Origin of the sequence: Priestia sp. YIM B13489, from assembly GCF_042787645.1 — a bacterium.
Lineage (GTDB): Bacteria > Bacillota > Bacilli > Bacillales > Bacillaceae_H > Priestia > Priestia megaterium.
In genome coordinates this window covers 3,385,148-3,500,490 of the sequence record NZ_JBHZOQ010000053.1, presented here as the reverse complement: position 1 = coordinate 3,500,490, position 115,343 = coordinate 3,385,148, and the positions used below count along the sequence as shown (strand labels likewise).

116 protein-coding genes and 3 riboswitches (2 of these 119 running past the window's edge) are annotated in these 115,343 nt (G+C 38.2%); of the genes, 39 read left to right on the top strand and 77 right to left on the bottom strand.

Features of this window, described 5'->3' with window-relative positions; all coding sequences use genetic code 11:
- Both coxB and cyoE read right to left on the bottom strand, forming a co-directional pair.
- Positions 1-444, bottom strand: the 5' end (the start) of a protein-coding gene (coxB, locus tag ACFX4W_RS23775) for a cytochrome c oxidase subunit II (protein WP_016763448.1). It extends 612 nt beyond the left edge of the window; only the first 444 of its 1,056 coding nucleotides appear in the window; its start codon is at positions 442-444; the stop codon falls past the left edge of the window.
- A gap of 137 nt (positions 445-581) precedes the next feature.
- Positions 582-1,520 (bottom strand): heme o synthase, encoded by a 939-nt coding sequence (gene cyoE / locus ACFX4W_RS23770; protein ID WP_043979525.1) that lies wholly within the window; start codon positions 1,518-1,520, stop codon positions 582-584.
- A 508-nt stretch (positions 1,521-2,028) separates the two neighbouring features.
- On the opposite strand from cyoE, the gene ACFX4W_RS23765 reads away from it, so the two are divergent.
- Positions 2,029-2,931 (top strand): COX15/CtaA family protein, encoded by a 903-nt coding sequence (locus ACFX4W_RS23765; RefSeq protein ID WP_034653460.1) that lies wholly within the window; start codon positions 2,029-2,031, stop codon positions 2,929-2,931.
- Between the two features lie 39 nt (positions 2,932-2,970).
- Here the strand turns inward: ACFX4W_RS23765 and pyc are convergent, their stop codons facing one another.
- From pyc to ACFX4W_RS23750, 3 genes are all read right to left on the bottom strand, one after another.
- Complete coding sequence (pyc, locus tag ACFX4W_RS23760) at positions 2,971-6,420, bottom strand: pyruvate carboxylase (protein ID WP_280559298.1); 3,450 nt, start codon at positions 6,418-6,420, stop codon at positions 2,971-2,973.
- Positions 6,421-6,553: 133 nt separating this feature from the next.
- Positions 6,554-7,744, bottom strand: a complete 1,191-nt coding sequence (locus ACFX4W_RS23755; protein ID WP_280559297.1) for an FtsW/RodA/SpoVE family cell cycle protein — start codon at positions 7,742-7,744, stop codon at positions 6,554-6,556.
- Between the two features lie 143 nt (positions 7,745-7,887).
- A complete protein-coding gene (locus ACFX4W_RS23750) occupies positions 7,888-8,154 on the bottom strand; it encodes an Fpa/YlaN family protein (RefSeq protein WP_370506486.1) in 267 nt (88 codons plus the stop codon).
- A gap of 281 nt (positions 8,155-8,435) precedes the next feature.
- Here ACFX4W_RS23750 and ACFX4W_RS23745 point away from each other — a divergent pair, with 281 nt between their 5' ends.
- Positions 8,436-8,936 (top strand): hypothetical protein, encoded by a 501-nt coding sequence (locus ACFX4W_RS23745; protein WP_013082306.1) that lies wholly within the window; start codon positions 8,436-8,438, stop codon positions 8,934-8,936.
- Positions 8,937-8,973: 37 nt separating this feature from the next.
- Here ACFX4W_RS23745 and ACFX4W_RS23740 read toward each other — a convergent pair whose 3' ends face one another.
- Entirely contained in the window at positions 8,974-10,302 is a 1,329-nt protein-coding gene (locus tag ACFX4W_RS23740) for a PhoH family protein (protein WP_013056072.1), read from the bottom strand.
- A gap of 216 nt (positions 10,303-10,518) precedes the next feature.
- On the opposite strand from ACFX4W_RS23740, the gene ACFX4W_RS23735 reads away from it, so the two are divergent.
- Positions 10,519-11,118: a YhcN/YlaJ family sporulation lipoprotein gene (locus tag ACFX4W_RS23735; protein WP_013056071.1), complete on the top strand. Its 600-nt coding sequence runs from the start codon at positions 10,519-10,521 to the stop codon at positions 11,116-11,118.
- A 26-nt stretch (positions 11,119-11,144) separates the two neighbouring features.
- On the opposite strand, the gene ACFX4W_RS23730 is transcribed toward ACFX4W_RS23735, so the two are convergent.
- Positions 11,145-11,600 carry a pyridoxamine 5'-phosphate oxidase family protein gene (locus tag ACFX4W_RS23730; protein WP_013082304.1) on the bottom strand — a complete coding sequence of 152 codons (456 nt, stop codon included), beginning with the start codon at positions 11,598-11,600 and terminating at the stop codon, positions 11,145-11,147.
- A 185-nt stretch (positions 11,601-11,785) separates the two neighbouring features.
- On the opposite strand from ACFX4W_RS23730, the gene ACFX4W_RS23725 reads away from it, so the two are divergent.
- Positions 11,786-11,986: a YlaI family protein gene (locus ACFX4W_RS23725; protein ID WP_013056069.1), complete on the top strand. Its 201-nt coding sequence runs from the start codon at positions 11,786-11,788 to the stop codon at positions 11,984-11,986.
- Position 11,987: 1 nt separating this feature from the next.
- Positions 11,988-12,422, top strand: coding sequence for a hypothetical protein (locus tag ACFX4W_RS23720; RefSeq protein WP_043979532.1), 435 nt, complete (start codon positions 11,988-11,990; stop codon positions 12,420-12,422).
- 26 nt (positions 12,423-12,448) lie between these two features.
- Here the strand turns inward: ACFX4W_RS23720 and ACFX4W_RS23715 are convergent, their stop codons facing one another.
- Both ACFX4W_RS23715 and typA read right to left on the bottom strand, forming a co-directional pair.
- Positions 12,449-12,766 carry a YlaH-like family protein gene (locus tag ACFX4W_RS23715; RefSeq protein WP_043979535.1) on the bottom strand — a complete coding sequence of 106 codons (318 nt, stop codon included), beginning with the start codon at positions 12,764-12,766 and terminating at the stop codon, positions 12,449-12,451.
- A 160-nt stretch (positions 12,767-12,926) separates the two neighbouring features.
- Positions 12,927-14,765: a translational GTPase TypA gene (gene typA, locus ACFX4W_RS23710; RefSeq protein ID WP_028407947.1), complete on the bottom strand. Its 1,839-nt coding sequence runs from the start codon at positions 14,763-14,765 to the stop codon at positions 12,927-12,929.
- Positions 14,766-14,878: 113 nt separating this feature from the next.
- Here typA and ACFX4W_RS23705 point away from each other — a divergent pair, with 113 nt between their 5' ends.
- Positions 14,879-15,064 (top strand): YlaF family protein, encoded by a 186-nt coding sequence (locus ACFX4W_RS23705; RefSeq protein WP_016763441.1) that lies wholly within the window; start codon positions 14,879-14,881, stop codon positions 15,062-15,064.
- Between the two features lie 108 nt (positions 15,065-15,172).
- On the opposite strand, the gene ACFX4W_RS23700 is transcribed toward ACFX4W_RS23705, so the two are convergent.
- Both ACFX4W_RS23700 and ACFX4W_RS23695 read right to left on the bottom strand, forming a co-directional pair.
- Positions 15,173-15,979 (bottom strand): inositol monophosphatase family protein, encoded by an 807-nt coding sequence (locus ACFX4W_RS23700; RefSeq protein ID WP_016763440.1) that lies wholly within the window; start codon positions 15,977-15,979, stop codon positions 15,173-15,175.
- A gap of 195 nt (positions 15,980-16,174) precedes the next feature.
- Complete coding sequence (locus ACFX4W_RS23695; protein WP_013056063.1) at positions 16,175-16,360, bottom strand: hypothetical protein; 186 nt, start codon at positions 16,358-16,360, stop codon at positions 16,175-16,177.
- 267 nt (positions 16,361-16,627) lie between these two features.
- Between ACFX4W_RS23695 and ACFX4W_RS23690 the strand changes: the two genes are divergently transcribed.
- The gene (locus tag ACFX4W_RS23690) at positions 16,628-17,263 is read left to right on the top strand and encodes a YktB family protein (RefSeq protein WP_013056062.1); all 636 of its coding nucleotides are present in this window, start codon (positions 16,628-16,630) and stop codon (positions 17,261-17,263) included.
- A 49-nt stretch (positions 17,264-17,312) separates the two neighbouring features.
- Here the strand turns inward: ACFX4W_RS23690 and ACFX4W_RS23685 are convergent, their stop codons facing one another.
- A complete protein-coding gene (locus ACFX4W_RS23685) occupies positions 17,313-17,582 on the bottom strand; it encodes a UPF0223 family protein (protein WP_013056061.1) in 270 nt (89 codons plus the stop codon).
- Between the two features lie 531 nt (positions 17,583-18,113).
- On the opposite strand from ACFX4W_RS23685, the gene ACFX4W_RS23680 reads away from it, so the two are divergent.
- A complete protein-coding gene (locus tag ACFX4W_RS23680) occupies positions 18,114-19,589 on the top strand; it encodes an aminotransferase class I/II-fold pyridoxal phosphate-dependent enzyme (RefSeq protein WP_043979540.1) in 1,476 nt (491 codons plus the stop codon).
- Positions 19,590-19,624: 35 nt separating this feature from the next.
- On the opposite strand, the gene ACFX4W_RS23675 is transcribed toward ACFX4W_RS23680, so the two are convergent.
- Positions 19,625-19,750, bottom strand: coding sequence for a GapA-binding peptide SR1P (locus tag ACFX4W_RS23675; RefSeq protein ID WP_013056059.1), 126 nt, complete (start codon positions 19,748-19,750; stop codon positions 19,625-19,627).
- 391 nt (positions 19,751-20,141) lie between these two features.
- Here ACFX4W_RS23675 and ACFX4W_RS23670 point away from each other — a divergent pair, with 391 nt between their 5' ends.
- The gene (locus tag ACFX4W_RS23670) at positions 20,142-21,662 is read left to right on the top strand and encodes a glycine betaine uptake BCCT transporter (protein ID WP_057241788.1); all 1,521 of its coding nucleotides are present in this window, start codon (positions 20,142-20,144) and stop codon (positions 21,660-21,662) included.
- A 49-nt stretch (positions 21,663-21,711) separates the two neighbouring features.
- Here the strand turns inward: ACFX4W_RS23670 and ACFX4W_RS23665 are convergent, their stop codons facing one another.
- From ACFX4W_RS23665 to ACFX4W_RS23640, 6 genes are all read right to left on the bottom strand, one after another.
- On the bottom strand, positions 21,712-21,954 hold the full coding sequence (locus ACFX4W_RS23665; RefSeq protein ID WP_043979546.1) for a hypothetical protein: 243 nt from the start codon (positions 21,952-21,954) through the stop codon (positions 21,712-21,714).
- 249 nt (positions 21,955-22,203) lie between these two features.
- Positions 22,204-23,616, bottom strand: coding sequence for a dihydrolipoyl dehydrogenase (gene lpdA / locus ACFX4W_RS23660; RefSeq protein WP_013082295.1), 1,413 nt, complete (start codon positions 23,614-23,616; stop codon positions 22,204-22,206).
- A 3-nt stretch (positions 23,617-23,619) separates the two neighbouring features.
- On the bottom strand, positions 23,620-24,921 hold the full coding sequence (locus ACFX4W_RS23655) for a dihydrolipoamide acetyltransferase family protein (protein ID WP_013082294.1): 1,302 nt from the start codon (positions 24,919-24,921) through the stop codon (positions 23,620-23,622).
- A gap of 102 nt (positions 24,922-25,023) precedes the next feature.
- Positions 25,024-26,001: an alpha-ketoacid dehydrogenase subunit beta gene (locus tag ACFX4W_RS23650; protein ID WP_013056055.1), complete on the bottom strand. Its 978-nt coding sequence runs from the start codon at positions 25,999-26,001 to the stop codon at positions 25,024-25,026.
- A 3-nt stretch (positions 26,002-26,004) separates the two neighbouring features.
- Entirely contained in the window at positions 26,005-27,120 is a 1,116-nt protein-coding gene (pdhA, locus tag ACFX4W_RS23645; RefSeq protein WP_013082293.1) for a pyruvate dehydrogenase (acetyl-transferring) E1 component subunit alpha, read from the bottom strand.
- 581 nt (positions 27,121-27,701) lie between these two features.
- Entirely contained in the window at positions 27,702-28,367 is a 666-nt protein-coding gene (locus ACFX4W_RS23640; RefSeq protein WP_162213858.1) for a YkyA family protein, read from the bottom strand.
- 169 nt (positions 28,368-28,536) lie between these two features.
- Between ACFX4W_RS23640 and ACFX4W_RS23635 the strand changes: the two genes are divergently transcribed.
- Together ACFX4W_RS23635 and def are read left to right on the top strand one after the other, a co-directional pair.
- Positions 28,537-28,647: a YjcZ family sporulation protein gene (locus ACFX4W_RS23635; RefSeq protein WP_016763434.1), complete on the top strand. Its 111-nt coding sequence runs from the start codon at positions 28,537-28,539 to the stop codon at positions 28,645-28,647.
- A 174-nt stretch (positions 28,648-28,821) separates the two neighbouring features.
- Positions 28,822-29,376: a peptide deformylase gene (gene def, locus ACFX4W_RS23630; protein WP_013056051.1), complete on the top strand. Its 555-nt coding sequence runs from the start codon at positions 28,822-28,824 to the stop codon at positions 29,374-29,376.
- Between the two features lie 28 nt (positions 29,377-29,404).
- Here def and ACFX4W_RS23625 read toward each other — a convergent pair whose 3' ends face one another.
- Complete coding sequence (locus ACFX4W_RS23625; protein ID WP_162213857.1) at positions 29,405-30,187, bottom strand: Cof-type HAD-IIB family hydrolase; 783 nt, start codon at positions 30,185-30,187, stop codon at positions 29,405-29,407.
- A gap of 548 nt (positions 30,188-30,735) precedes the next feature.
- Between ACFX4W_RS23625 and ACFX4W_RS23620 the strand changes: the two genes are divergently transcribed.
- Both ACFX4W_RS23620 and rnjA read left to right on the top strand, forming a co-directional pair.
- Positions 30,736-30,945 (top strand): DNA-dependent RNA polymerase subunit epsilon, encoded by a 210-nt coding sequence (locus tag ACFX4W_RS23620; RefSeq protein ID WP_013056049.1) that lies wholly within the window; start codon positions 30,736-30,738, stop codon positions 30,943-30,945.
- A gap of 5 nt (positions 30,946-30,950) precedes the next feature.
- On the top strand, positions 30,951-32,618 hold the full coding sequence (gene rnjA, locus ACFX4W_RS23615; RefSeq protein WP_013056048.1) for a ribonuclease J1: 1,668 nt from the start codon (positions 30,951-30,953) through the stop codon (positions 32,616-32,618).
- A gap of 43 nt (positions 32,619-32,661) precedes the next feature.
- On the opposite strand, the gene ACFX4W_RS23610 is transcribed toward rnjA, so the two are convergent.
- The 6 genes from ACFX4W_RS23610 to ACFX4W_RS23585 all read right to left on the bottom strand — a co-directional run bounded on the left by ACFX4W_RS23610 (position 32,662) and on the right by ACFX4W_RS23585 (position 39,523).
- A complete protein-coding gene (locus ACFX4W_RS23610) occupies positions 32,662-33,324 on the bottom strand; it encodes a potassium channel family protein (RefSeq protein WP_013056047.1) in 663 nt (220 codons plus the stop codon).
- A gap of 153 nt (positions 33,325-33,477) precedes the next feature.
- Positions 33,478-35,283, bottom strand: coding sequence for an ABC transporter ATP-binding protein (locus ACFX4W_RS23605; protein ID WP_043979555.1), 1,806 nt, complete (start codon positions 35,281-35,283; stop codon positions 33,478-33,480).
- A gap of 15 nt (positions 35,284-35,298) precedes the next feature.
- Positions 35,299-37,035 carry an ABC transporter ATP-binding protein gene (locus tag ACFX4W_RS23600; RefSeq protein ID WP_280559295.1) on the bottom strand — a complete coding sequence of 579 codons (1,737 nt, stop codon included), beginning with the start codon at positions 37,033-37,035 and terminating at the stop codon, positions 35,299-35,301.
- 306 nt (positions 37,036-37,341) lie between these two features.
- Positions 37,342-38,238 carry a phosphogluconate dehydrogenase (NAD(+)-dependent, decarboxylating) gene (gnd, locus tag ACFX4W_RS23595; RefSeq protein ID WP_043979562.1) on the bottom strand — a complete coding sequence of 299 codons (897 nt, stop codon included), beginning with the start codon at positions 38,236-38,238 and terminating at the stop codon, positions 37,342-37,344.
- A gap of 187 nt (positions 38,239-38,425) precedes the next feature.
- A complete protein-coding gene (locus ACFX4W_RS23590; protein WP_013056043.1) occupies positions 38,426-38,872 on the bottom strand; it encodes a redoxin domain-containing protein in 447 nt (148 codons plus the stop codon).
- Positions 38,873-38,974: 102 nt separating this feature from the next.
- Entirely contained in the window at positions 38,975-39,523 is a 549-nt protein-coding gene (locus tag ACFX4W_RS23585) for a peroxiredoxin (RefSeq protein WP_014461006.1), read from the bottom strand.
- A gap of 356 nt (positions 39,524-39,879) precedes the next feature.
- Between ACFX4W_RS23585 and ACFX4W_RS23580 the strand changes: the two genes are divergently transcribed.
- The gene (locus ACFX4W_RS23580) at positions 39,880-40,743 is read left to right on the top strand and encodes a mechanosensitive ion channel family protein (RefSeq protein WP_280559294.1); all 864 of its coding nucleotides are present in this window, start codon (positions 39,880-39,882) and stop codon (positions 40,741-40,743) included.
- 35 nt (positions 40,744-40,778) lie between these two features.
- Here ACFX4W_RS23580 and ACFX4W_RS23575 read toward each other — a convergent pair whose 3' ends face one another.
- From ACFX4W_RS23575 to ACFX4W_RS23550, 6 genes are all read right to left on the bottom strand, one after another.
- Positions 40,779-41,024 (bottom strand): YkuS family protein, encoded by a 246-nt coding sequence (locus ACFX4W_RS23575; RefSeq protein WP_013056040.1) that lies wholly within the window; start codon positions 41,022-41,024, stop codon positions 40,779-40,781.
- Between the two features lie 56 nt (positions 41,025-41,080).
- Positions 41,081-42,208 carry an N-acetyldiaminopimelate deacetylase gene (locus ACFX4W_RS23570; protein WP_280559293.1) on the bottom strand — a complete coding sequence of 376 codons (1,128 nt, stop codon included), beginning with the start codon at positions 42,206-42,208 and terminating at the stop codon, positions 41,081-41,083.
- Between the two features lie 144 nt (positions 42,209-42,352).
- Positions 42,353-43,072, bottom strand: coding sequence for a 2,3,4,5-tetrahydropyridine-2,6-dicarboxylate N-acetyltransferase (gene dapD / locus ACFX4W_RS23565; protein WP_013082280.1), 720 nt, complete (start codon positions 43,070-43,072; stop codon positions 42,353-42,355).
- Positions 43,073-43,201: 129 nt separating this feature from the next.
- Positions 43,202-44,080, bottom strand: coding sequence for a transcriptional regulator CcpC (locus ACFX4W_RS23560; RefSeq protein WP_013056037.1), 879 nt, complete (start codon positions 44,078-44,080; stop codon positions 43,202-43,204).
- 99 nt (positions 44,081-44,179) lie between these two features.
- Positions 44,180-44,635 (bottom strand): cyclic-di-AMP-binding protein CbpB, encoded by a 456-nt coding sequence (gene cbpB / locus ACFX4W_RS23555; protein WP_013056036.1) that lies wholly within the window; start codon positions 44,633-44,635, stop codon positions 44,180-44,182.
- Positions 44,636-45,016: 381 nt separating this feature from the next.
- Positions 45,017-45,253, bottom strand: a complete 237-nt coding sequence (locus ACFX4W_RS23550; protein ID WP_013056035.1) for a YkuJ family protein — start codon at positions 45,251-45,253, stop codon at positions 45,017-45,019.
- 280 nt (positions 45,254-45,533) lie between these two features.
- On the opposite strand from ACFX4W_RS23550, the gene ACFX4W_RS23545 reads away from it, so the two are divergent.
- On the top strand, positions 45,534-45,770 hold the full coding sequence (locus tag ACFX4W_RS23545; protein WP_013082278.1) for a glutaredoxin domain-containing protein: 237 nt from the start codon (positions 45,534-45,536) through the stop codon (positions 45,768-45,770).
- Between the two features lie 41 nt (positions 45,771-45,811).
- Here ACFX4W_RS23545 and ACFX4W_RS23540 read toward each other — a convergent pair whose 3' ends face one another.
- From ACFX4W_RS23540 to fadH, 3 genes are all read right to left on the bottom strand, one after another.
- Positions 45,812-46,282, bottom strand: coding sequence for a DUF3993 domain-containing protein (locus ACFX4W_RS23540; protein ID WP_043979571.1), 471 nt, complete (start codon positions 46,280-46,282; stop codon positions 45,812-45,814).
- 156 nt (positions 46,283-46,438) lie between these two features.
- Positions 46,439-47,650 carry an EAL domain-containing protein gene (locus ACFX4W_RS23535; protein ID WP_013056032.1) on the bottom strand — a complete coding sequence of 404 codons (1,212 nt, stop codon included), beginning with the start codon at positions 47,648-47,650 and terminating at the stop codon, positions 46,439-46,441.
- 105 nt (positions 47,651-47,755) lie between these two features.
- On the bottom strand, positions 47,756-48,520 hold the full coding sequence (gene fadH, locus ACFX4W_RS23530) for a 2,4-dienoyl-CoA reductase (protein WP_043979573.1): 765 nt from the start codon (positions 48,518-48,520) through the stop codon (positions 47,756-47,758).
- Positions 48,521-48,691: 171 nt separating this feature from the next.
- Here fadH and ACFX4W_RS23525 point away from each other — a divergent pair, with 171 nt between their 5' ends.
- Together ACFX4W_RS23525 and ACFX4W_RS23520 are read left to right on the top strand one after the other, a co-directional pair.
- Positions 48,692-49,558, top strand: a complete 867-nt coding sequence (locus ACFX4W_RS23525; protein WP_043979575.1) for a metallophosphoesterase — start codon at positions 48,692-48,694, stop codon at positions 49,556-49,558.
- A 145-nt stretch (positions 49,559-49,703) separates the two neighbouring features.
- Positions 49,704-49,997, top strand: a complete 294-nt coding sequence (locus tag ACFX4W_RS23520) for a hypothetical protein (protein ID WP_043979576.1) — start codon at positions 49,704-49,706, stop codon at positions 49,995-49,997.
- 39 nt (positions 49,998-50,036) lie between these two features.
- Here ACFX4W_RS23520 and ACFX4W_RS23515 read toward each other — a convergent pair whose 3' ends face one another.
- Positions 50,037-52,160: an RNA degradosome polyphosphate kinase gene (locus ACFX4W_RS23515; protein WP_165575396.1), complete on the bottom strand. Its 2,124-nt coding sequence runs from the start codon at positions 52,158-52,160 to the stop codon at positions 50,037-50,039.
- Between the two features lie 73 nt (positions 52,161-52,233).
- Complete coding sequence (locus ACFX4W_RS23510; RefSeq protein ID WP_280559292.1) at positions 52,234-53,760, bottom strand: Ppx/GppA phosphatase family protein; 1,527 nt, start codon at positions 53,758-53,760, stop codon at positions 52,234-52,236.
- Positions 53,761-53,869: 109 nt separating this feature from the next.
- On the opposite strand from ACFX4W_RS23510, the gene ACFX4W_RS23505 reads away from it, so the two are divergent.
- Entirely contained in the window at positions 53,870-54,382 is a 513-nt protein-coding gene (locus ACFX4W_RS23505) for a L,D-transpeptidase family protein (RefSeq protein WP_016763420.1), read from the top strand.
- A gap of 255 nt (positions 54,383-54,637) precedes the next feature.
- Positions 54,638-55,105 carry a YkyB family protein gene (locus ACFX4W_RS23500; RefSeq protein ID WP_013056025.1) on the top strand — a complete coding sequence of 156 codons (468 nt, stop codon included), beginning with the start codon at positions 54,638-54,640 and terminating at the stop codon, positions 55,103-55,105.
- A gap of 49 nt (positions 55,106-55,154) precedes the next feature.
- Here the strand turns inward: ACFX4W_RS23500 and ACFX4W_RS23495 are convergent, their stop codons facing one another.
- A complete protein-coding gene (locus ACFX4W_RS23495) occupies positions 55,155-56,060 on the bottom strand; it encodes a chemotaxis protein (protein WP_162213852.1) in 906 nt (301 codons plus the stop codon).
- Between the two features lie 296 nt (positions 56,061-56,356).
- Here ACFX4W_RS23495 and ACFX4W_RS23490 point away from each other — a divergent pair, with 296 nt between their 5' ends.
- From ACFX4W_RS23490 to ACFX4W_RS23470, 5 genes are all read left to right on the top strand, one after another.
- On the top strand, positions 56,357-56,956 hold the full coding sequence (locus ACFX4W_RS23490) for a TetR/AcrR family transcriptional regulator (protein WP_043979581.1): 600 nt from the start codon (positions 56,357-56,359) through the stop codon (positions 56,954-56,956).
- Between the two features lie 113 nt (positions 56,957-57,069).
- On the top strand, positions 57,070-57,264 hold the full coding sequence (locus ACFX4W_RS23485) for a hypothetical protein (protein ID WP_013056022.1): 195 nt from the start codon (positions 57,070-57,072) through the stop codon (positions 57,262-57,264).
- 203 nt (positions 57,265-57,467) lie between these two features.
- Complete coding sequence (locus ACFX4W_RS23480) at positions 57,468-57,689, top strand: IDEAL domain-containing protein (protein ID WP_013082268.1); 222 nt, start codon at positions 57,468-57,470, stop codon at positions 57,687-57,689.
- Positions 57,690-57,785: 96 nt separating this feature from the next.
- The gene (locus tag ACFX4W_RS23475; protein ID WP_043979583.1) at positions 57,786-58,949 is read left to right on the top strand and encodes an aminotransferase A; all 1,164 of its coding nucleotides are present in this window, start codon (positions 57,786-57,788) and stop codon (positions 58,947-58,949) included.
- A 152-nt stretch (positions 58,950-59,101) separates the two neighbouring features.
- The gene (locus ACFX4W_RS23470) at positions 59,102-59,713 is read left to right on the top strand and encodes a nitroreductase family protein (RefSeq protein WP_280559289.1); all 612 of its coding nucleotides are present in this window, start codon (positions 59,102-59,104) and stop codon (positions 59,711-59,713) included.
- Between the two features lie 36 nt (positions 59,714-59,749).
- Here the strand turns inward: ACFX4W_RS23470 and ACFX4W_RS23465 are convergent, their stop codons facing one another.
- The gene (locus tag ACFX4W_RS23465; RefSeq protein ID WP_043979586.1) at positions 59,750-60,535 is read right to left on the bottom strand and encodes an SDR family oxidoreductase; all 786 of its coding nucleotides are present in this window, start codon (positions 60,533-60,535) and stop codon (positions 59,750-59,752) included.
- A 144-nt stretch (positions 60,536-60,679) separates the two neighbouring features.
- Here ACFX4W_RS23465 and ACFX4W_RS23460 point away from each other — a divergent pair, with 144 nt between their 5' ends.
- Complete coding sequence (locus tag ACFX4W_RS23460) at positions 60,680-61,375, top strand: GNAT family N-acetyltransferase (RefSeq protein WP_043979589.1); 696 nt, start codon at positions 60,680-60,682, stop codon at positions 61,373-61,375.
- Between the two features lie 169 nt (positions 61,376-61,544).
- On the opposite strand, the gene ACFX4W_RS23455 is transcribed toward ACFX4W_RS23460, so the two are convergent.
- The gene (locus ACFX4W_RS23455; protein WP_013056016.1) at positions 61,545-62,321 is read right to left on the bottom strand and encodes a hypothetical protein; all 777 of its coding nucleotides are present in this window, start codon (positions 62,319-62,321) and stop codon (positions 61,545-61,547) included.
- Positions 62,322-62,562: 241 nt separating this feature from the next.
- On the opposite strand from ACFX4W_RS23455, the gene ACFX4W_RS23450 reads away from it, so the two are divergent.
- The 3 genes from ACFX4W_RS23450 (at position 62,563) to ACFX4W_RS23440 (ending at position 64,974) form a co-directional block, all read left to right on the top strand.
- A complete protein-coding gene (locus ACFX4W_RS23450; RefSeq protein ID WP_043979592.1) occupies positions 62,563-63,438 on the top strand; it encodes a LysR family transcriptional regulator in 876 nt (291 codons plus the stop codon).
- A 484-nt stretch (positions 63,439-63,922) separates the two neighbouring features.
- Positions 63,923-64,291, top strand: coding sequence for a CidA/LrgA family holin-like protein (locus ACFX4W_RS23445; RefSeq protein ID WP_013082263.1), 369 nt, complete (start codon positions 63,923-63,925; stop codon positions 64,289-64,291).
- Complete coding sequence (locus tag ACFX4W_RS23440; protein ID WP_013056013.1) at positions 64,288-64,974, top strand: LrgB family protein; 687 nt, start codon at positions 64,288-64,290, stop codon at positions 64,972-64,974. Before ACFX4W_RS23445 ends, ACFX4W_RS23440 begins: the two co-directional genes overlap by 4 nt.
- Before the next feature lie 41 nt (positions 64,975-65,015).
- Here ACFX4W_RS23440 and ptsP read toward each other — a convergent pair whose 3' ends face one another.
- The 9 genes from ptsP to ACFX4W_RS23395 form a co-directional block, all read right to left on the bottom strand.
- Positions 65,016-66,737, bottom strand: a complete 1,722-nt coding sequence (gene ptsP, locus ACFX4W_RS23435; protein WP_013082261.1) for a phosphoenolpyruvate--protein phosphotransferase — start codon at positions 66,735-66,737, stop codon at positions 65,016-65,018.
- Entirely contained in the window at positions 66,737-67,003 is a 267-nt protein-coding gene (locus tag ACFX4W_RS23430; RefSeq protein WP_013056011.1) for a phosphocarrier protein HPr, read from the bottom strand. Before ACFX4W_RS23430 ends, ptsP begins: the two co-directional genes overlap by 1 nt.
- Before the next feature lie 18 nt (positions 67,004-67,021).
- Complete coding sequence (ptsG, locus tag ACFX4W_RS23425; RefSeq protein WP_013056010.1) at positions 67,022-69,076, bottom strand: glucose-specific PTS transporter subunit IIBC; 2,055 nt, start codon at positions 69,074-69,076, stop codon at positions 67,022-67,024.
- A gap of 271 nt (positions 69,077-69,347) precedes the next feature.
- Entirely contained in the window at positions 69,348-70,196 is an 849-nt protein-coding gene (gene glcT / locus ACFX4W_RS23420) for a glucose PTS transporter transcription antiterminator GlcT (RefSeq protein ID WP_013056009.1), read from the bottom strand.
- A gap of 131 nt (positions 70,197-70,327) precedes the next feature.
- A complete protein-coding gene (locus ACFX4W_RS23415) occupies positions 70,328-71,200 on the bottom strand; it encodes a hypothetical protein (RefSeq protein ID WP_097824004.1) in 873 nt (290 codons plus the stop codon).
- 441 nt (positions 71,201-71,641) lie between these two features.
- Positions 71,642-72,112, bottom strand: coding sequence for a 6,7-dimethyl-8-ribityllumazine synthase (ribH, locus tag ACFX4W_RS23410; RefSeq protein WP_013056007.1), 471 nt, complete (start codon positions 72,110-72,112; stop codon positions 71,642-71,644).
- 91 nt (positions 72,113-72,203) lie between these two features.
- The gene (locus ACFX4W_RS23405) at positions 72,204-73,397 is read right to left on the bottom strand and encodes a bifunctional 3,4-dihydroxy-2-butanone-4-phosphate synthase/GTP cyclohydrolase II (protein ID WP_043980584.1); all 1,194 of its coding nucleotides are present in this window, start codon (positions 73,395-73,397) and stop codon (positions 72,204-72,206) included.
- A 16-nt stretch (positions 73,398-73,413) separates the two neighbouring features.
- Positions 73,414-74,073 carry a riboflavin synthase gene (gene ribE, locus ACFX4W_RS23400; protein ID WP_013056005.1) on the bottom strand — a complete coding sequence of 220 codons (660 nt, stop codon included), beginning with the start codon at positions 74,071-74,073 and terminating at the stop codon, positions 73,414-73,416.
- A gap of 279 nt (positions 74,074-74,352) precedes the next feature.
- Positions 74,353-74,503, bottom strand: a riboswitch (FMN riboswitch).
- 107 nt (positions 74,504-74,610) lie between these two features.
- The gene (locus tag ACFX4W_RS23395) at positions 74,611-75,645 is read right to left on the bottom strand and encodes a YkvI family membrane protein (protein WP_237074669.1); all 1,035 of its coding nucleotides are present in this window, start codon (positions 75,643-75,645) and stop codon (positions 74,611-74,613) included.
- Between the two features lie 339 nt (positions 75,646-75,984).
- A riboswitch (SAM riboswitch) is annotated at positions 75,985-76,091 on the top strand.
- A 107-nt stretch (positions 76,092-76,198) separates the two neighbouring features.
- On the opposite strand from ACFX4W_RS23395, the gene ACFX4W_RS23390 reads away from it, so the two are divergent.
- The 3 genes from ACFX4W_RS23390 (at position 76,199) to ACFX4W_RS23380 (ending at position 82,660) form a co-directional block, all read left to right on the top strand.
- Positions 76,199-78,037, top strand: a complete 1,839-nt coding sequence (locus tag ACFX4W_RS23390; RefSeq protein WP_043979601.1) for a bifunctional homocysteine S-methyltransferase/methylenetetrahydrofolate reductase — start codon at positions 76,199-76,201, stop codon at positions 78,035-78,037.
- A complete protein-coding gene (metH, locus tag ACFX4W_RS23385) occupies positions 78,038-81,481 on the top strand; it encodes a methionine synthase (RefSeq protein ID WP_043979603.1) in 3,444 nt (1,147 codons plus the stop codon).
- 381 nt (positions 81,482-81,862) lie between these two features.
- Positions 81,863-82,660, top strand: a complete 798-nt coding sequence (locus ACFX4W_RS23380; RefSeq protein ID WP_013082254.1) for a Cof-type HAD-IIB family hydrolase — start codon at positions 81,863-81,865, stop codon at positions 82,658-82,660.
- Positions 82,661-82,717: 57 nt separating this feature from the next.
- On the opposite strand, the gene ACFX4W_RS23375 is transcribed toward ACFX4W_RS23380, so the two are convergent.
- From ACFX4W_RS23375 to ACFX4W_RS23355, 5 genes are all read right to left on the bottom strand, one after another.
- Entirely contained in the window at positions 82,718-82,924 is a 207-nt protein-coding gene (locus ACFX4W_RS23375) for a hypothetical protein (RefSeq protein ID WP_013055999.1), read from the bottom strand.
- Between the two features lie 48 nt (positions 82,925-82,972).
- The gene (locus ACFX4W_RS23370) at positions 82,973-83,236 is read right to left on the bottom strand and encodes a hypothetical protein (RefSeq protein ID WP_013055998.1); all 264 of its coding nucleotides are present in this window, start codon (positions 83,234-83,236) and stop codon (positions 82,973-82,975) included.
- Positions 83,237-83,440: 204 nt separating this feature from the next.
- Positions 83,441-83,815 carry a cbb3-type cytochrome c oxidase subunit I gene (locus tag ACFX4W_RS23365; RefSeq protein WP_043979607.1) on the bottom strand — a complete coding sequence of 125 codons (375 nt, stop codon included), beginning with the start codon at positions 83,813-83,815 and terminating at the stop codon, positions 83,441-83,443.
- A 173-nt stretch (positions 83,816-83,988) separates the two neighbouring features.
- The gene (locus ACFX4W_RS23360; RefSeq protein ID WP_013055996.1) at positions 83,989-85,287 is read right to left on the bottom strand and encodes an NCS2 family permease; all 1,299 of its coding nucleotides are present in this window, start codon (positions 85,285-85,287) and stop codon (positions 83,989-83,991) included.
- 230 nt (positions 85,288-85,517) lie between these two features.
- Positions 85,518-85,814, bottom strand: a complete 297-nt coding sequence (locus ACFX4W_RS23355) for a hypothetical protein (protein WP_043979610.1) — start codon at positions 85,812-85,814, stop codon at positions 85,518-85,520.
- Positions 85,815-86,489: 675 nt separating this feature from the next.
- On the opposite strand from ACFX4W_RS23355, the gene ACFX4W_RS23350 reads away from it, so the two are divergent.
- Positions 86,490-86,849, top strand: coding sequence for a YueI family protein (locus ACFX4W_RS23350; protein ID WP_013082250.1), 360 nt, complete (start codon positions 86,490-86,492; stop codon positions 86,847-86,849).
- Positions 86,850-86,874: 25 nt separating this feature from the next.
- Here the strand turns inward: ACFX4W_RS23350 and ACFX4W_RS23345 are convergent, their stop codons facing one another.
- The 4 genes from ACFX4W_RS23345 to ACFX4W_RS23330 all read right to left on the bottom strand — a co-directional run bounded on the left by ACFX4W_RS23345 (position 86,875) and on the right by ACFX4W_RS23330 (position 89,423).
- On the bottom strand, positions 86,875-87,579 hold the full coding sequence (locus ACFX4W_RS23345) for a cell wall hydrolase (RefSeq protein ID WP_043979612.1): 705 nt from the start codon (positions 87,577-87,579) through the stop codon (positions 86,875-86,877).
- A 312-nt stretch (positions 87,580-87,891) separates the two neighbouring features.
- Positions 87,892-88,218, bottom strand: a complete 327-nt coding sequence (locus ACFX4W_RS23340) for a hypothetical protein (protein ID WP_013082248.1) — start codon at positions 88,216-88,218, stop codon at positions 87,892-87,894.
- A 147-nt stretch (positions 88,219-88,365) separates the two neighbouring features.
- Positions 88,366-88,560, bottom strand: coding sequence for a hypothetical protein (locus ACFX4W_RS23335; protein ID WP_013055990.1), 195 nt, complete (start codon positions 88,558-88,560; stop codon positions 88,366-88,368).
- Positions 88,561-88,577: 17 nt separating this feature from the next.
- The gene (locus ACFX4W_RS23330; protein WP_043979615.1) at positions 88,578-89,423 is read right to left on the bottom strand and encodes a patatin-like phospholipase family protein; all 846 of its coding nucleotides are present in this window, start codon (positions 89,421-89,423) and stop codon (positions 88,578-88,580) included.
- A 307-nt stretch (positions 89,424-89,730) separates the two neighbouring features.
- On the opposite strand from ACFX4W_RS23330, the gene ACFX4W_RS23325 reads away from it, so the two are divergent.
- The gene (locus ACFX4W_RS23325; RefSeq protein WP_013082245.1) at positions 89,731-89,916 is read left to right on the top strand and encodes a YkvS family protein; all 186 of its coding nucleotides are present in this window, start codon (positions 89,731-89,733) and stop codon (positions 89,914-89,916) included.
- A 316-nt stretch (positions 89,917-90,232) separates the two neighbouring features.
- Positions 90,233-90,460: a hypothetical protein gene (locus tag ACFX4W_RS23320; protein ID WP_043979618.1), complete on the top strand. Its 228-nt coding sequence runs from the start codon at positions 90,233-90,235 to the stop codon at positions 90,458-90,460.
- Between the two features lie 33 nt (positions 90,461-90,493).
- Here the strand turns inward: ACFX4W_RS23320 and ACFX4W_RS23315 are convergent, their stop codons facing one another.
- The 9 genes from ACFX4W_RS23315 to ACFX4W_RS23275 form a co-directional block, all read right to left on the bottom strand.
- Complete coding sequence (locus ACFX4W_RS23315; protein WP_013055986.1) at positions 90,494-91,195, bottom strand: NAD(P)H-binding protein; 702 nt, start codon at positions 91,193-91,195, stop codon at positions 90,494-90,496.
- Between the two features lie 68 nt (positions 91,196-91,263).
- On the bottom strand, positions 91,264-91,761 hold the full coding sequence (gene queF, locus ACFX4W_RS23310; RefSeq protein ID WP_013082243.1) for a preQ(1) synthase: 498 nt from the start codon (positions 91,759-91,761) through the stop codon (positions 91,264-91,266).
- Positions 91,762-91,859: 98 nt separating this feature from the next.
- The gene (queE, locus tag ACFX4W_RS23305) at positions 91,860-92,591 is read right to left on the bottom strand and encodes a 7-carboxy-7-deazaguanine synthase QueE (protein WP_080781617.1); all 732 of its coding nucleotides are present in this window, start codon (positions 92,589-92,591) and stop codon (positions 91,860-91,862) included.
- Positions 92,584-93,024: a 6-carboxytetrahydropterin synthase QueD gene (queD, locus tag ACFX4W_RS23300; protein ID WP_013055983.1), complete on the bottom strand. Its 441-nt coding sequence runs from the start codon at positions 93,022-93,024 to the stop codon at positions 92,584-92,586. Before queD ends, queE begins: the two co-directional genes overlap by 8 nt.
- Entirely contained in the window at positions 93,024-93,689 is a 666-nt protein-coding gene (gene queC / locus ACFX4W_RS23295) for a 7-cyano-7-deazaguanine synthase QueC (RefSeq protein WP_043979622.1), read from the bottom strand. Before queC ends, queD begins: the two co-directional genes overlap by 1 nt.
- A 230-nt stretch (positions 93,690-93,919) precedes the next feature.
- Positions 93,920-93,963, bottom strand: a riboswitch (PreQ1 riboswitch).
- A 70-nt stretch (positions 93,964-94,033) separates the two neighbouring features.
- Entirely contained in the window at positions 94,034-95,155 is a 1,122-nt protein-coding gene (locus tag ACFX4W_RS23290; protein WP_116515445.1) for a GerAB/ArcD/ProY family transporter, read from the bottom strand.
- 26 nt (positions 95,156-95,181) lie between these two features.
- On the bottom strand, positions 95,182-95,418 hold the full coding sequence (locus tag ACFX4W_RS23285) for a hypothetical protein (RefSeq protein ID WP_043979628.1): 237 nt from the start codon (positions 95,416-95,418) through the stop codon (positions 95,182-95,184).
- An 11-nt stretch (positions 95,419-95,429) separates the two neighbouring features.
- Positions 95,430-96,629, bottom strand: a complete 1,200-nt coding sequence (locus tag ACFX4W_RS23280) for a Ger(x)C family spore germination protein (protein ID WP_043979630.1) — start codon at positions 96,627-96,629, stop codon at positions 95,430-95,432.
- A gap of 24 nt (positions 96,630-96,653) precedes the next feature.
- Positions 96,654-98,252 carry a spore germination protein gene (locus tag ACFX4W_RS23275; protein ID WP_043979632.1) on the bottom strand — a complete coding sequence of 533 codons (1,599 nt, stop codon included), beginning with the start codon at positions 98,250-98,252 and terminating at the stop codon, positions 96,654-96,656.
- A 207-nt stretch (positions 98,253-98,459) separates the two neighbouring features.
- On the opposite strand from ACFX4W_RS23275, the gene ACFX4W_RS23270 reads away from it, so the two are divergent.
- Positions 98,460-99,179, top strand: coding sequence for a 3-ketoacyl-ACP reductase (locus ACFX4W_RS23270; protein WP_043979634.1), 720 nt, complete (start codon positions 98,460-98,462; stop codon positions 99,177-99,179).
- A 65-nt stretch (positions 99,180-99,244) separates the two neighbouring features.
- On the opposite strand, the gene ACFX4W_RS23265 is transcribed toward ACFX4W_RS23270, so the two are convergent.
- The 3 genes from ACFX4W_RS23265 to nhaC all read right to left on the bottom strand — a co-directional run bounded on the left by ACFX4W_RS23265 (position 99,245) and on the right by nhaC (position 102,014).
- Positions 99,245-99,370, bottom strand: a complete 126-nt coding sequence (locus tag ACFX4W_RS23265; RefSeq protein ID WP_013082238.1) for a DUF6254 family protein — start codon at positions 99,368-99,370, stop codon at positions 99,245-99,247.
- An 87-nt stretch (positions 99,371-99,457) separates the two neighbouring features.
- A complete protein-coding gene (locus ACFX4W_RS23260) occupies positions 99,458-100,339 on the bottom strand; it encodes an alpha/beta hydrolase family protein (protein ID WP_043979636.1) in 882 nt (293 codons plus the stop codon).
- Between the two features lie 292 nt (positions 100,340-100,631).
- Positions 100,632-102,014, bottom strand: a complete 1,383-nt coding sequence (gene nhaC / locus ACFX4W_RS23255) for a Na+/H+ antiporter NhaC (protein ID WP_043979639.1) — start codon at positions 102,012-102,014, stop codon at positions 100,632-100,634.
- A gap of 419 nt (positions 102,015-102,433) precedes the next feature.
- Between nhaC and ACFX4W_RS23250 the strand changes: the two genes are divergently transcribed.
- Positions 102,434-104,548, top strand: coding sequence for an ATP-dependent Clp protease ATP-binding subunit (locus tag ACFX4W_RS23250; RefSeq protein ID WP_280559268.1), 2,115 nt, complete (start codon positions 102,434-102,436; stop codon positions 104,546-104,548).
- A 51-nt stretch (positions 104,549-104,599) separates the two neighbouring features.
- Here the strand turns inward: ACFX4W_RS23250 and ACFX4W_RS23245 are convergent, their stop codons facing one another.
- The gene (locus tag ACFX4W_RS23245) at positions 104,600-104,866 is read right to left on the bottom strand and encodes a hypothetical protein (protein ID WP_043979643.1); all 267 of its coding nucleotides are present in this window, start codon (positions 104,864-104,866) and stop codon (positions 104,600-104,602) included.
- 340 nt (positions 104,867-105,206) lie between these two features.
- Here ACFX4W_RS23245 and ACFX4W_RS23240 point away from each other — a divergent pair, with 340 nt between their 5' ends.
- On the top strand, positions 105,207-106,790 hold the full coding sequence (locus tag ACFX4W_RS23240) for a PAS domain S-box protein (RefSeq protein ID WP_377560152.1): 1,584 nt from the start codon (positions 105,207-105,209) through the stop codon (positions 106,788-106,790).
- A 348-nt stretch (positions 106,791-107,138) separates the two neighbouring features.
- On the opposite strand, the gene ACFX4W_RS23235 is transcribed toward ACFX4W_RS23240, so the two are convergent.
- Together ACFX4W_RS23235 and ACFX4W_RS23230 are read right to left on the bottom strand one after the other, a co-directional pair.
- Complete coding sequence (locus ACFX4W_RS23235; RefSeq protein WP_043979646.1) at positions 107,139-108,833, bottom strand: M3 family oligoendopeptidase; 1,695 nt, start codon at positions 108,831-108,833, stop codon at positions 107,139-107,141.
- Positions 108,834-109,004: 171 nt separating this feature from the next.
- Positions 109,005-109,475: a MarR family winged helix-turn-helix transcriptional regulator gene (locus ACFX4W_RS23230; protein ID WP_025749435.1), complete on the bottom strand. Its 471-nt coding sequence runs from the start codon at positions 109,473-109,475 to the stop codon at positions 109,005-109,007.
- Between the two features lie 199 nt (positions 109,476-109,674).
- Between ACFX4W_RS23230 and ACFX4W_RS23225 the strand changes: the two genes are divergently transcribed.
- Entirely contained in the window at positions 109,675-110,442 is a 768-nt protein-coding gene (locus ACFX4W_RS23225; protein ID WP_043979649.1) for a DUF4931 domain-containing protein, read from the top strand.
- A gap of 156 nt (positions 110,443-110,598) precedes the next feature.
- Positions 110,599-111,330 (top strand): ZIP family metal transporter, encoded by a 732-nt coding sequence (locus ACFX4W_RS23220; protein WP_016763389.1) that lies wholly within the window; start codon positions 110,599-110,601, stop codon positions 111,328-111,330.
- Positions 111,331-111,394: 64 nt separating this feature from the next.
- Here ACFX4W_RS23220 and ACFX4W_RS23215 read toward each other — a convergent pair whose 3' ends face one another.
- The 4 genes from ACFX4W_RS23215 to ACFX4W_RS23200 all read right to left on the bottom strand — a co-directional run.
- On the bottom strand, positions 111,395-111,634 hold the full coding sequence (locus ACFX4W_RS23215) for an aspartyl-phosphate phosphatase Spo0E family protein (protein ID WP_016763388.1): 240 nt from the start codon (positions 111,632-111,634) through the stop codon (positions 111,395-111,397).
- A gap of 431 nt (positions 111,635-112,065) precedes the next feature.
- On the bottom strand, positions 112,066-113,406 hold the full coding sequence (locus ACFX4W_RS23210) for a CoA-disulfide reductase (protein WP_043979653.1): 1,341 nt from the start codon (positions 113,404-113,406) through the stop codon (positions 112,066-112,068).
- A gap of 86 nt (positions 113,407-113,492) precedes the next feature.
- A complete protein-coding gene (locus tag ACFX4W_RS23205) occupies positions 113,493-114,527 on the bottom strand; it encodes an ABC transporter permease (RefSeq protein WP_043979656.1) in 1,035 nt (344 codons plus the stop codon).
- Positions 114,524-115,343, bottom strand: partial view of a sugar ABC transporter ATP-binding protein gene (locus ACFX4W_RS23200; RefSeq protein WP_043979658.1) — the 3' portion only. Its footprint extends 686 nt past the window's final position; the window shows 820 of its 1,506 coding nt (coding positions 687-1,506); its start codon lies beyond the right edge, outside the window; it ends in the stop codon at positions 114,524-114,526. The genes ACFX4W_RS23205 and ACFX4W_RS23200 overlap by 4 nt, the downstream gene beginning before the upstream one ends.

Below are 115,343 nucleotides of genomic sequence, written 5' to 3'. Positions count from 1 at the left end.
TTTTTGATTAGGATACTCAAATTCCCACCAGTACAAGTTAGCGCGCACATTTACTACGACAGCATCTTTGTCCTTCATTCCTTTTACATCCGCTAGCTTAAATGTTGAGATAACCGTTGGAACAGTCAAAATAATCAGCAGCAAGATAGGAATCACTGTCCATATAATTTCTAACTTTCTGCTTCCCTCTACTTGCTTTGGAATCACATTTTCTTCGCCTTTACGACGACGAAAGCGCAGAATAACAAATATAAAGATAATGGTGACAACAATAATAACTAAAACCATGATGGCTGTACTAAGCAGCATAAGCGAATATTGTTCTTCAGCTACCTCACCTGCAGGCTTAAGTGTCGACAAAAACGGTTTTCCACAGGCCGATAACACGAATGCAAGCAACGTAAATAACGACAAAACACGAAAGTTCAATCGCCATTTTTTCATACCATTCCCCAACCTCTCTTTCATTGACGTGATTTCATCTATGCCCTCTTGAGCATAAAACTTATTCCTTCTATAATGAATTCTACATGTAGAAGAAATCCCCCTTGTGCAGTGTCGCATTCAGTGAAAGATTTTATCTAGGCAAAAAGCGTTGCGACAATCATTGAGACAAATAAAATAGTTAAATAGTTTAGTGAGTAGACAAACATCATGCTAGCCCACTTTGTGTCTTCTTGTTTATTGTATTGAGCAAATCCTAAAAATAGCCATCCTATGTTTAAAACAGTGGCCAAAATTAGAAATGGAGTGCCTAATTGGTATAAATAAAGAGGTAATGGCAACAAACAAGCAATCCAAATGAGAATCTGTCGTTTTGTCAGCTCAAACCCGTGTACAACAGGCAACATAGGGATTCCCGCTGCCCGGTATTCTTCACATCTTCGCATAGCAAGAGCTAGAAAATGAGGGGGCTGCCAAATAAACATGATTAAAAATAATACCCAAGCCACTACATGTAAATTGGGATCGATAGCGGCCCATCCAATTAAAGGCGGGACAGCTCCTGATATACTTCCGATTACTGTATTAATTGTGTATAGTCTTTTGGACCACATGGTGTAAAGAACTACATATGTAAGTATTCCTGCTAATCCAATGAGAGCGGCTACTGAAGAAACAACTAGTAGCATAAGCAAGCCGGTTAACGTAAAACCGATTCCAATCCCAAGGACCGTCAAAGGTGTAAAACTCCCTGTCACTGTAGGTCGTCCCTTTGTTCGTTCCATTAGAGGGTCAATGTCACGATCTATGTAATTGTTCAAACTGCATGAACCGGCGATGATAAGTGAAGAACCTATTAAAGTAAAAAATGCTTTATCCAGGTTTTCTAAGAAGTGTTGTTCGTTGAAGAAAAGAGCTAGCCAAAAACCAGTAAAGGTGGTGATGAAATTCGAGTTGACTATTCCAATTTTAATCGTAGCTAAAAAATCTGACCAAACGGAACTATTTTCGCTTACATGAGCTGTGTTAGGCGATGCAGAAAGCGTTGAATCTTCCACCATTTTTGAATCTTCCATGGCGCTTCCTCCTTTACTCATCCACAGACTTTTATCTATCTAGTAAATAAAGAGTCTACAAATGAAGGCGTTTTCAACATATTTTTACAAAAATCTCCTCTTTGTTCAAAAAGAAGTCATATTCCTCTCACCAAAGCTACTTAAAAGCTTCACATGTAAACGGTAAAATAGTAGAGAAATATCTATTTCTCATGTTTATTAAACCATATTTTGCCGTTACTTTGTGAAGAATTCATGAAAAAAATATGGATTTTTTTTGTCATGAGCTAAATGCATGTCCCTGTCACTTGTTAAAAGATATTTGTGCAAGTAAAATAGTTTTCTGTACGGTACCTTTTACATATCTGCAGAGTCAAACTCATGAATAAACCTTACACTTTCTACCATTATAACAAATTCAATCAAGTTTATGGAGAATAAATGAAATTTATGTTTAATATACAAAAAGATTAGGATAAATTGTTTAGCTCGTTATATTACTTACTTTGCTTTTAGGATGGTGATTATTGTGCGACTTGGATTAAAATTTTTATCCGTTGTGACGAGCATGGCCATGTTACTTATTCTGCTTGGCGGTGCCCTTGTCACGAAAACTGGTTCAGCAGACGGGTGCGGAGATTCTTGGCCTCTGTGTAATGGACAGCTCATTCCTGACCCTTTAACATTTGAAACCGTTGTTGAATTAAGCCACCGCTTAGTTTCTGGCGTGTCAGGCTTTCTTGTGCTCGCTTTATGCGTATGGGCATGGATTTCACTAGGGCATATAAAAGAAGTTAGACCTTTAGCGTTTATCTCTTTTTTCTTCCTAGTACTGCAAGCATTAATTGGGGCCGCTGCCGTTATGTGGGGACAATCAGATGCAGTGCTTGCTCTTCATTTTGGTATTTCTCTTATTTCGTTTGCTTCTGTGCTGCTGTTAACACTTATTATCTTTGAAGTGGATCAAAAGCTCGACGCAACTAATATGCAGCTAGGCTCTAAAATGAAAAAACATATTTACGGGGTTATCTTGTACACATATGCCGTTGTGTACACGGGCGCGCTTGTTCGCCATAAAGAAGCTAGCTTAGCTTGTCCAGACGTTCCATTTTGTTCAAACGGAAACGGTTGGCTGCCTGTTGATTTGAATCAGTGGATTCAAATGGGACATCGATTCGCTGCTGTTTTAACGTTTGTATGGATTTTAGCCGCCTTTATCCATGCAGTTAAATATTATCGCCATCAAAAAAATATTTTTTACGGATGGTTAGCTGCTCTCATTCTAGTTACTTTTCAGGCGGTTTCCGGTATGCTTGTTGTTGTCACACGTTTGCAGCTAGAGCTCGCGCTTGCTCATTCTTTAATTATCTCTTTCCTATTCGGTGTATTAAGCTACTTAACCTTACTTGCAACGCGCCATACACATAATTGATCAAAAAAGGTACGAGCTCAGAGCTCGCACCTTTTTTGATCAGCTTTCTAATTCAATTAATAAATCTCCCGGCTGAATGCCATCTCCACTCGACACGTGTACTTGTTTAATCACGCCGTCAAATGGTGCTTGCACGGTTGTTTCCATTTTCATTGCTTCTGTGATCATTAAGTGATCACCTTTTGAGACTTTATCGCCTTTTTCTACTACTACTCGAATAACGGTTCCAGGCATTGAAGCGCCGATGTGGGCCGGATTTGCTTGATCGGCTTTTTGTTTTGCCGTAACGGTTGTTTTAACACTTTCGTCTTTAATCACGACTTCACGAGGCTGACCGTTCAATTCAAAGTATACTGCTCGCGTACCGTCTGCCTGCGGTTCTCCAATGGATACAAGGCGAACAATTAAGGTTTTTCCTTTTTCAATCTCAATTTCAACCTCTTCTCCTAAACGCATGCCGTATAGGAAAGTCGGGGTATCAAGAACAGAAATGTCCCCGTATTGTTCGACTGCTTTGTGATAATCCATAAATACTTTTGGATACAGCGCATAAGCAATGGCATCAAAACTCGTTACTTGACGATTTAAGTCTTTAAACAGCTTTTCTTTCACTGCATCAAAGTCCACATCTTCTAACAGTTCTCCAGGACGAACTGTAATAGGTTTTCTGCCTTTTAGAATGATGCGCTGAAGCTCTTTAGGGAATCCCCCGTGAGGCTGTCCTAAATACCCTTCAAACAATTCAATAACTGAATCCGGGAAGTCAAGCGTTTCACCGCGCTCAAACAGCGTTTCTTCTGTCAAGTTGTTTTGAACCATAAACAATGCCATATCTCCAACTACTTTTGATGATGGCGTAACTTTTACAATATCACCAAATAACAAATTCACGCGTGAATACATATCTTTTACTTCATCCCAGCGGTTTCCTAAACCAACTGCTTTTGCTTGTTGCTGTAAGTTGCTATATTGACCGCCTGGCATTTCATGCACATATACTTCTGTATGAGGAGCGTTCATGCCGCTTTCGAAGTCTTGGTAATATTTTCGCACGTCTTCCCAATAGTAAGAAAGCTCTTCTAGATTTTTAATATCTAGATTTGGTCTGCGGTCCGCACCTTCTAATGCGTAATAAAGAGAGTTAGCACTTGGCTGAGACGTTAAGCCTGCCATTGAGCTTACGGCTACGTCTACAATGTCTACACCTGCTTCAATTGCTTTTGCATACGTGTATACACCGTTTCCGCTTGTATCATGCGTATGAAGGTGGATTGGAATATTAACCGTTTCTTTTAGAGCCGATACTAAATCATAAGCTGCCTGTGGTTTTAAAAGGCCCGCCATATCTTTAATGCCCAGGATATGTGCTCCAGATTGCTCAAGCTCTTTTGCTAAGTTCTTGTAGTAATCCAAATCATACTTACGGCGCGTCGGATCTAAAATATCACCTGTATAACACATTGCTGCTTCTGCAATCTTTCCTGTTTGACGAACGGAGTCAATTGCAAGAGTCATTCCTTGCACCCAGTTTAAGCTGTCAAAGATACGGAAAACATCAATACCTGCATAAGCTGATTTTTCAACAAATTCTTTAATTACATTATCAGGATAGTTTTTATATCCAACCGCATTTGACGCGCGAAGAAGCATTTGGAAAAGAACGTTTGGCGCTTGTTGACGTAAAGTAAGCAAGCGATCCCACGGATCTTCTTTTAAGAATCGATAAGCGACATCAAACGTTGCTCCCCCCCACATTTCCATAGAAAATAAATCTGGAAGCAAGCGTGCAGTTGGGTTAGCTACTTGTTTTAAGTCATTTGTACGAATACGCGTTGCTAAAAGAGACTGATGGCCATCACGGAAGGTTGTATCCGTTAATAGCACTTCCTTGCGTTCTTTCACCCAATTTACTAGCCCTTCAGCGCCTTTTTCATCTAAAATCTGCTTTGTTCCGTTTTGAATTGGTTTGCTTATATCCACACTAGGAACGCGCGGTTTTGTAAAGATTGGCTTTTTCTTTTCCGATACACCTGGGAATCCGTTTACCGTAACATTCCCAATGTATGTAAGCATTTTAGTTCCGCGGTCTTTTCGCTTCGGGAAAACAAAAAGTTCAGGCGTTGTATCAATAAATGATGTATCATAAGCACCTGTTAAGAACTTATCATGCTTCACTACATTTTCAAGGAACGGAATATTGGTTTTAATTCCACGAATACGAAATTCTTTTAAGTTCCGTACCATTTTTGATGCGGCTTGATCGAATGTTAATGCCCATGTTGTTACTTTTACTAACAGTGAATCATAATAAGGCGTAATTACAGCACCTTGGAAACTGTTTCCCGTATCTAAACGTACGCCAAAACCGCCACCAGAACGATAAGCCATAATCTTACCCGTATCCGGCATAAAATTGTTTAACGGATCTTCTGTCGTTACACGAGATTGAATCGCATATCCATGTACGTGAATTTGATCTTGTGCAGGAATGGATACTTCCTTGCTGTGAAGCGCGTAGCCGTCTGCAATTAAAATTTGCGATTGAACGATATCAATACCTGTAATCATTTCAGTAATTGTGTGCTCTACTTGAACACGTGGATTTACTTCAATAAAATAAAAATCGTTTCCTGATACTAAAAATTCTACTGTACCAGCATTTATGTACTGCACTTTTTCCATCAGCTGCACAGCTGCTTCACAAATGCGGAGACGTAAGTCTTCATCTATAGAAACACTTGGTGCTACTTCTACTACTTTTTGGTGACGGCGCTGCACAGAACAGTCGCGTTCATAAAGATGCACAACATTTCCTTGTTCATCACCTAAAATTTGCACTTCAATATGTTTTGGATTTTCAACTAGTTTCTCGACATACACTTCATCATTACCAAAAGCAGCTTTTGCTTCTGATTTAGCACGGTCATAAGATTCGTTCAGGCTGTCTGCATCGCGAACGATACGCATGCCTCGACCGCCTCCGCCCAAAGCAGCTTTGATCATTAGAGGATATCCATGCTGATTAGCAAATTCTTTTGCTTCGTCAATTGAATCAATAGGACCATCCGTACCAGGAATAACGGGAATATCTGCTTGAATAGCCTGATGACGTGCTTTTACTTTATCCCCAAACATATCAAGATGCTTGGATTTTGGACCAATAAAAATAATGCCTTCTTCTTCGCAACGTTTCGCAAATTGGATATTTTCTGACAAAAAACCATAGCCAGGGTGAATAGCATCTACATCATGAGACTTAGCAATGTCGATGATGCCTTCTATATCTAAATAAGCATCAATCGGTTTTTTCTCCGCTCCTACTAAGTAGGCTTCATCCGCTTTGTAACGGTGATAAGAACCTGCGTCTTCCTTAGAATAAATTGCAACAGTCCGAATATTCAGTTCAGTACATGCTCGAAATACACGAATCGCAATTTCTCCTCGGTTTGCTACTAATACTTTTTTGATTTTTTTAGTTACAAAACTCATGTTGCTAATCTCCTCTCAATTTCGTATAAACTTCAATATATAGCAAAATTGGATAAAAGAAAAGCAAAAATCAATGGAAACTGATAAAATTCCAATAAATTTTTGCTTTTTTTACACAATTTTTTTACGAAAATCAATCGCTTGTTGTCGATGTATTGTTCGGATGTAGCACAATACTTTCCGTATTTTTCTGTTTTTTATTTTGATAATTTACGAAAAAAGAAATATTTACAATAATTCCCATAGATACCATCAGCGTTAGCAGGGAAGACCCTCCATAACTGATAAACGGAAGCGTGACGCCGGTAATCGGAATGAGTCCCGTAAGTCCTCCAAGGTTAATGCCTGTTTGAATACCTATCATACTGGCTACTCCAATACAAATCATGCTAGCAAACGGATCATGAGATTTTTTAGCCAGCATTAAAATCCTGAAAATTAAGAAGCCTAAAAGGCCCAGCACGAGCATAACTCCAAAGAACCCTAATTCTTCTGCAATAATAGCCATAATGAAATCGGTATGGGGCTCCGGAAGATAACCATACTTTTGTACACTCTCTCCTAAACCAAGGCCTTTTAAGCCTCCTGTACCTATTGCTAAATATGAATTAACCAGCTGATAACCGGTTCCTTGAGCATTGGTAAACGGATCTGATGCACCGGTAAAACGGCCAATTCGATTGGCAGTAAACTGACCTGTAAAAAAACCAATCGTAATAATTACCGTAAGCAAAATGATACCTAGTGCTAGCATGCGGAAAAAGGTTTTTTTAGAGATTCCCGAACATAGCATAATGGTAACAGCAATAGCAAAAATAATTGATCCCGTTCCAAGGTCAGGCTGAATAGCTACAAAGCCTAATATTAGAAATACAAGACCCATAGGTCCAAAAAAAGCTTTTTTGATGTTATCAATATACTCTTGCCTTTTAGACAAAACATACGATAAGTATAAAATGACAACGAGCTTGGCATACTCAGCCGGCTGCATGTTTGCCCCGCCAAGCTGCAGCCAACTTTGCGCATTGTTACTCGTATGTCCCATTACAAACACAAGCAAAAGCAGTACAAAAATGCCTAGAATCGCATAAGGCAGTATTTTAGGATACAGCTTGTAAGGTGTTAGCATTGTTAAAATGAACAATACAAGCGTAAAAGCAAGCCACATTTTTTGTCTGTTGTAAAAGAAATCGCTTGACGTATGATATCTTGTAATACTTACAATCATACTTGAACTGTAAACCATAACTAGTCCAACCGCACAAAGAAGCAGCACTGGAATTACAATTGAATAGTCAAAATGCCTAAATATTTTTTTTACCATAACCCTCTTCCTTTAAAAATGACGTGTTTCTGTTTCGTTTCATTTTTTATGTACAAATTTGAGTAAATTAGGAAATTTCAACCACCTGTAATAAAAAACTCAAACTACGTTTGTATATAGTTTGAGTTTCGATCGCGTGATTTTTATTTTTTTGTAAACGCTTCATGCAGTGCAGAAAGTTCACGCTCGAGGCGGTCTAGCAATGTTTTTCCAACACGTTCATCAATTAAACCAAGACGAACTGCAAAATCAATTTCTCTTGATAAACCAAACATTTGTGTATCTAAAACCTCTTCATAAAGAGGACATTGTGGCATTGTTAAGTTATCCATTTGAACTTGAATTAATTGCAAAATCTTATCTGCATCAGCTTTTAACAACGCATACGCTTTTTCACGATGATCTATCATTGTCTCAGGCGTCAAACTCAATCCCTCCGTTCGCGAGCGATTACCTAATCTATCTCTCAATTTTAAAGGCTATGCTCCAAAAAAGCAAGGATAAACATGTCCGTGAGGCTGGCCGTCTTTTTTATACTGTTACTTTCTCAAAACCGTTACCATAGATGTAGGAAATTTCGCACTTTCGTTGACCTTTACATTATATCATACGAGAATCACTCTCAACTAAATTTTTTCATCAAAGTGACAAATAAGTAGAAAGCGCTTATACTTTTAGCAAGGGGGCATTTATGATGAATTCAATTATTATGTTAAAAGGAAAAGTAAAATATACGCTGACACTCGACCCAAGCGTGTGGATTTTCGATGACCGCAAGCTCGATATGGAGGTTTTCTTTGAACATCCACCGGAGCAAAAAGACGAAACAGAAGCGTACACAAAGGCTGTTTCGAAGCATTGGGACCGTGAAATTCAAGAGGGAGCCGTCTTTCCTCCTACGTTAAAAACCGAAAAGAAATTCAAAAAACAGGAGCTAGTAAATGGAACATTCGGCATTTTATTTGCACCTTTTCTAGCTAACGCTTCACCTACTGAAGAAGCTACCAACGTTTCATTTAAAACAAAAGACGCACTGATTTCTTTTTCATTAGAAGAAGCACAAAAACTAATCTTTGGTTTCAGCCAAGATGGAAAGCCTCTTAGAGAAGATGGGCCTATCTATGTCTATTTACCTGACGGATCCAACCGAAATAACCCTATTAAATATGTGGAAGAAATCATCGTTACATAACAAAAGAAGCGGGGTTCCAAAAGGAACCCCGCTTCTTTTAAAGAATATCAGCTGCTAATTGTGCTAGCCCGGAGCGCTCTCCTTTGATTAACCGGACGTGGCCCGATACTTTTTGCTCTTTAAACTTTTCAACTACGTACGTTAATCCGTTGTTATACTCATCTAAATAAGGATGATCAATTTGAGCCGGATCTCCCATAAGGACAATTTTACTCTTTTCCCCTACCCTTGTTAAAATTGTTTTAATTTCATGCTTCGTTAAATTTTGCGCTTCATCAATAATAATGAACTGCTCCGGAATGCTTCGGCCTCTTATATACGTCAAGGCTTCCACTTCTATTGAACTGAGCCCCGCTAGAATCGCATCCAGTTCTCCAGGTTTTTTAGTGTTGAATAAGTACTCTAGGTTATCATAAATTGGTTGCATCCATGGACGAAGCTTCTCCTGCTTTTCTCCTGGCAAGAATCCAATATCTTTCCCTAAAGGAACAATTGGACGAGCTACAAGTAGCTTTTTAAAACATCCTAGATCTTCCGTCTGCATAAGTCCTGAAGCTAAAGCAAGCAGCGTTTTACCCGTACCTGCCTTTCCAATTAACGTGACCAGTTGAACGTCGTCTCTAAGAAGAAGTTCTAAAGCCATAATTTGCTGAACATTTCGAGGTTTGATTCCCCAGATATGATCATATTCAAATAAAAGCTTTTTTACTTTCGTTGTTGTTTGATCGACAATGCCGATGGCTGATCCGGATCCCCCAAATGCATCTTTCATCACTAAGAATTGATTTGCAAAAAAGGAGTGGTTCGCAATTTGAGACGTTAGCAGCTCTCCTTTTTCGTAAAATTGACTCAGCAGTTCTTTTGCAATATAGACTTCCGAAAAGCCAGTATAAATACTATTGAATTCCACTACTCGATCACTTAAAAAATCTTCTGCTCTTAAGCCGATTGCGTCAGCCTTCACACGTACCAACACATCTTTACTCACTAGTATCACTTCACGTCCATCTTCTTTTGTTTCCTCTTCAAGAGATAGATTTTTAGCAACAGCTAAAATTCGATTATCATTTGTTTTTTCCACAAAGATTTCTTGAAGCTGTTGAAAAGAGCGATGATTGAGTTCAATTCGCAAATGGCCCCCATTTTCTAAAGGGATTTTCTCATATAACTTTCCATGTTGTCTCAAGTTATCAATGAGTTTGGATACCTGCCTTGCATTTCGTCCGACTTCATCCATATTTCTTTTTTTCGAATCAACTTCTTCTAGCACAACGGCCGGAATCACTACTTCGTTATCATCAAATGAAAAAATTGAATGCGGATCTTGTAATAAAACATTCGTATCTAATACATAAATTTTTCCCAATAATTCAGCCTCCTACTCCGATTGTTTTTCCTGTAAGGAGTGAAACAAGGCACCCATCCATTTATATACTATGTAACGCACATGTGTGAAGTGACCTTAAATGGACGGACCATTTTCTTTAAATATATGAACACGTGTATAAAGATAGAAGAACTATTAGAAACTAAATACAAATTACTACAAAAAATGAGTCATTCATAAGGAGGAGTCTCCCACATGAACAAATTTTTTCTATCCATTAGCTTATGTTTTATTACACTAACCGGCTGCAACAATAACCAAGCAGACGTTGAAGAAGGGCAAAAAACAGATCGAATTGTACAGGTCAAAAATTCATCTCCTGAACGCTCTCACAAGCGTACTGCTAATGAAATATCAGCTCATTTAGTTGAACTGGCTTCAAGCGTTCCGAATGTAAATGATGCTACTGCCATTGTGCTCGGTAAGTATGCAATCGTAGGCATTGACGTCGGCAAAGATATTGATCGTTCAGAAGTAAGTTCAATCAAATATACAGTTGCCGAAGGTCTGAAAGCTGATCCGTACGGTGCTAATTCTGTTGTTATTGCAGATCCTGATACGGTCGCTCGGCTAAAACAAATTGGAAATGAAATTCGCAAAGGTCGGCCGGTTACAGGATTTTTAGATGAATTAGCAGCCATTGTAAACCGAGTGATGCCCGAATTTGCAGAAGAAATTCGCCGAAATCCTAGCTCAACAGATACAAACAATCAAAAATTAAATAATAAACAAGAGCAAAATTTAAAGAATGAGCAGGAAAAACAATCTAATAATCACCTTCAAAAAAATGAATAAGAAAGTCGCTTAGCGGCAGGCTGCTGCTAAGCTTTTTTTATCGCTTCAATTACTTGCTTATCGAGTTTAGCAGCTGCTACTGGATCATAGGTCTTTTCATATGAAGGGTTTACTGAAATCTTAGAACCATAGAACATGACATCTCTTACTTCATTAATATCTAGTTCAATTAGCGTCAGCTTTAAAGCTACTCCTTCTAATTTTTCTTGCACTACCTCAGCTATTCCGCTGATTGAGTAACATGATTCATTAGCAAGAATATTTACCACTGCTTTATTCGTATGTTTAATGTTTTCTACAATCCTCGATTTGACATCTACGGCAAATCGAATTTTTTGTTTAGTCGGAGCTACTAACCACGAAATGGCACTAACATTTGGACCGTTTGTTTCAAAATCAATAGTTGAAATGGTTGCAAATCTCTCTGTCTGTAGCTCATCGTATAATGCATCTACTAGTTGAGTCTCGACTTCGTTGGCCATTTTCATCCCTCCTACTGTTTATGTACTTACTAGTTACTATCTTCGAGCTAACAAGCAAAATTACCTGCTTCTTTAGGAATGTTTTCCTATCGTTCCTTTTCTACTGAGAGATAGCACCGCAAAAAAACTTTATAAAACAAGAATTTTCGGCTAGAATGATGTATAGAGAAGTTGAGGTGATAGAAATGAGAGTACAATGTGTCATGTGCGATAAAATTGAAACAATTGAGGATGAAACGCTCGTGGCAAAACGACTGCGCAACCGTCCTATCCATACATATATGTGCAATGAATGTTCTGAACGGATTGAAAAACGAACAAAAGAACGCATAGCTACTGGAAACTTTAAACTATATGAGTCGAAAAAGACAGAGGAGGATTGGTAAGGTGCTCCGATTAGGAATAAGTATTGGCATGTTAAGCGGGATTATCCTTGGGTTATGTTTAAAATGGATAGAATGGCTAACCGGCAAACAAGTTTATACCCTTTTATTAAATGTTGATTTTATTCCTATCATTGGCCCTATTCAATGGCCTGAATGGGTAGAGTTTGTTTTTCATTTATTCATTGCCGCTGCAATTGGGATCGTTTTTGTTTACATAGTAGGTAAATTAAATAATATGTCTATTCGAAAAATCGTATTGTGTTCCTTTTTATTAACACTTCCAACCATTTCTTTGTATTTTCCATTGACGCTGCTTGCGCTCAAGCCTACGCCTGCGGTGGATGATGCAGTAGCGATTTTTTATTGGACAGCTGGCCATTTAATTTTCGCAGCCGCTCTTGTCTTCGGCTATATCATACTAAAAAGACGCTTGTAGCTACAAGCGTCTTTTCATGTAGTCTTTTATGAACCCAACGTGGAGTTTTGCTTCTTAGCCTGATACAGCCGTATTTTATAAATAATTAATACAAGCGCTGCAACCACAAGCCCTTCAGCTACAGGTAAAAAAATGCCTAAAAACGTTAAGATCGTACATCCAAAAGCTAAAAATAGATAAATAACCATAGATTTTAAAAGCGGTAGCTTCTTTGCAAACCCGAGTTTGTACACGAGAACAGATAGCCCTAAAATGGTAAAGTATAACAGCCACATTCCTATTTTTGCATGTTCATCTACTTGATACAGAGCTGCAAAAAATGAAAGGTGTTCTTTTACATCCATATTTCTTCCCCCTATTCCTTACTTTACATTATTCGATATAAGCCACCTTTTTCCTTTCCAAATCCCTCTTTTATAAAACGCTTTCAAAAAATAGAAAATTCTGATATAATAGATAAAAAACAAGCCGCTAGCAGATAGAGCTAACGACTTACTTTTTTTATTATTTCGTGTCAGCGTATTTTTTCTTTTTCGCTGCTTTTTCACGTTCATTTTTATCAAGAACTTTTTTACGTAGACGAATAGATTCTGGTGTGATTTCACAATATTCATCTTCGTTTAAATATTCAAGTGATTGCTCTAGAGACATAATACGAGGTTTTTTCATACCTGTTGTTTGATCTTTATTCGCAGAACGCATATTCGTCATTTGCTTCATTTTACAGATGTTAACAACGATATCATTTTCACGAGTGTGTTCTCCTACGATCATACCTTCGTATACTTCTGTACCTGGCTCAACGAAAATTGTACCGCGGTCTTCTACGCCTTGGATTCCATAAGTAGATGATTTACCGCTTTCCATAGAAACAAGCACACCTTGACGGCGACCTCCAACTTGACCTTGCTGCATTGGTTGGTAGCTATCAAATGAATGGTTAATGATACCGAATCCACGAGTTAACGATAAGAACTCAGTTGTATAACCGATTAAACCACGTGCAGGAACCATAAAGATCAGACGAACTTGACCGCTGCCGTTGTTAATCATATCAACCATTTCACCTTTACGAGCACCCATTGATTCCATAATAGAACCCGTATGTTCTTCAGGTACGTCGATTTGCACACGTTCAACTGGCTCACAGCGAACGCCATCAATTTCACGAACGATTACTTCAGGTTTTGATACCTGAATCTCATATCCTTCACGACGCATATTTTCAATTAAAATAGATAAATGAAGTTCTCCACGTCCTGAAACAACCCATACATCCGGTGAATCAGTATTTTCCACGCGTAAACTTACATCCGTCTCAAGTTCAGACATTAAGCGCTCTTCAATTTTACGAGATGTAACAAATTTACCTTCACGACCAGCAAACGGTGAATTGTTTACTAAGAACGTCATTTGTAAAGTAGGTTCATCAATACGTAAAATTGGCAGTGCATCTTGGTGGTCAAACGGACATACGGTTTCACCTACGTTGATGTCTTCCATTCCTGATACAGCGATCAGGTCTCCTGCTTTTGCTTCTTCGATTTCAACACGCTTTAAGCCTAGGAAACCGAATAATTTTGTTACACGGAATTGTTTTACCGTACCGTCAAGCTTCATTAATGCAACTTGCTGGCCTACTTTCATTGTTCCGCGGAATACGCGACCTACACCGATACGACCAAGATAGTCATTGTAGTCAAGCATTGCCACTTGGAATTGAAGTGGTTCGTCGCTGTTGTCTACCGGTGCTGGAATGTGCTCGATGATTGAGTCAAATAGAGATGACATGTTCTCATCTTGCTTTTCAGGATTCGTGCTAGCCGTTCCGTTGATTGCTGAAGCATAAACAACAGGGAACTCAATTTGTTCCTCGCTTGCACCTAGTTCAATAAATAAGTCAATTACTTCATCCACTACTTCAGTTGGACGAGCAAAGTCACGGTCAATTTTGTTAACAACAACAATCGGCGTTAAGTTTTGCTCTAATGCTTTTTTCAATACAAAGCGAGTTTGAGGCATACATCCTTCATATGCGTCTACTACAAGTAGAACACCGTCTACCATTTTCATAATACGCTCAACTTCTCCACCGAAGTCAGCATGTCCCGGCGTATCCATAATGTTGATACGCGTATCTTTATAATTAATAGCTGTGTTTTTCGCTAAAATTGTAATTCCACGCTCACGCTCAAGGTCATTTGAATCCATCGCACGTTCTTCAACATGCTCATTAGTACGGAATGTTCCGGACTGATGTAATAATTTATCTACTAACGTTGTTTTCCCATGGTCTACATGGGCAATAATGGCAATATTACGTAAATCTTTACGAATGTTCACGCATTTCACTCCTATGCTTGTAATAACTAAGCTATTATATCACACTAACTCTAGAATTGCAGAATGATTTTGTTGTACACTATAAATATCCGTTATAAATGGGAGGAATCAACATGAGAAACATTAAGTGGGTATTTGTTTTATATGCATTTATCGCAACTGCGGCAATTATGTCAATCGGCATATTTATCGGAGAAGGAAGCGCTCTCGGGGTCATTTTAGCTATCGCAGCTTTAATTGTTGTAATGGGCCTTGGCTTTACGACTAAGAAAAAAATGCGAGAAAAAGGGCAGCTGTAATTTTTTTGCGATGATTGAAAGCGTCATGGCCATTTGCAACATCAAAATGGTTCATGACGTTTTTTCATCACAAAATTCTTTGACTACACGTAAGTCTTCACTTCTATTTTATTTATTCCACTTTCCTTCAAGGTACGTACGAAAGATTTCGTCATGTAATGTTGGTTTGCTTACAAATACACTGCTTTTTTCAAGAATTTCTAACGGCTTTCCTTCTAAATCCGTCATAACTCCTCCAACTTCTTCAATCAATACTTTACCGGCAGCAAAGTCCCATGGAGCCAAACGTAGAGTAATGTATCCATCCAAGCGTCCAGCCGCTACGTAAGCAAGCTCAATAGCTGCGGATCCATATGAACGGGTCCCTCTTACTTTACGCACAAGCGGACTTAATACGGAAGGATCAATACGGCGGTTCTCAGTTACCCATGTTGCATTTAGGCTAATAATAGCTTGTTCAACTGGTACAGGTTCAAGTTTCGGCAATTGGATGTCATTCATAAACGCGCCCTGTCCTTTTAAAGCATGATACAGCTCATTATGAATAACATCATAAATATAACCTGCTTGTCCTACACCATTTTCAAATATACCGATAGAAATAGCAAAATTCCGCTGCTGATGAACAAAGTTCATCGTCCCGTCGATTGGATCGATAATCCAAATCGTTCCTTCTTCTGATTCAAGCTCTTCTCCATATCCTTCTTCTCCGAGAATATGATGTTCCGGAAAGGTTTCATTGATTTTTGAGATAAAAAACTGTTCGATTTCTTTATCCATATTTGTTACTAAATCATTTGGATTCGATTTCGTTTGAATGAGAAGTTCTTTACTAAACGACTGTTGAATTTTTTGTCCAGCTTCTTTTAGCCACTCTTTAACGTATGTATCGATTTCTTTCCAGCGTTGCGTCATCTCAATTCCCCCTCAAAAATACGTCTCTTATTTAAGCTTAAAAAAACCTCTGCAAGATGTCAATTAACAGAGCACGTGGGAGAAGAACTGCCGCTTCTTCTCCCACGTGCTCTGTTACCACTTATGAATCTGCTCATTCAGTTTAATCCTTTTTTACAGTTTACCCTTATTTGTTCTATTTTATTCCCGTATCTGCTACTGAAGAGATATCATTTCTTCACGAAGTTTCTCGAGCTTTCGCTTACATTTTTGTTTTTGTTCCTCATTATTCTCCATCATGGCTTCATATAACGTCGCTAACTCGTAATCTAACTCCAAACGAATTACACCTAATCTTTTTTGTCCATCATTCTTCTTATACATATTCACCACTTGTTTCATGTTTCAAACACCCCTCTCAAATTATTGAACCCGCTTATAGAAAACTAAATTTTCAGATATTTTGATTGATATAGTCTATGTCGAAACCTAATCTCATGTAACTAAATTGTGTGATTACCTATAAAAAAATGATAGACACGTTTTGACAAGCATATGCGAATTAATTGGTGTTTATGCTTTTCATGTGGTAGAATCTTCGCGTAAATCATACTTACTTGCATAGATGCACAGCAGCTATACATATTCACTAAAAAACGGAGGTTTCACATGGCATTCTCAGGATTTTCACAAGATGACTTTAACGTATTCCGTATCGAGGGACTTGATGCACGTATGGAAGCCATCAAGACAACGATACGCCCAAAATTCGAACAATTGAGCAATCATTTTGCTCCTACTCTTTCTTCACTGTGTGGAGATGAAATGTTCGTACACATTGCCAAACATGCACGAAGAACAGTTAACCCGCCAGCAGATACGTGGGTAGCCTTTGCTAACAGTAAACGCGGGTATAAAAAGCTCCCTCATTTTCAAATTGGCCTTTGGGAAACACATGTCTTTGTGTGGTTCGCCGTCATTTACGAATCACCTATTAAAGAACAATTTGGAAAGCTGCTAAAACAAAACATTGAGGAGATTCGTCAAAATATCCCAGCCTCGTTTGTTTGGTCAAAAGATCATACAAAACCTGATAGTGACAAAATGGGCGACTTATCTTCTGAAGACTTAGAGAGTTTGTTTGAACGTCTAGAGACGGTTAAAAAAGCTGAGATCCTATGCGGTATTACAATTCCAAAAGAAGAAGCGATTGCAATGAACGGCGAAGAATGGATAGCTCGTATTGAACAAACATTTCATACGGTAACTCCATTATATGAACTAACTAAAAAAGCATATGCATAATTTTAACGAATTGATATAAAAAAAATGGAGCCAAGCTTGGCTCCATTTTTTACATTTTTATGATGTCTCCAGAAGAAGCAGCCTTTGCTTTTTGAATCGTTCGATAAGAAGAGTATTTGCTTTGATCTTCAAAATCGTTACAGATTGTTTTTTCTTCTGCTTTACTTGGCACAATTTCTTTAAATCGGCGATAGACTGCCATTAGGTGATCACGCTCAATACCTTTTTCATAAGCTCGTTCAATGCTTTCAAAAAACTTCACTACATCAATAATTTCTTCTGTACTCCAATCAAGGGAGATAGGGTATTGATATTCCACTTCTCATCACTCCATTTATTTCTTCAATCTATGTATATCTATATTCTTAACTCTATCACAATCTATAATGTACACAAAATTTATTCTCTTTTCACACAAAAGAATTTCTCCTTTTTTTTCTTTTTATTTTCTCTTTAAAATATCTTTGCAAATGGGTTAATAAGTGCTATAATTCTTTTGTTTTATGGGGATTTTCAAAACATAAAGAACTATAAAATCATTAGTAATAAGCAGTTTACAATTACTTGTATTTTTTTAACTAAAAATTGTATTTATATTATCAAACAGTAGTAAACATACACGTTTCATTCATTTATATAATGGTTAAAATCAAGAAAACTGCCGAATAGCATTTCTGTTGAATTTCTTTTATAGAAAAAAGATGTGATATTTTAATATGTAGAATTCAACAGCCACTAGTTTTTGGTATATAAAATTGAATGCTGTAATTTGATAAAAAAACAATCAAAGTCCCTCTAAGCTTTGCTTAGAGGGACTGACAATTTATGATAAAAGAGGTGTATAGCAAAGTTGTCTTCTCAATTTTCAACTCCATTATTTACTGGATTGGTTAATCACGCTAAGAAAAACCCAACACAATTCCATATCCCTGGACATAAAAAAGGAAATGGAATGGATCCTGAATTCCGCTCATTTATTGGCGATGATGCTTTATCCATTGATTTAATTAATATCGGTCCTCTTGATGACCTTCACCAGCCAAAAGGCATTATCAAACAAGCGCAAGATTTAGCTGCAGAAGCATTCGGTGCTGACCATACTTTTTTCTCTGTTCAAGGAACGAGCGGAGCAATTATGGCAATGGTCATGGCGACATGTGGGCCTGGAGATAAAATTATCGTTCCTAGAAACGTGCATAAATCTGTTATGAGTGCGATTGTTTTTTCAGGAGCTACGCCTATTTTTATTCACCCTGAAATTGACGAAAATCTTGGCATTTCTCACGGTATTACATCGGACTCTGTAGAAAAAGCCTTAAAGCAGCACCCTGAAGCAAAAGCAGTGCTTGTTATCAATCCAACTTATTTTGGAATTTCCGGAGACCTTCGTAAAATCGTAGAAATTGCCCACTCGTATCAAGTTCCTGTACTTGTTGATGAAGCTCACGGCGTTCATATTCACTTCCATGATGATTTGCCTTTGTCTGCTATGCAGGCCGGCGCAGATATGGCAGCAACAAGCGTGCATAAATTAGGCGGCTCTATGACGCAAAGTTCAATTCTAAACATACGCGAAGGCTTAATTTCTCCAAAACGTGTACAGTCTATTTTAAGCATGCTGACAACAACATCAACATCTTATCTGCTGCTGGCTTCTTTAGATGTTGCACGAAAACGATTAGCTACAGAAGGAAAAGAGCTGGCTGAACGTGCAATTTCTCTTGCTGAAAAAGCACGAAGAGAAATTAATACCATTGAGCATATCCGATGTATAGGCAGAGAAATTTTAGGGACAAAAGCTACGTATGATTTAGACCCTACTAAATTAATTATTTCTGTTTCAGATTTAGGAATTACGGGCTATGACGTAGAAAAATGGATGCGTGAAGCTCATAATATCGAAGTTGAAATGTCTGACCTTTATAATATTCTATGTATTATCACGCCTGGAGATACAGAGGAAGACCTTTCACGTCTGATCATGGCTCTGCGTGAGTTATCTGCAAAATTCCATAATCTTTCTGAGACAACGGCAAAACCGGCTATTTTATTGCCTGATATTCCTGTATTGGCTTTAACACCTCGCGATGCTTTTTACGCTGAAACCGAAGTGGTACCTTTTCATGAATCGGCAGGCCGTATTATTGCGGAATTTGTGATGGTCTACCCTCCTGGTATTCCTATTTTTATTCCTGGGGAAATCATCACTGAGGAAAATTTAACCTACATTGAAACAAACTTAGAGGCAGGTTTACCTGTGCAGGGTCCGGAAGATTTTGAATTAAAAACATTTCGTGTCATTAAAGAACATAAAGCAATTCAATAAAAAAGGTGCGGAAATCCGCACCTTTTTTTATTGAATTAATCTAAATCTTCATCTGCCTTTTGACATTCTCCGCTTTTACATGTTGAGTATAATCGCGTCACTTTCTCATCTTCGAAATGATCAATTGTGCAGTTACATGTTTGACATACGATTGTTCCCATTTTGTAAACTCCCCTTTAACCGTCTTTTTTGTAAGCGTTTTACAACTCTTGATATTATATTATTATGTCACATTAAATATGTCAACAACTAATTAGTATGTCACATTAAAAATATTTTTCACATAAATGTTATATTTGTTTTCAAAAAGCTGAACGCTTAGCATCATCTCTATTTATATGAAAAACAATGTCTAATTTCACATCTATTTCAGCACTTTAAAATAATTAAGAAAAATAAGAATTTGTTCTCTTTCCGCTTTTTCTTACTAATAGGGTAGACATTTCATACAAACTTCACTAAAATGTATAACCATGTGGTTTCATGTATAGCTGAAAAGGCTATATGAAACACTATGTTATGTAAAATAGAATAGGAAAGGAGTGTTAATCGATGAAAAAACTGACTCCCGTTTTTATCATTTCGGTTATTATTGCTGCAGTATTTATCGTATGGGGTGTTATTCCGGAATCTACGCTAGGAAGCGCAGCGCTCACACCTGTTACATCGGCAATACATAGTTTTATCATCGAGAAATTTGGCTGGTATTATTTATTAGCGGCTACATTATTCTTGGTTTTTACGCTGTACTTAATTTTTTCAAAGTACGGAAACATTAAATTAGGTAAACCTGACGAAAAGCCTCAGTATGGTTATGTCTCGTGGTTTGCCATGTTATTTAGTGCTGGTATGGGGATTGGACTTGTATTCTGGGGTGTTTCAGAACCAATCAATCATTTTCATACTCCACCTTCTGGTGAAGGCGGTACAGCAGAATCAGCTCGTGCAGCTCTACGTTATTCGTTTTTCCACTGGGGTTTACATCCTTGGGCTATTTATTCCGTTCTTGCACTGGCCCTTGCATATTTTCAATTTAGAAAAGGTTATCCATTCATCATCAGCAATATTTTACGTCCACTATTAGGAAAACGTGTTGATGGACCTCTTGGAACGATCATAAACGTCATCGCCGTATTTGCAACTATTTTTGGGGTGGCAACGTCTCTAGGACTGGGCGCTATTCAAATTACCGGTGGAGCCTCTTACTTGTCGCCAAGTATTGACAATAATTTCACGACTCAATTAATTGTTATTATTATCGTGACGTTCTTGTTCATGCTGTCAGCACAGACGGGGCTGAACAAAGGTATTAAGTATTTGAGTAACATTAATATTGTTTTAGCTATTCTGCTAATGCTATTCTTGTTATTTGCAGGTCCAACCAACTTTATTATGGACTTATTCGTTACAACCATTGGCAGCTACATTCAAAACTTGCCGTCAATGAGTTTTCGATTGAGCCCGTTTGATAACAGCACCTGGGTTCAAGATTGGACAATTTTCTACTGGGCATGGTGGATCGCTTGGGCACCGTTCGTTGGTACGTTCATTGCTCGTATTTCACGAGGCAGAACCATTCGAGAATTTTTAATTGGTGTACTAGCTGTTCCGACCGTATTTGGTGGATTATGGTTTGCTGTATTCGGAGGTTCTGGGGTCTACTTAGACTTTTTTAAGGATCTTCCTGTTATGGATGTTATCAACAATAAAGGAACAGAAGTTGCTTTATTCTATGTACTTGAACAGTTTCCATTTGGTACGTTCATGTCCATTGTCGCTATTTGCTTAATTGCTACGTTCTTTATTACATCAGCTGACTCAGCTACATTTGTTTTAGGAATGCAGACAACAAATGGTGATCTAAATCCTTCAGGCTCTATTAAACTTACGTGGGGATTAATTCAATCGTTAACAGCAATCATTCTGCTTTGGACAGGTGGTTTGGACGCGCTCCAAACAGCTGCGATTATAGCAGCACTTCCATTCTCAATTGTGCTGGTGCTAACCGTCTTCTCATTAATGAAAGCATTTAAAGAAGAAGGCGCATTGAAAAGAGAAAAGAAATCTGTGTAAGACAAAAAAAGCGTTAGCTTATATAAGCTAACGCTTTTTTTATGCAATCTTACGCTGTGCAAAATAAAATTAGTTGATAACATGTCAAGCAGACAGCTGAAGTCGTACCCGTCATCATAAGCGCCAGTCTTTTAGATTTGACGTTCATTTCTGCTATGCCGTAAGCTAAATAAGCAAATACTAAAAATAAAATAATTTTAGATGTCAACTGATCACGTTTTGATAGCAATTCAACCAGTGAATAACCCACCCAAATAACAATGTGTAAGCTCCAAACGAAATACGTCTTCATAGCTCCTTCGCCGCCTTTTCATTCGTTATCCAAAAGAGCAATTCTTTTATCTACCTATAAGGAAAGCACGTCCCACTTCATATGTATGCATCTAGAGCTCATTTAAGACTGCCTCAGCGCTTTTTACACGTTTCCTCTAAAGGAGATACTCATCATCCACAAAAACTGTCTGACAAGCATCTGATACTTTATGAAAACCGTTTTCTTCAAAAAAAAAGCTGATGCATACGCATCAGCTTTTTAAAAACATTATTTTACAATGTGAATTGGGCTTCCAATAGCTACTTCAGCAGCTTCCATTGTGATTTCACCTAATGTTGGGTGAGCGTGAATTGTTAATGCGATATCTTCAGCTGTTACGCCAGCTTCGATAGCAAGACCAAGCTCAGCGATCATATCAGATGCGCTAGGTCCAGCGATTTGAGCACCAACAACTACTCCGTCTTCTTTACGAGTGATAAGCTTTAAGAAGCCTTCTGCAGCGTTAAGTGCAAGCGCACGTCCGTTAGCAGCAAATGGGAATTTAGAAGCTTTAACAGCTAATCCTTCTTCTTTCGCTTGTGCTTCAGTATAACCTACAGATGCAAGCTCAGGCTCAGAGAATACAACTGCTGGAATTCCTAAGTAGTCAATTTCAGCAGGTTCGCCAGCGATTACTTCAGCTGCGATTTTACCTTCGTAAGAAGCTTTGTGTGCAAGTGGTGGTCCAGTTACGATATCACCAATTGCAAAGATATTGCTTACAGATGTACGAGTTTGGTTATCGATTTCGATAAGGCCACGGTCAGTCATTTTAACGCCAACTTGCTCAAGACCAAGCTCATCAGTATTAGGACGACGACCTACAGTAACTAATACGTAGTCAGCATCGATTACTTTTGACTCTCCGCCTACTTCAAACGTAACTTGTACGCCGTCAGCAGTTTCTTCAACACCTTTAGCCATTGCTTTTGTATAGATTTCAACGTTTCCTTTTTTCTTAAGGTTACGTTTAACAAGTGAACTCATTTGTTTTTCAAAACCAGCTAAGATTTCATCAGCAGCTTCTACAAATGTAACTTCTGTACCGAAGTTAGCAAAAGCAGTACCAAGCTCAGTACCGATGTAACCTCCACCGATTACAACTAATTTTTTAGGAACTTCTTTAAGCGCTAATGCACCTGTAGAGTTGATTACGCGCTCAGAGAATTTGAATCCAGGGATCTCGATTGGGCGAGAACCAGTTGCAAGGATAGCATTTTTGAATTTGTACGTTTGTGCAGAATTTTCATCCATTACACGTACAGTTTCGCTGTCAACGAAGTAAGCTTCACCTTTTACGATGTCAACTTTGTTACCTTTAAGAAGGCCTTCAACACCGCCAGTAAGTTTGTTTACAACGCCGTTTTTGAATTCTTGAACTTTAGAGAAATCAACTGTTACGTTCTCAGCGATAATCCCCATGTCTTCAGAATGTTTAGCGTGTTCAAAACGGTGACCTGCAGCGATTAATGCTTTTGAAGGAATACAACCAACGTTTAAGCATACGCCTCCAAGGTTACCTTTTTCTACGATTGTAACTTTTTGACCTAATTGAGCTGCACGAATTGCTGCAACGTAGCCACCAGGGCCAGCACCAATGACAAGAGTATCAGTTTCGATTGGGAAATCTCCTACTACCATTTATTACGCCTCCATTAATAATAATTCTGGATCATTTAATAAACGCTTGATTTGGTTAAGAGCGTTTTGAGCTGTTGCGCCATCGATAATACGGTGGTCAAAGCTTAGTGATAATGCTAATACTGGAGCAATTACAATTTCACCGTCGCGTACAACTGGTTTTTCAGCGATACGTCCGATACCTAGAATTGCAACTTCTGGGTGGTTGATAACAGGAGTAAACCATTGTCCACCAGCAGAACCGATATTTGTGATTGTACAAGAAGCGCCTTTCATTTCAGCAGGAGCTAATTTACCATCACGTGCTTTTCCAGCAAGGTCGTTAATTTGATCAGAAATTTCGAACACAGATTTACGATCAGCATTTTTCACAACTGGTACTAAAAGACCTTTTTCAGTGTCAGCAGCGATACCGATGTTGTAGTAATGTTTTTGAATTACTTCATCAGTAGAGTCATCGATTGAAGTGTTAAGAGCTGGGAACTTCTTAAGTGCTGAAGTTAACGCTTTTACCACGTAAGGTAAGAATGTTAATTTAATACCTTGATCTGCTGCAACTGTTTTGAATTTTTTACGATGAGCAACAAGAGCTGTTACATCGATTTCATCCATTAAGGTTACGTGTGGAGCAGTGTGTTTAGAGTTAACCATAGCTTTTGCGATTGCACGACGGATACCGCTCATTTTCTCGCGAGTTTCTGGTAGGTCGCCTTCAGGAATAGCTTGTGCTGCTGCTGCTTTTGGTTCAGCTGAAGCAGTTTCCTCTTTAGCTGGAGCTTCAGCAGTTGCTGTAGCTGTAGAACCACCAGATAGGAAGCCATCGATGTCATCTTTAACAATACGTCCGTTTTTACCTGAACCAGGAACAGCTTTAATGTCTACACCTTTTTCACGAGCATATTTGCGCACTGAAGGCATAGCAATTACTTTACGGTTAGGATCAACATCAGCTTGTGCTGCAGGAGCTGTTGCTTCTTCAGTCACTTCTTCAGTTGAAGCTTCTTCTTTAGCTTCTTCTGCTGGTGCATCATCATGATCGTCACCTTTGAATTTTAAGTCTTCGTATCCAGGAGCATCAAAAGTAACGATAACTTGTCCTACAGTAGCTACTGTACCTTCGTCAACTTTTACTTCTAATACTTTACCTTTTACAGGAGATGGGATTTCAACAACAGCTTTGTCATTTTGTACTTCTGCTAGTACATCATCCTCATCAATTTCATCTCCAGCTTTTACGAACCATTTTACAATTTCACCTTCGTGGATACCTTCACCGATATCCGGCAGTTTAAATTCAAATGCCACGTGTCTTCACCCTCCTAGTTAGTTGCGTTCAATTTGTTAGTGTTTATTTTATCTAAGACAGAAATCAGCACAAAGCTGATTTCTATCACAGTAAAATGCTAATTAAAATTCAAGTACTTTCTTAGCTGTTTCAACGATATCTTTGTGGTCTGGTAACCATACGCCCTCAGCTTGAGAGAATGGGAACACAGTATCCGGTGCTGTTACACGTAATACTGGTGCTTCTAAGCTTAAGATTGCACGATCGTTAATTTCAGCTACAACGTTAGCTGCGATACCAGCTTGTTTTTGAGCTTCTTGAACTACTACTACGCGACCAGTTTTTTCAACTGATGCAAGAATTGTATCGATATCTAAAGGTTGAACTGTACGTAAGTCCACTACTTCAGCAGAGATACCTTCTTTTTCTAGTTCTTCAGCTGCTTTTAATGATGAGTGTACCATTGCACCGTAAGCGATAAGCGTTACGTCTGTACCTTCACGTTTCACATCAGCTGTACCTAAATCAATTGTGTATGATTCTTCAGGCACTTCTTGACGGAATGAACGGTAAAGCTTCATGTGCTCTAAGTATACAACCGGATCGTTATCACGAATTGATGAAATTAAAAGACCTTTTGCATCGTATGGAGTTGAAGGAATTACAACTTTTAAACCAGGTTGAGATGCTACGATACCTTCTAAGCTATCAGCGTGAAGTTCTGGTGTATGAACGCCTCCACCGAATGGTGAACGGAATGTGATTGGTGCATTCCAGCGACCGCCAGAACGGTAGCGCATACGTGCAGCTTGACCTGATACAGAATCAAGTACTTCGTATACGAAACCAAAGAATTGAATTTCAGGAACCGGACGGAAACCTTGAGTCGATAGACCCACAGCAAGACCACCGATACCAGATTCAGCTAATGGCGTATCGAATACGCGATCTTCGCCGAATTCTTGTTGAAGACCTTCAGTCGCACGGAATACTCCACCGTTTACGCCAACGTCTTCACCAAAAACTAATACGTTTTCGTCGTTTTTCATTTCTGTGCGTAACGCATCAGTAATCGCTTGAATCATTGTCATTTGCGCCATGGCTTACTTCGACTCCTTCTCTTTGTAGATTTCATATTGCTCTTGTAAGTTTGAAGGCATAGTTTCGTACATGATTTCCATTAAATCTGTAACTTTTTGTTTTGGATAATCGTCAGCCTTCTTAATAGCTTGCTTGATATCTTCTTTAGCTTGCTCGATTACTTTGTTTTCTTCTTCTTCATTCCAGATGCCTTTAGCTTCTAAGAATTTACGGAAGCGAACAAGTGGATCTTTCTTTTCCCACTCAGTGTCAAGCTCAGCTGTACGATAACGAGTTGGATCGTCACCAGCCATTGTATGTGGACCATAACGGTAAGTTAATGTTTCAATTAAAGTTGGACCTTCACCGTTTACTGCACGCTCACGAGCTTCGCTTACTGCAACGTATACTGCTAGTGCATCCATACCGTCTACTTGAACGCCTGGGATACCAACAGCCGCTGCTTTTTGAGCGATTGTACGTGCTGCAGATTGCTTTTCAACTGGTGTTGAAATTGCAAAGCGGTTGTTTTGTACAACAAAGATTGCCGGAGCTTTGAATGCACCTGCGAAGTTCATACCTTCGTAGAAGTCACCTTGTGAAGCTCCGCCGTCACCTGTATAAGTGATCGCTACTGCTTTTTTACCGCGCTTTTTAAGACCTAGTGCCACACCAGCAGTTTGCACGATTTGTGCACCGATGATGATTTGTGGAGAAAGTATATCTACACCTTCTGGCGCTTGGTTACCGTGGAAATGACCACGAGAGAATAAGAACGCTTGATATAGTGGAAGACCATGCCAAATTAACTGAGGCACATCACGGTACCCAGGTAAAATGAAGTCTTCTTTTTCTAATGCGAAATGTGAAGCGATTTGAGAAGCTTCTTGCCCAGCAGTTGGTGCATAGAAACCTAAACGACCTTGACGGTTCAATGAAATTGAACGTTGATCAAGAATACGAGTGTATACCATGCGAGTCATTAACTCTTTTAATTTTTCGTCAGATAAATCTGGCAACGCTGATTTATTTACTACTTCGCCCTCTTCATTAAGAATTTGGAACGTTTGGTACTGCTCAGCGATTTTATCAAGTTGCTTTGATACATCAATAATAGCCTTTTTAGTTTTAGCAGCCATCTAAGTCACCTCTTCCTTTCATTTAAGCCGTATAAATTCATTTTACTAATCAAACAAACATACACGCTTTTAGAATGTCCCAAATGGACAAGTAAAAGTCATATTTTGTCGAGTAGCTTTTTGAATTCGCTAATCCTTAACATTTCTATGTATTCCCCAGCGAATTCTGTGCAAACATTTACGTAAAAGGAAAGTTTAAGCGAAACGAGCGTTTCGTTAAACTGTATTAATTATTTTGCAAAAATGATTAATACAACACTTACTACGCTACCTAGTTTACAATACACTAAAACAGTTCGTCAATGCATTTACATCAAGAAATTACGCTTTTTTAGTTTGTGAAATAAAACACATAAAAAAGACATGCTGTACTATTACACAGATGCAAACTGTATTATATGTTTTATAATAACCTTTTCTTTTTTTACGTCTGCACATCTCCTATCTTGCCACAAATAAACGATTTTTTAAAACAATAACCTTTTGTAATTTTTACTTGAATCATGTCGAAACTCTTTCTTTATTTCAGAAAACCTTCCTTTTCAGCCAAAAAAAAAGACCTGTAAACTTCACAGGCCTTCTTATTTACCCTCGCTATTTTTCACCTTTAACTTCGTTTTGTTATAAAAATCCTCTTTGGCTTTGTTATAGTCAGCTGTTAATATGTTAAACGCTTCTTTTTTCTTTTCAACTTCTTTATAAGTAGCATTGATTGAAGCGATTTGTGTTTCAAGATTCTCTAATTTCACATTGTCTTTTTCAAAGAGCGTATATAGCTGACGATCTAATTCAATGGAATGAAGATAGGCATCATGTAAGGACTGGTACGCCTTATAACGCTTCTTCATTAACGAAGATAGTTCAAGCGCCTCTTCTTTTGCTTTGCCATCCTCTAGTTTTTGGATCTTCGGCTCTGTCGCTTCAAATTGTTTTTGCGAAGCGCTGATGCTTTTTTCTTCTTTTTGTAATTTACTTTCACGCTCATCTAATAACTGCTGCGCTTTTTGTGCTTTATTTTTTATTTTCTTTTTATCTTTAATCCCTAGCTCAATAATTTGGTCGTATATCGCATTTTCTTGCTGTTCTAAATCAGCTAACGGTTTTTGCTGATCAGCAAATTGCTTTTCTTGTGCTACCACTTTTTCTAATCCATTATATACCTCAAGCTCAGGCGATGAGCCCTCTGCACATCCTGCTAGTGACATAGCAGCAATGCCGATAACTATATATCTTCCGACGCACTTCATATCTGGTAAATCCTCCCTTATTCATGGGTCATTATACAATTTTTGTAGGAAATTAGCAATTTATCTACACCCTTTTTCCACCTTTTAATATATTATACTAACCCAATCGTGAAAAAAAGGGAGTTTATTACTTTTTACCTTGGGATTGATAACTACGGGAGGTTACATTATGTTGGGTTATGGTGGATATGGCTGTGGCGGTTCTAATAAAGGTTTTGTGTTATTAATCGTACTGTTCATTTTATTAGTTATTATCGGCTGCAGCTGTGGCGGCTGGTAATTATACAATAAAAGCGGCCAACGGTCGCTTTTATTTTTTCTTATGCATGTTTTTCCATATGTTTGATACATATAATTAGTAGAAACATTTATGTGATCAAGGTCGAGGTAATGACTTTTTTATACGGATTTGGTACACTTTATACCTATAAAATAGCCTAGGGAGATGTGAAAGTTGATTACAATGAACGATATTATTCAAGACGGACACCCAACGCTGCGAGAAGTAGCAAAAGAAGTACCGTTACCTGCTTCTGAAGAAGACAAAAAGATTTTACATAGCTTATTAGAATATGTAAAAAACAGCCAAGATCCTGAAATTGCTGCTAAATATGGACTGCGATCTGGTATCGGGCTTGCCGCTCCTCAAATTAATGTATCAAAACGAATGATTGGGGTACACGTTACGGATGAAAAAGGCAAGCTATACAGCTATGCATTATTTAACCCTAAGATCATTAGCCACTCAGTTGAAAAGACCTACCTTACAGGCGGTGAAGGCTGCTTGTCTGTCGATCAAGATATCCCAGGATTTGTTCCTCGATATGCACGTATCACAGTAAAAGGCACAACGCTTGAAGGCGAAGAAGTGAAAATTCGTTTGAAAGGTCTTCCTGCTGTTGTCTTTCAGCACGAAATTGATCATTTAGACGGAATTATGTTTTATGATTACATTAATAAAGAAAATCCATTTCAAGAACCTGAAAATGCTTTTCCATATGAACGCTGAAAAACGCGAGCTAGAGCTCGCGTTTTTCTTACTTTAATAATCCTACTAGCTCTAATCCGTGGAGAATACCATCTTCTCCTACATCTTTTGTAACAAGATTAGCAACTTCTTTCACGACTTCTTCCGCATTTCCCATCGCTACGCCATTTCCGACAAATTCCAGCATTTCGATATCGTTTAAGCCGTCTCCGAATGCATATACATCTTTTTTGTCAAAGCCAAGCTTTTCAATCATGGTCTCAATTCCTCGCGCTTTTGATCCACCTTTTGGCAAAACATCAGTTGAAAATTCATGCCAGCGAATAAAGTCAAATTTCTTAAATTTTTCTTCATAAGGAGCTTCTTCTCCCGCTGTACAGAATAAGAGGGATTGATAAATTTCACGCCCTTCGAAATAAGTAGGATCGTGGTGAGGGTGGGTAAATCCAATTTTCAGCGTGCTGATGCTGGATTCGATATAGTCATGAAACTCAATGTTTGATTTCATATCTTCATGATCCATGTATACGACAGGGTGATCATGCTCAACAGCAAAAGCTGTTAAATCTTGAAGCTCTTCTTTATTTAACGGGTTTTTGTAAAGAACTTCTCCATTTAAAACAATATACTGACCATTAAAGCTAATATATGTTTGAATATCCAACTCTTCACGCAGATCTTTAAACATGAAAGGAGCCCTTCCAGTTGCAATTGCCACTTCATGCCCCTGCTCTTTTAACAGCTGGACAGCTTTTTTTGTAGAAGCAGGCAGTTTTTTATCATGATCCAATAACGTTCCATCAATATCAAAAAAAATAATCTTTTGTTCCACGTTTATCACCTTATTTTTTATAATTTTTTATCTCTTTGTTAAGCCTTTCCAATTATATCAAACAAGCGCTAGTTTCTCTATAAATGGGCGGTCCTATTTACATTTTTTCCATATTTAACCACGAGAAACCTCTCCCTTTTCATCATATAATAGAAGTACAGAGAGAGACAGGCAGGTATTGCAAAAAACAAAGGAGCTGAAAAATCATGTTAAAAGATTTTCGAAAAAGGCTGCTAAAACGCTGGAATGAATTATTGCGTAAAAAAACGATGGCATAATCGATTTTTTTAGGGCTTTCTGTTGTAAAATTTGCAGAGTGTGTGTCTGCATCGTACAATGGAATAGCCCTTATTTTTTATACGCCCGGAAAATATAGTCTTGTATCCGTTTCCTATTAATATTATTCTATAATTAATTGACTTGTTATATTTAGATGACTAAAATGTAGTGAAAGCAAGTTTCTTTAGAAAATACATGAAATACATACACATTTTATAATATAATAAAATAAGTTATTTGAATTTCGGAATTAAGGAGAGATTTTTGTTATGATTTTTAAAGTTTATTTTCAAGAAAAAATGAGTGAAGTAGCTGTACGTGAAAATACAAAAACAGTGTATGTGAACGCAGATTCTGAGCGTGACGTTCGTAAAAAGTTAAAAGCGCGTTCAATTAATATTGAGTTTGTTCAAGCAGTGACTGGAGACTATCTAGAATATGAACAACAGCATGAAGATTTTAAAGTATTGGAGATATGATGAAAATGAAATTTGTAAAAAATAATCAAACGGCAGTTTTCGCCCTGGGTGGACTAGGCGAAATCGGTAAAAATACGTATGCCGTACAGTTTCAAGATGAAATTATTCTTATTGATGCAGGAATTAAATTCCCTGAAGATGAGCTTTTAGGAATTGACTACGTTATTCCTGACTACAGTTATTTAGTAAAAAATGCAGATAAAATCCGTGGCCTTTTCGTTACACATGGTCATGAAGATCACATCGGCGGAATTCCTTACTTATTAAGAGAATTAAACATTCCTATTTATGCAGGGAAATTAGCCCTTGGACTTCTTCGCAACAAATTAGACGAGCATGGGTTGCTTCGTACAGCTCAGCTTCATGAAATTACTGAAGATGACGTAATTAAATTCCGTAAAACATCGGTAACGTTCTTCCGCACAACTCACAGTATTCCTGATTCTTACGGAATTGTGGTAAAAACACCAAACGGACAAATCGTACATACAGGAGATTTCAAGTTTGATTTTACACCAGTGGGCGAACCGGCTAACTTAACAAAAATGGCTGAAATCGGCAAAGAAGGCGTTCTATGCTTGCTTTCAGACAGTACAAACAGTGAAATTCCTAACTTTACGATGTCTGAGCGCCGCGTAGGTGACAGCATTCATGACATTTTCCGTAAAGTAGACGGCCGTATTATTTTTGCAACGTTTGCTTCAAATATTCACCGCTTACAGCAAGTAGTGGAAGCAGCCGTATTGCATAACCGTAAAGTTGCTGTATTCGGACGCAGTATGGAAGCAGCTATTGAGATTGGCCAACAGCTTGGATATATTTCATGTCCAAAAGATACGTTCATTGAGCCTTCTCAAATTAACCGAATTCCAGCTAACCGCGTGACTATTTTATGTACAGGCAGCCAAGGTGAACCGATGGCAGCGCTATCTAGAATTGCAAACGGTACTCACCGCCAAATTCAAATTATCCCTGGAGATACGGTTGTATTCTCATCTTCACCTATTCCAGGAAATACAGTAAGTGTTAGCAAAACAATTGATATGCTATTCCGTGCAGGAGCAGAGGTTATTCACGGTGCTCTAAACGATATCCATACTTCTGGACACGGCGGACAGGAAGAGCAAAAATTAATGCTTCGTTTGATGAAACCAAAATACTTTATGCCAATTCACGGTGAGTATCGCATGCAGAAGATGCACATCAAACTTGCAACAGACTGTGGAGTTCCTGAAGAAAACTGCTTCATTATGGATAATGGAGAAGTGCTAGCTTTAAGCGACAGCGAAGCTTCAGTAGCTGGCAAAATCCCTTCAGGCTCTGTATATATTGACGGAAGCGGAATTGGTGACATTGGAAATATCGTACTTCGTGACCGCCGCATTTTATCTGAAGAAGGTCTTGTTATTGTTGTTGTAAGCATCAATATGAAAGACTTCAAGATCGCTGCTGGTCCAGACATTATCTCTCGTGGTTTTGTTTATATGCGCGAATCTGGCGACTTAATTAATGATGCACAGTCCCTCATTACAAAACACTTGAACAAAGTGATGGAACGTCGTACGTCACAATGGTCTGAGATTAAAAATGAAATCACAGACACATTGGCTCCATTCCTTTACGAAAAAACAAAGCGCCGTCCAATGATTTTACCAATCATTATGGAGGTTTAATAAAAGAAAAAGAGCAGATGCAATTGCATCTGCTCTTTTTTTATTAAGCACTGGCAAATTTATTTTCGAAGCGGTTGATATCTGCATCTGCTCCAATAACAATCAACACGTCCCCTTCTTGAATCGTTTCGGACGCCTGAGGAGAAACGATGATATCTCGATCACGCTTAATGGCTACAATGTTAATGCCATATTTTGCACGAATGTCTAACTCAATCAGCGTATTGCCAGCCATTCTTTTGCTCGCTACTAATTCGACAATGCTGTGTTCTTCAGATAGCTCTAAATAATCTAGCACGCTGTTTGAAATCATGTTATTGGCAATTCTTCGGCCCATATCTCGTTCGGGATGCACGATAAAATTAGCGCCAATTTTTGATAATACTTTGGCATGATAATCATTTTGCGCTTTTACCGTTATTTTTTCAACGCCCAGCTCTTTTAAAATAAGGGTCGTCAAAATACTTGCCTGAATATTGTCACCAATAGCTACGATAACATGATCAAAATTACGAATTCCTAAACTTTTTAGAACCCCTTCATCCATTGAATCGCCTACTACTGCATGCGAAGCAACGTTAGCATACTCATTTACCTTTTCTTCATCAATATCAATCGCCAGAACTTCCATTCCTTGATCGCTTAATGTTTTACAAATACTTCCTCCGAATCTACCTAATCCGATGACTGCAAATTCTTTTTTCATTTGAATTCCTCCATTATGTACAGGAAAAAATCTGAACTACCGTTATTTTACCACAATTCTTTTGTATCAACCTCATTTTCCCGTTAACACTTATATCTCTTTACTATTTCTCACACTCATAGAAAAACAGAAGGATGAGCTCCCTCTGTTTTTTTAAGCTGTAGCATGGGTTTGAACAAGGTCATAATATACGCCTTTTTGCTGCATTAGTTCCCCATGATTCCCTGTTTCAATAATGCTTCCGTGATCTAATACAATGATGTTATCTGCCTCTCGTATAGTAGATAACCGATGAGCAATCATGATGGCAGTTCTGTTTTTTAACAGCGTTTTAAGCGCCTGTTGAATCTTCACTTCTGTTTCTGTATCGATGCTTGCTGTCGCTTCATCTAAAATGATAATACGAGGATTAGCCAACAGCGTTCGAGCAAATGAAATCAATTGACGCTCTCCCACGGATAAGACGTTTCCTCGCTCTTCTACTTCCGTATCATAGCCTTTTTTCAGACGCTTTATAAAATCTGCAGCCCCTACCGCTTCCGCGGCCTTAATCACTTCATCATCAGTAGCATCCGGTTTTCCAAACCGAATGTTTTCCATAATAGTTCCTGAAAAAATAAAGGTTTCTTGCAGCACAATACTAATTTGCGCTCGTAAACTCGCTAACGTAATATCTTGAATAGGCATATTATCAATTAAAATCTGCCCTTCGTTCACATCATAAAAACGTGTGATTAAATTAGCAATGGACGTTTTTCCGGATCCAGTATGCCCCACTAAAGCAACCGTCTGGCCTTCTTTTATGTCAATTGATACGTTGTTTAAAGCTTTCCGCTTCCCATCATAGGAAAATGAGACGTGCTTGAACTCAACTTTTCCTTTCATATCCTCTAAAGACGTAGCGGTTTCCAAATCTGCGACGATAGGTTTTTCATCTAGAAATTCAAAAATACGCTCGGATGAAGCCATTCCCATTAATAATTGATTATACACTTGCCCTAAACGAGAAATCGGTTCCCAAAACATTCCAAGATAAAAAGCAAATGATACAAAAATACCAATTGTTAGCCGTTCATCTTGAATAAGTACAGCACCGAACCAAATTAAAATAGCCGTTCCGACAGCATTTGTGAGTTCTACAAACGGTCGAAACATGGCATTTTTTCGAGTAGCTTGCCTCCAGCTCTCGTAATTTTCACTGTTTATGCGCTCAAAAAACAGCATATTTTCTTGTTCTTGAGCAAATGATTGAGTGACGCGAATGCCTTGAATACTCTCATTTAAATGTGAATTTAATACTGACTGCTTCATACGAACAACTTGCCACGACCGACGAATTCTTCTTCTCAGCTTTGTGGAAATCAAAAACATAACCGGTAAAATGATTAAAACAGCACATGTCAAAGCAGGACTGAGAGAAAATAATATAACTACAATCCCCACTAACAATAAGAGATCCATAAACAGGTTAACTACCCCGTTGGTAAATAAATCTTGAAGAGAGTTAATATCATTCATGATCCTTACAAGAATAGAGCCTCCTGAACGCGTATCAAAAAACCGGTGCGACAGCCCTTGAATATGCGTAAATAAATGTTTTCTTAAATCATATATAACGTGCTGCCCGAGTTGGTTCATCCATTTAATTCGAAAGATATTCGAAATATAAGATAGTACATACAAGCTAAAGATTATGAAAACTAACTGCATGAGCAGCGTGCTATTTTTATCTTTTACAGCATGATCAAGCGTATATACACCTATCAAAATAGGAATAGCGAGTCTAATGACCGTTGTGATAATGACCATAAGAAACGAGAAAGGAAGCAAGTTTTTTCGATATGGATGAAGATAACGAAACAAGCGGGCCATTTGCTTCCAGTTAAACATCTTATCAATGATTTGATCTGTTTGATAATAAAAGCGCTCTCGCACAACTTTATTTTTTTCGGCTTCCATTCTATTCCTCCCTTGTTATACGTTCATCACTGACGTATTGCTTTCATATTGAATGTCATAAATATTTTTATAAATCCCTTCCTTTTGAATGAGCGTTTTATGGCTTCCTCTCTCTTTTATTTGACCTTCATGCAAGACTAAGATTTCATCGGCATGTCGCAAAGAAGAAAGGCGGTGTGCGATAATAAACGTAGTACGATTTTTCATCACTTCTTTTAAAGCCAATTGAATTTCTCTTTCTGTTTTCATATCAACAGCACTCGTGGCATCATCTAATACTAAGATGCTAGGGTTTAAGATAAGCGCTCGTGCAATCGCGATGCGCTGCTTTTGTCCGCCTGATAACCCCAGTCCTCTCTCTCCCAGCATCGTGTCATACCCATCCGGAAGCTCCATAATAAAGTCATGCGCCTGCGCTCGTTTTGCAGCATCAATAATGTCTTCTCTAGAAATACCCGGCACACCATAGGAAATGTTGGTTCCTATACTGCTTGAGAACAAAAAGGTTTCTTGAAGTACAAAACCAATTTCTTTCCGAAGAACGGAGAGCGGATACTCTTTAATCGGACAATGGTTAACTAAGATTTGTCCTGAAGTCGGTTCGTAAAACCTCGTGAGCAGCTGGGTTAAGCTTGTTTTTCCGGCTCCAGTTGCTCCGATTAAACCTACTACTTTTCCTTTAGAAGCAGAAAAAGATATGTTCTCAAGCGACTTTTTTTCTTCGTTTGGATAGGATAAGCTAACATGTTGAAACTCGACCGTTCCATTAATAGAGAAACTTCCGGCATGCTCATGGACTTTTTCTTCTTCTTCTAAAATTTCCAGCAGCCTTTCACCTGAAGCTTTAGACTGTGAAAACATATTGATAACAAACCCTAAATTCATAATAGGCCACATTAAATAAGAGGTTAAGCTAAAGAAAGCAACAAGCTCTCCCGGACGTACACTTCCGTTCATAACAAGCGCTCCTCCGTACGCAAGGAGACCAACAATAGATAAGTTTCCTATAAACTCCATTAAGGGGAAATAAGTTGCCCACACATTCGCGGTTTCAATGTTTCGATTTTTATAAACTCCGTTGGAGTCGTTAAATTTAGATGTTTGAAATTTTTCTCTTGATAATGACTTGACCGTTTGTATACCGCTTATATTTTCTTGGACATTTGTATTGAGCTCCCCAAACGATTGGCGAATTAAGCGAAACGCTGGATGAACGCGTTTATCAAAACGATAAACAGCTACCCCTAAAAAAGGCAGCAGACAGATTGTGACAAGAGTTAGTGAAATAGAGTAATAGAACATAACGGAAAAGCTGGCAGTAAGTAAAATAACGAAGCGAATTAATTCTGAGAAGCCAAAAGATAGAAAAAAACGAAATCCTTCTACATCAGCTGTCAACCTGGACATCAAGTCCCCTGTTTTAGCATTGTCATAGTAAGAAAACGGTAAATACTGAAGTTTGCGGTAAAGTTTATTGCGAAGAGTATACACGGACTTAATTCCAAATAAGTCGCCGTAATATTGCTGAATATATGTAAAGATTCCTTTGACAATCATTAGCCCAATAAAAATAAATGCTACATTATCGACTAGCTGATATTGTTTTCCTAACACAATATGATCAATCGTATATTGCAGCACAATAGGGTAAATCACAGTGATGGAGGTTACAAACAACAAGCAAATAGCAGAATAAAAAAAGTACATTCGGTACGGTAAATAAAAATCTTTTAGTTTTTTAAACGTTTCCATATACCCCGTCCTTCCTTTAGCTAAAATGCGGCACACATATTTAAATATATCGGTTCCCGAAATAATTTACCATAATTTTTAGATATTTTTTCAAAAAAAGGTAAATAGTCATAAAAAAGAGGGTGGGATATAACTAAATGAATTCAATCTAAAGACGAACAAATGGAATACATGAGTTGAACTGCTAGAAAGATCTACACTGACGAAATTATTCACCATAACAAAAAAATGAACCACTAATCAAACATGTTGATCAATGGTTCATTTTTCGATTCGTCTAAAATACGTTTGTTCCAGCCTCTTTTTTTATTGTTTTTCTACTGCATGTCCGCCGAACTCATTGCGAAGAGCGGCAACTACTTTACCTGTAAACGTATCGTCTTCAAGTGAGCGATAGCGCATCATTAACGATAGAGCAATAACTGGCGTTGGCACTTGTAAATCTAGAGCGGATTCAACCGTCCATTTTCCTTCACCGGAAGAATGCATAACTCCTTTAATACTGTCAAGTTTTGCATCTTTTGAAAATGCACGTTCCATTAATTCGATTAACCATGAGCGAATAACAGAGCCATTATTCCATACGCGGGCTACAGCTTCATAGTCATAGTCAAATTCACTTTTCTCTAACACATCAAAACCTTCAGCAATTGCTTGCATCATGCCGTACTCAATTCCGTTATGAACCATTTTCAAGAAGTGGCCGCTTCCTGCTACACCTGAATAGAGATAGCCGTTTTCTACGTTGATGTCGCGGAAAATAGGTTCGATTGTAGCAAATGCTTCTTTATCTCCCCCAATCATCATACAAGCACCGTTTCGGGCACCTTCCATTCCGCCGCTTGTTCCAACATCAAAGTAGTGAATTCCTTTTTCAGCAGAAGCTGCAGCACGTCGTACAGAATCTTTATACTTGGAATTACCGCCTTCAATAATCATATCTCCTTCTTCAAGCAGTTCTTGGAGCTCAGAAATTACTTTTTCTGTGAGCTCTCCAGCCGGAACCATGACCCAAGCAATGCGTGGTTTTTCTAATTTGCTCACTAATTCTTTAATGGAAGAAGCGCCTTCTGCTCCCTTTTCTGATACTTTCTGTACGGCTTCGTTGTTCACATCGAATGCTACTACAGAATGGTTATGATCTAGTAAATTCAATACTAAGTTTGCTCCCATTTTCCCTAAGCCAATCATACCTAATTTCATATGTAAATTACCTCCAATAGTAAGTTTCGTATCATGTTGTTAGTGTTAGTATGGTGTAAACTCACAAGAAAAAATCCACATTTTTATATTTCCTTTATCAGTTACTTCCTACACACAAAAAAGAAAAACATTCGATGCAAGTTCTACTAAGCATCGAATGCTTTTCACCTGTTACAACTGCCTGTATTTATTCGTTCTCGCCTAATACACGATTCACGCGCTTTTCAAGCATTTTCATACCGCTTCCACCAGCTTGGAAGTGGCGTAGCTGACCTGTTTTGTCAAATACATAATATGCCGGTACATATTGATTTTCAAATGCATCCGTTAATTTATGCTCACTGTCTACAAAAATTGGCTGCGTAATATCATGTTCTGCTGCTACTTCTTTAATTTTTGATAAGTCTAAATCATCTTCAGAGCGCGGCATATGAACTGCTACTACGTTTAATTGATCTTTGTATTGGTCGCGAAATTCATTTACTTGAGGCATTGCTTCTTTACATAAATGACAGCTTACTGACCAAAAATGAATAAGCGTTGGCTTTTCGCCGATTAGCTGCTCTTTTGTAACCTCTCCGTTTAACCATTCTGTAGCGCCCGTTAACTCAGGCATTGGCTGACGTAATTTCATGAATAAAAGCCTCCCTTATTTTCACTATTATTGACTATATGTTCTTTATTATCCGATGAAAAAAAGGCCTAACGTGGACGTTAGACCTTTTAAACGTTGTGCTTACGCGTTTAAAGTAGCTTGACCTGGTTTCCAGTTAGCTGGGCAAAGTCCGCCAGTTTGTAACGCTTGAAGAACACGTAAAGTTTCATCAACGTCACGGCCAATATTGTTGTGGTTTACAACTGAATATTGTAATTCGCCTTCTGGGCTGATGATGAATAAACCGCGAAGTGCTACACCTTCTTCTTCAATTAAAACGCCGTACTCACGAGAAACAACGTGATTTGTATCAGCTGCTAATGGATATTTAAGATCACCTAAACCATTATCTTTACGATCAGTGTTGATCCAAGCTAAGTGTGTATGGATTGTGTCTGTAGAAACACCGATTACTTCTGCGTCAAGATCTTCAAACTCATCATAACGGTCAGAAAGTGCAGTGATTTCTGTTGGACATACAAATGTAAAGTCCATTGGATAGAAGAATAATACTGTCCATTTGTCATTTTTAATATTTTCTTCTAAGCTAACTTTACCGAATTCTTTGTTTGATAATACAGCTTCCATTTCAAAGCGTGGAGCTTGTTTACCTACCATACGTTCTGGCATACATGATCCCTCCAAATAATTATTAAATGAGAAAATGTATAAAACATTCTCACTTATGTACTGTTATAACGGTTTTCATTATAATGGATATTGTTTTTTTAGTCAATATTAATTAAGAATGAATTTAAACAACATCTTATAATGGTAACATAGTTGTTATGCCCGCCTTTAGGGCAAATTAAACCCTGACTTCAGCAAAAAAATGCTATAAAAGGGTTGCATTTATTTACCTTCTCAGTTTAGCATGTCTAATATCGGGAATAAACAAATGTGCTCATACTCTTACAAAATCTTTTCCACAGAATACATTCCCACTTATTAATATTGAAACAGAACATAGGAAGGATGAACAACGAATGTTTAAGATGCAAGATATCAACTGGGAACAGCTTCTTACCAATGCTGGAGTTATTGTGTTAAAACTTATTGCCATCACCATTGTATTTTTACTTGTACGAGCAATTGGTAAAAAAGTTATTGAACGTTCCTTTGAAAAAATGAGTGAGCGCGAAAATGCTACGCGCGGACGTATGCTCACACTCAAAAGTTTAACCGTTAATGTGTTTTCATATGTACTTATTTTTATTTTTGTCGTTATGCTGCTTGAAGCAGTAAATATCCACGCCACAGCTTTATTAGCTGGTGCCGGAGTTGTGGGTCTAGCAATCGGGTTCGGTGCTCAAGGACTGGTTAGCGACGTTGTAACGGGTTTCTTTTTACTTCTTGAAAAACAGCTTGATGTTGACGACTATGTAACAACCGGAACTTTTTCAGGAATTGTCGAATCAGTAGGTCTTCGTACTACTCAAATTCGCGGATTTGATGGGACCCTGCACTATGTGCCTAACCGGGAAATTACAAGCTTAAGCAATCATTCCCGAGGCAATATGCGCGCGTTGATCGATATTGGCATTTCGTATGATGATGATATTGACAAAGCTATTTCCGTACTAGAAAAAGTATGCGAGCGTGTTGCTGCAACAAATGAAAACATTGTAGAAGGACCAAACGTGATAGGAGTTCAAGGTCTAGGCGCATCAGACGTTGTGCTTCGTGTAGTTGGCAAAGCTAAAAACGGTGAACAGTGGGGGATTGAACGTCAGCTTCGCAAAGAATTTAAAGAAGCGTTTGACGCAAACGGTATTGATATTCCGTTCCCTCATCAAGTAAATATTGATAAAAAGCAGCCTGAAGATGCCAAGCAGCCTCAGCATGCATAAAAAATAGCCGAAGGATTTATTCCTTCGGCTTTCTTTTATCCTTGTACCTTGTTGCCTACTTGCTGACAAATTTCTTCTGCCGTTAATCCGCTAGCTGTAATAACTGAGCCTTGCGTTACTGCATCAGAAATCCCCATTACGTTTGAATCCTGTCCTGTTACAACACAGCAATCGCACCCTTGTGCATCACTTTCGTTGCGTAATTGTACCACTTCATGTCCGAGCTGCTGAAGTGCAGCCTGTACATCTGTTAAACCGTATTCTACACCAATTCGTGCCATCGTTGCCCACCTCCTCATGGTATTAATTTAGCCATAAGGAAAAATGATTATACGATTTATTGATTGCCTTTATGTTCAAAATATTTTGTAATAAGTGAAATCGCAATATCTATTGCGCCTTCATGAGGCTGCAGCTTTGCATGATGAAGCCCATATTCAGACTGAACGCCAAGCCAAAACATAAATCCAGGAATATCTTTTAGCATATAGCCAAAATCTTCTCCTGTCATTGCTTCTTTGCACTCAATGACATCCACGTCTGTTTGTTCTTTGGCAAATTCCATGAACTCTCGCGTGACTTCATGGTGATTATATACTTGATGATACATACAACCATAATCAATGGCTGTTTCACACTGGTACCCTACTTCTACTCCTTTAACAATCGCTTCAATTCGTTCTTTAACACGCATCATTGATTCAGGAGATAGCGTGCGAATGGTTCCTTCTATGCGAGCTCGCTCCGCAATAATATTTTGAACCGTCCCGCCTTGAATTTTTCCTACTGTAATTACAGCGCTGTCTAGCGGATCAACGTTGCGAGCAACAATAGTTTGAAGTTGTGAAACGAGCTGACATGCAGCAACTACCATATCATTTGTTGTGTGTGGATAAGCAGCATGGCCGCCTTTTCCTTTTAAATCAATAAATAGCTCAGACGTGTTAGCAAATAGCAACCCTTCCTTCAGCGCAATCGACCCAACCGGATATTCAGGCGCTACGTGAAGGGCGAAGATGAAATCTGGAAGCCATTCTTTCATGATGTCGCTTTGGAGCATTGGCTGTGCTCCTCCTGGACCTTCTTCTGCAGGTTGAAAGATAAACAGTACATTATCTTTAATTTCATGCTGAGCAAAGTAAGTGAGTACGCCTAGCCCAATGGCCATATGCATATCATGTCCGCAGGCATGCATGAGTCCTTCATGCTGTGATTGAAAAGAATAATTCGTTTCTTCCGTGATAGGAAGCCCGTCAATATCTGCTCGGTAACCTATTATTTTAGTTGGATTTGTACCATGTACTTTAACAAAGAGTCCTGTTTTCCACGTCTTTACTTCTAAACGCTCTTGCGGAAGAGTGTTAATATAATCAAGCAAAAAACGCTGTGTTTTCACCTCTTGAAACCCTAATTCAGGAATTTTATGTAGCTCTCTTCTTATTTTCACAAATTCATTTTCAGCCATGTGTATGTCCTCCTCACGAAATAAAGAAGAAAGCGTGGTTGCCCACGCTTCCAACTTGTCCATATGATACGTTCAAGGATTCAGTATCCCAATCGCTAAAACCTATTAATTCAACAAAGAAAAAGCGCAAACTGATCGTTTTTCTTATTCTTCGTTTAATTGACGCAATTCTTGCTTGATTTCTGTTTTAGACTTTGTTTTTTCGTCAATTTCTTTAATAACGCGAGCCGGCGTACCTGCTACTACTGTGTAAGGAGCTACATCTTCTACCACAATTGCACCTGCAGCAACTACGGCACCTTTACCTACTGTTACACCTTCAAGAACAACAGCATTAGCACCGATTACTACATCATCTTCTACTACAACTGGTTTTGCAGAAGGTGGCTCAATAACACCAGCTAATACAGAACCTGCGCCGATGTGACAGTTTTTACCTACTGTTGCACGACCACCAAGTACTACGTTCATGTCGATCATTGTTCCTTCACCGATCACAGAGCCGATGTTAATAGATGCACCCATCATAATAACAGCGTTGTCGCCGATTTCAACTTGATCGCGAATAATAGCGCCTGGCTCAATACGAGCTTTAATTCCTTTCATATCTAATAAAGGAATCGCAGAGTTACGGCGATCATTTTCAATTACGTAGTCTTCAATTTTTCCTTCGTTTGCTTCAATAGCAGCTTTGATTTCTTTCCATTCACCAAATACTACACCTGTGTTGCCCGTTACGAATGTTTTAGAAGATGAACCAAAGTCAATTCCTTCTACTTCACCTTTTACGTAAACTTTTACCGGTGTTGATTTTGTGCTGTTTTGAATAAATGAGATAATCTCATTAGCATCCATCATTTTCATTATGTATTCCTCCTAAGTAAGCAATGTCTCATTTAATGTAACAAAATGCTTTCACAATGACAAGCATCATTATCGTTTTAATAAAAAGATAACGATTGCAAATAAAAAAAGCGAGCATCTAGACTCGCTTTAGACCGTTTCTCTTACATATTCACGTACAATATCAACAAATGCTCGAACTTGCTTCAGTTTAAACGCTGATTCGTATCCAACTAAAGAAGTGTCTCGGGTAATTGGCTCTCCATTTGCTTTCAGAAGCGGCGTCCGGTGAATATGGCTTCCAGCTTCTTTAATAGCAATCGATGGTAAAATAGCGAAGCCAAGACCATTTAAAGCCATTTGCTTACACGTCTCAATCTGATCCACTACAATCGTACGCTTCGGTGTAGTATGAAACTCTCGATGCCACCATTCTAAAATTTCTTGATAATACGTTGAGTCACTTTTAAATTGAATAAATGGTCGATGAGTATTTACTACTTCCGCTGCCCTTTCAATTTCTGAATCGACTAGGTAAAGAGGATCTGTAAACAAATGTTCTTTGACACCTTTCCAATCCGGATTTCCGCGTATGATTCCAATATGTACCTCATCTTCGTACAGATAGCGAAGCATTTCACTGCTCCAGCCGGTTACAAGAGAGATTTTAGCATGTGGGTAACGATCCATATAGCGTTTTAACACCGCCGGCAGCCAGTGCTGTCCAATAATCGAAGCCACCGCTAATTTGAGTGTACCATATACCTCATTATCTAAATGATGCAAGTCCTCACGAACCCGATCTTCTTTTTCTACCACTTCTTTTGCAAATTGAACAATCTTTTCTCCAGCAGGCGTTAATGACAGTCCTTTTTGCGAACGAATGAAGATTTGTGTATCCCATGCTTTTTCAATGGTTTGCAGCCTCTGTGATAAAGCTGGTTGCGATACAAATAATCTCTCTGCAGCTTTTCTCATATTTAATTCTTGAGCTAATACAACGAGCATTCGACATTCTATTAATTGCATTCAGTTATTCCTTTCAAGCCTCTTTTTACTTTCATTTTACCTTTATCATATAAGAAAAAAACGGAGAAAGATAGGCTGAAACACGATTTCTTAAAAAAATTATTGAAATGACTCTTTCGGGAGAATGATGGACTGCCTTCTTAATGACTTTAACAAATTTCTTCGTGTTAAAATCCCTTCAAAAATGCCATCTTCATTCTCTACGCACAAAAAAGGATGGTTAATCATGGCATTTATGACTTTTAATACGGATTTTTTCATGGAGACACGAGGAACATTTTGATTCATAACTTCTTCTACTTTCATGGTTTCTAATCGTTCAAATTCAATGCGCTTTAATCCTAAAATCGAATCTAAAATAAGCGTCATACTCACGAACCCCTGCAGCTGGAACCTTGGATTTAATACGGGAATGGACGTATAGCCAGTCTTTGTTAACACAAGCAAAGCATGTTCTAAATTATTTCCCACTTGGACATGAGCAACTTTATCAGAAGTGACAAGCAAATCTCGAAGTTCAATTTGATTTAACTGATTGTGATCAATATCAATCATTTATACATTCTCCTTCCATTTCTCATAACTTCCACGTGTGTAAAGAGAAAAAGAACAAGCTACAAAATGAAAATAGCTTGCTACGTAAATGCGAACCTTTAAGAGGGAATAGAAGCAGACACACTCGATGTTCTCCCTTATATGTTAAGTCTAGATTTTTTTAAAACAAGTGTCAACGAAAGTTCATAATTATCTGAATTTTTTATTTTGATTTTTTTACAGCATTCGACCCGTTCCTTCTATTTATCAGAAAATCCGCTATCACTTTGTCGATATTTCTCGGGAAAATAGGGCGGAAGCCACCGCAAAAACTCCATACGCAGTAACAAAAAAATACCGCAAAGTATAAAATCCTTTGCGGCATTCGTTTTGCTTTATCCCTTAATGAATAAGTTCAAAAATTTCAATTGCAATCATATCAACGTTATCAAATTGATAAACGGCTGGCTTTTCACCATCTTGATATACTTCAAGTTCGTATGTTTCAGTTTTTGCATGATATTTCACGCTGCAAATTCTTTTTCCCTCTACTTCGAAGAAGCGTTGTGGCGCTTCACTTCCACTTGCTTGCTCACGGAGATTCACAAGACGAGTTAAAATACCTTGTAATTGTGACATATAATCTCTCCTTTCACCTATTACATCATTACGCATTCGACTTTTCTACAATATCAATTCAAATAAATACGTTATCTAAACTAATACTTAAAAGACACCATTTCACTATATGCCACATACTAAAAAAACACAAGTACTTTACGTGATTTTTCATAAGAAAATGCCTTATTATAGCGATATATGTCGTTTTTTATTATAATAACATAGCGATATACTATGTATCATACAAAACTTCATTCTACTTTAACACCATTCATTTTAATATAGGGAGGTGCTTTCATTGAGATCTATAGAGTTGTACACACAACCAGCTTGCCCACCTTGCGAAATTGTTAAACAGTTTTTACAGCATCATCACGTTTCTTATAAAGAATTTGACGTATCTAAAGATGCTTCTGCTCGAAAACGAATGACTACTGAGTTAGAGTCTTATTCCACTCCGACCATTCGTATTGACCAGGAAATTATCAGAGGATTTGACCTTCAAGCACTTGAGAAGCTTCTTAACATCGGGTAACAGAAACACTCAAAATAAGCTTTCCTCGGCTATTTTGAGTGTTACTTACTATATATAAACTTTTGCACTTTCCATTTCCCTTGTTTTTTTACTAACGTGATCATTTCGTAATGATCTTGGTATTTTACCCGTTCATTATGCACAGCCGGAAAAAATTGATAGACATAAGCTTTGTTTTGGTCGGAATGAAGAGCTACCTTCGTTTGTTCATCAAAAGAAAAGAAAGGGATGTAGTGTGTTAAATATTCAGGTCCCTCTCCGACATACCCTTGAGCTTTTTGTAAGAGAGCCTCATTAAAAAACACAGATGCATACTCATCATCTAAAAACAATTTCAGCTCACGAACAGCGTCTTGATTAGTATGAGCAGACGCAGCTCTTAGCTGAGCCTGATAAGCGTCCTGCAAATTTATAAAGATTTCATGCCTAGTCTCTCCTGATACTTCTGCATGAACAGATTTTCCTGAGTACAAGACAATCAGCAAAAAGACAAGTAAGCATATTTTATTCAAATTAAATCAGCTCCTTAACTTCTTTTTTATTAGAATTCCGAAAATTCCCCTGCCTATGCATATCCCTACAACCGACTGTCGTTCTCCTCTAAAAAAACATAAAAAACCGGCAACCACTTTTGCTGGTTGCCGGTTTAACTTTAACTTATTTATTCTCTACAAAACGTCTCTTTCGTATAAAAAAGAATATGAAATATCAAGGAATATATAGTGCATATTATCAATCGGATACGAAAAAGTCCGGATATTCTCACCTGTTTCAATATCATTATACAAATCTGATAATATGCCTTTTTTTTCATAGCTCATTCGAATAATATTCTCAAGAAAATATGGGCGCCAGCTCCAATTTTTCTTTACATATTCAGGTTCAAGAATCCAATCCTCGTTTTTCTTTACATAGTTAGAAGACTTTTGAAATCCGTTTTCATCGCAGATGTAAAGGCGAAAACACACGTTGGATAGTTCTTCTGCAATAACAGGCAGCATATCGTCATACGTTTCTAGCTTTCTGCACTTTGTCATTACCTGCTGCATTTTATCTTGAAAGCGTTCTGTCAGCTGGTAAACAGCAAGCAGCTTTTTCTTTTCGTGAGCGATATACATTTCAAAACGTTCCTTTAGTTTATCCTTTAAGATGTTCGGATCGACAAGTTCAGCAGCCGGCTTATGTAAATAATAACCTTGAAAATACCTGCCTCCGTTTCTCCATGCATATTGCAGCTGATAGGAGGCTTCTATATCTTCGTATAGAAGCGTAGCACCCATTTTTCTTGCTAACAGAGATAAAGAATACAATACGTCTTGATACGACTGCGCCATGTCCGTTTGTCTCAGAATATGTAAATCTACTTTTAAGATATCTGGTGAAAGCAACCCAATCCTGTCTAGATTACTACTTTCTTTTCCTATATTATCAATTGCAATCTTAATACCATATGTTTGATAATACTTTAGTAAGTGTTGAAGTGATTCCAAATCTCCACTAAAATTGTGTTCTGTAATTTCGAGAACAATTCGATCAAGCGATAATCCTTTATTTTCGAAAAGTTGCAATAATTCTAGCAAGGATTCTCCATGATCGTTCATTAATAAATTAGGGTTCTGATTAATAAAAATTAAAAATTGTTCTTCCTGGGTCAACATATGCTCGAGCGCTTGTGTTAAAACAGCATAATCAACTTCTATGCGATATTCATCCGGAATCGCATCATCATGAAAGAATGGGCCGAGACTTTCAATTTCCCCTTCATTTTGAAACCTCGCCAACACTTCATAGCCAATTACTCTATGTCCATCTGCACTAAAAATTGCTTGATAATACGGAAGAGTTTTCTCTATGTTTGTTAATACATCTAACGGGTCCACTCAACTCTCCCCTCTCCTTGTTCACTTTACGTTAGTATAATACGAATAGCATAATTTTGCTAGCCCTTCTCGGTTTGCTTTGTACTTTTTAGTGCGTATCCAACCTTAAAAAGGATGCTGATTTAGCCACTGTCCCCCGTCCATTGTGATGCATTCCCCATTGATATAAGATGCTTCATCGGAGAATAAGAAACTGGCTAATCCTGCTATTTCCTCAGGAGTTCCAAGGCGTCCTAGTGGTACAGAATTCAATGTACGCGCTTTCATTTTTTCTGACTCAAATAATTTATCGGCTCCTCCTGTTCGCTCGATCGGCCCCGGTGCAATCGCATTTACCCGTATACCATATTTCTTTCCCCACTCTACCGCGAGCGTGCGCGTCATGGTTAAAACTCCTGACTTGGCACAAGCTGAATGAATAACACCTGCTCCTGCATTCCAGGCATATGTAGCCACAATGTTTGTAATGGCCCCTTTTGTGCCTTTATTGATCCAATATTTCCCTACTGCGGAACTGCAATAAAATGTACCATTTAATACGATATTAATTACGCTGTTCCATCCGTTAATGGATAAGTCTTCAGCTGCACATATAAAATTGCCTGCAGCATTATTAACTAAAAAATCAATTTGGCCAAATGCCTTGTCCGTTTCTTGAACCATTCGTTCCACATCTTCTGGATTGCGTACATCCATCACCACTGAAAGTACCTGTCCATCAAACGTTTTAATTTCATTTTCTGTCTCTTGTAATCGATCAGCTGATCTACCTGTGATTACCACATGAGCACCTTGTTCTGCAAATCGCTTTGCCATATGTTTTCCCATTCCACTTGAACCGCCAGTAACAATTACGACCTTGTTCTTCAATGTATCTTCCTCCCCAAAACATAAGTGTTTTACAACTATCATTTTACTATTTTTTCTGAATAAAGTGAAATTTTTATCCATTTAACTTAAAAGCAGGCTTCTCGTTGTGATGATAAAAAAAACAATGCTATAATGAAAACTTGAAAACTATAAGGAATAGGTTGATTTTGCATGAAAAAGACGTATACAAGACGATCTTTTTTGAAAGGACTAGCGTCTATTTCGTTAGGGTCTTTGCTCACCACGTCTTTTGGGTATACATATGCCAAATATATTGAGCCTAGACGTCTGCAAATTGTTCGTCATACAATTACTTCTAAAAATATTCCGAAAAGCTTTAACGGAATAAAAATTTTACAATTTAGTGATGTTCATCTTGGACTCTCTTATGATTTATTACAACTAGAACAGCTTATGGTGACCATAAATAATTTGAAGCCTACTATTATATTATTTACCGGAGATTTAATGGATGTACCTAATGAATACCCGCATCCAGAAAGAATTCCCCCGATTTTACAGAGGCTTCAGGCTCCTCTTGGAAAATATGCTATATATGGTAACCATGATCACGGAGGATATGGAACAAATATCTATAAACAAGCCATTGAAGACGCAGGATTTAGACTTTTAGTAAATGAAGTTGACACGGTATCCATGCCTGATAAAAGCTACATTCATATTTGTGGACTCGATGATATTATGCTTGGGAATCCACAATATGAAGGAACGCTAGGGCAATTACAGCCGGATATTTTTTCTATTGCTATGATTCATGAACCGGACGTTGCTGTCAAAGCAGCTCCTTTTCCAGTAGATCTTCAGCTCTCCGGCCATAGTCATGGAGGCCAAATTCAAATTCCTTTTTACGGTCCTTTGATTACACCGCCCTTTGGGACGGTTTACCCTGAAGGAATGTACGAAGTTGGAGATTCCAAAATGAAGCTTTATGTGAATAGAGGCTTAGGAACCACTCGCATTCCTTTTCGTTTTTTAGCTACGCCTGAAATTACGCTTTTCACCCTGCAATCAACATAAAAACGCCCTTACAGGGCGTTTTTATGTTGATTGTCTTTTTTTAGCTGATTATGACCGCCTAATTCTAGTCTTAAAGAAATAAACCAGGCTCAAAAACTTCCGTTCAGCCATACACTACAAAGACAACTGACAAGGAGGTTAAATTATGTACTATCAATATCCCTATACAGGATATCGTAATATTCCAAATGGTGACGAGCGCTTTTTTGGATTTCCTTTTGTTGCTGGCTTAGCTGGTGGGCTGCTTGGCGGACTAGCTGTTGGCGGTTTTGGAGGCAGACCTGGGTGCTGTCCACCACCTTATCCTTATCCAGTTCCGTTTTACGGCGGTGGATTTCCTGGAGGAGGCTTCCCTGGTGCCGGCTATGGAGGCGGTGCTCCTGTTTATAACACATACTACGGACCTGGATACGGTCCTGTTGGTCCCATTCCTAGATAATAACATGACTAAAAAGCCGAGCACTCGGCTTTTTTTATGTTATTCTTGATTGTCGCAAAGAGCATATTGACAAAAAATCTCTTGACTATTAATAGAGAGCTCATGGTCTTTTTTTATGACGTAATGATAATTCCCTTCTTGGTCTTGTTCTCGTGCTTTTACATTATCAGCAAGCATAACTTCAAGCCACTTCCACACTTTTTTTTTCAAATATGTATCCAGGATAGGAAATAAAATTTCTACTCGTTTCACCATATTTCTTGTCATCATATCTGCAGATGAAAAGAAAAACTTTTCCTGTTTATTATGATGAAAATAATAGATTCGGCTATGCTCTAAAAATCGTCCGACAATGCTTCTTACTCTTATATTCTCGCTAACGCCTTGAATTTGAGGGCGCAAGCAGCACGCTCCTCTAACAATGAGTTCGATTGTCACACCAGCTATAGAAGCTTCATATAGCTTCATAATTAAAATTTTATCCGTCAATGAGTTCATTTTCCCAATGATTCTTCCATTGCCATACCGTCTATGATAATGGATTTCCTGATCAATGAGATGCAAAAAATCATTTCTTATATCAAATGGTGCAACGGATAAATGATGATATACTGGTTTTTGCGTATAGCCACTTAAGTAATTAAAAAAATTGGCCGCATCTATCCCGATGTTTCGGTTGACAGTAAAAAGACTTATATCCGTATAGATCTTTGCTGTGGCATCGTTGTAATTCCCAGTACCAAGATGAACAAACCGTTTAATATGCTCTCCTTCTCTTCTCACCACGAGCGTAATTTTACCATGCGTTTTTAAATGCGTCATTCCATATATCACGTGACACCCTGCCCGCTCTAGCTCTTTAGCCCATTGCACATTATTCTCTTCATCAAACCTCGCTTTTAGTTCAACTAGTACCGTCACTTGTTTACCTTTTGCAGCCGCTCGTTTTAATGCTTTAATAACGGGAGAATCTCCGCTTACCCTGTATAACGTTTGCTTAATAGCAAGCACATTTTCATCGTCTGCTGCACCGTTAACAAAATCGAGTACCGGCTTAAACGATTCATAAGGATGGTGAAGCAAAATATCTCTTTGAATCATTTGATCGAAAATATTTTGATCCGGGTGTAACTCTATTGTAAGCTTAGGAATAAAGGCTTTTTCAGCCAACTCTTCATGCGTAGATTTAAGTAATCTATAAAACGAAAATAAACTGGTTAAATCCAGCTGTCCTTCGATCTCATACACATCTTCATCATCAATTTCAAGTACTGACTCTAAATACGCTAGTACACCCTGATCATATGGACTCTTAATCTCAAGACGAACAGCCGCTCCCCATTTTCGCTTCTGTAACTCTTCTTCAATTTCTTTTAGTAAATCTTGAGCGTCTTCTTCGTGAATAGTCATATCTGCGTTGCGGGTAATTCGAAATTGAGAAACGGAAGAAACGCGATATCCCTTAAACAACTTCTTAATAAAATAGGCAATCACATCCTCTAGCAATACAAATAGACGGGTAGAATCTGATGTGGCTATTTCAATGTAGCGCGTTAGCATCGAAGGTACTTGAACGATAGCTAGCCTTCCTTTTATTTCAGCAATTTGCTGCTCATCATTTAAATTTTCTGAAAGGACGACTGCTAAGTTCAAGCTTTTATTCATCAACATAGGAAACGGCCGGTAGGTATCAATAGCCATAGGAGTTAATACGGGAAAGATTTGCTCGTCAAAATACTGTTCAAGCGTATCTAGATTTGATTTTTCCAACTTTTCAACCGCAATGATTTCCACGCCGTATTTCTGTAATTCGGGAAGAAGTGTATGAATATACGTATCATACTGCTGCTCGACTAGATCGTGGTTTTGTTTAGAGATAGAAAATAGCTGCTGTTTAGGAGTTAAGCCTGCTTTGTTTTCAGGTTTGCTAAATCCAGCTTTCACTTGATCTTTTAATCCGGCTACCCGAATCATAAAAAACTCATCTAAATTTGAACTGAAAATTCCTAGAAATTTAAACCGCTCAAGCAAAGGGTTTTTCGTATCTACTGCTTCTTCCAGCACCCGCTTGTTAAAAGCCAGCCAGCTCAATTCACGATTATTGTAATAAGCTGAATCAGCCACTTGTATGGTTTGCCTATAAGTGCGATTACTTTCTAACATTAGCCTCACCTTCCAGGATAATGGATTTAATCTAGTTAGCTATACTGAATATTCTAACCGATTCAGCGTTATTCTAAAGCTTAGCAAATTCAAGAACAATATTTTTTTTCACTACTTTTTCTAGATGCTTTTTCTGTGTTTCAGCCTGATATTGTTCAGGACGAAAGTTTTTTGTACATAATAGTTTAATCGTAACTGTGTTTTCATCGCTTTTCATGTCAATATGTTGAATAACATTTCGCTTTGTTGCATGTAAACCGTCAGCTATTTTTAAAACCGCACCGAGCAGCTGGACTTTTTTTTGTTCTTCTTTTGTTAACCACTTTTTAAAAGGAGCAACATATTGCCTAAAAGAAGACTTCCCTTTATATGAAGAAACAAGTGCCAGCTTTAAACGTTCTCTATGTAAAATTCCATCGATTGTACGATTAGCAAGCACATAAAACGTATGCTGGCTGCTTGATTCGGCATCAATATACTCTCCTATATCATACACTTGCGCAGCTTTTATAAGAAGCGCTAAGTCATCCTCTTTTAAATCAACCGGTCCCTGCTCCTTAAAATGCTGAAACATCATAATAGCTGTGCGGGTAAGCTGTTTGACATAATCTTTATTTACTTCAAACTCTTCCATTATTTCTTGAAAACTTTGCTGTATGACATCGGGGTACATTGGCTGGATATTAGCATCAGATGCTTCCTTAAATAACACCCCTTCTCTTAAGCCTTTGCGGCTTAAGATGAAGCGAGTCGCGTTGACTGTTTCATATAATGATTGAAATACTTCAATCGCTGGCAAAATTGTATCCGCACGATCTTTTGACAAGCGGTCTAGCTTTTGAAGATTGTGATAAGACAATGAGCCTATAGCAGATTTCACATGCAATATATCAGCTAAGTTCATTTCATATTGATGCAGCCCGGCGAGAGGATAGTGGATAAAACCTTGATGCACTTGCACCATACTTCTTGCACTTCCTCCAATTGCTACAATCGGAACTTGGCGATTTAAAAGCCACGGGACAGTATGGAAATACCGGATCACGAAATCGCGGATTTTTACTTTTTCTTCTGCAGTGGGAATATTGCCTTTGACGAACTGCAGACGCAGAGATAAGGCACCGAACGGAAAGCTGTGGTACTGCACTAACTCCCGATTGCGAAAATACGTAACTTCCGTACTTCCCCCGCCAATGTCAATTGTAATGGCTTCTTCGATCGAAGTGGAATGAATAACGGCAACAAAGCCGTAATACGCTTCTTCATATTCAGACAATAGTTGAATAGAAAAGCCCGTTTCTTTTTTTACATGCTCTAGAACTTCTTTTGCATTAGCCGCTTGACGGATGGTAGCTGTGGCCACACAGGTAACGTTCGGTAGCTGCTGATGCTTGATAATAACTCCAAACGTTTTAAGCGTATCAAGCAACGTATATATTCCTTTAGCCGTTAACACTCCTTCTTTACTTAAATAATTTCGAAGCCGTGCAGCTACTTTCACGTTTTCAATTTGCTTAAATCCTCTGCCTTTTTTGTATTCATAAATAACAAGGCGTATCGTATTTGAACCTATATCAATCAGTCCATGTTTATAAGTCAATGTAATTTCAACACCTTTTTCAAAATAACTTTATGCTCACAAAAGTCACTTTTACTTTTTTCAACCGTATACTGTTACAACATAGTCATATATCAAAGGAGCGAAGTTAATGAGATATATAGTAAAGCGCGGTGAAACCTGGCAAAGCGTTTCAGGTGACTACCGGACTCCGGTTGAAGATCTGTGGATGGCTAATCCTTTTGTAAGCCATAGTACGCTGAAGCCTGGGCAAGTAATCATCATTCCAAACCTCCCTGATAAAGAGCTCATTCCTTACACGATCCACGTGTTTATTGCTGAAAAGCAGCTTGAATTACGAAGAAATAATATCATACAAAAAGTCTATCCCATTGCAGCAGGAAAAATGCTGAGTGCAACCCCTACTGGAGACTTTGTTATCGTTAACCGGGAGCCAAACCCCGGGGGGCCTTTTGGCACAATGTGGCTAAGCTTGTCTAAAAAGTCATATGGCATTCACGGAACAAATGATCCAAGTTCTATTGGAAAAGCCGTATCCAAAGGATGCATTCGCATGTATAATGCCCAAGTAAATGAGCTAGCTCAAATTGTGCCAAATGGGACTGGTGTTTATATTCGACCTTCTCGACGAATGGCTCAATAGTTCGGGATTTACTAATCAATGATGGTTTAACTGTGGGAGCAGCATTTTTTTAAAAATAAAAAGTATGGCGTGCTGTTCCACTTTACTTGTATAAGGAAGCGTAACAAAACAAACCCTATACATAGGAAATTTCATTAATTACCAAAATACTTCTTCGTGTAATTATTTTCAAATGGGACAAGACACGCTATAATGAACGTATCAGCTTTCACCTTATAGGTTGAACAGCTGATATGATAGAAAGGGAGTGAACGTATGTCTCAAGCAAATGGACAAGGCTCTTTGACCCCGTCTGTATCTGAGATTGCACAAGCTATTTTCACTGTAAATCGTCACGCAAAAGCTGCTCCTGATCCTAAGCAGTTATATACGTTAAAGAAAATTGCATTAGATCAACTAATTTTAGAAGGAAAAGCCAAAAAAGAAGGACTTCACTTTTCGCCAAACCCTGGTAAAAGTCAACAAAAATCAGATGTACTTGTATCAGTTGGAGACTACTTTTTCCATATGCCTCCAAAGAAAGAAGACTTCAAAGAGTTATCACACCTCGGCCATTTAAACCATCAGTATCGAAATCCCAAAACGACTATGTCATTATCTTATGCGAAGCGCTTATTATCTAAATATACGGGTCATCTCGTACAGCCGGCTAAAAGCCCTGTTTCGACTCCAAGAAAACGGCAAGCACCTGTGTTTAAACCGCTGGGTAAAAGTTATTTTTAAAAAAGTGCCTGAAGTGGAGCAATCTGCTTTCAGGCACTTTTTTGTGATCCTACAAAATATAGAGATCGATCAACTCAACAAGCTCTCCGATTTCCGGCTTACTTACTTGTCCTTCCGCTCCTACCATCTTTCCCTTGTGACGTAAATCTTCTGTGATAAGAGAAGAGAAGATAATGACTGGAAGTATAGAAAGCTGAGGATTTTCTTTCACTTTTTTAGTTAAATGATGCCCATCCATTTGCGGCATTTCTATATCTGTAATAAGCAGCTGGACTTGATCACTGATTTCCACACCTTCATCGATCACTGAGCTTAGATAGTTCCACGCTTCCTCACCGTTCTCAAAAAATTCCGTGTTCTCATAACCTGCTTGTGCAAGAGTATCTTCAATCATTCGGCGCAGCAGCGGAGAGTCTTCAGCCACGACAATCTTTTTATTAGAGCGTTCCCTAGCCCCTAGCTTTTTGATTTTCGACTGATTAATACCCGCATCAGGGTTCACGTCAGAAATCAGCTTTTCAAAGTCTAACAGCAGAATTATTTGACCGTTTAATTTTACCACTCCAGTAATCTGCGTTTCCAAACCTTGATACAAATCTGAAGGCTTCTCAATTTCTTTCCAAGAAATACGGTGAATTTGCGTCACTGCATGGGTATGAAAGACAATTTTTTGCTGATTGAACTCTGTAACAATTAACTTATCTTTTTCAGGCGTATTTGAAGGTTCCATTTTTAACGCTTTTGCTATGTCAACAACAGGAAGTACTTCCCCTCTTAGCTCTATAATACCTTCTATGTAAGAATGCGCATTGGGAACAGGTGTAATAGATACGGGATTAATAATCTCTCTAACTTTTACTACATTAATGCCAAACCAAACATTTCCTATCTCAAATTCGACAATTTCCAGTTCGTTTGTACCACTTTCCAACAGTATTCCTTTATCTGGATTCATATACTTACTCCTCTCATCTCACCTGCTTATCTAATAGTCCATATTTCCCATTATAGTGACCGCCTCTTATATCCGTAAAGAAAAATTTTCTTATTTTGTTATCCTTTTTCCCTAAAACATATACATAAAATATTGTTTTACGAATTAACAGAATATTATATACTATATAAAAACATGAGCGTCGATCCCTTTCGTCTCATCCTCTGCTCAGTTTTTTAATTGCTCTACTTTACTTCTCTATACTAGCTTATGAACTTGAGTCAAACGACTACTCCTATTCGAACGAGGTGTAATTTATGAACAGAGGATTACAAAAAGAAGAAACAAAAAAACGCATCCAAAAAGCCGCTATCTCTTTATTCCAACAGCAGGGATATCAAAAAACGACTGTGTCTCAAATTACCCATGAAGCGGGTGTAGCAAAGGGAACATTTTTTAATTACTTCAAAACAAAAGAAGAAGTTCTTCACTACCTTGGAATTAATTTTACAAACCGTATCTCCTACAAATTAGAACAGCTCCTTCAAACAGAAGAACCAACTGCTGCCATTGTTAAACAACTGTTTTTATTACTAGCACAATCAAACGAAGAAGCGAACCCTCACCTAATCCGTTCTTGGTTTCATATTGCTATTACCAACAGTTCCTTTCAACAATCCGAAATTCTTCAAATTGAAAAAATGCGTGCCCATTTTACAAAAGTTTTTCAAACAGGACAAGACCGAGGTGAACTTATAGTCGATATCCCTGCCGAAGAAATGGCTTCTATTGCTATACTTAATTTTTTTGGCACACTTCTTTACTGGTGTACCAACCAACCCGACTCTGCTACCCTTCAAGAAAGAATAGACAAGTCGGTTACTCTTCTATTTAGAGGGTTTCTTATTCATTCCTAAAAGCCTGTTCACAAATTTTTAACAAGAAATCGAAGATAGCTGTGGACTCTACAGCCAAAACGGTTTATACTACACAAAGTGAATGAATAATCTTAAAAGAAGGTGTTCGTAATATGAAAGGCTCCGTCATTCTTTTTAATGACGATAATGAAATGACCATTATTGAAAACGTAGAAGAAGCTGTATATCAAGATATTAAAGAACAAGAAGGCTCTGATCACTGCGTTGTAACATTGGACGATCATGAAGTTGATTTTGGCTACGTTTCCCCCGTTTATTGGCGTGAAGGCCAAATACACACTGACTAATATACAAGACCTGCATATATATGCAGGTCTTTTTATGCGCTTATTATTTTGAATCTAGAATTGAACGTGAAGCGAGGAATCTCTGATTTCCTAACACATACCTCAGCACATTCGCAGCTAAAAACAGGGTTAACAACTATATAGAAAGGGTACATTTCAAGTAATAGAAGCTGCGTTTTATTTTAAAAAAGGAGGTTTATGTTATGAGTTCTTATCGAAAAAATATGAATCACTATCCTCACTCATCTCAGTACACACCTTACCAACACTATTACGCGAAAGAAGCTGATCGTATTTTAACGACTATGAGTACAAACTTTAATAAACAGCATTTGAAATCTCTTATCGACGATGCGTTAGATAACAGAGACGAAGAACAATTTTATGAACTAACAACTGCTTATAATAAGCTATATAACGCCTAACTTAAAACCACTATTTGCAAAATGCGCAAATAGTGGTTTTTTACCTATTTTCATTGTGATAAAATGAGTTGAAAATACGCGGAAGGATTTGAAACCATGGAGCACTTAATCAATAAACGTGTCAAAGAAATTGAACTATCAGGAATACGTACATTTTATAATATGGTCTCACAATACCAAGATGTTTTATCCCTCACAATTGGACAACCTGACTTCTTAACACCACAGCATGTAAAAGAAGCGGCAAAATCTGCAATTGATGGTAACCAAACTTCTTATACCCACAATGCTGGAACAATAGAACTGCGCGAGGCAGCAGCTCAATTTGTCAAAGAAAAATATGACTTGCACTATAACCCAGCGGATGAAGTGATTGTGACCATTGGAGCTAGTCAAGCAATTGACATTGCTCTTCGCACCATTTTAGAAGAAGATTCTGAAGTTATTTTACCTGGACCTGTTTACCCAGGATACGAACCGCTTATCCGGTTAAACGGCGCTAAACCTGTACATATTGATACAACCGCAACAGGATTTCGACTAACAGCGGATTTAATCCAACAACATCTGACGTCTAAAACAAGATGCGTCATCTTACCTTATCCGTCTAACCCTACAGGCGTGACGTTGTCACAGCAAGAATTAGAAGAAATTGCCGCTCTTTTAAGCGATAAAAATATTTTTGTACTATCTGATGAAATATACAGCGAGCTCGTTTTTGATAAAAAACATCAGTCCATTGCCTCCATTTCCTCTATGAGAGAGAAAACAATTGTTATTAACGGAGTATCAAAGTCTCATTCTATGACAGGCTGGCGAATTGGCCTTTTATTTGCTCCTTCTTATTTAGCCAAACATATTTTAAAAGTTCATCAATACAACGTGAGCTGTGCTTCTTCTGTCTCTCAAGCAGCTGCACTCGAGGCACTGACAGCAGGTAAAAACGATGCGGTGGATATGAAAAAAGAATACGAACAAAGGCTGAATTATGTGTATGACCGATTAGTAAACATGGGATTTGACGTAGAAAAGCCGACGGGTGCTTTTTATATCTTCCCTTCTATTCAGAACTTCCACAGCAATTCATTTGATTTTGCCCTGGAGTTAGTAAAAGAAGCAGGTGTTGCACTAGTACCCGGCAGCGCTTTTTCTTCCCACGGTGAAGGATATGTACGCCTGTCGTATGCGTATTCCATGAACACGCTGCGTGAAGCCTGTGATCGAATTGAAGCTTATCTTACATCTCGTCAATCACGCTAAGCCGATGGTAAGAAGTGTATGCATTTTTTTGTGAGTGACAGCACATAAGAGCGGGTATACTAGAAGCATATAAATTGACTTCAATAGTGTATCATTATAAAATGTGCATCGATTCACTAAAGAAATACATACTTTTAACGGAGGTTTTTATTATGACAAAAGATTTTTTTGATGTGGTAAATGAACGTACATCGATTCGAGAATATGACTCTTCAGCTAAATTAAGCAAAGAAGAATTAACGGAACTTTTAGAAGCAACAGTGAAGTCACCATCAGCTTGGAACTTACAGCACTGGCATTTCGTTGTTATTACAGACCAAGATGCGAAAGAACGTCTACTTCCAATTGCTTACAACCAAAAACAAATTACAGAAGCAGGCGCTGTAGTAGCTGTCTTAGGTGATTTAGAAGCCAATAAAAATGTAGATGACGTGTACAACCCACTAGTCGAAGCAGGTCACATGACAGAAGACGTAAAAAATATTTTGTCAGGACAAATTAACGGCGCTTATAAAAACGGTGCTGTCGCCCGCGATGCAGCGTTTACGAATGCTTCTCTTGCATCTATGACATTCATGCTTGCAGCAAAAGCAAAAGGATTAGACACTTGCTCAATGGGCGGATTTAACGCTCAAAAATTTGTAGAAGAATTTAAAATTGAGGATCGATACATTCCGGTTATGCTTATCTCAGTTGGAAAAGCGGCTAAAGAAGCACACGCTAGCGACCGTTTACCATTGGATCAAGTTACAACTTGGATTTAACAAAAAACCCTGCGGCTGCAGGGTTTTTCTATGTAACTAAATGGATTTCACCATGCCTCCGTCGATTAGAAACGACTGGCCTGTCATATATGAATTCGCTCCCGAGACAAAGAAAGCAACGGCTTTTGCAAACTCTTCAGGCTGACCGTAGCGTTTAAGAGGAATTTGGTTTCTCATCTCTTCTTCAATTTCTGAAACGTCTACTCCCAGTTTTTCAGCACGAGTAGTATCTAGCTCTTTCACTCGGTCTGTTGCAATTCTTCCTGGCGCAACCGTGTTAATTAAGATACCGTCCTCTGCTAGTTCTGAAGCAAGTGTTTTGGTAAGCCCCACGATTCCTGTACGGAAGGTATTTGACAGAATAAGTCCAGCAATTGGCTCTTTAATGGAAGAAGAAGCAATATTGACAATACGTCCTCCGCTCTTTTTCATAACGGGCACTACCTCACGAATGATACGAATATAACTGAGGAGATTTAACTCAAATGCATGCTTCCAATCATCATCTGTTAACGAAAGGAAGTTCCCTGCTTTAGGACCTCCTGTATTATTAATTAAAATATCAATGGTTCCAAACGTATCTACTGTATATTGAATAACATCTTGAATATCTTGAGTTTTCGTGACATCTGCCGTTTTATGTAACACTTGTCCGCTTCCAAGGTATGAAATCTCTTCCGCTACTTGGATTAGTTTCTCTTCTGAACGACTTGCAATCATAACGTTTGCGCCTTCTTCTGCGAGCCTGGCAGCAATCGCTTTGCCAAGCCCTTGGCTCGCCGCAAATACAAGCGCTGTTTTTCCTTTTAATTCAACATCCATTTCTTTCACCTCGTCTAATAGTTCGAATCTTTTTAACTTTATCACGTTCTCGTCAAATTCTTCAATAAATATGAAATAATTTCTTTTTTCCATATGGTATACTTAATTATCTGAAAATTATTACTTAAAGGAGGCAAAAAAGCAGTGTATAAAAAGCAATGCTTTGTCTTTCATCAAAATAAGCCTGTAACATGTACGGTACGATCCTATACATCAAATGACTTCGATGAATTGATTCGGATTCAAGAAGAAAGCTTTCCCCCTCCTTTCCCTTCTGAATTATTATGGAGCAAAGATCAGTTAAATAACCATGTGTCCCTTTTTCCGGATGGAGCGCTATGCGTGGAGATAGACGGGACAATATGCGGATCTATCACAAGCGCGATTGTTTCAGTGGAAGGAAATGAGGCTCACACATGGGATGAAGTAACAGGAAGCGGATATATTCATACGCACGACCCTTCTGGTAATACGCTTTATGTAGTGGACGTATGCGTCACTCCTTCGCATCGATCGATGGGGCTTGGGAAGCTGCTTTTGCAGTCTTTATATGAAGTTGTGATTCATTACAAGTTAGAAAGGCTGCTTGGCGGGTGCCGCATCCCTGGATACGTATCAGTGTCTTCCTTGTACACGCCCGTTGAATACATGAACCTTGTATCAGCCGGAACTCTCTACGACCCGGTTATGACCTTTTTAATGCGCTGTGGCAGATCGCCTATTGGTCTCGCAGCAAACTATATTGAAGATGAAGATTCACACAACTACGCTGTACTAATGGAATGGAAAAATCCATTTTATACGGCTATTCAAAAAGAGGCTGGGACAAAAATATTTTAGCCCAAGTGAAAAACGAACCATTAATCAACACGTTTGATTAGTGGTTCGTTTTTTTGTGATGGTGAATATAGTTTTATCTGTTTCGTTCCTTTTAGCAGTCCAGCTCATCTATCTTATGTGTTCGTCTTTAGGTTGAATTCATTTAGTTATGTCTCAACCTCTTTTTAGATTATTGAACTTCTTCAATGCTCCACTCTAGCTCTTTATGAGTGAGAACAAGATGCGCCTGCAATTTACTCATCTCTTTGTGCTCAAACCGATCATTATACATTTCATTCATGTCGTCAAAGTCACCGATTGTATACAAAGGAATTTTAATATCTCTACGCGATTGCACCATGTGTTCAAAATCAATAAACAAACCGTCATTCGTTAAAGTAAGAAGCGTATTTGCTAACACGAGCGGCAATATTGGATATTCTAACTTCTTCCTTCTAAATACAAATCTTTTTTGCTTAATTTCTGACATTTTCAACGGAATGATTCGGCTTAAAATATGCTTCATATCATATACGTCTCGAAAATAGATTTTGTTATAAAATCCATCATCATGAGCTAAATAAACAAATTGATTACCGAGTTTATTATTAAATGGCGAATTGAGCGGTTTTTTTAAATGACCTAAATACAGCAGCGCTGCAATATCTTGAGGTTCTAACAAATCTAACGAAGATACATCCTCAAAATCAATCCAACAAAAATCACCATAATTATAAACGTCATCTTCTGCTAAAAGATGAATTTGTTCTTCTTCTACGTAGTCCATATGGGTTTGGTAATGGTAATCACTGTCTTCAAAACCGTGCTTTAACAATAATATATTTGCAAGCGGCGTAGGAAGGGAATGATAAAACTCTTTAAATTCAATTCCATATGTAATAAAGCATTTTTTATTTACATGGCCATTAATATAAACGATATCTCTTATTTCATCTGCTTTACTCAACCGTTCTAACCACCTTATTGATTGATTCTGTGATCGATATGTAACCGTTCTACTGATTTATATATTATACTTCTAAAATAAACAATGTGTAAATATATATTGTTGGCAATTTCTTTTGTATTCACTGCCTCTTCTACTGATCATTTTATTTGATAGGAAAGAAAGGTATAGAGCTGATTGTGAATGTGGTAGAATGTGTGTATCTTATTAATTAGCATGTATGAACACGGAGGTATACAAAATGGATGTTCGCCATTTGCATTACTTAACAGAAGTGGCTAAACATAAAAATTTCACAAGAGCTTCTGAAGCGCTGCATATTTCGCAACCTTCTCTCAGTAAAATGGTTAAATCATTAGAAGAAGAGCTCGGCACACCTTTGTTTGATCGTGCTGGCAAACAAGTTCAGCTTACCGATGCAGGAATAATTGTGTACGAGCAAGCAGAAAGTATTTTATCTTCTCTCCGAGATTTATCGGATTCCCTCTATGATTTAATGCATTTAAAAAGAGGAACCATCAAAATAGGCATTCCCCCTATTGTTGGTACATTGTTTTTTCCTACTATTATTAAAGCATTTCGAGAGCAATACCCTGAGATTCATATTCAATTAGTGGAATATGGCGCTAAAAGAATGCAAAAATTCGTGGAACAAGGAGAAGTGGATGTGGGCGTAGTTTTACTTCCAGTTGATGAAAACATGTTTTTTACGACTCCTTTAGCCCGAGAAACACTACAGCTTGTTGTTCATAAATCTCATCCGTTGGCTCAGCATTCTACGATTTCATTAAAAGAGTTAAAAGACGAAACGCTTATTTCCTTTCATGAAGACTTCACCATGCATGAAATGGTCTATAACGAATGTTTAAAAAATGGATTTACACCTAATATTGCTTTTAAAAGCTCTCAGTGGGACTTCATTGGAGAGCTGGTAGCTGCTAATCTCGGCATTGCTCTTTTCCCTTATTCATTATGTGAAAAGCTTGATTTGGAGCATGTGAAAGTAATTAATCTCGAGAATGCTATTCCGTGGGAAATTGCTTTAATCGTAAAAAAAGATCGCTATATCTCTTATGCTACACAGGCTTTTATTGATTATATTAAAAGTACAGTTTAACAAAGCGGAGACCAAAAGTAGTTTAATTAAAAATCCGAACGAGTTTGATTCTTGATAGAAAATCCAACTCGTTCGGATTTTTTTCATGGCGGTGTAACATGTCATTCATACTAAATCATTTATCCCATTGGTTCGTCTTTAAATTGAATTGATTTAGGCATGTCTCCATCTCTTTTATTAAATAATTAGACCTTATATTTCACAAACTCTTTTTTGAAAAGGTTACCAACGCATTTGTAAAGAGATTTCTTTCAACTATAACTAAAAAGAATAGTTATCATAGTTATTATATATTTCATATTATAGTCGATTTTTTGTAAGATAAGTGTGTAGCATTCATTTACTGAAGTTGTATCCCCATTTGCAAAATCCAAATAGTTTCTCTTTTCCCATGATGGAGTCGTCTTTTCAGCATAGACGACTCCATTATTGTCTCAACAAACTAGGAATGAATGAATAAAAACATAAATAAAGGAGGCTAATCATGAAACTGATTATGGTGATTTTACAGATTTTATTACTAACGGCTCTGTTTTTAATAGGAGAAAGTATTTCACAATGGTTTGACCTCCCAGTGCCAGGTAGTATCATCGGATTTTTCTTACTGTTTTTCTTACTGTACTTTAAAGTAATTAAATTAAGCTGGGTTGAACAAGGTGGAACACTGTTAGTGGGAGAACTATTACTATTTTTCATACCAGCCGTCGTTGGACTCATCAATTATGGAGATGTATTGATGCATTTTGGAATCCAGATTGTGATTATTATCACAATCAGTACGATTATTGTGATGTCTATAACGGGAATCATTGCAGAACATATTTCAAGAAGAAAGGAAGGTTCGCTAAAATGACATTACTCACATGGATTGCTCTTCCGCTTACACTGCTCGTTTATGTCGGTACAAAAGTGCTCTATAAAAAATATAAGTCTATGCTAGTTTCCCCTATTTTACTAGCCCCCATTCTTTTAATTGGCATCTTATTAGTGACGAATGGCTCTTATGATCATTATAAGCAAGGTGCCAGTGCTATTAGCTTTATGCTTGGACCAGCAACCGTTGCTTTTGCTGTTCCTATGTTTAAGTATTTTGATTTACTCAAAAAACACCGTGTTGAAATCAGCTTAAGCGTAGGGCTCGGCACGTTTGCTGCCATGATATCTTCCATGCTGTTAGCATTAGTGTTTCATTTACAATCAACGCTGGTTCATAGCTTGATTCCAAGATCGGTTACGATTCCTATTGCTGTTAATGTATCTCAGACGCTAGGAGGAGATCCGAATATTACCATTATGTTTGTGATTATAACCGGTGTAGTAGGATGTATGGTCGCTCCAAAACTGATTAAGCTCCTCGCACTGCACTCTTCTCTAGCAAGAGGTCTTCTTTTAGGAGTAGCTTCTCATGGGACAGGTACAGCAAGAGCTTTTGAATTTGGAAAAATTGAAGGTACTTTTTCTAGCCTTGGCATGATCGTAGCAGCACTTCTTACAATGCTATTTGCGAATATGCTTCTGCCTACTATTTTCGCTTAAAAGATAAAAAAGGTGTGATCATATATGATCACACCTTTTTATTATCCAATATGAAAAGTTGATTTTACGAACTCAATAACTTCTTCCGTAGAAGACATTGATAGAATTGTATCTAAATGAGGTTCGATATCAGCTTTTGATAATTGACGGATTTGAGAACGAGCTTTCAGAATAGATGTTGCACTCATTGAGAATTCATCTAAGCCTAAACCTAAAAGAATTGGAATTGCAATCTCATCTCCTGCCATCTCTCCACACATGCCTACCCACTTACCTTCTTTGTGAGCCGCTTTGATTACCATATTCACCAAGCGAAGAATCGCTGGGTTATACGGTTGATATAAATAAGACACGCGCTCATTCATGCGGTCAGCAGCAAGCGTGTATTGAATTAAATCATTTGTTCCGATAGAGAAGAAATCTACTTCTTTAGCAAATAAATCTGCGATTACCGCTGAGGAAGGAATCTCTACCATCATCCCTACTTCGATGTCTTCCGAAACTTGTACGCCTTCTTGTTGAAGTTTAGCTTTTTCTTCTAAAAGAATAGCTTTTGCTTGACGGAACTCATCAACAGTAGCAATCATAGGAAACATAATTTTCAGATTACCGTATACGCTTGCACGTAGAAGCGCACGAAGCTGTGTACGGAACATGTCTTGCATCTCTAGACATAAGCGAATGGCACGGAATCCTAAGAATGGGTTCATTTCTTTTGGTAGATTTAAATAAGGAAGCTCTTTGTCTCCACCAATATCAAGAGTACGAACAACCACTGGTTTGCCTTCCATACGTTCAAGAACTGTTTTATAAGAAGTAAACTGCTCTTCTTCCGTCGGAAGATCTTCGCGGCCCATATATAAGAATTCTGTACGATAAAGGCCAACGCCTTCGCCGCCGTTTTCTAATACGCCTTTTACATCTTCTGGTGTACCAATGTTAGCTGCAAGTTCAACGTGATGATCATCAGCTGAAACCGTTTTTTCATTTACAAGCTTAGCCCACTCAGCTTTTTGTTCTGCATACTCAGCGGCTTTTTTCTCGTAAGCTTTTACCGTTTCTTCGCTTGGATCAACGATAACTTCGCCATCTAAACCATCAACAATTACTAATACGCCGTTTTGAATGTCTTCCATAACTGTTTTTGTACCTACAACAGCTGGGATCTCCATGGAACGCGCCATAATTGCTGAGTGAGAAGTACGTCCGCCAATATCTGTTGTAAATCCTTTTACGAACTTACGATTTAACTGTGCTGTATCAGACGGCGTTAAATCTTCTGCGATAATGACAACTTCTTCTGAGATTAAGCTTGGATTTGAAACGTTTACACCTAAAAGATGAGCTAATACACGTTTTGTTACATCACGGATATCAGCAGCACGTTCTTTCATATATTCGTTGTCCATTGACTCAAACATATTAATGAACATTGCCGCTACTTCATCAAGTGCATGTTCAGCGTTTACATTTTCATTTGTAATTTTATCTTTAATTGGATTAATAAGTTCAGGATCGCTTAGAACTAATAAGTGAGCTTCAAAGATTTCTGCTTTGTCATCTCCAAGTTCTTTACGAGCATGCTCTCTAATAATTTCAAGTTCTGATTTTGACTTTTCTAGCGCAGCTTCTAGACGTGCTACTTCTGCTTCAACTTCAGTTACTGATTTTTTTTCAACGGTTAATTCTGGATTTTCTAGACGAAATGCTTTAGCAATAGCAATGCCGCTAGAAGCGGCAATGCCTTGAATTTCCTTTGTCATTATTCGCCTAATCCTTCTTTGCTCATTGTATCTTCAAGAGCAGCAAGTGCATCTGCTTCGTCAGAACCTTCTGCAGAGATAGTGATTGTAGCGCCTTTTTGAATACCTAAAGACATAACGCCCATGATTGATTTTAAGTTTACAGTTTTACCGTTGAATTCTAAGTTGATATCAGAATCAAATTTGCTTGCTGCTTGTACTAAAGTTGTTGCTGGACGTGCGTGAATTCCTGAGTCTGCTGTTACTGTAAATGTTTTTTGTGCCATGTTAAATCAATCTCCTTTTTACTTTGAAATGTTAATAATATTTGCTTCTTGTTGAGAAACTTGGCCCTGCTTTAAGATATCAATTTTTTCATCAGCTTGTAAATTCGTGAAAATGATCGGCGTAATCGTCGATGGCGCATTTTCTTTTACAAAGTCTAAATCAATTTTCAATAGAGGCTGTCCTTTTTTCACTTCATCGCCTTGGGCAACTAAAGCTTCAAAACCTTCGCCTTTTAAATTAACTGTATCAATACCAACGTGAATTAAAATTTCACGTCCAGTCGTTGATTCAATACCTAAAGCATGTTTCGTCGGGAATAAGTTTACTATTTTTCCGTCCACTGGTGCAACTACTGTGCCTGTTTTCGGAATAATCGCAAAACCGTCACCCATTAATTTTTGTGAAAATACCTGATCTGGTACTTCCGATAAAGGTACCAATTCTCCCTCAATCGGTGAAACAATATCATTACCATTATCGCTTCCTACTTCAGATGTTGCAACAGGTTTTTCAATTGTTTTTGTCTCTTCTTTTGTGACAACCGGTGTTTTGCCATTCATAATGTCTTGAATTTGACCTTTTAACGTGTCAGATTTCGGACCGAAAATAGCTTGAATATTGTTACCAACTTCAAGAACACCAGCTGCTCCAAGTTTTTTCAAGCGGTTTTTATCAACATTACCCACATCATCTACTGATACACGCAAACGCGTAATACAAGCATCTAAATGTGTAATGTTTTCTTTACCGCCAAGTGCTGCTAAAACATTTGTTGGAAGCTCTGCTGCTTCTACTTTTACATCTTCTTCTCCTTCTTCTTTATCTTCACGACCCGGTGTTTTTAAGTTAAATTTACGGATTGCAAAGCGGAAACCGAAGTAGTAAATAACTGCTAGAACTAAACCTACTGGAATAACTAGCCACCATGCTGTACGGTTTTGCATGACTCCAAATAGAACGTAATCGATAACCCCACCTGAGAATGTCATACCGATTTTAACATTTAATAATTGCATAACCATAAATGATAAACCAGCAAATACTGCGTGAATTGCAAATAGTACTGGTGCTACGAATAAGAATGAGAACTCAAGCGGCTCTGTAATACCCGTTAAGAAAGATGTTAAAGCAGCTGAACCCATGATACCAGCTACATATTTTTTGTTTTCAGGACGAGCTTCATGATAAATCGCAAGAGCTGCTGCTGGCAATCCGAACATCATGAACGGGAATTTACCAACTTGGAATGTTCCTGCTGTTAAAGGCACGCCATCTGCTAATTGAGCAAAGAAAATCTTTTGGTCACCGTGAATATGTTGACCTGCTTTATTAACGTAATCACCAAACTCAAACCAGAACGGAGAGTAGAATATGTGATGAAGTCCAAATGGAATTAATGAACGTTCAATCAATCCAAATACAAAAGCTGATAAAGTTGGGTTTGCATCAATCATGTTAGTAGAGAAAGCATTTAATCCGCTTTGAATTGGCGGCCAAATGAAAATCATAATAACACCTAAAACAATTGAAAATACCCCAGTAATGATTGGTACAAATCGTTTTCCCGCAAAGAACCCTAAATAAGATGGTAATTCAATATTGAAATAACGATTATACATGGATGAAGCTAAAATACCTACTATGATACCCCCGAATACACCTGTAGCTAACGTAGGAATTCCTAAGATGCTAGTGTAAGCTGGATTGGCACCCATTTTGTCAGGATCTAGTTGTCCTGTAGCAACTAAGATTGTGCTCATCGTTTTGTTCATAATTAAGTAGCCTACGATTGCAGCAATACCTGCTACACCGTCACCACCAGCTAAACCAACGGCAACACCAACGGCAAACAATAGCGATAAGTTGTCAAATACAATTTGACCCGCTTGCGACAAAACATTTGAAACCAATTGAACCCAGTCTGCACCAAGTGCCGGTACTGCATCCAACAATGTAGGGTTTTGAAGCGCTGTCCCTACTCCAAGTAAAATCCCTGCTGCCGGTAAAATCGCAACCGGTAACATAAGCGCTTTTCCGACTTTTTGTAATACTCCAAAAAGTTTTTTAAACATGGCGCTTACCTCCTTTTATATATTTAGTGTGCAACAAGCTATTTATTTGATACGTGAATCATTAACGCGCTTTCATAAAACGCTTTCTTTAACTAGAAAACTCCTTACATCTCCTGGTGTCCTGAAGCCTAAGCTTTAAATGATTGCGCTTTCTTATAACAAAAAAAGGCATGAGGAAAAAGAAACGATAAATGGATACACTCATCCAATTACACATCGCTTCATTTCTCACTCATGCCTGATCGTATCAGTAACACGTATTGAAATGATTTTATAAATCCGTTTTTGTTATAAGTCGCTGCAGATGCATCGTTAAGTAAACTGCTTCTGCTTCATACACAGGTAAATGTAACGCTTGCTGCATTACTTTTATCACTTTCCAAGACACATTGTAACACAGGGGATATTCTTCTTTCAATAGCAAAGCAATTTTTTTTGGCTCTTCTATTTTTTCTCCTGTTTTTACTCGATCAATCGCAAAATGCAAATGACGAATCAATCTCATATAGTGCACAGATTCTTTGTCTACCTGCAGATGAAGCGATTCTTCAATCACATTAATAATCGTTTGAATAAGCTGCGAGTCTTGATTCACTTCCAGCAGGTTTTTTTCAGTCAGCGCACTGTGGATATGAAGTGCAATAAAACCAATTTCTCCTACTGGAAGCTGCACGCCTATTTTGCGACTAATAATTTCTACCACTTCAGATGCGATCGTATATTCCTCTGGATATAAAGCTTTGGTTTCAAGTAAAAATGGATTTTTAAGCCCCATTCCCTGCTGAAAACGTTTTATCGCAAACGCGATATGGTCCGTCAATGAAATGTGTATATGCTCATTCAAAGGAATGTTAACACGCTTTTGAATGTGCGTTACAATATCATTCATCATTTCAATCACGTCTTCATCCACTTGCGCTAAAAGCTGCTTGTACTGTTCTTGTTCTTCTTCACTCTTTAACAAAAACATTTTCTCCACGGCTTTTGCATCGATTTCATCGCCTTTTTTCTTATTGAACCCTATTCCTTTCCCAATTAGCACAACTTCATCATAGGTAAGGTGTTTAGCAATTAATACATTATTATTAAGTACCTTTTCTACAAAAAAGGACTCTTTCACGAATCCTTCACTCCCCTGTTTCGGCTTTCTATTATTTGCTTTCCTATCTTACAAATAATACGCATAACCGTCAATTCATTTTTCTTTGTTTCAAATATTATTGAACTAAACTATTTGAGTTACGTATTATCTTAGTAGTTCTTTACTGGAAACGCAACGTCTTTTTTGCTCGTCCCATAACAATTTTTCATAATAAAGTTTTGAAGCATAACGCTCAGAATGAATACACCCGCTTGTAAAAGCGTAAAAAGAACAAGTGAAGTGGTAATAGATACCAGCAACACCCCATAGTGAATCAGCAAAATATCTACTATACGCAGCCCCGCTATAATCATTCCAGCTCCAACAAAAAATTCTTTGGCTACACTCCAAACAAGGAGAATTGTAACAATACAAACGTAAATCATCGTTGCATTTACGGAATCATGAGTAGCGGACGCAAACCATCCCGTATAAAACCAATTATTATGAAAATATGCTAACAGCATAAACATAATAGTAGAAGTAATGGCGAGCGTTCCGAGAAAAAATGTAGCGTAATGCACAAATGTCATATACCGTTCTGTTAGCCATACATACCAAATCTTTGAAATGCTAAAGCCTATAGTCATTAAAACGCCTGTATAAACTGTTTTCCACCAGTGATGTGTATAAATATCCCAGTGTAAAAATAATTCTTCAATCCCCATAAACATAGCTGAAATGAATAAAATATAGCGAAATTTTAATTGATAAGCAGCTACCACCATAGCCATGATGGGAAAAGCAAACGCTTGAGAAGTTAAGGACCCAAACAAATTATCAAAATATTCATTGGTCATAAAATCAGGATCGTAATCGTAACTTTCAAATAACACAAATACAATATATTCTAGTACATAAGCCATTCCAATGATAAAAAAAAGCAAAACGACTAGCTTTTTATCTTTTTTACGTATGAATACTGTAAGCAAAACGGCTGTGCTGATAATAATCAATGCAAAAAAAGCAGTATAATGAGGCATAGACGTCTCCCTTTTACGACCTAATTATTACTTAGAGTAAGACGTTTTAGCCAAATTATACATAGCTAGCTTCTATTCAAAAGAGCTTGAGACAAAACTACATCAATCCAATCTAAAGGCGAACAAACGGGATACATGAGACAGTATAGATCGCTTTCTACACTGCTGTTGATTTCCGTGCAAGACTTTGCTTTCCGCGGGCGGCCGCTGAGCCTCCTCGTTGCCTACGCTTCTGCGGGGGCACACTTCTTCCGCTTTCCCGCAGAAGTCTTCGCCTGACCTTTTAATCTACATCTAGAAGCCACTACATACCTGAAACCTGCGTTCACCCTACCAATGAAAAAATCCGAACGACTCATCGTTCGGATCTTCCTTCAACTAACATACTTTTGTTTCAGCCTCTTTTAACTCTTCAGCTTACAAAAAACGGAATGGTATCTATTATCCTTCAATCATTTTTGAAAGGTTAGCCATTTCGATAGCTGATGCTGCAGCTTCCCATCCTTTATTTCCTGCTTTTGTTCCTGCACGTTCAATTGCTTGCTCAATTGTTTCAGTTGTTAATACACCAAAGATAATTGGCACGCCTGTTTGCAAGCTTTGAGATGCAACGCCTTTTGCTACTTCATTACATACAAAATCAAAGTGTGGAGTAGCTCCTCGAATAACGGTTCCTAGCGTAATCACTGCATCATATTTTTTAGATTCAGCTAATTTTTTGGCGATTAATGGGATTTCATAAGCGCCCGGCACCCAAGCCACGTCTACGTCTTCATCAGCTACGCCGTGACGTTTGAGCGCATCTTCTGCTCCACTAAGTAAACGGCCTGTAATAAATTCATTAAAACGCCCTACCACGATTCCGATTTTTAATCCTGTGCCTACTAAATTTCCTTCATATAAATGATTCATCTTTTGTTCCTCCTGCTAGTATTAATATATAGTTATTTACATTTCTTTTCATGAATTAGCTTCATTTGTTATAACGAAAAAAAGTGTAAAATTATAAATGTAATAAATGACCTAATTTTTTAGCTTTTGTATCTAAGTATTTTTTATTGGCATCCACTGCCGGCATTTGAAGAGGCACTCGCTCGATCACTTCAAGGTCGTAGCCTTTTAGCCCAGTAATTTTACGAGGGTTATTCGTTAAAAGCTTCATTTGTTTGACTCCAAGGTCTTTTAAGATTTGAGCACCGATTCCATACTCTCGTAAATCTGCAGCAAACCCGAGTTTTTCATTCGCTTCTACGGTATCGTATCCTTCTTCCTGCAGCTTATATGCTCTTAGCTTATTTAGTAAGCCAATACCTCTGCCCTCTTGACGCATATACAGCAGAATGCCGCGTCCTTCTTCTTCAATTTGCATAAGAGCTGCGTGAAGCTGAGGACCGCAGTCGCAGCGTTCAGAACCAAACACATCTCCAGTCAAACACTCAGAGTGAACACGAACAAGAACGGGGCTATTATGATCAATATCACCTTTGATAAGAGCCACATGTTCTTTATTATCAAGTTTATTTGTATATCCTACAGCTTTAAACTCACCAAATGCCGTAGGTAAGCTCACTTCTACTTCACGGCTAATAAGCTGGTCATGTTTGCGGCGGTAGGCAATCAAATCTTTTATTGTAATCATTTTTAAATCAAATTGCTCTGCAATTTTTGTTAAATCCGGTACACGTGCCATTGTTCCATCTTCATTCATAATTTCACAAATAACACCCGCAGGCTTTCCTCCTGCTAATACTGCTAAATCAACAGCAGCCTCTGTATGACCTGCACGCTGCAGAACGCCCCCGTCTTTTGCAATCAATGGGAAAATATGTCCTGGGCGTTGAAAATCACTTGCTACCGTCGCTTCATTTACAAGAGCCATAACGGTAGCAGAACGTTCATATGCACTGATACCTGTTGTACTTGAAATATGATCAATACTTACTGTAAATGCTGTGCCATGTACATCCGTATTGTTCGCTACCATCGGGTGAAGATTCAATTTATGCGCAATTTCTTCATTAACAGGTGTACAAATTAATCCTCTTCCATGAGTAGCCATAAAGTTAATAACCTCAGGCGTCGTTTTTTCGGCTAATGCAATAAAATCTCCTTCGTTTTCTCGATCTTCATCATCGCATACAATAACCACTTTTCCCTTTTTTAACTCTTCAATGGCTTCTTCTACTTTATGAAACATCTCTTTCACCTCACTGTTAATTTGTAAAACCATGCTGCTGCAATAAATCCTTCATGTTACCTGAACGATTCGAGGCGCCAGGAGTTGACTTATTTGTCATCATCTGATGCATATATTTAGCTAACATATCGCATTCAATATTCACCTTGTCTCCTCGCTGTTTGTCTCCAACGACTGTGTGAAGCACCGTATGAGGAATAAGAGAAATAGTAAATGATTGGTTGCTGACATCAAAAATAGTAAGACTTGTTCCGTCTACGGAAACAGATCCTTTTAACATCATAAATTCACGAAGTTCAGGATCGACTTGAATTTCATAATAAAAAGCATTTCCTTTACGTGTTTTGCTTACAATAGTTCCAATTCCATCAACGTGTCCGCTAACGAAATGCCCTCCAAACCGGCCATTTGCAGCCATCGCCCGCTCTAAGTTAACACGTGATCCAACGGTTAGAAGCTGAAGGGTACTTGCTTTAATCGTCTCCGGCATGACGTCGACCGTAAATTCATTTTGAGAGTAAGCCGTTACGGTTAAACAAACGCCGTTAACTGAAATACTGTCTCCTAAGTTCACATCTTCTAACACGGTCTTCGCATCAATCGTAAGAACAATTGCTTCTGTAGCCTTTTGAATACGTTTTATTTTTCCAATTTCTTCAATAATACCTGTGAACATTTTCTTCACCTGCTTTGGCGCTATTCCAACTTCTTATACCGTTTTGAAATAGCAGCTGCTTTTTTTTCATATTTATCTTTCCCCCAACCACTGAAAATAAAAAAGCCCCTTGAACAAATGTCCAAGGGGTCGGCTGAGCTGAATCAGTTTTATCTATGCAAAATTCCGCTAATTGTATACGAAATAAACAGTTATATTTTGTGTACAAAAACAAGGGTAGCTTTAAAAAAGGCAAGCGTGCCCCTTATTAATTCAACACAAAAAAAACAACTGTGCTTCCTGATCCTTCTCCCATCCAGACTTTTACTGTCGGCTCTAGATTTTAACTAGATCCACCGCTAACATACATCGTATGAAAACGGGTCACGGGCTTAAAAGCATACGCTTTATCACCGCCGGTTGGGACTTACACCCGACCCCGAAGGATAATATATTCGACTGCTATAGTCTTATTTGTTTTACATTATAGCAAAGTAAAATCGACTTGTCACATCATTTAACTTCGTTTTTTCACATCTATTTTTTAAAATCCAGCTTTTAGCTTATTTTTTCTTTTTTAATACATAGCATCCATACAAAAGCTAGTCCAATATAGCCAAATATCGGATACAAAAACTCAAGAAGCTGGGCATATCCGAATTGCCCAATAATAAAGCAAGCCAAGATAATAAACGCAAAAGCTTGTTTGTCATTGAGGGGAAGAAATGACTGAAGCTGCTTAGCGATGCCAAATACATTTCCAATCAATGTAGTAAAAATCTCGCCCAACACAACTACCGTAAATAAAACATTCACCCACGCTGAGATATTTTTAACAACGGCACTCATCGGAATATCAAGTTGAAATGAATAAGGCAAATTGGAAAGGGCAAGATGAGTAGAAACAAGCATAAACGTAAGTACACAACCTCCTATTAAGGCCCCTTTTGTAATCACGCTCCTATCTTTCACCGAGCTTCCTAATGGGACCAAAACGGCCTGAGCCAAAGCTAGATTCAGGGAAATATATAAAAAGGGACTAACCGCCCACTTCCACTGCGTGACGAGCGTTAAATCCGGCTTCGTTTGAATCAGTGAGAAATAGCTGATATTCGGCATAAATATGATAAAAGCAAATGAAAGCATCATCGGCACAACAAGAGAATTAACCATTAAAATACCGTTAATTCCTTTTGCGATAAATATATAAGTTAAAACAATTGTAAAAATCATCCCAACAGGAGGCCACAGCCCAAACTGTTCTTTTCCTATTGCTCCCGTACTCGCTAGCATGACTGAAGTTACTCCAAATAAAATGACAATCATTACACCGTTTACCACTTTTCCAAGCACATCACCAAATAAATATGTATTAAGCTGCTGATAAGAAGAAGCCCCAATTGCGTGCGAAAGCAGCATCATTTTTGAACCTAGCCAAATAAAAAACAAGCCGCTGACCAAAATTCCGACCATTCCAAGTTCCCCGTACTGTGTAAAAAATTGAACGATTTCCTTGCCTGTTGCAAAACCGGCTCCTACAACGGTGCCTACATACGTAGCAGCAACCTGCAGCGTGAGTTTCCACCTTTTCATGCCCATCACCCTTCTATCCTTCATAGTTCACTATATGTAGAAACGATAAAAAAAAGACGAGCCTTTTCACGTGTAAATCTACGCACATCCCAGTGCTTGTGCCTTTTGGTTTATTTTTTTCATTTTCTTTTTGTATTTCTCACAAAAAACTCTTTAACCCCTAACATAACAGTCATTTTCAAACAAAATATACGGATATTTTCCCTTTAGCTTTTAAATTTTCCTCAATATTTGCTGGAAATTCACAATTTACTGTTGTATAATTTCTAAAAATCAGATAAATTATTAAATAAGTATTCTTTCTATTTAAAAAAATATGTTTCAATTATATACAATTGATTCTTATCATGAGAGGTGGAGGGACTGGCCCTTTGAAACCTCAGCAACCAGTCGTTAGAGACATGGTGCTAAATCCAGCAAGCAATTTATTGCTTGGAAGATAAGAAGGCGAAAAAAGTCTTCTTCTTAAGAAGACTTTTTCTATTTTATCGGCATATTGCATAAAACGAATCACTCGTGAAATAGAAGCGGAACAATTTAAGGAGGTTTTGACATGGGGTTACTTGAAGATTTAAAGTCTAAAATTTTAATTGGGGATGGTGCCACTGGTACCCTCCTTTACTCACACGGTATTGACAGCTGTTTTGAAGAACTAAACATCACCAAACCAGAAGAGGTTGCTCGTATTCACAGAGCCTATGTAGAAGCTGGTGCAAACGTTATTCAAACAAATACGTACGCTGCTAATTATCAAAAACTTGCCCGTTATGGATTAGAAGATTCAGTCAAAGACATCAATGTTGCTGGTGTAAAATTAGCGAAACAAGCTGCAAAAGATCAGGCTTACGTGGTTGGTACACTCGGCGGAATTCGTTCTTTCCAAAAAAACGCTATTAGTTTAGAAGAGGTTAAGCGAAGCATTCGTGAACAGATGTTTTGGCTTTTAAATGAAGGCGTGGATGGCCTTTTGTTTGAAACATACTATGATTTCGAAGAATTAAAAACCGTTCTTACACTGGCAAGAAAAGAAACGGATAAGCCTATTATTACTCACGTTTCCCTGCATGATATTGGCGTACTGCAAGATGGCCGCCCTTTAGCAGATGCATTAAAAGAATTAGAGGCGCTGGGAGCAGATGTTGTCGGGCTAAACTGCCGTTTAGGTCCTTATCATATGATTCAGTCTCTTGAAGAAGTACCGCTTCCTGATCGTGCTTTCTTATCTGCTTACCCTAATGCCAGCCTTCCGGCGTATGTGGAAGGAAAGCTGGAATATGAAACAAATGAAGACTACTTTGTAGAAAGCGCGCGTTTATTCCGCGAACAAGGGGTTCGCTTAATTGGAGGATGCTGCGGTACAACACCAGCTCACGTACGCGCAATGTCATCTGCCTTAAAAGAGCTGCCTCCGATTACAAGCAAAGTTGTTAAAATGAGACCTGCCGTTACGGTTCAAGAGCGTGAGCAGCAGGATAAACCTCATATGCATGAAATTGTGAAGAAGCGCCGCTCGGTTATCGTCGAGCTAGATCCGCCTAAACAGCTTGGTCCGACGAAATTTTTAGAAGGCGCAAAAGCACTTGATAAAGTCGGCGTAGATGCTATTACATTAGCTGATAATTCTCTTGCCTCACCTCGCATCAGCAACTTGGCAATGGCAACACTGATGCAGCAAGAAACAAAAGCACGACCGCTTATTCATATTACCTGTCGCGACCGAAATTTAATTGGACTTCAATCTCATTTAATGGGACTTCATACGCTAGGAATGAATCAAGTACTTGCAATTACGGGTGATCCGTCAAAAGTTGGCGATTTCCCTGGCGCCACTTCGGTCTACGATTTATCTTCATTTGACTTGATTAGTTTAATCGCTCAGTTTAATGAAGGACTATCTTATTCCGGCAAACCACTTGGTCAAAAAACCAATTTTTCCATTGCAGCTGCCTTTAACCCAAACGTGCGTCACTTAGACCGAGCCGTTCAGCGTTTGGAAAAGAAAATCGACTGCGGGGCTCACTATTTCATTACTCAGCCTCTCTATTCAACTAAGCAAATTGAAGAGGTATATGAAGCAACCAAACATTTAACAACACCGGTATATATCGGTATCATGCCGTTAACAAGCGCAAGAAATGCTCGATTTATTCACCATGAAGTACCTGGAATTAAATTATCAGAAGATATTCTAGAACGCATGGATGCAACGGGAAATGACCGAATCCGCGGTGAAGTCGAAGGTCTTGCGATTGCAAAAAGCTTAATTGATACAGCATATGAGTTATTTGACGGTATTTACTTAATTACGCCGTTTATGCGCTATGAAATGACCGAAATTCTAACACGCTATATTCATGACAAGCAACTTGTTACATCAGAAAGGAAGATATAAATGAGCTCACTTATCGAACAACAACTAAAGAAGCGAATACTCATCATCGATGGAGCAATGGGAACGATGATTCAAGATGCTGATTTAACCGCTGAAGATTTTGGCGGCGAAGAATATGAAGGCTGCAACGAATATTTGACTCGAACAGCGCCTCATGTGATTCAGCGCATTCATGAAGAGTACTTTGCAGCAGGTGCTGACATCATTGAAACCAATACGTTTGGCTCAACATCTACCGTACTTGATGAATACGATTTAGGTCACTTGGCGTATGAATTGAATATCGAAGCTGTGAAGCTTGCTTGTGCAGCCCGCGATAAATATTCAACTCCCGAATGGCCTAGGTTCGTAGCTGGAGCTATCGGTCCTACCACTAAAACTCTCTCTGTTACCGGAGGTATTACATTCCCTGAGTTAGTAGAATCGTATGAAGAGCAAGCTCGAGGTTTGTTAGACGGCGGCGTTGACTTGCTTTTAGTCGAAACCTGTCAAGATATGCTGAACGTAAAAGCCGCATTTTTAGGTATTACAGCGGCGTTTGAAAAACTAAAAACCGAAGTTCCTATTATGATTTCAGGAACAATTGAGCCGATGGGAACAACTCTCGCTGGTCAAGATATCGAATCTTTTTACTTATCACTGGAACACATGAAGCCTCTTTCAGTCGGACTTAACTGCGCGACAGGCCCTGAATTTATGACGGATCATATTCGCTCTCTTTCAGACCTAGCCACTTCAGCAGTTAGCTGTTATCCAAACGCTGGACTTCCGGATGAAGAAGGCAATTATCATGAATCCCCTGAGCTGCTTGCTCAAAAAATTAAAGGGTTTGCTGATAAAGGCTGGCTGAACTTTGTAGGCGGATGCTGCGGTACAACGCCTGCTCATATTAAAGCACTGGCGGAAGCGGTAAAAGAGGTTGCGCCCCGTTCGCTTGATCGCTCCGAGCATAACCATGCTGTAACCGGTATTGAACCGCTTGTATATGACGATTCTATGCGCCCTCTTTTTGTGGGAGAACGTACGAATGTAATCGGTTCTCGCAAGTTCAAGCGTCTGATTGCGGAAGGAAAAATTGAAGAAGCATCTGAAATTGCGCGTGCTCAAGTTAAAAATGGTGCTCACGTTATTGATATTTGCTTGGCAGATCCGGACCGTGAAGAAATGGAAGACATGGAGGAATTTATTCAAGAAGTTGTAAAAAAAGTGAAGGTTCCTCTTGTAATCGATTCAACGGACGAGAAAGTTATTGAAAAAGCTTTAACGTACTCGCAAGGTAAGGTCATTATTAACTCCATTAACTTAGAAGATGGTGAAGAGCGTTTTGATGCAATCTTACCGCTAGCAAAAAAATTCGGTGCAGCTCTGGTTGTCGGTACAATCGATGAAACAGGCATGGCCGTTACTGCAGAACGAAAAGTAGAGATTGCTAAACGCTCACATGATTTGCTTGTTGAAAAACATGGCTTTAATCCAAAAGATATTATTTTTGACCCTCTTGTGTTTCCTGTAGGGACTGGTGATGAACAATACATTGGTTCTGCTGAAGAAACAGTTAAGGGGATTAAAATGATTAAAGAAGCCCTGCCTGATTGCCTGACCATTCTCGGCGTAAGTAACGTGTCATTCGGTCTTCCTCCAGTCGGACGTGAAGTACTAAATGCGGTTTACCTTTATCACTGTACGCAGGCTGGACTCGATTATGCCATTGTTAATACCGAAAAGTTAGAGCGCTATGCTTCTATTCCAGAAGCTGAAATTGAGCTTGCTAATGCGTTATTATTTAACACAACTGATGAAACGTTAAGCACGTTTACCGACTTTTATCGTGATAAAAAGAAAGAAGCAAAAGTAGAAATTTCTACGTTAACACTCGAAGAACGATTGGCAATGTATATTGTCGAAGGTACAAAAGAAGGATTGCTTCCTGATTTAGAACAGGCTTTAGCTCAATATGATGATCCGTTAGATATTATTAACGGACCGCTTATGAAGGGGATGGCGGAAGTTGGACGTTTGTTTAATGACAACCAGCTGATTGTAGCAGAAGTGCTTCAAAGTGCGGAAGTGATGAAAGCATCCGTTGCCTTTTTAGAACCTCATATGGAAGCAACTGAAAATGATTCTGGAAAAGGCAAAGTTATTCTTGCAACGGTTAAAGGCGACGTGCATGATATCGGTAAAAACTTAGTAGACATCATTTTAAGCAACAATGGTTTTAAAGTAATAGATTTAGGAATTAAAGTAACGCCCCAGCAGCTGATTGAAGCAGTAAAAGAAGAAAAGCCAGACATCATTGGCCTGTCAGGTCTTCTAGTAAAGTCAGCTCAGCAAATGGTTTTGACTGCCCAAGATTTAACACAATCAAGCATTGATGTTCCAATTATGGTAGGAGGCGCTGCCCTTTCCCGTAAATTTACTGACTTTAAAATTGCCCCGGAATATGAAGGTGCGGTCCTCTACGCCAAAGATGCGATGGACGGATTAGCGTTAGCAAATAAGCTGCAGAACAAAGAAGAAGTTATTCAGCTTTTAGCAGATTTAAAAACGCGGCAAGAAAAGAAAGTAACGGTTCGAGAACGCCAGCCTCAAACCGCTCAAGCAGCTACGGCTGTTTTAGAAAGATCCGCCATTTCAACGGACTCTCCTGTTTTTGTACCTGCTGATTTAAAGCGCCACGTTGTTAAACACTACGATTTGGCACAGGTTCTTCCGTATATTAACTGGCAGATGCTTTTAGGCCATCACTTAGGACTAAAAGGAAAAGTGAATAAGCTGCTTGCTGAAAAAGATGAGCGTGCTGTTCAATTAAAAGAAACCGTTGATGACCTGCTCGAACTGGCACTAAAAGAAAACTTAATTAAGCCAGCGGTTATTTATCAGTTCTTCCCTGCTCAAGCAGACGGAAATGATTTAATTATTTATGATCCTGCTGATGAAAAAACAGAAATTGAACGCTTTACCTTCCCTCGACAAGCAAAAGGACAGTTCTTGTGCTTATCTGATTTTGCAAAGCCTAAAGAAAAAGAGATGGACTATGTATGTTTCTTCTCTGTAACAGCAGGAACAGGCATTCGCGAACGCGCGGCGAAATTCAAAGAAAACGGCGAGTTTTTAAAGAGTCACGTGTTCCAAGCTCTTGCGCTTGAACTAGCTGAAGGATTAGCAGAACGTGTTCATCAGCAAATTCGTGACCGCTGGGGATTCCCCGATTCGCCTGACTTTACAATGGCGGAGCGTTTTTCAGCCAAATACCAAGGTCAGCGTTTTTCATTCGGATATCCTGCATGTCCAGACCTTGAGGACCAAGCAAAACTGTTTAAATTACTTAAACCTGAAGACATCGGCATTCAGTTAACAGACGGTTTCATGATGGAACCAGAAGCTTCTGTTACAGCCCTTGTTTTTGCACATCCTGAAGCGAAATATTTTAACGTATTGTAAAATATGGCCGCGGTCTTTTAGACCGCGGCTGTTTTTTTACAGTGAACAAACCTGAAAAAAAGGCTGCGACAAATGGGTTTTAGCTGAAGAAAGATCCGAACCGTAAATCCAGATTCTTAATTGAGAATCAACTGCGTTCGGATTTTTTTCATTGTGATCGTGAACTGGATTTCATGTAGCTGTTTCTAGCTGTTGACTGAAGGGCAAGGCGAAGACTCCTGCGAAAAAAATTGATGCAGTTATGTCTTAATCTCTTTGAATTCACCGCCGGTCTGAGCTTTTTTTATGAGTTTCTTGGGAAACACTGATAGAATAAGGAATGTAATAAATTTGTAACGCTCTTGTCACAGCAAATTTTTCAGGGAAAGGAATTTTCAAGCAATGATTAAATTATTTGTAAGCGACTTAGATGGCACTCTTTTACACGAAGAAAAATACGTAGAACAGCATAATGCAGACGCACTTAGTGAACTTCAGCGCCAAGGAGTAGAGGTTTGTCTTGCGTCTGGACGAATGGATACGGAAATTTTAAAGATTTCTACTGATATTAATAATACATTTCATCGCATTAGCCAAAACGGAGGATTTGTGTGGACCAAAGAAAATCAAGAACTTCATGGAAAAGTGTTTGAAGATGATTTAGCGGTTCAACTTTATAAAAAAACGATAGATCCTAACCGTATTACGCTTGTCTGTTCAAACGACACGAATTACGTAGAGCAGCGAAATGAAATTATTGAAGCGATTGAAACTCACATGTTTTTCCCTATCGAAGAACAAATTGAAATGACGGATTCATTTGGTCACGCTCTTTCTCCATCTAAAATCACGGTTCTTGGAGATCATGATGAAATGGTAGCTCTGCAAAAAGAAGTGAACGAAGAGTTTGGTGATTATATTGATACATATATTTCTGCCAAGCAGTGTTTGGATATTATGCCTAAACATATCAGCAAAGGAAATGCCATTGAAATTTTATTAAATCATCTTCAGCTAAAACCAGAGGAAATTGCATGTGTGGGGGATTCATTTAATGATATTCCTATGTTTCAATTAACGCCGAACAGTTTCGCTATGGCTACAGCTCCTGAAGCTGTGCAGCGCCACGCCTCTGCTGTTGTGTCATCTGTTAGTGAAGCAGCGGGTATTGTTTTAGAAAAAAATAAGCAAACCATCTAAAAAAAGCGGTCAACGTTTAAATTGACCGCTTTTATCTATTTAATAAGAAAACGGTAGTTATTTTTTCCGTAAAGAACGAAAAAATTCACCTAAGCTTTTTTGCTTTCCATCTGCATGCTCTCCGTGATTAACCAAGCTGCTGATTCTTTCTCGTCGAACAACAACCATAATAAGAGTGGCAAAAAAGATAATGGAAACGGCAATGACAACCAGTGCAAGAACGGATGCTACAATAGCTTCAGAAGTCGTTAGTGACGATAGCATCTGCCTCGTACACCTCCATTTCGTTTGTGGCGAAAAGGAGCCTAGCAATTAGAAATGCAAATAATCTTTTTTCTCAGCTTGATGCATGTTATTATACACCATTTTCATTTTAGAAGCTGTAGCTTTTAAAGACGTAGACGAATCCACATCTTCGGCTAACATAATGTTTACTAAGTCAACCACAGAACGAGACAACAACTCTACATTATTTTGCAACTCTAATTCGTCATAAGTCGTACGGTCTTGAAGACGAAGTCGAATAATTTCATTTGCTAGCTCCCTAACACGCACTAATTGTTGATGTTCTCCCATAGTATCTCCGCCGCAAGAAACTTATAATCAGCCCTTTTATTGGCTTTTATAAGAGCTAGAAATCCCTGCAGCTTACCCCTCCTTATAAAGATGCCTAGCACACCTTTATGTAAATCACACTTTCACCTTGTTTACATGTATATTCGCTATAGCTGGTTCTTTTTCCTTTTGAAATTAGGAGTCATCGTCAACGACCTTCTTCGTTTATCGTTCAGATTTCAAATTTTTAAGGATGTGATATACGAAAATTAAAACGCCAATAGCCGTAAGTGTTGCGCCTGCTGCCACTACGGGTGTAAAAGCTTGGTTTTCTAGTACGATCATGAAAAATAAACCAATCATCATGACCGGTAATCCTATATTATGCAACCATACGTGCAGTTTGGCTAATTTACTTTCGCTAAACGCAGGAAACAAATAATAAATAAGTCCCGCTAACGTAAGCGACGTCCATCCTAATAAATTGATGTGCACGTGAACAGGGGTCAAAGCGTAGCTGTGAACAATTGACATATAATACCCCAATATGATGCCAAGTCCAAAATAAACGGCTGATATTTTAATTAATTTAATTCCCATCATTTTCTCCCCCTTATATCCCCCTCCGACTTCTGTACTACTTTACGCAGGAAACGTCATTTTAGAAGCGGAAGTTAGCCAAAGGACACGAAATACGGAGTATGATATCTAAAAAGAGGATTCTTTACCGCAAACACAAAAAACAGCTGAGCAAAAGTACTCAGCTGTCTATTTTAAGCAATATAATGCAGCACAAAATTCAAGAAAAACAACAGCGCGCTTACATACATAAACATCGATACTTCACGCATTTTACCAAGGAATAATTTAAGCAGTGGATACGCAATGAACCCAAATGCAATTCCATCAGCAATGCTGTACGTAAGAGGAATAAGCGCAATAATTAAAAATGCAGGGAAACCTTCTGTTAAGTCCTGTAAATTGATGTTTTTGATATTTTGAATCATCAATGCTCCAATAACAATAAGAATAGGTGCAATAGCACTATCTGGAACCAGCTTGATAAATGGAATAAACAGAAGTGAACTTAAAAATAAAACTCCTGTAATCAGTGATGTTAAACCCGTTCGCCCTCCAGCTGCAATACCAGATGCTCCTTCTACAGAAGACACCGTTGGACTTGTTCCAAACACGCCGCTTAGCAAAGCTGAGGCGGCTGTTGCTTGAAAGGCCCGCGGAAATTTGCTATCTTGATTCATCATACCTAGCTGACCATGCAGCAAACCGATATTTTCAAAAATCAATACCATTGTTAATGAAAAGACAGCTGCCCAAAACGCAACGTCTCCAATAGCTCCAAAAGACAATGTGCCAAAGCTGCTAAAAAAGTCGTTTACGCTCCCAGCGGACTGTCCTTTTTCTGCACCGCTTCTTACACCAAGTAAGAAGGCAAGGACTGATCCAGCAATCATGCTTAACAAAAAGTTACCTTTCACATTTCGGATAAACAGTACGATTGTGATAATTAACGTCAACAGCGTACTGATCACAAACGGATCTGACAAGTCTCCAAGTGCTACAAAAGTGTTTTCGCTTGGAACTACAAGCTTCCCTTTTTGCAAACCAATAAATGTTAAAAATAAGCCAACACCGACTGTTATCGCTTCTTTTAGCGAATGCGGAATCGAAGAGACAATTTTGGCAGACAGTCGTGAGAAAGCTAATGCTATAAAAAGAAAGCCGGATATCACTACTGCTAATAACCCTTCTTGCCAAGATAACCCCATTGATTGAACCATCGTATACGTAAACAATGCATTAATCCCCATACCTGGCACCAAAATAAGAGGCGCGTTTGCCCAAAAAGCCATAATAACACAGCCTACAAAAGCCGAAGCTACTGTTGCGAATATTCCTGCTTCAAGCGGAATACCAGCATCAGACAAAATGGTTGAATTAACAGCAATAATATACACGATGGAAAGAAATGAAATGACCCCAGCTAAACTTTCTTTTCCAACAGTTGTTTGGTGGTCGTTTAAACGAAACAACTTTTCAAATAATGCGTTCAATCTAATTTCCTTCTTTTCATCTATCCCTCGCCCACCCAGTGACCAAAAATGCCACCGAAGTTATTATAGCAAAATCAACAATTGTTGCAAGGAAAACTTGTCTCCTTTAGCTTAAGCGTTCATTCCTTATTTAAAACTGTTATCATTTTCTAAACGTAACGTCTTGCATTCATTCTATATATATCTTGGACTGGACATAATAAAAGAGCGCTTTATCAGCGCTCATTGTTTTAATAATAATAAGGATAATATGGTGGGTACGGCGGATAATATGGTGCTGGATAACCGTAATAACCTGGACCTCCTAATGCACTTCCAAGAACTAATCCTCCAAGAAATGGAGCTCCAAAGCCCCAACCCCAAGGGCGACCAAAGCCAAAGCCAAAACCAGGACGACCGAAACCAAAACCTGGGCGACCGAAACCGAATCCTGGACGACCAAAGCCTCCGAAACCGAATCCTGGACGACCAAAGCCTCCAAAACCACCGAATGGTCTTCTTATGTCATTAATATCAAATTCTTGCATGATACATGCCTCCTCAAATTATATTTCATTCTCTTTATTACATATGTTATTCACCTACTTCTTGCATAGGCGATCGCCTCTTTTTTTGTGATTTCTTAAAAAATATTCCTTTTCCACCACCTCGTTAGGATTAAACAAGCGTAGAGACATATATTTTTTAAGGCTTTGAAACATACTACATGTAACTTATGTAAAATAAGAGAGATGAAACGAGGAATGGACCTTTACGATTTTCAGCACCTGCTGCAATGAGGAATAAACATAATATGAACGCATAAAAAGAACGCTCAACAAAAATGTTGACCGTTCTTCTTATGAAAATACATAACGATTTTTTATTAATTTATCTGACCCTTTGCTTGACCGTATATGCCCTAAAGCTATATAATCCCCTTTTTATACAATGCGCTTTGAACATAAAATCATAGGAGCGTCTCCCCAAACGCTGCTATGTATGTATATCTGTAATCGCTTACAAACCTTTAATAAAAAACCGATATGATTTTCTATCTATTTACATTAAACAATATTTCAGGCTAAATTTCAACACATTTTTTGTTTTTCTTTGTACTCAGCAAAAAAACAGGTGATATAGCACAGTGATTTTCCTTTTTTCCTGTCCCTTTTACTTATAGCCATAATCGTTTATAGTTTATAACGAAAGGAAGTGACGCAATGTCTGATCAACTAGAAGAATACTTAGAACGAGGAATGTACGGAGCAAAGGAAACAAAAAGAGACGAAAGAAGATATTTCTTAACTGCTCTACGTGAGAATATTGAACTTGCGCTAAAAAAAGGGCAAGTCATGAAAAAGGATGCAGCAAAAATAAAGCCTCTTTTAAAAAAAGTGAAAGACGGTCATTTGTTTTTAAATGGCTCCTTGTCTTACTCATACCTCTCCCCCTATATTCAAGCGGCTAACCAACATAAAGTGCCTTTTACTATCGTTCAGAACTTAGAAGCTGATACCGATATTGGTCTGGTTTTAACAGGTTCTGAAGGCAGTTTGGAACGAGATATTTTTTTAGACTAAAAAAAAGAGCCAGAACGGCTCTTTTTTATTTGGCAAATACATGATGATCAATTGTTTTAATTACAGCACGTGAACGAATCCAGTTATCGGTAGCTGTTTTTGGATTATAAAAGTAAATGGAATCGTCTAAACGATCTTTTCTAGTCAATGCTTGCTCTACTGCTTTTTTCGAATCTTCTGAAGCAGGTTTGTTAATTGATCCGTTTTGGACCGGTGAAAAAGCGTATGCTTTTCCGACAACTTGTTTAATAACTCCTGTTACCGTATCTGGAAACTTCGGAGAATCTACACGGTTTAACACCACTGTTGCTACCCCTACTTTTCCTTCATATGATTCGCCTTTTGCTTCAGCTTCTACTAAGCGAGCTAATAAATCTTTTTCACTTGCTGAAATCGAAACTGCAGGTGTTTCCTGCTCTGCGGGTTTTGCTTCTGGTTTTGCTTCTGGCTTAGCTGGGGCTGCCGTTGAAGGTTCCGTTGTTTCAGCAGCCAGCACTTTTGTCTTACTCGGAATCGCTAATGTTTCACCAATATAAATCATATCTCCTTGACGATTGTTTAATTTTTTAATGTCGTCAATTGTTACACTATATCTTTTACCTAACTTCCAAAGACTATCGCCTTTGACTACTTTATAATTAGTTGCAGCCGTAGCTGTTGCATTAAAACCTATAAATGAAAGAGTAGCTAAACAAGCTACTACCATTGATTTCATATAACTATGTTTCATAGGTAATACCTCCTGAAATTTCGTATGGTATTACTCTATCATAGCAATATAGGGGTTTCACCGAACGATTCAATTACATTTCTTTAAGTTTGATGAACAAAATTACGTTCGGAACACAATTATGACATTGTACCTTGTTTTTTGTCATAATAACGGTAATTTTTCTAAAATACAGGTATATTTTCCCGGTTTATTTCAGTTTAATCAGAAATTTCTTCATTCATTTTTCCCTTATAATTCTTATGATAAACATTTAAATTCATCTAATTTTACACAAAAAAGCTGAATGTTGTAATCAACATTCAGCTCTTTTTAATCTTCGATCTCAATTTCTACAACATCATAGAAATCAATCACTAGCTTAGCACCCGTATCATCCATAAACGTAAAGACGTCTTGATCATCTGATAAATGTATCACGTATCCGGTCAACTGCTGTTCACTGTTGTCGTAAACAGTAGTAATTAGAATTTTTTTATGATCTACATATGCTTCTTCTAATAACGAATGGAGGTCATAGTCCCCGTCATCTTCGGGCCGGTTCGTTAACAGCATCCCATAAGTCGTCATTCCATTTTTATCTTTCCATATATGATCTGCAAAATAAAAAGGTGCTGTACTTTTTCGAAACTCATCCATAATATCCCTCCTATAACTAAACACGTTTATTCGCTCTTACCGTACGTTACTAAATAAACGCACAAGCACTTGTAACAGTATATTCTCTACTGTACAGGCTCATACATCCATTATATAAGGCATAATCAAATAATGCCATCATTTCGTTTAGCTCCTAGGAATTTCTAGATACGTATAGGTGAAATCTCCACCGCGTCCAGCTATTCCACGAAAATGTTTGAAATCAGGGCGATTTACTAAAAAAGGGCGAAAAGCAAGAAAGTCTTCTTTTTTAACTTTAATTTCGGTTACTTTTCCTTCACTTAACTCATTCAACATGTTTATTGCTGTTTGTTCATCCATTCAGTTTCACCTCGCTTTTAACTGTTCAGCCAATTTTGCAGAGATGCAAATTGAGCTTTTGCTTCTTTATATCCTTGGTTGTAAAGAGCGTCGAGACGCTCACGATTCTTCTCAATTCGCCCTACTACAAGAGGGGTTTGCGGACGAATCACAAAGATATTCCCCTGTCTTTCCTGTTCTTCAATATATGACAATGTTTCATTATACAATTTATAGCGGTTCTCAAGCGCACGAGTCAGCCCATCATAATGACGATATTTGCGCTTCAATAACCAAAGCATATTTGATTTCTTTTTTCGATATCCTTCGTTTCGCGTTAGCACAACAATATTTTTTCTATATCCATCCTGCACTGCTTTTTTGATTGGAATCGGATCACTGATTCCTCCATCTAACAGCTCTTTTCCTTTATATGTAACGACAGGTGCTAAAAATGGAAGGGAACTAGAAGCGCGAACCGCTGTCAAAATGTCCCGGTCATATTCATCAAAATAAACGGGTTCTCCCGTCAAGCAGTCCGTTGCTCCTACTACAAGCTTCTCTGTACGCTCAGCAAATGCCTCAAAGTCAAATGGAAGAAGCTGATTAGGAATTTCATCAAAAACGAAATCCATTCCAAATATCTCTTTTGTTTTAAAATAGTTTTTCCACGACAAGTAGCGAGGATCCTCTAAAAAATCTAAATTAGCTTTGCGACTTCTTCCTATTTGTCTAGATAAATAAGAAGTGGCATGACAAGCGCCGGCTGAAACGCCAATTACATACGGAAGGTACAGATTTCTTTCCATAAAGTAATCTAAAACTCCAGTTGTATAAAGGCCTCTCATACCGCCTCCTTCGAGCACGAGTCCAGTATCTTTCAATTTCTACACCTTCTAATTCTTATAATTTATGACAAGATTATACCTCGTTTATTATAACGAAAGATGAACAAAGATGGAACTGTCCTGCTTCTCTCTTTCGTTAAAGCTACCAATTCCTTTTATTTCTCAGCACATTTTACTTATTTTTTCAATTTTATTTTATATTTTTTCAAAAAACCCTTTACTAATTCCCAGTTTTAAGGCAAAATTGTAAAAAAAGAAAGCGCTAACTAGTTTTATTATTTTTAAAATTGAAATTATTTAAAAATTTATAATGAACTAATTTAAAACAAAGGAGCGATGAATCATGAAAATAGCAGAGGTAGGAAACTTGATAGAATTTAAAAATGGCTTACAGGGCATTGTCGAAAAAGTAAATGAAAACTCCGTGATTGTAGATTTGACTTACATGACAAACTACCGCGATTTAGACTTAGAGCAGCGAACTGTTGTCAACCACAAAAACTACATCATCATTAATCCAGCTATGTAAAGGAAAAAAGCAGCCGCACAGCAAAAGCGGTTGCTTTTTTATTGATTTTGAAAGAATTGATTCTTTTGTTCTTCTGTAATAATCCCTAGCTTATACATGAGGTAAATATACTGTTGCACCTTAACATCCTTCGAACTTTTTTTCACTGTACTCCCTCTTTTCTAAAATGTTTCTTTATACAATAATATATGGCTGAGATAAAAAAAGTTTCCTTAAAGAAACAAAAACAGGCCCCATTTTTTCTTGAAAGGGGCTTATTTTCGTGTGACAATAAGAACAAGCTACTACTATCTTCTTACCGAAAGGAATTACTAGCATGTTTGATACTGTATTGTTTATCGTTGCTCTTATTGTCATTCTTTTTTTCATCGTGCAGTTCGTTTTTAAACGCAAACAAACTTCAAATAAAAAAACATCCGTTGAACCCATGAATTATGCCGAAGAAGATTCTAACTCCTACACAAGCTGGAGTGAAACTGCTTCTAACCACGATCATGATGGCGATGGAGATGGAGATGGAGATGCGGATGGTGACGGAAAATAGAAAAAAAGCCTCTTCTTAAGAAGAGGCTTTTCTTTATTTTGATAATACTCGCTTGCCGTTGGTAAACGAATAATAGCATTCACCTGTATAAATGTCTTGGCTTTCATGTACATGAACCCCACATTTATCTTCAAGAGCAGCTTTCATCATCGATTTGGCTACGTTATACGCTTTAATTGGACGATACTTTCTCCACTTTCCTACAAGGCAAAATGAACACGACTTTAACGTGTATCCCCCAATCTTTTCAAATAGGCGAAACTCTTGGCGCTTGCCTAATAATAACGATGGGCGGAAAAAGTGAGTAGAACGGATATACAAACTTGCGATATCTTCTTCTACTTGCCCCTTTACTTTACTGTAAAAGAATGGCGAACGAAGATCAGCACCAATTGCTGTAATCGTTAAAAAGTTTTTGCAGCGATATTTTTCTGCACATTTAGCCGCTTTTAAAGGAAATTCGTAGTCCACTTTAATGAATTTCGCTTTTGTTTTTGCTTTTTTCATTGTCGTGCCTAAACAGCAATATACATCATCAACTGCAAAGCATTCTTCGTGCTTATCAAGCTCTGAAAAATCAATTTCAAGCTGACGTAGCTTTGTGTGTTCGATTGGTAGCTTTTTTCGAACAAACACTGTCACATGGTTATATAAGCTGTTGCTTAATAACATTTTTAAAAGTTCTTGACCAACAAGTCCGCTTGCACCTAATACTAATGCTGATCTCTGTGACATTCTTTCACCTTCTCACCTGTTGTTTTTGCAATGGAAAACAGGTTGCATACACAACCTGTTTGTTCGAATTAACGATTATCAATTGTTTCTGGGTATAAATCATGATTCATCAGGCGATAATTAGCCATTTCTTCATACTTCGTACCGGGACGGCCATAGTTTGTATATGGATCAATTGAGATTCCGCCGCGTGGTGTGAATTTTCCCCATACTTCAATATATCTTGGATTCATCAGTTTAATTAAGTCATTCATAATAATGTTCATACAGTCTTCATGGAAATCTCCATGGTTACGGAAGCTGAATAAATAAAGCTTTAACGACTTGCTTTCTACCATTTTTTCATCTGGAATGTAACTAATATAAATGGTTGCGAAATCCGGCTGACCTGTTTTTGGACATAAGCTCGTAAATTCCGGACAGTTGAATTTCACAAAATAATCACGATTTGGGTGTTTGTTATCAAATGCTTCTAGAATCTCTGGTGCATATTCAAACAAATAGTTTGTTCCTTGATTTCCAAGGAGTGATACACCTTCTAATTCTTCATCTTTTCGACCGCTCATTTGCATTTCCTCTCTTTCTACGATTGTCATTCTAACAGCGTTTTTTTATTTTGTATATATCTGTTTTTATTTTTCTTTGTAAATTTTTTGCTATGCGCTTACACGCCTCGTTTATTTCCCCAAACAAGGGCGTGAACCTGCGGCAGAACTCTTACATCGTTCATGTTTTTTGCTGCCACTGCCTTATCGATTAACCACTCATACTTTTTAAGCAATTCTTGTGTTAACGACGCATTATCGATTGTCGTTAAGTCCTCGTTTCCTACTTGAACAAAAAATGGAACCTCAGGATAACGTTCATGAACAGACGCTGCATACTCAAAGTCCTCATCATTAAATACAACGACTTTTATGCTTATGTGCGCCAGGCGTTTTTCCTTTATTAATGTCTCTATAATATCGTCTAATACGGGGAAATTTGTTTTCATTAATGAACTTGGAGGCTTAGGAGAAATCGTTAAATCATCGATCTTTAGGAACCAATCCTGATAACGGCTCCCCTGTGTTTCAAGAGCTGCTTTTACCCCTTGACTGTGCAAAAGCTCTACAAGTGAACCAATCGCCTTGATAAGCGCAGGGTTTCCTCCAGAAATGGTGACGTGATCAAAGCACTCTCCTCCAATTTCTTTTAGCTCCGTCCAAATTTGTTCTGCTGTTAGCTGACGAATATCGTTTTTAGCCGATCCATCCCATGTAAAAGCTGAATCACACCAGCTGCAGGAATAATCACAGCCCGCGGTACGAACAAACATCGTCTTACGTCCTACAACCATTCCTTCCCCTTGAATCGTTGGTCCGAATATTTCAAGTACTGGAATTGTATTAGCCACGTTTTTTCACCTTCTTTGGGCGGTAAACTACGTAACTTGTCGGCGTTTCCCGCACGAATACTTGTACGCAAGAAGGCTTATTTGGTAGTGTGTCTAGATATTCTTGAACCAACTCATAAATTTTACGGGCAACAACTTCAGTTGTAGGAAAATCATTTGGATTTTCTTCGTTAAAGATAGAATGATCGTTCAATAATGTATGATCAAATTGACCAGAAACAATTTTTTTCAATAGCGCAAAGTTTACTAAAAAGCCCGCTTCGTCTAATGTATCTCCGGCAACAGTTAGATTTACGAAATACGTATGTCCATGGACTTGACGGCATTTTCCTGCTTCTGTGTGAGGAACAAAATGTGCCGCAGCAAACTGCATATCTTTGTTCAGTTCGTATTCATAGTCATGAAATACTTGAGGATACATTTGTTGCAACATTATTTCTCTCCTCCTTCTTTCGTTTGCATGTATTGATCTAACCCGCGTTTTCGCAATTGACATGCGGGGCATTCGCCGCACCCGTCAGCAACAATACCGTTGTAGCACGTTAATGTTTTTTCACGCACATATTCAAGCGCTCCTAGCTCATCCGCTAACGCCCACGTTTCTGCTTTATCAATCCACATAAGCGGCGTATGAATCACAAACTCGAAGTCCATTGATAAATTAAGCGTGACGTTTAACGATTTCACAAATACGTCTCGACAGTCTGGATATCCTGAAAAATCAGTTTCACAAACGCCTGTTACGATATGACGGCCTCCGCTGTTTTTAGCCAGTACGGCTGCAAATGATAAAAATAACAGATTGCGGCCGTCAACAAACGTTGTAGGCAACTCTCCTTCTTTTTGCTCGATCTCAATATCATCTCGCGTTAAGGCATTTGGTGCTAATTGATTTAAAAGTGACATATCTAGTACGGTGTGCTTCACACCTAAATCAGCTGCGATAGCCTTTGCTACCTCTATCTCTTGACTATGGCGCTGACCGTATTGAAAAGTAACCGTTTCTACTTCTTTAAAGTTTTTCAAAGCCCAAAATAGACATGTTGTACTATCTTGACCTCCGCTAAATACAACAATAGCTTTTTCATTTTTCATCATTATTGTTCGTCTCCTTTTTGATTGAAATCAAAAGAAGAAGAAACTTTATTGAACCGTTCGTTCCCTTTGTGACTAATTTTATAACACAAAAAAGAGACTGCTCTTTTCCAGCAATCTCCCTAAAAAGCAACTAAGATACACGTCCTCGCCAGCATACACGTCAAAAAGACGCGTTGATAGAAAAGCACGTGAAAGAAGACACGTTAAAACCGTGTCTTTTGTCATCAACGATGATCTTAGTTTTTTATAGAGGGAGTTTTCGAACCTCTCCCGTACGTATCCAAACGTGTACGGCGTTTCTTCTTGAATTGTCATCGTATTATACCACATGCGTATAGATAATGCTATGTTTGTTGACTTCTATCGCCTTTAGCTGCCTTATTTTTCTTTATATAAGAAAGCGCAATAAATAACAACGGAAAACAGACGCTTAATACAAATAAATAAAACGGCCAGTAATATTTTTCAAAATAATTGAAGTACGCTGTGTTGGGAATAATGTAATATGCCACGCCTGTAATAATTAGACCTAAAGGAAAGCTTAAAAAATTGCGCACCCGTAAATTACACAATTGGACGATACTTAACTGAATAGCATAGAACACAATGACAACTTTAAAAAAGATAGATAACATCCAAATAATAGCTACTAATACTTCAACATGCTGAATCGTTGCACCTAACGAAATCATTTTTCCTAATAAATAAACTGGGTAGCTGTGCATCGATGCAATATTCGCGCCAAGAGCTAATATACAAGCCGCAACTGCAATCGTAATCGTCAAGCCCGATGCGACAGTGCCGATAACAAACATTCTTTTTACCTTTTTTCCATCTTTTATATGAGGCGTAATCATCAGAATAAAAACCAATTCCATAAACGGGTTTCCTAAAAAATAAGTGGTCCCTAATACTAAATCACCCATGCTGAATTCAAAAAAAGGATAAAGACGATCAATTTTCATCTGAGGAATATTTAAAACAATTAACAATAAAAAGGGGACCACAATCCAAGGCAAAAAGATTTCCGCGGTTCTTGCTACCACTTCAATACCTAGATACCCTCCGTATATAACAGCTAAAAGAACAAGAGCATGAATCCATGTAGGCAGCGTTTCAGGGACAATTTGAGTCGTCATGAATGTACTGATATCTCGAAGCGAAAACGTAGACTGAATGAACATAAAGAAAATGTAAATAAGAGAAATACACGTTCCTGCATAAGGACCTAGCGCCTTTTTAGCTATTTGAATGAATGTTTGCTGAGGGTAACGCTGAATCAGCCATAAAAGCACCGCAACGATTAAAAGTGCAAAGCCAATAGCAAGCACACCGCAAAACCACGCATTTTGTCTATTTGTCTCTAATAATGTAGCCGGAACTGCCAAGATGGCGCTTCCGATACAAAAAACATAAATGAGAAAAAGAAATTGTTTTGGACTAATAAATTCTTTTATTTGCATCATACACACCTTCTCTCCTACATGCGTGCTCACGTGAATAACAAATGATGAACGGTTCTAGTAAGAGGCTTAACGAGTGCCTCTAAAAAGTACAGAGGCGTAGGAACTTCTTTACGGAGTGTAATCGCTCCCCAAAAGAATAGACCCAAACCTATAAGACAAAGGTAGACGATTATCTCACGATAATACTTTTCCTTTCGGAAGTTGATCATTATTTTTTTAGTCAAATAAGCAAGCAGTACAAGTAAGGCGATAAATCCCTCCATTTTCTTTCTCCTTAATGCTTCATTTGCTTCATATATGAGTTATTTAACGTGCCTAAGCGACGGATTTGAACTTTTGCATCTAAATCGACGGTTAAATCCTCTGCGTAAATTCTGTTCCAGTCTCTTTTCATTTTGTACCATCTCTTTACATCTTGTCTGTAAAACGCTTCGCCAAAACCAAAGATATCGCTTTTATAGGTTTTTTGAGCTTTTTCTACTGCATCATTCATCTTTTCTTTTACGTCGGCTGCTGTTTTTCGTTCGAGCATATTGATTACAGCTGGGTCCTGTAAATTCACTTGACACTCTACATCAGCTACGTTTGCTTCTCCTTTTAAATCAACGTGAATATGAGGTTTATGATTTTTCATAGTAGCTGTCACCTTGACATTCGTTCGAAGCATTTCGACTCCGATGATATCATGCTGTTTTTCTTTTTTTTCGCATGGAATAACAATTAACGTACTTTTTACATGTCCGGTAATATAGTTATATCCTTTACTTTCGTCTTCATTGAACCAGCCGAGAAGCTTATCATTTTGAAAGACACCTAATCCTTTGAAATTGAGCAGGGTGGAAAGATTGGTGCGAGAAATACTAGACATGTCTCCTGCCTTTTTCACGTCGCCTTTCACTAACACTCCTGATAACACCGCCTGCTTTCCTTCACTGGTTAAGTTACTGATCAGTTCATTTAACTTCACTCCTCTAGTAGGTGCCCAAATACGCTGTGACACGTCTAATGAAGCAAACATATGGTTAGCAGGTATTTTTTCGATGGTTGTTAATACATTCAAAACGCTCGATGCTTTCGTGTTTTTAGCCACAACAACAAAATAATCGGTACGCACTTCATGATCCCGAGCAAAGAAATCAAGCACTTCAGCAATACCGTCTTCCGCCATGCTTTCGCTAATAACTAGCATTCGTAAATGAGAAAGATAAATTTTACGCGGAGATTTTGTCGTTATTTTTCTTAATCCTTCCATTACAGACGAAGCCTTAATAGAAAATGTGGTAACAGAAGGCCCGTTTGTAGGCGTTTTCGCCTGAATATCACCCGGATTAATTAGCTGAACTGTCACAATAATGCCATCTTCTACTTTATCAATTCCGACAGCAACCGTAATGGCTAGCTCGTTCAACTCTCGACTGCTCCAGCAGCCGCTTAATAGCACTGAACAGATACATAACATTAGAAATGCTTTCATAGTAAACGGCCACCTTTACACAGTTTAGTTTTTTTGCGTCTTTTGACGTGAAATATTCTTCTCATTAATAAGCTTTGGCCTTGTTTTCATTTTTTTGATCGAACGTCTAATCAGCACATCCTTTTGATCACGCTTCACAAATGGAGCCATAGGTGTCATATAAGGGACTCCAAATGACCTTAAGCTGCATAAATGTAAAATCATTAAAATTAGCCCCAGGATAATACCGAACAGGCCAAAAGTAGCTGCTAAAACCATTAAAACAAAGCGTAGCATCCTTACTGCAATAGCCATATCATACACAGGTGACACAAAGTTACTAATAGCGGTGATGGATACAACGATAACCATTGCAGGTGAAACTAATCCCGCTTGTACGGCGGCTTCTCCTAAAACGAGTGCTCCCACAATCGAAATAGCTGAACCTACTGCTCGAGGCAATCGGACTCCCGCTTCTCGCAAAATTTCAAACGTGATTTCCATAATAAACGCTTCAATAATAGCAGGAAAAGGAACACCTTCCCTTTGAGCTGCAATACTAATTAACAAAGCAAAAGGAAGCATTTCTTGATGAAAAGTAGTTAAAGCAATATAAGCAGAAGGTGTTAAAAGAGCTAAGAAAAATGCCATGTAGCGCATTAAGCGAATCAATGTACTAATATCTGCGCGCTGGTAATAATCTTCGGCCGCTTGAAAAAATTGAATAAATAAGGCAGGAACCATTAATACAAAAGGTGTACCGTCTACTAAAATGGCTATCCGCCCCTCTAAAAGACCTGCTGCCACCGAGTCTGGACGCTCCGTGTTATGCATAGTAGGAAAAGGTGTATAATCTTCATCTTGAATCAACTCTTCGATATATCCGCTCTCCAAAATACCGTCTATATCAATTTTGGAAAGACGCTCCTTTACCTCTTGAATGACCTGTTCATCCGCAATGCCGTCTATATAAACGAGCGCAATATCCGTTTTTGTAAACTCTCCTATTTGCTGAGATTCAATCCAAAGTTTTGGAGATTTTATTCGGCGCCGAATCAATGCGGTATTCGTTCGCAGTGTTTCTGTGAAACTGTCTCGAGGCCCTCTTACAACGGTCTGAGATTGTGGTTCAGAAACAGCCCTGTCTCTCCATCCTCTGGTACTTGCCACAATACACGTTTGATACCCTTCTAAAAACAGTACGGTATCTCCTGATAAAACATGAAGAAGAGCATCATCCAATGTCTTTGCTTCCATGATTTCACCGGCTGCCAAACTATAGCTTTTAATCAATTCGTACATATTAACGATGCCATCATCATGTGTTAAATGTTCATCGTGATAGTGCATAATGGAGTCCAGCGCATAGTGTTCAACTTCGTCTTTATTTACTAATCCGTCGATGTAAGCAACACCTAAAGTAAATTTTTCTTCAATCGAAATTCGAAACTCTCGCACAACTAAATCCGTGCTCTGTCCCAATGCTTTTTTCATGCGGGATAAATTATCTCCCACCCTCTCAGATAATTTCTGCTCTTCCTGTGTAGAAGAAGCACTAGTGTCCTTAGAGTCCTTCGATTCATCAGCTTTTTCTTTCCGCTGTTTGGATTTATTCGTTAACTCAGATAGTTTTTTTATACGCATTGTTCATCCTCCACTACATTGAACGAAAAGAAACGGAATTTCTTCTTTTTAGTCTCTATAGTTTTTGTATGAAAAGGAAATTTATACTTGAAGCCATTTTAATAATCTTTATTTTTGACATCATTTGTGCATTTCTATAGGATAGTAATGGATAATTCTTTGTTATTATGAAGAATGTTTATGCGGAACATTGAAAGGAGTCTATACATGGCACAATCACTTAAAGGCAAAGTAGCTCTTATTACAGGAGCAGGAAAAGGCATCGGTCGTTCAACTGCGATTGAATTAGCAAAGGAAGGCGTAAATATCGGTTTAATTGCTCGTACAGAGGCAGATTTAAAGGCTGTTGCTTCTGAACTAGAAGCATTTGATGTACAAGTTGCTTATGCAACAGCAGATGTTTCTTCTATGGAAGAAGTAAATGCAGCAGTTGAGCATCTACATACAAAATTAGGGGCAACAGATATCTTAATCAACAACGCAGGAATCGGTAAATTCGGAAGCTTTTTAGAGCTAGACCCAGATGAGTGGAAACAAATCATTGATGTGAATTTAATGGGCGTTTACTACGTAACGCGCGCCGTTCTACCTCAATTAATCGAAAAAAATGGTGGAGACATTATCAATATTTCATCCACTGCTGGTCAAAAAGGCGCTCCCGTTACAAGTGCTTACAGCGCTTCAAAATTTGGCGTGCTCGGCTTAACTGAATCTCTAGCGTTAGAAGTACGCAAACACAATATTCGTGTAACAGCTCTAACACCAAGTACAGTAGCAACGGAATTAGCGTATAAAGAAAACTTAACGGATGGCAATCCTGATAAAGTGATGCAGCCTGAAGACCTAGCAGAAATTATGGTCGCACAATTAAAATTGCATCCTCGTATTTTTATCAAATCTGCGGGCATGTGGTCCACAAATCCATAAACAAACATAGAAAAAGGAGAGCTTCAGCTCTCCTTTTTTGTGTCTTCCTTTATATGGTGGTTACCTTATTTACGTTTAGGCGTGATTTCTTCTGATAGTTCTTCAAAAGATTTCACTTTTCCATGCGATGGGTTTTGTGATTGTTTTCGCACATTCCACTGACGCTCTTTTTGACTTTTAGACTGAGTCATTTTGCTTCATCCCCTTTTTATATGCTTACATGTAGTAGGATAAAACAAGCTGCTCTTTTCCATTCATCAAAACTGCTTCCAATTTCTTTACTGCTTAGCTAAATGTATTTTAAACCACTTATCAATTTCCGCGTTATATTGATCATAATAAGCAGTTAGCGGATGGTCTCCGTTTTTGTACAGTACATATTTGTATTCTTTTCCCTGCTCATCTAATTGTTTCACAAGCTTTTCAGCCTGCGTATGGTGAACTTTACGATCATGATCACCCTGTAAAATCAAAAGAGGTGAATTTACTTTATCGCTCCAATAGACAACAGAACGACTTCTATACCTCTCCGGATACTGCGCCGGATCTCCTACAATCGTCCGCAGCACTTGTTTCATTTCAGGCCCTCTTTGATCATAGAATTGAAACATGTCTGTAATACCTGATTGTACGACAACTGCATCAAATTTAACGCCGTTTTTCATCGTTAAATACGTCATCATGCCGCCGCGTGAATATCCTAGCGCTACCTTTTGCTGGTGATTTACATAAGGAAGCTGTTCTCCCCACTTAATAAGATTTAACACGTCGTCAATATCTTTACCTCCGTACGTCTCTGTACCTTCACTTCCGCCATTTCCCCTGTATTGAGTCGCAACCACGACGTAGCCTTTACTTGCCCAATATGATAAGTACTGCAGTGTTTTTGCGCGAATCATGCCATGTTCGCGATTTCCTCCGCGATTATATACTAAAAGCGGATAATGTTTGTCTGCAATGTCTTTAGGCTGTACTAAAAACCCTTTTATCTTTAAATTATCACTAGGATACGTAATGCTATATACATCTACTTTATTTGAATAAGGCGATAATAAATTCAATTTTTCTTTATTTACATCATCACTTTCAGCTCGGTTGAAAACCGCTGTCACACCGAGCACAGCTACAGTGATTAATGCAATGATGCCCCATTTTTTCAACAGAAACCCTCTCCTCAATAAATATCTTTTCTCTTTTATAATGAGTGTTTTCATTTGGCTTTACCCTTCTTAAATGTTTGCTAAAAAGGGCATTCATCCCATCGCCAATACAGCTTATTTATCATACCGCAAAACTCAAATTTCTTCATCAATAAAGAAATAAGAATTCATCCAAATACATTAACAAGAAAGACGTATAGTAAATTGTATTATTAAATTATAGATTTGAAAAGTGGAATGATACTTTTTTTGTCGTTTTTTACCTGTCCTTTTTCCCAAAAAAAAAGCCCAGTTAAGACTGAGCTTTTTTCTTGGCAATGCCAATGCCTGTATATGCTAAAATAATTGAAAAAATAGGACATAAAATACTAAAGAATGTAAATGGAATATAGTCAGCTGCGGGAATATTTAATGCAGTTGAAATAAAAGCACCGCTGACACCCCACGGAATAATAGCATTAATAACCGTTCCGCCGTCTTCAAGCGTTCGTGATAAGTTTTTTGGATCTAAATTCCATTTTTCATACAGCGGCTTAAACGTCTGTCCAGGCAAGAGAATCGATAAATACTGTTCGCCTGTAATAACGTTCACTCCAATTGAAGATAGAAGCGTAGCAAAAATAACGTCTCCGCTGCGGCGAATTTGTTTTGCTAATCCTTCTAACAAAGCATCAATAATTCCAACAGCTCTCATCAAGCCACCTAGCGACAAGGCAATCATGATAAGGGAAATAGAAAACATCATGGACTGCAGTCCGCCTTTATTCACAATCGCATCCACTACTTTATTTCCTGACTCTACTGCCGGCCCGCTTTGAAGAACGCCTAGCAATTGACTCAGCGTAAATTCATGCTGTGTAATCATTCCTGTAATGATGGCCGTTACAATACCTAAAACTAACGTTGGCAGTACATCGACTCTTCTCATCGAAAAAATAAGAACTAAAAGTGGAGAAAGCAACGTTAACACATGTAAATTAAACGTATGTTTTAATGCGTCTTGAATTCCTTGAATTTCCCCGTAATTGACGCTTTCCTGATTTCCGTTGATTCCGATTACCAGTGCAATGATTGCTGTAATAACAATACTTGGAACCGTCGTCCACGTAATGTGCTGAATATGTTTAGGAAGCGGGACTTCAACGATACCAGAAGCAAAATTTGTTGTATCAGACAAGGGAGACATCTTATCTCCAAACACAGCTCCTGAAACAATCATCCCCGCTGCTAGCCCTGGATGTACACCAATAGCAGTTCCTACGCCAAATAAAGCGACCCCTACCGTACTGACGGTTGTTAATGAACTTCCCGTGAATGTTGAAACTAATACGGGAATAACCAGAGCACTAATTAAAAAGTACTGCGGTGAAATCCAGTGGAAGCCGTAGGATAAAATCGTCGGTATCGTTCCTCCTACCATCCAAATCGCAATAAGCATCCCGATCAGCATTAAAATAAGGATAGGCTTAATGCCCAGTCTGACACCGTCTAAAATCCCTTTCTCCATTTCTGTCCACTTATATTTCAACAAAAAGCCAATCACACTAATAAATGCTACACCAAATATCAGTGGAATATGAGGCGGCAGCTTTAACGTAAATAATGAAACAAAAATAATAGCTAATAGCACCAAAACCACCGCTATTGATTGTATAAATGAAATTTCTTTTTTCATGAGGTATTCCCTTTCTATCTTTCTTTTTCACTTAAACGCTTTTATGCTTTTACGCAGTTAAGTGCAAACCTTCTTGAGTATAATTTTTATCCTTCTTGCTGTCAATAACTTATTTTATCCAACGGTAGGCTCTGCGCTCATTTTTCCACTTTTCTTCTTATTAATATTAATTCCCTCTCCAAGCAGATCATTGTACAAAATGCCTCTTATGTTTTTACATGTATAGAACGGGTACACATAAAACACATCTTTTTTTAATGTACTACCTTTTGTACATAAGCGAGGAACTTCCTTCAAAAATTTTTTAAGCAAAAGACTTGAAAGTCAAAAAAGGTCAAAGTATAATGAAATTACGAAAGGTCAAAAAAGGTCAAACACCTGCTGATCTTCGATTAAAATCATTTAGGGAGGCTAATTAAATGATTTGTCAAAACTGTAATAAACGTGAAGCATCTATTCAATTAAATGTACAAACAAATAACCAAAAATCTCAATATCGTTTATGTCATACATGTTATCAAGCACTAATGAAAGAACATAAAATCCCATCAGGTTTTGGAGGTGGCGGCTTTATGAACATCGATGATTTATTCAAGCAAATGGCGCACGAACAAGCTGCACCGGAACAGCCACAGCAAGGAAATGGCGGCGGAGGCTTTTTAGACCAGTTCGGTCGAAACTTAACTCAAATTGCGAAAACGGGATTAATTGACCCTGTTATTGGCCGAGAAGAAGAAGTAGAGCGTGTCATTGAAATTTTAAATAGAAGAAACAAAAACAACCCGGTACTAATCGGAGAACCCGGTGTTGGTAAAACAGCTGTTGTTGAAGGGTTAGCTTTAAAAATCGCGGAAGGAAAAGTTCCTGCTAAGCTGTTAAATAAAGATGTATATCTTTTAGATGTAGCATCTCTCGTAGCTAATACCGGCGTGCGCGGTCAATTTGAAGAGCGCATGAAGCAGTTAATTTCTGAGCTTCAACAGCGAAAAAACGTGATTTTATTTATCGATGAAATTCACCTTCTTGTGGGAGCTGGTTCAGCGGAAGGTTCAATGGACGCAAGCAATATTTTAAAACCTGCTCTTGCACGAGGCGAACTTCAAGTAGTTGGAGCTACAACTTTAAAAGAGTACCGTTCCATCGAAAAAGATGCGGCTCTTGAACGACGCTTCCAGCCGGTTATGGTTCACGAACCGTCTGTAGAAGAAGCCGTTGAAATTCTAAAAGGAATCCAAAGTAAATATGAAGATTATCACGGCGTTAGCTATACAGATGAAGCGATCCGCGCTTGTGTAAATTTATCACACCGCTACATTCAAGATCGCTTCTTGCCTGATAAAGCAATTGACTTGCTAGATGAAGCAGGTTCAAAAATGAACTTACAGGCAGGCATTACAAATAAAGACGATGCGGCCGCTCGCTTAAAAGAACTTACAAAAGAAAAAGAGCAGGCGCTAAAGGATGAAAAATATGAAGTAGCGGCAAAACTGCGCGATGAAGAAGCTGCTCTTGAAAAGCAACTAAACGAAGAACAGCAAAAAATGAATGTGGATATTGCTGACATTCAAGCAATTATTGAAAAGAAAACGGGTATCCCTGTTGGTAAACTTCAAGAAAATGAAGCAGCAAAAATGAAGCATTTAGCAGAGCACTTAGCTCAAAAAGTAATTGGACAGCAGGAAGCTGTAGAAAAAGTAGCAAAAGCGATTCGACGTTCTCGCGCTGGATTAAAAGCGAAGCATCGCCCAATTGGTTCATTCTTATTTGTCGGCCCAACAGGTGTCGGTAAAACAGAGTTAACCAAAACATTAGCTGAAGAACTATTCGGCTCAAAAGATGCTATGGTTCGTCTAGATATGAGTGAATATATGGAAAAACATGCGGTGTCTAAATTAATCGGTTCACCTCCTGGCTACGTAGGTCACGAAGAGGCAGGACAATTAACAGAGAAAGTACGCCGTAATCCTTATTCCATCATCTTACTAGATGAAATTGAAAAAGCTCATCCAGACGTTCAGCATATGTTTCTACAAATTCTAGAAGACGGACGTCTAACAGATAGTCAAGGTCGCACAGTAAGCTTTAAAGACACAGTTATCATTATGACAAGTAACGCTGGTGTAGGTGAAAAGAAAATTACGGTTGGGTTTGACGCAGAAAATGACGCACTTAAACAGGCATCCGTTTTAGATTCACTTTCATCTTATTTCAAACCAGAGTTTTTAAACCGATTTGATACAATCATTGAATTTAATCATCTTGAAAAAGACAACTTGATTAAAATTGTGGACCTTATGCTTGCTGAATTAAAAGAAACATTACAAGAACAAAATATCACGCTGAGCGTAGCAGATGAGGTAAAAGAAAAACTAGCTGAACTTGGCTATCACCCTGCATTCGGTGCTAGACCGCTCCGCCGAGCAATTCAAGAACAGCTTGAAGATCGAATTACAGACTTACTTTTAGATGACGCAGACGTATCAACAGTGAACGTAACGTTAAATGAAGCAAGCGAAATCACCGTACAAAACTAATAGAAAAAGCGACTCTACTTGAGTCGCTTTTTTTTATAGAAATACTTACGTTTATTTACTTTCATCTGTTTTTTCGTCAGTACTATCCGTTGATTCTTCTTGATCATCAGATGCTTCATCCCCAGATGAATCATCTGCTTCGTCTTGCTTCATTGTTTCCTGTGAATCATCTGTAGTTGTGTCCTCCGCTTGAGTATCATCCGACTGTTCTGTTTGCTGTTCTGTGGCATCTTTTTCATCCGTTTGTGAGTTGCATGCTGTGATTAACATAATTGCTAGAAGTGATCCAAATAACTTGACTAATAAACTTTTGTTCATTTTACCGTCTCCTTTCGAATCATCTGAGCCTCTATGTAGTCACCATTCATATGGCTCTACTGGCAGTATAGCCTATCCAATTAGAAAAAAGTTCACTTTTACAAGGTTATCACAAAAGCTTTACATCCCCTTCATTTCGTTCATGTTCCCCTCATATTTCCTTAATAGTTTATGACTAGCTGTATTCTAGATCTATCTTCCTTGGTCTAAGTGCTCAATTCAGCTATTCACACAGTTGTAACTATGCTAATATGAGTGATATATCACTACATCGTGCGACTAGCTGACTATAAAGTTATTCTCCTATGAAATTATTCACCATTTAAGAAAGGGATTTTTTATGGAATCACACAACCTCATAAAAAAACGAAATTTTATTCTTTTACTTATTTTTTGGCTGCTATATTTTGTCCACATTGTGTTATACCACTTTATTGCAGCTGATCCTCATATGATTGTTTTTATAAGCGGAGGAATTTTATTATTGGTAGTGACGGCGATGTACTACTTTCGTTTTCATCCTGCCATCATTATGTATTCTTTTTTTATATGCTATTATGCCTATATTGCGTACATGGCATCTATTGAACCTGCTGTTATTAATTATTTATTTTTGTTTCTTGGAATCATTGTTAGCTTTATTTATTATAGCTATGTCGCTATTGTAATTTCTACATTAATGTCCATAATAATTATTTTGTACTTTTATGTAAGCAACACTCTTTTTACATCTGTGACTTTCGTGAAATTAGATATCGTTTATTTCATTTTGTTTACGCTGATCACAATGATTATTTTGTTGTATTGTGCTCATTTCTCTAAAAAACTGATTGCTATTACGAGGGTCAAAATGAACAAAACCGAAGATGAACTGTACTCAGCTCAAGAGTATTTGCAATCTTTTTTTACATACAATCGCGACGCCATTTCCGTGTTCAGTCTAGACGGCAAAGTGATTAAAGTAAACGATGCTTTTGAGCAAATATACGGATGGAAAGCGGAAGAAATTGTCGAAAAATCCATTCCATTCATTCCTACTGGCTTAAAAGGCGACGCTGAAAGCCGATTAGAAAGGGTTAAAAAAGGAGAAAAGCTGGTAGCCTTTGAAACCCAAGATAAGCGAAAAGACGGAAAAATAATTGATGTAGAAATCACTGTTTCACCTATTTTTAATCGTGATCAGCAAGTCGTTGCGCTTTTTGGTATTTCACGCGATCTTACAGAAGAAAAGGAAACAGAAAAATTTCTTCGCCAAACCGATAAGTTATCTTTAGCGGGCGAAATGGCAGCGGGAATCGCTCATGAAATTCGAAATCCACTTACTTCTCTAAATGGATTTATTCAGCTTATTCATGAAGACAGCAGCCGCTATCATTCTTATACAACCATCATGCTGAGCGAACTGAATCGTATTAACTCAATCGTTGGAGAATTTTTATTGCTCGCTAAACCTCATGACACGGTTATGAAAAAGCACGCATTCTCTACTATTTTAAATGACGTTATTCTTTTGTATGAATCAGAATGTGTATTAAAAAATGTCGTAGTTAAAACGCAGGTGGAAGCCCCGCATACATACATCTGCTGTGATGCAAACCAAATTAAGCAAGTACTCATTAATTTGTTGAAAAATGCGCTCGAAGCTATGCCTAGTGGAGGAGAAATTCATTTAAACGTTACTCAGCATACTAAAGATCTTACTATTTTCATTAAAGATACAGGAGTCGGCATTCCTTCACATTTGCTTACGCACATTCAAAAGCCCTTTTTTACCACGAAGCCCTCAGGTACCGGTCTTGGACTTGTTGTGATTAAAAACATTTTGTATCAGCATAAAGGAACATTTGAGATTAAAAGCACTGTTGGCGAAGGAACCAGCGTTTCCCTTACGATTCCTTTATGGGAACAAGAAATTAATCATTAAAAAAAGAGGCTGGAACAAAAGTATGTTAGTTGAAGAAAGATTCGAACGAGTTTGTTTCTTGATTAAGAATCAAACTCATTCGAATTTTTTTATTATGAGGGTGAACGTAGATTTAATTTAGGTGCTTCTAGCTGTTGATTGGAGGGCAAGGCGAAGACTCCTGCGGGAAAAGCGGAATAGGTAAGACCCCGCAGGAGTATCAGCGCCGAGGAGGCTCACCGGCCGCCCGCGGAAAGCAAAGCCTTGCACGGAAATCAACGGCGGTGTAACAAGCGATTCATACTAGATTGTTTATCCCATTTGTTCGTCTTTACATTGGATTAATTTTGTTGTGTCTCAATCTCTTTTTTATAGCTTTTTATCATCAATACTATTTAAATAGTTTTCAATTTCATCTACTACAGACTGCACGCAGCCCTCTTCGAATGGAGAGATCAAATTCGCTGCCTCTACTAATTCTAAAAACGGCTTACTTCCGCCAAGCTTACACAAATGAACGTAATCTTGCCATGCTTGTTCATGGTTTTCTCGATCTTTTTTCCAAAATTGAAATGCACAAATTTGAGCGAGCGTGTAATCAATATAATAAAACGGAGACGTGTAAATATGAAGCTGGCGCTGCCAGAAGCCCCCGCTTTCTAGATAGTGATGGCCGTCATAGTTTTTAGAAGGCATATATTTCTTTTCAATTTCTCGCCACGTTTGTTTTCGTTCCGAAGGCGTCATCTCAGGGCGTTCGTATACAGCATGCTGAAATTCATCTACCGCTACCCCGTAAGGCAAGAAAGTTAAGCCTGAGCTTAAATGAGAAAACTGGTATTTATCTTTGTCTTCTTTAAAGAACAACTCCATCCAAGGCCATGTAAAATACTCCATGCTCATCGAATGGATTTCAGCTCCTTCATGCGTAGGCCAGTGATACTCATTGGTTTCCATATCTCGGCTGGAATACACTTGAAAAGCATGCCCTGCTTCATGCGTTAACACATCAATATCCCCTGATGTTCCATTAAAATTCGAAAAAATAAACGGTGCTTTGTATTCTTCAATAAACGTACAGTAGCCTCCGCCTGCTTTGCCCTTTTTAGCGACTAAATCCATCAAATTATTTTCAAGCATAAATGAAAAAAATTCGTCCGTCTCTTTAGAAAGCTCTTTATACATAACCCGTCCATTTTCAATAATCCACTTTTCATCACCTTTTGGCACTGCGTTTCCTGTTTCAAACTGAAACGGTTCATCATAATAAGTTAAGCTCTCTACTTGAATTCTTTCCTGCTGACGCTTTTTTAGTTTTTCAGTAAGGGGAACAATATACTCTTTTACTTGTTTGCGAAAAGCGGCAACCATTTCAGCATCGTAGCCTATTCTAGACATACGAGCATAGCCCACTTCTACGAAATTTTTATAGCCTAATTTTTCAGCAAGCTTGGTCCGCACTTTTACAAGTTTGTCATAAATATCATCAAATTCCTCTTCATGATCGGTAAAAAATTGAAATTTCGCTTCTGCTGCTTTTTTTCTCATTTCTCGATCAGATGACTCCATAAACGGATCGAGCTGAGCTAACGTTCTTTCTTCTCCTTCAAATACAATTTTAGCTGACGCCACTAGTTTCGTATATTGAGACGATAGCTTATTTTCTTCCTGAAGCTCTTTTACTATTTCCGGAGAGAACGTTTTTAACTGCATTTCAGCAAGAGAGAACAACTGCTTGCCCCACTTTTCTTCTAGTTGCTGTTTAAAAGGCGAAGAGATTAACGCTTTGTAAAATTTCTCTACATATCCTTCTAAAAGCGGCTGTGTTTCATCAAAATAGTCTTGCTCTTCCTTATAAAATTCATTCGCTGTGTCGATAGAATGACGAATATAGCAGATGTTCCCCATTGTGCTGTACTGGGAATACGCATCATTTGCTAAACGAATTGCCTCGTTTTGCTGACTGACTGACGCTGCTTCCGTAAAGTGTGTAATGGCCTTTTCAAACTGCTTTTCAATTTCATTCATATCAGGTCGCGTATATGTATAATTCTCAAATTTCATCATTTGGACCCCTTTCTCTATTGTCTGTATGTAACCTAATTCGTTTTTATCCAGCTGTATTCCTGTTAATTTCAATTTTTTGTCACTTTTTATTTTTTATGTCGATTGGTTATGAAAGAAGTCATAGAAAAAAACTCGTTTGTTCAACAGAAACAAACGAGCTTTCCTTAATTAATCAGTCGATTCCGGCAAAAATTCATCTGCATAGTGTCCTAATTTCTTAAGCATCGAAATAGCAACTTCCTTTTCTTCGCTAGACAGGACGGATAAAATATCATGAATTCTTTTTTCGTGACTCGGAAACATGCTTTCAATCATTTCCTTACCTTGCTTGGTGATAGCTGCATAGGTTACGCGACGATCGTTCGGACAAGCAACGCGCTCTAAGAAGCCTTTTTTCTCAAGCTTGTCTACTACATACGTAATACTGCCGCTTGCGAGTAGAATTTTTCCGCCAATTTGCTGCAGAGGCTGCTGGCCTTTGTGGTACAATAACTCTAGGACAGCAAATTCGGTTGGATTCATTCCATGCTGTTGAATAAATTTATGCACATGATCATTAATTGAACGATTGGCACGAGATAGTACAATAAATAATTTAAGAGATTGGTCTAACTCTTCTCTAGTTACATCATTCGTCATTTTAATCAGTTCCTTTAATATTATCTTGATATCAAGATAATACTAAAATTTCCCTTCAAAGTCAATCAAAGCAGGCTTATTTCAGCGGTTATTCTCTCCGCTTGTACAATTTTTTTGATAAAAAATGTATATAAGTGGATTTATACATATGCTTTTAATACAATAAACATATGACCATTACATAAAAAGGTGAATGATTATGAAACCAACCCATTTATTATTTAATTCCGCGATTGGTTCACAAAAGCCTGAAACAATCGTTAACCGGCAAAATCCCTGTCCCTTTTGCGACGTAGAATCTCTTACAGGCATTATTGAAAAACAAGGACCTATCATTTGGCTGAAAAATAAGTTTCCCGTTCTGCAAGATGCTTATCAGACGGTTATTATTGAGACCGATGAATGTTCTTCGGAACTATCTATTTATCCAAAGGAACATCTGTACACCTTGCTGAGCTTCGCTACTGAACGATGGATATCTATGATAAACAGCGGAGAATATGCTTCTGTTCTTTTCTTTAAAAACCACGGCCCCATGTCCGGAGGATCATTACGACATCCTCATATGCAAATTATTGGTTTAAATGAGATGGATGTAAATGAAAATGTGAAGCTAGAGCAGTTTGAAGGAGTCACAATTGCCCAAAATGAACACGTCACATTTAATTTATCTGCAAAACCTAGAATGGGCTTTTTTGAATTTAACGTGATAACGGATCAGCTTGACAAAGAGATGCATGCATTTGCAGATTATCTTCAAACGGCTGCTCACTATTTATTAAATCATTTTCATCGTAGCTGCACGAGCTACAACTTATTTTTTTATAATCTTAAAAACGGCAAAATTGCGGCGAAAATCATTCCTCGCTTTGCCACATCTCCTTTGTATGTAGGATATGGCATTCCTCAAGTTTCCAATAAGCTTGAGCACATTGCTAACCAAGTTCAGGAGCTGTACTTTACCTAAAAAGTTGAACCTTCACTGGTTCAACTTTTTTGTAAGGTTATTGCATAAAGCTATTCACTTTTAAAATAGTCATGCTCATAGAAACCAAAAAAACATACACTAAAAGAACGATGTGAATTGAGGATAAAAAGAAGAATACGTAAAAGGAGACGGTTTATGACTGAGGTACTAATTGGAAGCATTCTTTCTGCGCTATCGACTGGAGTAGGCGCTTTGCCTATTCTGTTTTTGAATCAAGAACTCACTCATCGCTGGAAAGATATACTTCTTGCGCTCACTGCAGGTATTATGACAGCAGCTTCTACTATGAGCTTGATTCCAGAATCTCTTCAAAGCGGCGGTTTTTTTTCCTTAGCCATTGGCTTACTGCTTGGAGTTGTAACATTAACACTCTTGGAGCAGAATATTCCTCACATTGATCTTGAGCATTCTAAAACCGGCATTCAGTTTGATGAAAAAGCACTTTTAATTGTTTCCGCTATTACTTTGCATAACCTTCCTGAAGGACTGTCTGTTGGTGTTAGCTACGCTTCAAATGTTGAAAATACAGGGAACTTAATCGCCCTTGCAATCGGTCTTCAAAATGCACCTGAAGGACTGTTGGTCGCGCTATTTTTAGCTCAGCAAAATATCAGTAAAATAAAAGCATTTTTAATTGCTACCCTTACAGGCTCCGTTGAGATTGTAACGTCTTTACTCGGGTTTTATTTAACTAATTTTGTTGATTCTCTCGTTTCATATGGATTAGCTTTTGCTGCTGGAGCCATGCTTTTTATTATTTATAAAGAGTTGATTCCAGAAAGCCACGGCGATGGAAACGAAAGATTTGCTACTTATTCGTTTATTTTTGGTATTTTGTTTATGATCTTTTTAATTAACATTTTTTAAAGGTGAAGAGAGGCCACGGGCAGCATGATTGTTTTACTGCCCGATCCCGAATGCTTGTCCTGTATTACAGCTTTGAAAAAGATAAAAAGCGGCTAATCAGTGTGGCAAACGATGTCTTTTCTTCCTCTTCTTTTAAACGCTTCTTTTGATAAACGAGTAAGAGCTGATCAAGCTCTTGACTACAGGTAACGGTTTCTTCATTAGTCAAACCTTTTTCTTCTCCGAGCTGCACCATCTTTTGTCTTTTTTGGACGATTTCTACTAATAATCTCTCTGATTTCGTTCTATTTCTCACTCCAAACACAAAATCCTCTCCTATGACAAAGAAATTAGCTTATAACGCATTATTACAAATTCTACTAAATATGTAAATAGAGTCGCAATAATAGACATTTTTTTTGCAAAAAAATTATTTTGTCGGAATTTACAAACGCTTACATTACTATAGGAATACCATTTATCTTTTTTTTACAACTTGTTTTTCGACAAAAGATGCTGCTTGTCGAATCGAAAAAAGATTGAAACATAACGAAATCAATACAATCTAAAAACGAACAAATGAGCCGAACCGCTTGTCTCGCAGGAATTTTCGCCTTGCCCTTGAGTCAACAGCTAGAAGCATCTAAATATATAAAACCTGCGTTCACCATCAGCATAAAAAAATCCGAATGAAGTTGATTCTTAATCAAGAATTACTTCGTTCGGATCTTCATACTTTTGTCACCGTATCTTTTTCTATTCAGCTTTCTGAGCAGCAATTTGTACAGCATCCCATACCGTAGCAAAAGGAGGAGCATACGAAAGATCTAGCATGGTTATTTCATCTGTTGTGAGGCGGCAAGTAATAGCTGTCGCAAATACATCGATTCGTTTTGCTACTCCTTCTTTCCCAATCATTTGAACCCCCAAAATCTCTTTTGTTTCAGGATGATAAACAAGTTTTATCACAATCTTTTCAGCTCCTGGATAGTAAGAAGCATGACTCGGAGCTTCGGCTGTGACGGCTTTATATAAAAGAGAATTTTCCCTTGCTTCTCTTTCTGAAATGCCGGTTTTTCCGATTTCATAGTCCATCACTTTGACAATACTTGTACCTATAACACCCGGAAATTCTCGACTTTCTCCCCCTAATCGGTAACCAAGAACCCTTCCCTGCTTATTGGCAATGGTTCCAAGAGCAATATGAACATCTTTTTTTAATACGCGGTGATAGCTCGTTGCACAATCTCCTGCTGCGTAGATATGTGGCACGTTGGTTTCCAACTTCTCGTTTACTAAAATAGCTCCATTTTCAAGCATCCTTAGTCCGTTTCTTTCTAAGAATTGCGTATTCGGACGAACTCCTACATTTACAATCACTAAATCTGTTTGATACGTTTGACGGTTTGTTTGAACGTGAGTGACGGAACCATCTGAATGCAGCAATGCTTCCACTTCTTCTTCGAAATGAAATAAAATATCGTCATCTAGCTGCTTTTGTAAATGCTCTGCCATTTCTTGATCTAAAATAGATAGAATCTGCTTTCCCTGTTCAATAACCCGTACTTCTTTTCCCAAAGCCTTCATTGCTTCAGCTACTTCCATTCCGACATATCCTCCGCCGATAATGGTGACTTTCTCTACGGAGTGAGCCTGTAGATATGTATAGATTCTTTCGCTGTCTTCTAATGACTTTAATGTGCATACATTCGGCATGTGATCACTCATAAAATTGGGTTTAACAGCCCTTGTTCCAGTTGCAATGATGAGTTCATCATATGTTATCTCTTTTTCCGTTGACGTCTTTACATTTTGCACTACTATGTATTTTTTTGTATGATTTACTTCTTTAACTTCGTGGAAAAGATGGACGGAGATGTTTCGCTCTTCAAATTCTTGTTTCGTCCGAGCAATCAAATCGTCTTTTTCTTTTACAACTCCTGACAGATAGTAAGGCATGCCACATGCGCTGTAAGAGATATCTCCACCTTTTTCAAACACAAGAATTTCCACTTCTTCTTTTTCTTTCATCCGGCGAAGCTGTGAAGCTGCGCTCATTCCGGCGGCTACTCCTCCTATAATGACGACACGTTTCATCTATACTCCCTCTTTCTACATAAATAATAAGCTATACTATTGTTTTTCCTTATTCTTCCCGATTTCAAACGAAAAAAAACGGCTGTTTACACAGCCGTAGATGTTTGTTTCGAGCGGTAATATGTTAAAGCCAAGGCTCCTGCTAATACAGCTCCTTTAATAATGTCTTGCATATAATACGGAACATTTAGCATCGTTAACCCATTTAACAGCACACCAATTAAAATAGAGCCAATCAGTGTCCCGAATACATTCGGTTTCCCTGCTCCAAATACGGAAAAGCCAATGTATGTAGCAGCTACGGCATCCATTAAAAATGGTGAACCCGCGTTTACTTCTCCTACTCCAATACGGGCAGCTAAAACGACTCCTCCAATTCCAGCAAGCAAACCTGAAAACATATAGGCATACATACGGTAACGATTAACCGGTACGCCCGAAAGTCTTGCTGCTTCTATGTTCCCTCCTGTTACGTAGAAAAAACGCCCAAACTTCGTATAGGAAAAAACGATATGAACAAGCAGCACAGTCAGCAGCATAATGATAACCGGGACAGGAATACCTAGTAAATGACCTTGCCCCAGTGCAAGGAAAGATGGAATAAAAATTCCCGGAGCTCTGTCTCCGCTTGGTAAAGGCATATTGGTATAAATAGCTGAGCCTTTTGTATACGTTAATAAAATCCCCTGTACGATGAACATCATGGAAAGAGTTGCTAAAATATCAGGAATCTTTACTTTCACTACTAAAAAAGCATTTATTAACCCGATAAGAAGCGATGCAATAATCGGAACAATGATAGCGACTGCAATTTCTTGTCTGTGCAAAACAAGCATAGAGGCTGATAAAATAGCGGCTAACCCCGCCGTAGACCCTACAGATAAATCGAGTCCGTTGACGGTTAACGATATCGTTACACCAAGCGCTATTAAAGTAACAATGGAAATAGAGCGCAGGATATCACTAATGTTTTCTCCTGTTAAAAAGTTAGGTGTGGCAATGGAGAAGATAATCATAATAACAAAAATCATTAAGACTGTCCCATATTTATAAAAAAAGTCGAAAACACTTATTTTTCTCTTTGGTTTCGCTACAGGTTCTGTTACATACTCCACACTCATCCTTTTACTCCTCCTGCTGTATAATAAAATAATTTTTCACTAGTTGCTTCTTCTTTGGATAATTCTTTCACGATTTTTCCGTTGTACATAACATAAATTCGATCCGCTACCCCTAGCAGCTCCTCAAATTCACAGGTTGCATAAACAACCCCTTTTTGCTGCGACACAAGATTTGTAATTAAATCAAATATTTCTCGTTTGGAGCCTACATCAACCCCTTTAGTTGGTTCATCAAACAACAGCACGTCAGAGTCCGTAACAAGCCATTTTCCGATTGCTACTTTCTGCTGATTTCCACCACTTAACGTTCCAACTGACTGCTCGATAGAATGAGACTTTACGCCAACTTGCCCAGTCGTTTTCTGCGCTTTTTCTTTGATCTTTCCTCGCTTTAAAAACGAATACTTTGTAAAGCGGGACAGACTTGGCAAAACTAAGTTATCGGCAATCGATTCATGAACAAAAATCCCTTCTTTTCTTCGTTCTTCAGGAACAAGAGAAAGACCTTGTGCAATATAATAATAAGGCTGTTTATTCAACTTTAGTTTCTTGTCTTTTAACCGCACGCTGCCGCTCACATATTGCTCTAAACCAAATAGACTTCGGCAAAGCTCCGTTTTCCCCGCTCCGACAAGCCCTGCAATACCGACTACTTCTCCTTCTTTCACATGAAAAGAGATATTAGAAAGGCGCCCTGGAAGAGATAATGCTTCTACATGTAAAAGTTCGTTTCCAAATTCTACTGATTTTTTGACCCACTGTTTTACAGAAGACGTTCCTAACATGAGCGTAATCACGTCTTCAATTGATGTATGT

What these genes read in the sequence shown, in the direction of transcription:
- cyoE (WP_043979525.1), bottom strand. Translation starts at nt 1,520, where the DNA reads ATGGAAGATTCAAAAATGGTGGAAGATTCAACGCTTTCTGCATCGCCT.
- pyc (WP_280559298.1), bottom strand. Translation starts at nt 6,420, where the DNA reads ATGAGTTTTGTAACTAAAAAAATCAAAAAAGTATTAGTAGCAAACCGA.
- ACFX4W_RS23755 (WP_280559297.1), bottom strand. Translation starts at nt 7,744, where the DNA reads ATGGTAAAAAAAATATTTAGGCATTTTGACTATTCAATTGTAATTCCA.
- ACFX4W_RS23750 (WP_370506486.1), bottom strand. Translation starts at nt 8,154, where the DNA reads ATGATAGATCATCGTGAAAAAGCGTATGCGTTGTTAAAAGCTGATGCA.
- ACFX4W_RS23745 (WP_013082306.1), top strand. Translation starts at nt 8,436, where the DNA reads ATGATGAATTCAATTATTATGTTAAAAGGAAAAGTAAAATATACGCTG.
- ACFX4W_RS23735 (WP_013056071.1), top strand. Translation starts at nt 10,519, where the DNA reads ATGAACAAATTTTTTCTATCCATTAGCTTATGTTTTATTACACTAACC.
- ACFX4W_RS23730 (WP_013082304.1), bottom strand. Translation starts at nt 11,600, where the DNA reads ATGGCCAACGAAGTCGAGACTCAACTAGTAGATGCATTATACGATGAG.
- ACFX4W_RS23725 (WP_013056069.1), top strand. Translation starts at nt 11,786, where the DNA reads ATGAGAGTACAATGTGTCATGTGCGATAAAATTGAAACAATTGAGGAT.
- ACFX4W_RS23715 (WP_043979535.1), bottom strand. Translation starts at nt 12,766, where the DNA reads ATGGATGTAAAAGAACACCTTTCATTTTTTGCAGCTCTGTATCAAGTA.
- ACFX4W_RS23705 (WP_016763441.1), top strand. Translation starts at nt 14,879, where the DNA reads ATGAGAAACATTAAGTGGGTATTTGTTTTATATGCATTTATCGCAACT.
- ACFX4W_RS23700 (WP_016763440.1), bottom strand. Translation starts at nt 15,979, where the DNA reads ATGACGCAACGCTGGAAAGAAATCGATACATACGTTAAAGAGTGGCTA.
- ACFX4W_RS23695 (WP_013056063.1), bottom strand. Translation starts at nt 16,360, where the DNA reads ATGAAACAAGTGGTGAATATGTATAAGAAGAATGATGGACAAAAAAGA.
- ACFX4W_RS23690 (WP_013056062.1), top strand. Translation starts at nt 16,628, where the DNA reads ATGGCATTCTCAGGATTTTCACAAGATGACTTTAACGTATTCCGTATC.
- ACFX4W_RS23675 (WP_013056059.1), bottom strand. Translation starts at nt 19,750, where the DNA reads ATGGGAACAATCGTATGTCAAACATGTAACTGCACAATTGATCATTTC.
- ACFX4W_RS23670 (WP_057241788.1), top strand. Translation starts at nt 20,142, where the DNA reads ATGAAAAAACTGACTCCCGTTTTTATCATTTCGGTTATTATTGCTGCA.
- ACFX4W_RS23665 (WP_043979546.1), bottom strand. Translation starts at nt 21,954, where the DNA reads ATGAAGACGTATTTCGTTTGGAGCTTACACATTGTTATTTGGGTGGGT.
- lpdA (WP_013082295.1), bottom strand. Translation starts at nt 23,616, where the DNA reads ATGGTAGTAGGAGATTTCCCAATCGAAACTGATACTCTTGTCATTGGT.
- ACFX4W_RS23650 (WP_013056055.1), bottom strand. Translation starts at nt 26,001, where the DNA reads ATGGCGCAAATGACAATGATTCAAGCGATTACTGATGCGTTACGCACA.
- pdhA (WP_013082293.1), bottom strand. Translation starts at nt 27,120, where the DNA reads ATGGCTGCTAAAACTAAAAAGGCTATTATTGATGTATCAAAGCAACTT.
- ACFX4W_RS23640 (WP_162213858.1), bottom strand. Translation starts at nt 28,367, where the DNA reads ATGAAGTGCGTCGGAAGATATATAGTTATCGGCATTGCTGCTATGTCA.
- ACFX4W_RS23635 (WP_016763434.1), top strand. Translation starts at nt 28,537, where the DNA reads ATGTTGGGTTATGGTGGATATGGCTGTGGCGGTTCTAATAAAGGTTTT.
- ACFX4W_RS23620 (WP_013056049.1), top strand. Translation starts at nt 30,736, where the DNA reads ATGATTTTTAAAGTTTATTTTCAAGAAAAAATGAGTGAAGTAGCTGTA.
- rnjA (WP_013056048.1), top strand. Translation starts at nt 30,951, where the DNA reads ATGAAATTTGTAAAAAATAATCAAACGGCAGTTTTCGCCCTGGGTGGA.
- ACFX4W_RS23610 (WP_013056047.1), bottom strand. Translation starts at nt 33,324, where the DNA reads ATGAAAAAAGAATTTGCAGTCATCGGATTAGGTAGATTCGGAGGAAGT.
- ACFX4W_RS23605 (WP_043979555.1), bottom strand. Translation starts at nt 35,283, where the DNA reads ATGGAAGCCGAAAAAAATAAAGTTGTGCGAGAGCGCTTTTATTATCAA.
- ACFX4W_RS23600 (WP_280559295.1), bottom strand. Translation starts at nt 37,035, where the DNA reads ATGGAAACGTTTAAAAAACTAAAAGATTTTTATTTACCGTACCGAATG.
- gnd (WP_043979562.1), bottom strand. Translation starts at nt 38,238, where the DNA reads ATGAAATTAGGTATGATTGGCTTAGGGAAAATGGGAGCAAACTTAGTA.
- ACFX4W_RS23590 (WP_013056043.1), bottom strand. Translation starts at nt 38,872, where the DNA reads ATGAAATTACGTCAGCCAATGCCTGAGTTAACGGGCGCTACAGAATGG.
- ACFX4W_RS23585 (WP_014461006.1), bottom strand. Translation starts at nt 39,523, where the DNA reads ATGCCAGAACGTATGGTAGGTAAACAAGCTCCACGCTTTGAAATGGAA.
- ACFX4W_RS23580 (WP_280559294.1), top strand. Translation starts at nt 39,880, where the DNA reads ATGTTTAAGATGCAAGATATCAACTGGGAACAGCTTCTTACCAATGCT.
- ACFX4W_RS23575 (WP_013056040.1), bottom strand. Translation starts at nt 41,024, where the DNA reads ATGGCACGAATTGGTGTAGAATACGGTTTAACAGATGTACAGGCTGCA.
- ACFX4W_RS23570 (WP_280559293.1), bottom strand. Translation starts at nt 42,208, where the DNA reads ATGGCTGAAAATGAATTTGTGAAAATAAGAAGAGAGCTACATAAAATT.
- dapD (WP_013082280.1), bottom strand. Translation starts at nt 43,072, where the DNA reads ATGAAAATGATGGATGCTAATGAGATTATCTCATTTATTCAAAACAGC.
- ACFX4W_RS23560 (WP_013056037.1), bottom strand. Translation starts at nt 44,080, where the DNA reads ATGCAATTAATAGAATGTCGAATGCTCGTTGTATTAGCTCAAGAATTA.
- cbpB (WP_013056036.1), bottom strand. Translation starts at nt 44,635, where the DNA reads ATGATTGATATTGATCACAATCAGTTAAATCAAATTGAACTTCGAGAT.
- ACFX4W_RS23550 (WP_013056035.1), bottom strand. Translation starts at nt 45,253, where the DNA reads ATGTCACAATTACAAGGTATTTTAACTCGTCTTGTGAATCTCCGTGAG.
- ACFX4W_RS23525 (WP_043979575.1), top strand. Translation starts at nt 48,692, where the DNA reads ATGAAAAAGACGTATACAAGACGATCTTTTTTGAAAGGACTAGCGTCT.
- ACFX4W_RS23520 (WP_043979576.1), top strand. Translation starts at nt 49,704, where the DNA reads ATGTACTATCAATATCCCTATACAGGATATCGTAATATTCCAAATGGT.
- ACFX4W_RS23515 (WP_165575396.1), bottom strand. Translation starts at nt 52,160, where the DNA reads ATGTTAGAAAGTAATCGCACTTATAGGCAAACCATACAAGTGGCTGAT.
- ACFX4W_RS23505 (WP_016763420.1), top strand. Translation starts at nt 53,870, where the DNA reads ATGAGATATATAGTAAAGCGCGGTGAAACCTGGCAAAGCGTTTCAGGT.
- ACFX4W_RS23500 (WP_013056025.1), top strand. Translation starts at nt 54,638, where the DNA reads ATGTCTCAAGCAAATGGACAAGGCTCTTTGACCCCGTCTGTATCTGAG.
- ACFX4W_RS23495 (WP_162213852.1), bottom strand. Translation starts at nt 56,060, where the DNA reads ATGAATCCAGATAAAGGAATACTGTTGGAAAGTGGTACAAACGAACTG.
- ACFX4W_RS23490 (WP_043979581.1), top strand. Translation starts at nt 56,357, where the DNA reads ATGAACAGAGGATTACAAAAAGAAGAAACAAAAAAACGCATCCAAAAA.
- ACFX4W_RS23485 (WP_013056022.1), top strand. Translation starts at nt 57,070, where the DNA reads ATGAAAGGCTCCGTCATTCTTTTTAATGACGATAATGAAATGACCATT.
- ACFX4W_RS23480 (WP_013082268.1), top strand. Translation starts at nt 57,468, where the DNA reads ATGAGTTCTTATCGAAAAAATATGAATCACTATCCTCACTCATCTCAG.
- ACFX4W_RS23475 (WP_043979583.1), top strand. Translation starts at nt 57,786, where the DNA reads ATGGAGCACTTAATCAATAAACGTGTCAAAGAAATTGAACTATCAGGA.
- ACFX4W_RS23470 (WP_280559289.1), top strand. Translation starts at nt 59,102, where the DNA reads ATGACAAAAGATTTTTTTGATGTGGTAAATGAACGTACATCGATTCGA.
- ACFX4W_RS23465 (WP_043979586.1), bottom strand. Translation starts at nt 60,535, where the DNA reads ATGGATGTTGAATTAAAAGGAAAAACAGCGCTTGTATTTGCGGCGAGC.
- ACFX4W_RS23450 (WP_043979592.1), top strand. Translation starts at nt 62,563, where the DNA reads ATGGATGTTCGCCATTTGCATTACTTAACAGAAGTGGCTAAACATAAA.
- ACFX4W_RS23445 (WP_013082263.1), top strand. Translation starts at nt 63,923, where the DNA reads ATGAAACTGATTATGGTGATTTTACAGATTTTATTACTAACGGCTCTG.
- ACFX4W_RS23440 (WP_013056013.1), top strand. Translation starts at nt 64,288, where the DNA reads ATGACATTACTCACATGGATTGCTCTTCCGCTTACACTGCTCGTTTAT.
- ptsP (WP_013082261.1), bottom strand. Translation starts at nt 66,737, where the DNA reads ATGACAAAGGAAATTCAAGGCATTGCCGCTTCTAGCGGCATTGCTATT.
- ACFX4W_RS23430 (WP_013056011.1), bottom strand. Translation starts at nt 67,003, where the DNA reads ATGGCACAAAAAACATTTACAGTAACAGCAGACTCAGGAATTCACGCA.
- ptsG (WP_013056010.1), bottom strand. Translation starts at nt 69,076, where the DNA reads ATGTTTAAAAAACTTTTTGGAGTATTACAAAAAGTCGGAAAAGCGCTT.
- ACFX4W_RS23415 (WP_097824004.1), bottom strand. Translation starts at nt 71,200, where the DNA reads ATGCCTCATTATACTGCTTTTTTTGCATTGATTATTATCAGCACAGCC.
- ribH (WP_013056007.1), bottom strand. Translation starts at nt 72,112, where the DNA reads ATGAATCATTTATATGAAGGAAATTTAGTAGGCACAGGATTAAAAATC.
- ACFX4W_RS23405 (WP_043980584.1), bottom strand. Translation starts at nt 73,397, where the DNA reads ATGTTTCATAAAGTAGAAGAAGCCATTGAAGAGTTAAAAAAGGGAAAA.
- ribE (WP_013056005.1), bottom strand. Translation starts at nt 74,073, where the DNA reads ATGTTCACAGGTATTATTGAAGAAATTGGAAAAATAAAACGTATTCAA.
- ACFX4W_RS23395 (WP_237074669.1), bottom strand. Translation starts at nt 75,645, where the DNA reads ATGAAAAGGTGGAAACTCACGCTGCAGGTTGCTGCTACGTATGTAGGC.
- ACFX4W_RS23390 (WP_043979601.1), top strand. Translation starts at nt 76,199, where the DNA reads ATGGGGTTACTTGAAGATTTAAAGTCTAAAATTTTAATTGGGGATGGT.
- metH (WP_043979603.1), top strand. Translation starts at nt 78,038, where the DNA reads ATGAGCTCACTTATCGAACAACAACTAAAGAAGCGAATACTCATCATC.
- ACFX4W_RS23380 (WP_013082254.1), top strand. Translation starts at nt 81,863, where the DNA reads ATGATTAAATTATTTGTAAGCGACTTAGATGGCACTCTTTTACACGAA.
- ACFX4W_RS23375 (WP_013055999.1), bottom strand. Translation starts at nt 82,924, where the DNA reads ATGCTATCGTCACTAACGACTTCTGAAGCTATTGTAGCATCCGTTCTT.
- ACFX4W_RS23370 (WP_013055998.1), bottom strand. Translation starts at nt 83,236, where the DNA reads ATGGGAGAACATCAACAATTAGTGCGTGTTAGGGAGCTAGCAAATGAA.
- ACFX4W_RS23365 (WP_043979607.1), bottom strand. Translation starts at nt 83,815, where the DNA reads ATGGGAATTAAATTAATTAAAATATCAGCCGTTTATTTTGGACTTGGC.
- ACFX4W_RS23355 (WP_043979610.1), bottom strand. Translation starts at nt 85,814, where the DNA reads ATGCAAGAATTTGATATTAATGACATAAGAAGACCATTCGGTGGTTTT.
- ACFX4W_RS23350 (WP_013082250.1), top strand. Translation starts at nt 86,490, where the DNA reads ATGTCTGATCAACTAGAAGAATACTTAGAACGAGGAATGTACGGAGCA.
- ACFX4W_RS23345 (WP_043979612.1), bottom strand. Translation starts at nt 87,579, where the DNA reads ATGAAACATAGTTATATGAAATCAATGGTAGTAGCTTGTTTAGCTACT.
- ACFX4W_RS23340 (WP_013082248.1), bottom strand. Translation starts at nt 88,218, where the DNA reads ATGGATGAGTTTCGAAAAAGTACAGCACCTTTTTATTTTGCAGATCAT.
- ACFX4W_RS23335 (WP_013055990.1), bottom strand. Translation starts at nt 88,560, where the DNA reads ATGGATGAACAAACAGCAATAAACATGTTGAATGAGTTAAGTGAAGGA.
- ACFX4W_RS23325 (WP_013082245.1), top strand. Translation starts at nt 89,731, where the DNA reads ATGAAAATAGCAGAGGTAGGAAACTTGATAGAATTTAAAAATGGCTTA.
- ACFX4W_RS23320 (WP_043979618.1), top strand. Translation starts at nt 90,233, where the DNA reads ATGTTTGATACTGTATTGTTTATCGTTGCTCTTATTGTCATTCTTTTT.
- ACFX4W_RS23315 (WP_013055986.1), bottom strand. Translation starts at nt 91,195, where the DNA reads ATGTCACAGAGATCAGCATTAGTATTAGGTGCAAGCGGACTTGTTGGT.
- queF (WP_013082243.1), bottom strand. Translation starts at nt 91,761, where the DNA reads ATGAGCGGTCGAAAAGATGAAGAATTAGAAGGTGTATCACTCCTTGGA.
- queD (WP_013055983.1), bottom strand. Translation starts at nt 93,024, where the DNA reads ATGTTGCAACAAATGTATCCTCAAGTATTTCATGACTATGAATACGAA.
- queC (WP_043979622.1), bottom strand. Translation starts at nt 93,689, where the DNA reads ATGATGAAAAATGAAAAAGCTATTGTTGTATTTAGCGGAGGTCAAGAT.
- ACFX4W_RS23290 (WP_116515445.1), bottom strand. Translation starts at nt 95,155, where the DNA reads ATGATGCAAATAAAAGAATTTATTAGTCCAAAACAATTTCTTTTTCTC.
- ACFX4W_RS23285 (WP_043979628.1), bottom strand. Translation starts at nt 95,418, where the DNA reads ATGGAGGGATTTATCGCCTTACTTGTACTGCTTGCTTATTTGACTAAA.
- ACFX4W_RS23280 (WP_043979630.1), bottom strand. Translation starts at nt 96,629, where the DNA reads ATGAAAGCATTTCTAATGTTATGTATCTGTTCAGTGCTATTAAGCGGC.
- ACFX4W_RS23275 (WP_043979632.1), bottom strand. Translation starts at nt 98,252, where the DNA reads ATGCGTATAAAAAAACTATCTGAGTTAACGAATAAATCCAAACAGCGG.
- ACFX4W_RS23270 (WP_043979634.1), top strand. Translation starts at nt 98,460, where the DNA reads ATGGCACAATCACTTAAAGGCAAAGTAGCTCTTATTACAGGAGCAGGA.
- ACFX4W_RS23265 (WP_013082238.1), bottom strand. Translation starts at nt 99,370, where the DNA reads ATGACTCAGTCTAAAAGTCAAAAAGAGCGTCAGTGGAATGTGCGAAAA.
- nhaC (WP_043979639.1), bottom strand. Translation starts at nt 102,014, where the DNA reads ATGAAAAAAGAAATTTCATTTATACAATCAATAGCGGTGGTTTTGGTG.
- ACFX4W_RS23250 (WP_280559268.1), top strand. Translation starts at nt 102,434, where the DNA reads ATGATTTGTCAAAACTGTAATAAACGTGAAGCATCTATTCAATTAAAT.
- ACFX4W_RS23245 (WP_043979643.1), bottom strand. Translation starts at nt 104,866, where the DNA reads ATGAACAAAAGTTTATTAGTCAAGTTATTTGGATCACTTCTAGCAATT.
- ACFX4W_RS23240 (WP_377560152.1), top strand. Translation starts at nt 105,207, where the DNA reads ATGGAATCACACAACCTCATAAAAAAACGAAATTTTATTCTTTTACTT.
- ACFX4W_RS23235 (WP_043979646.1), bottom strand. Translation starts at nt 108,833, where the DNA reads ATGAAATTTGAGAATTATACATATACGCGACCTGATATGAATGAAATT.
- ACFX4W_RS23230 (WP_025749435.1), bottom strand. Translation starts at nt 109,475, where the DNA reads ATGACGAATGATGTAACTAGAGAAGAGTTAGACCAATCTCTTAAATTA.
- ACFX4W_RS23225 (WP_043979649.1), top strand. Translation starts at nt 109,675, where the DNA reads ATGAAACCAACCCATTTATTATTTAATTCCGCGATTGGTTCACAAAAG.
- ACFX4W_RS23220 (WP_016763389.1), top strand. Translation starts at nt 110,599, where the DNA reads ATGACTGAGGTACTAATTGGAAGCATTCTTTCTGCGCTATCGACTGGA.
- ACFX4W_RS23210 (WP_043979653.1), bottom strand. Translation starts at nt 113,406, where the DNA reads ATGAAACGTGTCGTCATTATAGGAGGAGTAGCCGCCGGAATGAGCGCA.
- ACFX4W_RS23205 (WP_043979656.1), bottom strand. Translation starts at nt 114,527, where the DNA reads ATGAGTGTGGAGTATGTAACAGAACCTGTAGCGAAACCAAAGAGAAAA.